This window comes from Thauera sp. WH-1, from assembly GCF_047806685.1.
In the GTDB taxonomy this organism is placed as follows: domain Bacteria; phylum Pseudomonadota; class Gammaproteobacteria; order Burkholderiales; family Rhodocyclaceae; genus Thauera.
The window spans coordinates 56,444-169,645 of record NZ_JBLQGP010000001.1; the positions used below are offsets into that span (position 1 = coordinate 56,444).

Annotated in this window: 105 protein-coding genes, 1 tRNA gene and 1 pseudogene (1 of these 107 running past the window's edge); 58 read left to right on the top strand and 49 right to left on the bottom strand. The window is 66.4% G+C overall.

The features are described 5' to 3' along the window. Positions 1–44: 44 nt before the first annotated feature. The 9 genes from ACMV5O_RS00260 (at position 45) to ACMV5O_RS00300 (ending at position 8,826) form a co-directional block, all read left to right on the top strand. Positions 45–1,040: a sensor histidine kinase gene (locus ACMV5O_RS00260; RefSeq protein WP_416161585.1), complete on the top strand. Its 996-nt coding sequence runs from the start codon at positions 45–47 to the stop codon at positions 1,038–1,040. Between the two features lie 4 nt (positions 1,041–1,044). Next, positions 1,045–1,767: a LytR/AlgR family response regulator transcription factor gene (locus ACMV5O_RS00265; protein ID WP_416161586.1), complete on the top strand. Its 723-nt coding sequence runs from the start codon at positions 1,045–1,047 to the stop codon at positions 1,765–1,767. Between the two features lie 97 nt (positions 1,768–1,864). After that, positions 1,865–3,283, top strand: coding sequence for an argininosuccinate lyase (gene argH, locus ACMV5O_RS00270; RefSeq protein ID WP_416161587.1), 1,419 nt, complete (start codon positions 1,865–1,867; stop codon positions 3,281–3,283). A 52-nt stretch (positions 3,284–3,335) separates the two neighbouring features. Further along, a complete protein-coding gene (locus tag ACMV5O_RS00275; protein ID WP_416161588.1) occupies positions 3,336–4,646 on the top strand; it encodes a protein kinase domain-containing protein in 1,311 nt (436 codons plus the stop codon). Beyond that, positions 4,643–5,608 (top strand): fructosamine kinase family protein, encoded by a 966-nt coding sequence (locus tag ACMV5O_RS00280; protein WP_416161589.1) that lies wholly within the window; start codon positions 4,643–4,645, stop codon positions 5,606–5,608. Before ACMV5O_RS00275 ends, ACMV5O_RS00280 begins: the two co-directional genes overlap by 4 nt. Positions 5,609–5,863: 255 nt before the next feature. Then, entirely contained in the window at positions 5,864–6,538 is a 675-nt protein-coding gene (locus tag ACMV5O_RS00285; RefSeq protein ID WP_416161590.1) for a hypothetical protein, read from the top strand. Further along, the gene (locus tag ACMV5O_RS00290; RefSeq protein WP_416161591.1) at positions 6,535–6,810 is read left to right on the top strand and encodes an HPr-rel-A system PqqD family peptide chaperone; all 276 of its coding nucleotides are present in this window, start codon (positions 6,535–6,537) and stop codon (positions 6,808–6,810) included. The genes ACMV5O_RS00285 and ACMV5O_RS00290 overlap by 4 nt, the downstream gene beginning before the upstream one ends. Then, positions 6,788–7,729 (top strand): HprK-related kinase A, encoded by a 942-nt coding sequence (locus ACMV5O_RS00295; protein WP_416161592.1) that lies wholly within the window; start codon positions 6,788–6,790, stop codon positions 7,727–7,729. Before ACMV5O_RS00290 ends, ACMV5O_RS00295 begins: the two co-directional genes overlap by 23 nt. Continuing rightward, entirely contained in the window at positions 7,726–8,826 is a 1,101-nt protein-coding gene (locus ACMV5O_RS00300; RefSeq protein WP_416161593.1) for a nucleotidyltransferase family protein, read from the top strand. Before ACMV5O_RS00295 ends, ACMV5O_RS00300 begins: the two co-directional genes overlap by 4 nt. A 39-nt stretch (positions 8,827–8,865) precedes the next feature. On the opposite strand, the gene grxD is transcribed toward ACMV5O_RS00300, so the two are convergent. The 9 genes from grxD to groES form a co-directional block, all read right to left on the bottom strand. Next, on the bottom strand, positions 8,866–9,192 hold the full coding sequence (grxD, locus tag ACMV5O_RS00305) for a Grx4 family monothiol glutaredoxin (protein WP_416161594.1): 327 nt from the start codon (positions 9,190–9,192) through the stop codon (positions 8,866–8,868). 88 nt (positions 9,193–9,280) lie between these two features. Then, positions 9,281–10,153 (bottom strand): peptide chain release factor N(5)-glutamine methyltransferase, encoded by an 873-nt coding sequence (gene prmC, locus ACMV5O_RS00310; RefSeq protein WP_416161595.1) that lies wholly within the window; start codon positions 10,151–10,153, stop codon positions 9,281–9,283. Further along, the gene (gene prfA, locus ACMV5O_RS00315; protein WP_416161596.1) at positions 10,153–11,232 is read right to left on the bottom strand and encodes a peptide chain release factor 1; all 1,080 of its coding nucleotides are present in this window, start codon (positions 11,230–11,232) and stop codon (positions 10,153–10,155) included. Before prfA ends, prmC begins: the two co-directional genes overlap by 1 nt. 58 nt (positions 11,233–11,290) lie before the next feature. After that, positions 11,291–12,547, bottom strand: coding sequence for a glutamyl-tRNA reductase (gene hemA / locus ACMV5O_RS00320; RefSeq protein WP_416161597.1), 1,257 nt, complete (start codon positions 12,545–12,547; stop codon positions 11,291–11,293). Between the two features lie 144 nt (positions 12,548–12,691). Beyond that, positions 12,692–12,767: transfer RNA gene (locus ACMV5O_RS00325), tRNA-Phe, on the bottom strand. 109 nt (positions 12,768–12,876) lie between these two features. After that, complete coding sequence (locus tag ACMV5O_RS00330) at positions 12,877–14,373, bottom strand: sensor histidine kinase N-terminal domain-containing protein (RefSeq protein WP_416161598.1); 1,497 nt, start codon at positions 14,371–14,373, stop codon at positions 12,877–12,879. After that, positions 14,348–15,034, bottom strand: a complete 687-nt coding sequence (locus ACMV5O_RS00335) for a response regulator transcription factor (RefSeq protein ID WP_324540467.1) — start codon at positions 15,032–15,034, stop codon at positions 14,348–14,350. The genes ACMV5O_RS00330 and ACMV5O_RS00335 overlap by 26 nt, the downstream gene beginning before the upstream one ends. A gap of 344 nt (positions 15,035–15,378) precedes the next feature. Then, the gene (gene groL, locus ACMV5O_RS00340) at positions 15,379–17,028 is read right to left on the bottom strand and encodes a chaperonin GroEL (RefSeq protein WP_416161599.1); all 1,650 of its coding nucleotides are present in this window, start codon (positions 17,026–17,028) and stop codon (positions 15,379–15,381) included. Between the two features lie 52 nt (positions 17,029–17,080). Then, positions 17,081–17,371: a co-chaperone GroES gene (gene groES / locus ACMV5O_RS00345; protein ID WP_002926786.1), complete on the bottom strand. Its 291-nt coding sequence runs from the start codon at positions 17,369–17,371 to the stop codon at positions 17,081–17,083. A 263-nt stretch (positions 17,372–17,634) separates the two neighbouring features. Here groES and ACMV5O_RS00350 point away from each other — a divergent pair, with 263 nt between their 5' ends. After that, positions 17,635–19,554: a Lon-insertion domain-containing protein gene (locus tag ACMV5O_RS00350; protein ID WP_416161600.1), complete on the top strand. Its 1,920-nt coding sequence runs from the start codon at positions 17,635–17,637 to the stop codon at positions 19,552–19,554. A 248-nt stretch (positions 19,555–19,802) separates the two neighbouring features. Continuing rightward, entirely contained in the window at positions 19,803–20,132 is a 330-nt protein-coding gene (locus tag ACMV5O_RS00355) for a glycine zipper domain-containing protein (RefSeq protein WP_416161601.1), read from the top strand. A gap of 194 nt (positions 20,133–20,326) precedes the next feature. Here ACMV5O_RS00355 and ACMV5O_RS00360 read toward each other — a convergent pair whose 3' ends face one another. Further along, a complete protein-coding gene (locus ACMV5O_RS00360) occupies positions 20,327–20,971 on the bottom strand; it encodes a phosphoribosyltransferase (protein ID WP_416161602.1) in 645 nt (214 codons plus the stop codon). Between the two features lie 28 nt (positions 20,972–20,999). After that, on the bottom strand, positions 21,000–21,566 hold the full coding sequence (locus ACMV5O_RS00365) for a bifunctional pyr operon transcriptional regulator/uracil phosphoribosyltransferase PyrR (RefSeq protein WP_416161603.1): 567 nt from the start codon (positions 21,564–21,566) through the stop codon (positions 21,000–21,002). Positions 21,567–21,892: 326 nt separating this feature from the next. Between ACMV5O_RS00365 and ACMV5O_RS00370 the strand changes: the two genes are divergently transcribed. Both ACMV5O_RS00370 and ACMV5O_RS00375 read left to right on the top strand, forming a co-directional pair. After that, positions 21,893–22,450, top strand: a complete 558-nt coding sequence (locus ACMV5O_RS00370) for an isochorismatase family protein (protein ID WP_416161604.1) — start codon at positions 21,893–21,895, stop codon at positions 22,448–22,450. Beyond that, positions 22,447–23,802: a nicotinate phosphoribosyltransferase gene (locus ACMV5O_RS00375; RefSeq protein WP_416161605.1), complete on the top strand. Its 1,356-nt coding sequence runs from the start codon at positions 22,447–22,449 to the stop codon at positions 23,800–23,802. The genes ACMV5O_RS00370 and ACMV5O_RS00375 overlap by 4 nt, the downstream gene beginning before the upstream one ends. 50 nt (positions 23,803–23,852) lie before the next feature. On the opposite strand, the gene ACMV5O_RS00380 is transcribed toward ACMV5O_RS00375, so the two are convergent. Further along, on the bottom strand, positions 23,853–25,580 hold the full coding sequence (locus ACMV5O_RS00380) for an autotransporter assembly complex protein TamA (protein ID WP_416161606.1): 1,728 nt from the start codon (positions 25,578–25,580) through the stop codon (positions 23,853–23,855). A gap of 77 nt (positions 25,581–25,657) precedes the next feature. After that, entirely contained in the window at positions 25,658–26,659 is a 1,002-nt protein-coding gene (locus tag ACMV5O_RS00385) for a class 1 fructose-bisphosphatase (protein WP_416161607.1), read from the bottom strand. A gap of 180 nt (positions 26,660–26,839) precedes the next feature. Here ACMV5O_RS00385 and ACMV5O_RS00390 point away from each other — a divergent pair, with 180 nt between their 5' ends. Beyond that, on the top strand, positions 26,840–28,099 hold the full coding sequence (locus ACMV5O_RS00390; protein ID WP_416161608.1) for a D-amino acid dehydrogenase: 1,260 nt from the start codon (positions 26,840–26,842) through the stop codon (positions 28,097–28,099). Here the strand turns inward: ACMV5O_RS00390 and ACMV5O_RS00395 are convergent. From ACMV5O_RS00395 to dnaX, 9 genes are all read right to left on the bottom strand, one after another. Next, positions 28,087–28,548 (bottom strand): hemerythrin domain-containing protein, encoded by a 462-nt coding sequence (locus ACMV5O_RS00395; protein WP_416161609.1) that lies wholly within the window; start codon positions 28,546–28,548, stop codon positions 28,087–28,089. The genes ACMV5O_RS00390 and ACMV5O_RS00395 overlap by 13 nt on opposite strands. Before the next feature lie 11 nt (positions 28,549–28,559). Continuing rightward, a complete protein-coding gene (locus ACMV5O_RS00400; RefSeq protein WP_416161610.1) occupies positions 28,560–29,024 on the bottom strand; it encodes a ClpXP protease specificity-enhancing factor in 465 nt (154 codons plus the stop codon). A gap of 28 nt (positions 29,025–29,052) precedes the next feature. Further along, positions 29,053–29,649 (bottom strand): glutathione S-transferase N-terminal domain-containing protein, encoded by a 597-nt coding sequence (locus ACMV5O_RS00405; RefSeq protein ID WP_004377664.1) that lies wholly within the window; start codon positions 29,647–29,649, stop codon positions 29,053–29,055. A 107-nt stretch (positions 29,650–29,756) separates the two neighbouring features. Next, positions 29,757–30,512 carry a cytochrome c1 gene (locus tag ACMV5O_RS00410; protein ID WP_416161611.1) on the bottom strand — a complete coding sequence of 252 codons (756 nt, stop codon included), beginning with the start codon at positions 30,510–30,512 and terminating at the stop codon, positions 29,757–29,759. After that, positions 30,509–31,777 (bottom strand): cytochrome b, encoded by a 1,269-nt coding sequence (locus tag ACMV5O_RS00415; protein WP_416161612.1) that lies wholly within the window; start codon positions 31,775–31,777, stop codon positions 30,509–30,511. Before ACMV5O_RS00415 ends, ACMV5O_RS00410 begins: the two co-directional genes overlap by 4 nt. A 3-nt stretch (positions 31,778–31,780) precedes the next feature. Then, on the bottom strand, positions 31,781–32,374 hold the full coding sequence (gene petA, locus ACMV5O_RS00420) for a ubiquinol-cytochrome c reductase iron-sulfur subunit (RefSeq protein WP_416161613.1): 594 nt from the start codon (positions 32,372–32,374) through the stop codon (positions 31,781–31,783). 207 nt (positions 32,375–32,581) lie between these two features. Continuing rightward, complete coding sequence (gene recR / locus ACMV5O_RS00425; protein ID WP_324540492.1) at positions 32,582–33,175, bottom strand: recombination mediator RecR; 594 nt, start codon at positions 33,173–33,175, stop codon at positions 32,582–32,584. Between the two features lie 13 nt (positions 33,176–33,188). After that, on the bottom strand, positions 33,189–33,509 hold the full coding sequence (locus ACMV5O_RS00430) for a YbaB/EbfC family nucleoid-associated protein (protein ID WP_416161939.1): 321 nt from the start codon (positions 33,507–33,509) through the stop codon (positions 33,189–33,191). 112 nt (positions 33,510–33,621) lie between these two features. Continuing rightward, entirely contained in the window at positions 33,622–35,649 is a 2,028-nt protein-coding gene (dnaX, locus tag ACMV5O_RS00435; RefSeq protein ID WP_416161614.1) for a DNA polymerase III subunit gamma/tau, read from the bottom strand. Positions 35,650–35,742: 93 nt separating this feature from the next. Here dnaX and cfa point away from each other — a divergent pair, with 93 nt between their 5' ends. Both cfa and ACMV5O_RS00445 read left to right on the top strand, forming a co-directional pair. After that, on the top strand, positions 35,743–37,020 hold the full coding sequence (cfa, locus tag ACMV5O_RS00440; protein WP_416161615.1) for a cyclopropane fatty acyl phospholipid synthase: 1,278 nt from the start codon (positions 35,743–35,745) through the stop codon (positions 37,018–37,020). A gap of 65 nt (positions 37,021–37,085) precedes the next feature. Then, a complete protein-coding gene (locus tag ACMV5O_RS00445) occupies positions 37,086–37,649 on the top strand; it encodes a Uma2 family endonuclease (RefSeq protein ID WP_416161616.1) in 564 nt (187 codons plus the stop codon). 45 nt (positions 37,650–37,694) lie between these two features. On the opposite strand, the gene cysN is transcribed toward ACMV5O_RS00445, so the two are convergent. Then, complete coding sequence (cysN, locus tag ACMV5O_RS00450) at positions 37,695–39,602, bottom strand: sulfate adenylyltransferase subunit CysN (RefSeq protein ID WP_416161617.1); 1,908 nt, start codon at positions 39,600–39,602, stop codon at positions 37,695–37,697. Next, positions 39,603–40,520, bottom strand: a complete 918-nt coding sequence (gene cysD, locus ACMV5O_RS00455; protein ID WP_416161618.1) for a sulfate adenylyltransferase subunit CysD — start codon at positions 40,518–40,520, stop codon at positions 39,603–39,605. 233 nt (positions 40,521–40,753) lie between these two features. Here cysD and cysQ point away from each other — a divergent pair, with 233 nt between their 5' ends. Both cysQ and ACMV5O_RS00465 read left to right on the top strand, forming a co-directional pair. After that, entirely contained in the window at positions 40,754–41,524 is a 771-nt protein-coding gene (cysQ, locus tag ACMV5O_RS00460) for a 3'(2'),5'-bisphosphate nucleotidase CysQ (protein ID WP_416161619.1), read from the top strand. Between the two features lie 48 nt (positions 41,525–41,572). Next, positions 41,573–43,309 (top strand): SLC13 family permease, encoded by a 1,737-nt coding sequence (locus ACMV5O_RS00465; RefSeq protein WP_416161620.1) that lies wholly within the window; start codon positions 41,573–41,575, stop codon positions 43,307–43,309. Between the two features lie 12 nt (positions 43,310–43,321). On the opposite strand, the gene ACMV5O_RS00470 is transcribed toward ACMV5O_RS00465, so the two are convergent. Beyond that, on the bottom strand, positions 43,322–43,588 hold the full coding sequence (locus ACMV5O_RS00470) for an acyl carrier protein (protein WP_416161621.1): 267 nt from the start codon (positions 43,586–43,588) through the stop codon (positions 43,322–43,324). Between the two features lie 125 nt (positions 43,589–43,713). Between ACMV5O_RS00470 and ACMV5O_RS00475 the strand changes: the two genes are divergently transcribed. Beyond that, positions 43,714–45,291 carry an acyl-CoA ligase (AMP-forming), exosortase A system-associated gene (locus ACMV5O_RS00475; protein WP_416161622.1) on the top strand — a complete coding sequence of 526 codons (1,578 nt, stop codon included), beginning with the start codon at positions 43,714–43,716 and terminating at the stop codon, positions 45,289–45,291. A 71-nt stretch (positions 45,292–45,362) separates the two neighbouring features. Then, a complete protein-coding gene (locus ACMV5O_RS00480) occupies positions 45,363–46,610 on the top strand; it encodes a pyridoxal-dependent decarboxylase, exosortase A system-associated (protein WP_416161623.1) in 1,248 nt (415 codons plus the stop codon). A 102-nt stretch (positions 46,611–46,712) separates the two neighbouring features. On the opposite strand, the gene ACMV5O_RS00485 is transcribed toward ACMV5O_RS00480, so the two are convergent. After that, entirely contained in the window at positions 46,713–47,135 is a 423-nt protein-coding gene (locus tag ACMV5O_RS00485; protein ID WP_416161624.1) for a hypothetical protein, read from the bottom strand. A gap of 117 nt (positions 47,136–47,252) precedes the next feature. On the opposite strand from ACMV5O_RS00485, the gene ACMV5O_RS00490 reads away from it, so the two are divergent. From ACMV5O_RS00490 to ACMV5O_RS00505, 4 genes are all read left to right on the top strand, one after another. After that, on the top strand, positions 47,253–50,852 hold the full coding sequence (locus ACMV5O_RS00490) for a VanZ family protein (protein ID WP_416161625.1): 3,600 nt from the start codon (positions 47,253–47,255) through the stop codon (positions 50,850–50,852). Between the two features lie 61 nt (positions 50,853–50,913). Beyond that, a complete protein-coding gene (locus ACMV5O_RS00495; RefSeq protein WP_324540519.1) occupies positions 50,914–51,228 on the top strand; it encodes a metal-sulfur cluster assembly factor in 315 nt (104 codons plus the stop codon). Beyond that, complete coding sequence (locus ACMV5O_RS00500; protein ID WP_416161626.1) at positions 51,225–52,346, top strand: hypothetical protein; 1,122 nt, start codon at positions 51,225–51,227, stop codon at positions 52,344–52,346. Before ACMV5O_RS00495 ends, ACMV5O_RS00500 begins: the two co-directional genes overlap by 4 nt. A 213-nt stretch (positions 52,347–52,559) precedes the next feature. Then, positions 52,560–53,369, top strand: coding sequence for a PEP-CTERM sorting domain-containing protein (locus tag ACMV5O_RS00505; protein WP_416161627.1), 810 nt, complete (start codon positions 52,560–52,562; stop codon positions 53,367–53,369). A 333-nt stretch (positions 53,370–53,702) separates the two neighbouring features. Here the strand turns inward: ACMV5O_RS00505 and ACMV5O_RS00510 are convergent, their stop codons facing one another. From ACMV5O_RS00510 to ACMV5O_RS00520, 3 genes are all read right to left on the bottom strand, one after another. Continuing rightward, a complete protein-coding gene (locus ACMV5O_RS00510) occupies positions 53,703–54,206 on the bottom strand; it encodes a hypothetical protein (protein WP_416161628.1) in 504 nt (167 codons plus the stop codon). After that, on the bottom strand, positions 54,203–54,508 hold the full coding sequence (locus ACMV5O_RS00515; protein ID WP_416161629.1) for a nucleotidyltransferase domain-containing protein: 306 nt from the start codon (positions 54,506–54,508) through the stop codon (positions 54,203–54,205). Before ACMV5O_RS00515 ends, ACMV5O_RS00510 begins: the two co-directional genes overlap by 4 nt. Positions 54,509–54,629: 121 nt before the next feature. Further along, positions 54,630–54,860, bottom strand: coding sequence for a toxin-antitoxin system HicB family antitoxin (locus ACMV5O_RS00520; protein WP_416161630.1), 231 nt, complete (start codon positions 54,858–54,860; stop codon positions 54,630–54,632). 333 nt (positions 54,861–55,193) lie between these two features. Here ACMV5O_RS00520 and ACMV5O_RS00525 point away from each other — a divergent pair, with 333 nt between their 5' ends. From ACMV5O_RS00525 to ACMV5O_RS00540, 4 genes are read left to right on the top strand one after another with little or no spacing between them, the layout of a single operon-like run. Continuing rightward, positions 55,194–56,540, top strand: a complete 1,347-nt coding sequence (locus tag ACMV5O_RS00525) for a UDP-glucose dehydrogenase family protein (protein ID WP_416161631.1) — start codon at positions 55,194–55,196, stop codon at positions 56,538–56,540. Positions 56,541–56,545: 5 nt separating this feature from the next. Continuing rightward, complete coding sequence (locus tag ACMV5O_RS00530; RefSeq protein WP_416161632.1) at positions 56,546–57,829, top strand: ABC transporter ATP-binding protein; 1,284 nt, start codon at positions 56,546–56,548, stop codon at positions 57,827–57,829. Between the two features lie 16 nt (positions 57,830–57,845). After that, complete coding sequence (locus ACMV5O_RS00535) at positions 57,846–59,174, top strand: glycosyltransferase family 4 protein (RefSeq protein WP_416161633.1); 1,329 nt, start codon at positions 57,846–57,848, stop codon at positions 59,172–59,174. Positions 59,175–59,188: 14 nt separating this feature from the next. After that, entirely contained in the window at positions 59,189–60,463 is a 1,275-nt protein-coding gene (locus tag ACMV5O_RS00540) for a glycosyltransferase family protein (protein WP_416161634.1), read from the top strand. Here ACMV5O_RS00540 and ACMV5O_RS00545 read toward each other — a convergent pair. Continuing rightward, positions 60,445–61,347 carry a hypothetical protein gene (locus ACMV5O_RS00545; RefSeq protein ID WP_416161635.1) on the bottom strand — a complete coding sequence of 301 codons (903 nt, stop codon included), beginning with the start codon at positions 61,345–61,347 and terminating at the stop codon, positions 60,445–60,447. The genes ACMV5O_RS00540 and ACMV5O_RS00545 overlap by 19 nt on opposite strands. Positions 61,348–61,637: 290 nt before the next feature. Here ACMV5O_RS00545 and ACMV5O_RS00550 point away from each other — a divergent pair, with 290 nt between their 5' ends. Genes ACMV5O_RS00550 through ACMV5O_RS00560 form a run of 3 tightly spaced genes read left to right on the top strand, consistent with a single transcriptional unit; the run spans position 61,638 to position 64,324 of the window. Beyond that, a complete protein-coding gene (locus ACMV5O_RS00550) occupies positions 61,638–62,423 on the top strand; it encodes a polysaccharide deacetylase family protein (protein ID WP_416161636.1) in 786 nt (261 codons plus the stop codon). Between the two features lie 4 nt (positions 62,424–62,427). Next, positions 62,428–63,384, top strand: a complete 957-nt coding sequence (locus ACMV5O_RS00555; protein ID WP_416161637.1) for a glycosyltransferase family 2 protein — start codon at positions 62,428–62,430, stop codon at positions 63,382–63,384. 4 nt (positions 63,385–63,388) lie between these two features. Next, positions 63,389–64,324 carry a glycosyltransferase family 2 protein gene (locus tag ACMV5O_RS00560; protein ID WP_416161638.1) on the top strand — a complete coding sequence of 312 codons (936 nt, stop codon included), beginning with the start codon at positions 63,389–63,391 and terminating at the stop codon, positions 64,322–64,324. A 135-nt stretch (positions 64,325–64,459) separates the two neighbouring features. On the opposite strand, the gene ACMV5O_RS00565 is transcribed toward ACMV5O_RS00560, so the two are convergent. Both ACMV5O_RS00565 and ACMV5O_RS00570 read right to left on the bottom strand, forming a co-directional pair. Continuing rightward, positions 64,460–64,780, bottom strand: a complete 321-nt coding sequence (locus ACMV5O_RS00565; RefSeq protein WP_416161639.1) for a hypothetical protein — start codon at positions 64,778–64,780, stop codon at positions 64,460–64,462. After that, a complete protein-coding gene (locus ACMV5O_RS00570) occupies positions 64,767–65,048 on the bottom strand; it encodes a hypothetical protein (RefSeq protein ID WP_416161640.1) in 282 nt (93 codons plus the stop codon). Before ACMV5O_RS00570 ends, ACMV5O_RS00565 begins: the two co-directional genes overlap by 14 nt. A 190-nt stretch (positions 65,049–65,238) precedes the next feature. On the opposite strand from ACMV5O_RS00570, the pseudogene ACMV5O_RS00575 reads away from it, so the two are divergent. The 4 genes and pseudogenes from ACMV5O_RS00575 to ACMV5O_RS00590 form a co-directional block, all read left to right on the top strand. Then, positions 65,239–65,346 (top strand): annotated as a pseudogene (locus tag ACMV5O_RS00575) (hypothetical protein); the annotation flags it as partial. 95 nt (positions 65,347–65,441) lie between these two features. Beyond that, positions 65,442–65,711, top strand: coding sequence for a ribbon-helix-helix domain-containing protein (locus tag ACMV5O_RS00580; protein ID WP_416161641.1), 270 nt, complete (start codon positions 65,442–65,444; stop codon positions 65,709–65,711). Next, on the top strand, positions 65,708–66,034 hold the full coding sequence (locus tag ACMV5O_RS00585) for a type II toxin-antitoxin system RelE/ParE family toxin (protein WP_416161642.1): 327 nt from the start codon (positions 65,708–65,710) through the stop codon (positions 66,032–66,034). Before ACMV5O_RS00580 ends, ACMV5O_RS00585 begins: the two co-directional genes overlap by 4 nt. 304 nt (positions 66,035–66,338) lie before the next feature. Continuing rightward, entirely contained in the window at positions 66,339–66,566 is a 228-nt protein-coding gene (locus tag ACMV5O_RS00590) for a DUF433 domain-containing protein (RefSeq protein WP_324544323.1), read from the top strand. A 107-nt stretch (positions 66,567–66,673) separates the two neighbouring features. On the opposite strand, the gene ACMV5O_RS00595 is transcribed toward ACMV5O_RS00590, so the two are convergent. Next, complete coding sequence (locus ACMV5O_RS00595) at positions 66,674–69,040, bottom strand: hypothetical protein (RefSeq protein ID WP_416161643.1); 2,367 nt, start codon at positions 69,038–69,040, stop codon at positions 66,674–66,676. A gap of 103 nt (positions 69,041–69,143) precedes the next feature. Between ACMV5O_RS00595 and ACMV5O_RS00600 the strand changes: the two genes are divergently transcribed. The 22 genes from ACMV5O_RS00600 to ACMV5O_RS00705 all read left to right on the top strand — a co-directional run bounded on the left by ACMV5O_RS00600 (position 69,144) and on the right by ACMV5O_RS00705 (position 95,225). Beyond that, positions 69,144–70,316, top strand: coding sequence for a glycosyltransferase family 4 protein (locus ACMV5O_RS00600; protein ID WP_324544321.1), 1,173 nt, complete (start codon positions 69,144–69,146; stop codon positions 70,314–70,316). Positions 70,317–70,377: 61 nt separating this feature from the next. Next, the gene (locus tag ACMV5O_RS00605; protein ID WP_416161644.1) at positions 70,378–71,493 is read left to right on the top strand and encodes a glycosyltransferase family 4 protein; all 1,116 of its coding nucleotides are present in this window, start codon (positions 70,378–70,380) and stop codon (positions 71,491–71,493) included. Between the two features lie 112 nt (positions 71,494–71,605). After that, positions 71,606–72,532, top strand: a complete 927-nt coding sequence (locus tag ACMV5O_RS00610; protein WP_416161645.1) for a sulfotransferase family protein — start codon at positions 71,606–71,608, stop codon at positions 72,530–72,532. Beyond that, positions 72,529–73,470: a glycosyltransferase family 2 protein gene (locus ACMV5O_RS00615; protein WP_416161646.1), complete on the top strand. Its 942-nt coding sequence runs from the start codon at positions 72,529–72,531 to the stop codon at positions 73,468–73,470. The genes ACMV5O_RS00610 and ACMV5O_RS00615 overlap by 4 nt, the downstream gene beginning before the upstream one ends. 202 nt (positions 73,471–73,672) lie before the next feature. After that, positions 73,673–74,491, top strand: coding sequence for an ABC transporter permease (locus ACMV5O_RS00620; RefSeq protein WP_324543450.1), 819 nt, complete (start codon positions 73,673–73,675; stop codon positions 74,489–74,491). A gap of 14 nt (positions 74,492–74,505) precedes the next feature. After that, on the top strand, positions 74,506–75,762 hold the full coding sequence (locus ACMV5O_RS00625; RefSeq protein ID WP_416161647.1) for an ABC transporter ATP-binding protein: 1,257 nt from the start codon (positions 74,506–74,508) through the stop codon (positions 75,760–75,762). Positions 75,763–75,847: 85 nt separating this feature from the next. Continuing rightward, complete coding sequence (locus tag ACMV5O_RS00630) at positions 75,848–76,627, top strand: class I SAM-dependent methyltransferase (protein WP_416161648.1); 780 nt, start codon at positions 75,848–75,850, stop codon at positions 76,625–76,627. 342 nt (positions 76,628–76,969) lie between these two features. Beyond that, entirely contained in the window at positions 76,970–77,887 is a 918-nt protein-coding gene (locus tag ACMV5O_RS00635; protein WP_416161649.1) for a glycosyltransferase, read from the top strand. 165 nt (positions 77,888–78,052) lie between these two features. Next, a complete protein-coding gene (locus ACMV5O_RS00640) occupies positions 78,053–79,873 on the top strand; it encodes a CRTAC1 family protein (protein ID WP_416161650.1) in 1,821 nt (606 codons plus the stop codon). Positions 79,874–79,895: 22 nt separating this feature from the next. Continuing rightward, positions 79,896–80,816, top strand: a complete 921-nt coding sequence (locus tag ACMV5O_RS00645) for a prenyltransferase/squalene oxidase repeat-containing protein (RefSeq protein ID WP_416161651.1) — start codon at positions 79,896–79,898, stop codon at positions 80,814–80,816. Beyond that, positions 80,809–81,939: a non-hydrolyzing UDP-N-acetylglucosamine 2-epimerase gene (wecB, locus tag ACMV5O_RS00650; protein ID WP_416161652.1), complete on the top strand. Its 1,131-nt coding sequence runs from the start codon at positions 80,809–80,811 to the stop codon at positions 81,937–81,939. Before ACMV5O_RS00645 ends, wecB begins: the two co-directional genes overlap by 8 nt. After that, positions 81,936–82,931: a glycosyltransferase family 2 protein gene (locus ACMV5O_RS00655; RefSeq protein ID WP_416161653.1), complete on the top strand. Its 996-nt coding sequence runs from the start codon at positions 81,936–81,938 to the stop codon at positions 82,929–82,931. The genes wecB and ACMV5O_RS00655 overlap by 4 nt, the downstream gene beginning before the upstream one ends. After that, on the top strand, positions 82,928–83,854 hold the full coding sequence (locus ACMV5O_RS00660; protein ID WP_416161654.1) for a sulfotransferase: 927 nt from the start codon (positions 82,928–82,930) through the stop codon (positions 83,852–83,854). Before ACMV5O_RS00655 ends, ACMV5O_RS00660 begins: the two co-directional genes overlap by 4 nt. A gap of 175 nt (positions 83,855–84,029) precedes the next feature. Then, complete coding sequence (locus ACMV5O_RS00665; protein ID WP_416161655.1) at positions 84,030–84,947, top strand: glycosyltransferase family 2 protein; 918 nt, start codon at positions 84,030–84,032, stop codon at positions 84,945–84,947. Between the two features lie 24 nt (positions 84,948–84,971). Then, on the top strand, positions 84,972–85,538 hold the full coding sequence (locus tag ACMV5O_RS00670; protein WP_416161656.1) for a hypothetical protein: 567 nt from the start codon (positions 84,972–84,974) through the stop codon (positions 85,536–85,538). Continuing rightward, positions 85,535–86,242, top strand: a complete 708-nt coding sequence (locus tag ACMV5O_RS00675) for a WbqC family protein (RefSeq protein WP_416161657.1) — start codon at positions 85,535–85,537, stop codon at positions 86,240–86,242. The genes ACMV5O_RS00670 and ACMV5O_RS00675 overlap by 4 nt, the downstream gene beginning before the upstream one ends. Continuing rightward, positions 86,239–86,619 (top strand): GtrA family protein, encoded by a 381-nt coding sequence (locus ACMV5O_RS00680; protein WP_416161658.1) that lies wholly within the window; start codon positions 86,239–86,241, stop codon positions 86,617–86,619. Before ACMV5O_RS00675 ends, ACMV5O_RS00680 begins: the two co-directional genes overlap by 4 nt. Before the next feature lie 31 nt (positions 86,620–86,650). Beyond that, positions 86,651–87,775 (top strand): dTDP-4-amino-4,6-dideoxygalactose transaminase, encoded by a 1,125-nt coding sequence (rffA, locus tag ACMV5O_RS00685; RefSeq protein WP_416161659.1) that lies wholly within the window; start codon positions 86,651–86,653, stop codon positions 87,773–87,775. Positions 87,776–87,804: 29 nt separating this feature from the next. After that, positions 87,805–89,892, top strand: coding sequence for a hypothetical protein (locus ACMV5O_RS00690; RefSeq protein ID WP_416161660.1), 2,088 nt, complete (start codon positions 87,805–87,807; stop codon positions 89,890–89,892). Positions 89,893–89,974: 82 nt separating this feature from the next. Next, on the top strand, positions 89,975–90,985 hold the full coding sequence (locus tag ACMV5O_RS00695) for a hypothetical protein (RefSeq protein ID WP_416161661.1): 1,011 nt from the start codon (positions 89,975–89,977) through the stop codon (positions 90,983–90,985). Positions 90,986–91,141: 156 nt separating this feature from the next. Then, positions 91,142–92,083, top strand: a complete 942-nt coding sequence (locus ACMV5O_RS00700) for a glycosyltransferase (protein WP_416161662.1) — start codon at positions 91,142–91,144, stop codon at positions 92,081–92,083. A gap of 10 nt (positions 92,084–92,093) precedes the next feature. After that, a complete protein-coding gene (locus ACMV5O_RS00705) occupies positions 92,094–95,225 on the top strand; it encodes a sulfatase-like hydrolase/transferase (protein ID WP_416161663.1) in 3,132 nt (1,043 codons plus the stop codon). On the opposite strand, the gene ACMV5O_RS00710 is transcribed toward ACMV5O_RS00705, so the two are convergent. From ACMV5O_RS00710 to ACMV5O_RS00730, 5 genes are all read right to left on the bottom strand, one after another. Further along, positions 95,210–96,001, bottom strand: a complete 792-nt coding sequence (locus ACMV5O_RS00710) for a hypothetical protein (protein ID WP_324543472.1) — start codon at positions 95,999–96,001, stop codon at positions 95,210–95,212. The two genes, ACMV5O_RS00705 and ACMV5O_RS00710, sit on opposite strands and share 16 nt — an antisense overlap. A gap of 23 nt (positions 96,002–96,024) precedes the next feature. Continuing rightward, positions 96,025–97,170 (bottom strand): glycosyltransferase family 4 protein, encoded by a 1,146-nt coding sequence (locus tag ACMV5O_RS00715; RefSeq protein WP_324543474.1) that lies wholly within the window; start codon positions 97,168–97,170, stop codon positions 96,025–96,027. A gap of 75 nt (positions 97,171–97,245) precedes the next feature. Then, entirely contained in the window at positions 97,246–97,527 is a 282-nt protein-coding gene (locus tag ACMV5O_RS00720) for a type II toxin-antitoxin system YafQ family toxin (protein ID WP_324543476.1), read from the bottom strand. Beyond that, on the bottom strand, positions 97,514–97,780 hold the full coding sequence (locus ACMV5O_RS00725) for a type II toxin-antitoxin system RelB/DinJ family antitoxin (RefSeq protein WP_324543478.1): 267 nt from the start codon (positions 97,778–97,780) through the stop codon (positions 97,514–97,516). The genes ACMV5O_RS00720 and ACMV5O_RS00725 overlap by 14 nt, the downstream gene beginning before the upstream one ends. Positions 97,781–97,828: 48 nt before the next feature. Further along, on the bottom strand, positions 97,829–99,064 hold the full coding sequence (locus ACMV5O_RS00730; protein ID WP_324543480.1) for a hypothetical protein: 1,236 nt from the start codon (positions 99,062–99,064) through the stop codon (positions 97,829–97,831). Between the two features lie 201 nt (positions 99,065–99,265). Here ACMV5O_RS00730 and ACMV5O_RS00735 point away from each other — a divergent pair, with 201 nt between their 5' ends. Further along, complete coding sequence (locus ACMV5O_RS00735; RefSeq protein WP_416161664.1) at positions 99,266–101,050, top strand: asparagine synthetase B family protein; 1,785 nt, start codon at positions 99,266–99,268, stop codon at positions 101,048–101,050. A 16-nt stretch (positions 101,051–101,066) separates the two neighbouring features. On the opposite strand, the gene ACMV5O_RS00740 is transcribed toward ACMV5O_RS00735, so the two are convergent. The 11 genes in view from ACMV5O_RS00740 to ACMV5O_RS00790 are tightly spaced (at most 31 nt apart) and all read right to left on the bottom strand, a layout consistent with a single transcriptional unit that may run on beyond the window. Continuing rightward, positions 101,067–102,353, bottom strand: coding sequence for a putative O-glycosylation ligase, exosortase A system-associated (locus ACMV5O_RS00740; protein ID WP_416161665.1), 1,287 nt, complete (start codon positions 102,351–102,353; stop codon positions 101,067–101,069). After that, positions 102,350–103,177: a formyl transferase gene (locus ACMV5O_RS00745; protein WP_416161666.1), complete on the bottom strand. Its 828-nt coding sequence runs from the start codon at positions 103,175–103,177 to the stop codon at positions 102,350–102,352. The genes ACMV5O_RS00740 and ACMV5O_RS00745 overlap by 4 nt, the downstream gene beginning before the upstream one ends. Further along, a complete protein-coding gene (locus ACMV5O_RS00750; RefSeq protein WP_416161667.1) occupies positions 103,174–104,388 on the bottom strand; it encodes a hypothetical protein in 1,215 nt (404 codons plus the stop codon). Before ACMV5O_RS00750 ends, ACMV5O_RS00745 begins: the two co-directional genes overlap by 4 nt. Before the next feature lie 18 nt (positions 104,389–104,406). Further along, complete coding sequence (locus tag ACMV5O_RS00755) at positions 104,407–105,783, bottom strand: phenylacetate--CoA ligase family protein (protein ID WP_416161668.1); 1,377 nt, start codon at positions 105,781–105,783, stop codon at positions 104,407–104,409. A 5-nt stretch (positions 105,784–105,788) separates the two neighbouring features. After that, entirely contained in the window at positions 105,789–107,375 is a 1,587-nt protein-coding gene (xrtA, locus tag ACMV5O_RS00760) for an exosortase A (RefSeq protein ID WP_416161669.1), read from the bottom strand. A gap of 26 nt (positions 107,376–107,401) precedes the next feature. Next, positions 107,402–108,496, bottom strand: a complete 1,095-nt coding sequence (locus ACMV5O_RS00765) for a glycosyltransferase family 4 protein (protein WP_416161670.1) — start codon at positions 108,494–108,496, stop codon at positions 107,402–107,404. 11 nt (positions 108,497–108,507) lie between these two features. Beyond that, complete coding sequence (locus ACMV5O_RS00770) at positions 108,508–109,719, bottom strand: TIGR04063 family PEP-CTERM/XrtA system glycosyltransferase (protein WP_416161671.1); 1,212 nt, start codon at positions 109,717–109,719, stop codon at positions 108,508–108,510. Positions 109,720–109,730: 11 nt separating this feature from the next. Beyond that, the gene (locus ACMV5O_RS00775; protein WP_416161672.1) at positions 109,731–110,051 is read right to left on the bottom strand and encodes a type II toxin-antitoxin system PemK/MazF family toxin; all 321 of its coding nucleotides are present in this window, start codon (positions 110,049–110,051) and stop codon (positions 109,731–109,733) included. Next, the gene (locus ACMV5O_RS00780) at positions 110,051–110,263 is read right to left on the bottom strand and encodes an antitoxin MazE family protein (protein WP_324537686.1); all 213 of its coding nucleotides are present in this window, start codon (positions 110,261–110,263) and stop codon (positions 110,051–110,053) included. Before ACMV5O_RS00780 ends, ACMV5O_RS00775 begins: the two co-directional genes overlap by 1 nt. A 31-nt stretch (positions 110,264–110,294) precedes the next feature. Next, positions 110,295–112,247, bottom strand: a complete 1,953-nt coding sequence (locus ACMV5O_RS00785) for an XrtA/PEP-CTERM system amidotransferase (protein ID WP_416161673.1) — start codon at positions 112,245–112,247, stop codon at positions 110,295–110,297. Positions 112,248–112,261: 14 nt separating this feature from the next. Beyond that, a protein-coding gene (locus ACMV5O_RS00790; RefSeq protein ID WP_416161674.1) for a TIGR03088 family PEP-CTERM/XrtA system glycosyltransferase crosses the window boundary here: on the bottom strand, positions 112,262–113,202 show its 3' portion. 253 nt of this gene lie beyond the right edge of the window; the window shows 941 of its 1,194 coding nt (coding positions 254–1,194); its start codon lies beyond the right edge, outside the window; it ends in the stop codon at positions 112,262–112,264.

Below are 113,202 nucleotides of genomic sequence, written 5' to 3' on the forward strand. Positions count from 1 at the left end.
ATGGACGGTCAGATTCGTACGATGAGCGGCAGGGGTCGATCTGGATGACCGGATGCCGCGTGGAGGGCCTGCTCATCTGCATCGCCCTCGCCATCGGCGTCGCCGCCCTGCTGGCGGTCGCGCCCGGCGCACCGGGCAGCCGCTGGGAACGCTTCGGGCTGTTCGGTTTTTTCGCGCTGTGGATCGTGCTGCCGTGGTTTCTGCTGGTGTGCGGGGTGCTGCGGCGGTGGCAGATGCGGGCGCGGGCGAAGGCGGCGCTGGCGCTGCTGTTGCTGTTCGGCTGGTCGCTGGCGGTGGGGCGGATCGCCTTCGAGCTGATGGCGCCGCTGGGCGTGATCGATGTGGCGCGCGGCGAGTTCCTGCTCGACATCGCCATGGTGGGCGGCATCCTCGTCGGCTCGCTGAGCCTGGCGGGCTGGCAGGCGTCGCGGCTGTGGCACTGGCGCAGCCGCTCGTCGGCGGCCGAGGCCGAGGCGTGGACCGCGCGCCTGCAGCCGCACTTCCTGTTCAACAGCCTCAATGGCATCAGCGAGCTGGTGGCCACCGACGCGGCGCGCGCCGAGCGCATGATCGAGGCCTTGTCGCGCATCCTGCGGGCGTCGATGCGGGCCGAGGCGAGCGTGCCGCTGCGCAGCGAGCTGGCGCTGGTGCGCGACTACCTGGCGCTGGAGTCGATGCGCCTGGATACCCGCCTGCGCATCCGCTGGGAGATGGCCGAGCCGCTGCCGGCGCTGACGGTGCCGGCGCTGTGCCTGCAGACCCTGGTGGAAAACGCGGTGCGCCACGGCATTGCCCGCTGCCCCGGCGGCGGCGAGCTGTGCATCACCGTGCGCGAAGAGGGGCTGCGCCTGGCGCTGACGGTTGCCAATGACCTGCCGCCGGGCAACGATGACCCGCAAAGCGACGGCGCGGGCATGGGCCTTGCCAGCACCCGTGCCCGACTGCGCGACCAGTTTGGCCTCAACGCCAGCCTCGAGACCGCACGCAGCCAGGGCCGCTACCTGGCGCGCCTGAGCCTGCCCCTGCCCAAGCAAGGTTGAAACCATGCTCGACATCGTGATCGTCGACGACGAACCGCTTGCGCGCGCCCGCCTGCGCCGCCTGCTCGCCGCCCACCCCGAGGCCCGGGTGACGGGCGAGGCCGCCAGCGCGGCCGCGCTGCGCGATCTGCTCGAACGCCAGGTGCCCCACCTGGTAATCCTGGACATCGAGATGCAGGGCGAGGACGGCCTGTCGGTGGGGCGCTGGCTGGCCGAGCAGCCCAACCCGCCGGCGCTGATCTTTGTCACCGCCCACCCGCAGTTTGCGCTGGAGGCCTTCTCGGCCCACGCCGACGGCTACCTGTTGAAGCCGGTGAGTGCCGAGCAACTGGGCGAGGCGATCGAGGCGGCGCGGCGGCCGACGCGGGCGGCCCGCCTGTCGCAGGAGCCCCGGCCGCAGCCGCTGCTGACGGTGAGCGCGGGGCGGCGCGAGCGCCTGCTGGCAGCCAGCGAGATCCTGGCCTTTCGCGCCGAGGACAAGGGGGTGACGGTGTTCGTGCGCGGCGAGCAGTTCTTTGTGGACGGCAGCCTGAAGGAGCTCGAGTTGCGCTTCGAGCCGGCGGGTTTTGTGCGGGTGCACCGCGCCTGGCTGGTGGCGCAGGCGGGCATCGGCTCGATCGAGCGCGACGCCATCGGCCACCACTGGCTGAACCTGCGCGGGCTGGCCGAGCCGGTGCCCGTGAGCCGGCGCCAGCTCGGCCGCGTTCAGGCCCGGCTGCGGCGCTGAGGGCGGCCTTCCTTTATACTGGCGCGTCTTGGGCGGAGCCTGACTCAGGCTCGTCGCCAGCCTCTCTTCAGCCCCCCTGCACGCCCCTGCCGCCACCATGACCGCCTCTTCTTCCCCGCAGCCTGCCAAAGCCTGGTCCGGCCGCTTTACCGAACCCGTCTCCGAGCTCGTCAAGCGCTATACCGCCAGCGTGTTCTTCGACCAGCGCATGGCCGCGCAGGACATCCGCGGCTCGCTCGCCCACGCGAAGATGCTGGCCAGGCAGGGCATCATCGGCGCCCAGGATCTGGCCGACATCGAGCGCGGCATGGCGCAGATCGCCGGCGAGATCGAGCGCGGCGAGTTCGCCTGGAGCCTCGACGACGAGGACGTGCACCTCAACATCGAGAAGCGCCTCACCGCGCTGGTGGGCGACGCAGGCAAGCGCCTGCACACCGGCCGCAGCCGCAACGACCAGGTCGCTACCGACATCCGCCTGTGGCTGCGCGACGCGATCGACCAGATCCTGGCGCTGATCACCGAGTTCCAGCGCAACCTGCTGGATGTGGCCGAGGCCAACGCCGACACGCCGATGCCCGGCTTCACCCACCTGCAGGTGGCGCAGCCGGTGACCTTCGGCCACCACCTGATGGCCTATTACGAGATGAGCCGGCGCGACGCCGAGCGCTTTGCCGACTGCCGCCGCCGCGTCAACCGCCTGCCGCTCGGCTCGGCGGCGCTCGCCGGCACCAGCTACCCGATCGACCGCGAGTTCGTCGCCGCCGAGCTGGGCTTCGACGAGGTCTGCTACAACTCGCTCGATGCGGTCAGCGACCGCGACTTCGCGATCGAATTCTGCGCCGCCAGCGCGCTGCTGATGACGCACCTGTCGCGCCTGTCCGAAGAGCTGATCTTGTGGATGAGCCCGCGCGTGGGCTTCATCGACCTCGCCGACCGCTTCTGCACCGGCAGTTCGATCATGCCGCAGAAGAAGAACCCCGACGTGCCCGAGCTGGTGCGCGGCAAGACCGGCCGCGTCAATGGCAGCCTGATCGCGCTGCTGACCCTGATGAAAGGCCAGCCGCTGGCCTACAACAAGGACAACCAGGAAGACAAGGAGCCCTTGTTCGACACCGCCGACACGGTGATCGACACCCTGCGCATCTATGCCGACATGATCACCGGCATCAAGGTGAAGGCCGAGGCGATGCGCGGCGCGCTGAGCCAGGGCTATGCCACCGCCACCGATCTGGCCGACTACCTGGTCAAGAAGGGCCTGCCCTTCCGCGATGCGCACGAGGCGGTGGCGCTGGCGGTGCGCGCGGCCGACGTCAAGGGCTGCGACCTGCCGCAGTTTTCGCTGGATGAGCTGCGCATCGCCATGGCCCATGTGCCGGGCGCGGCCGAGCGCGTGGGCGAGGACGTATTCGGCGTGCTCACGGTCGAAGGCTCGCTCGCCTCGCGCCAGCACGTGGGCGGCACCGCCCCCGAGCAGGTACGTGCCGCGGTGGCGCGCGCCCGCAGCCGGCTCGGCTGACGCGGAGGCCTGCCCCCGATGAACCCGGCACGGCGACGATAGCCCAGCGACCATGAACCCGACGGCGACCGACGGCATCGGCAAGGAACGCATCGGCAAGTACGAGCTTCGCCGCCTGATCGGCCAGGGTGCCACGAGCAGCGTCTACCTCGCCTGGGACCCGTTCCGCCAGACCGAGGTCGCGATCAAGCGCCTGCGCCGCGAGATCGTGCGCGACCCGCAACGCGGGCGCCTGCTGCGCCAGCTCTTCCTCAACGAGGCCGCCTTCGCCGGCAAGCTCAGCCACCCGCACATCGTGCGCATCCACGACGCCATGGTCGATGACGAGGATGCGTGGCTGGTGATGGACTACGTGCCCGGCGGCACGCTCGACGACATCGGCCGGCCCGACACGCTGGCGCCCTTCGAGCGCGTCATCGAGATCATCTTCAAGGCCACGCGCGCGCTCGACTACGCCTTCCACCAGGGCATCACCCATCGCGACATCAAGCCCGCCAACATCCTGTTGATGGAGCCGGGCGGCAGCGACATCCGCCTCACCGATTTTGGCGCGGCGCTGCATACCGCGCGCGAGACCACGCAGATCGCCGGCGTCGGCTCGCCGGCCTACATGTCGCCGCAGCAGGTGCGCGAGGTGCCGCTGGACCACCGCACCGACATCTACTCGCTGGGCGTGGTGATGTTCCAGCTCCTGACCGGCCACCTGCCCTTCGAGCACGACAACAACTACAGCCTGCTCTACAGCATCGCCCACGACACCCCGCCGCTGCCCTCCGAGCTGCGCCCCGAGGTGCCCGAGGCGCTCGACGCAATCGTGCGGCGCGCCACCGAGAAGGACATCGACCGCCGCTACCAGGACTGGAGCGCGTTCTCGCACGACCTGGCGCTGGCGTTTCGCAACGAGAGCATCCGGCCGGCGGCCGACACCGTGCCCGACGCCGAGAAGTTCGAGGCCCTGCGCGCGATGCACTTCTTCCGCCGCTTCTCCGACGCCGAGCTGTGGGAGGTGATCGGCCTGTCGCGCTTCAGCCGCGCCCGCGCCGGCACCGTGATCATGAAGGAGGGCGAACGCGGCGACGCGGTCTGCTTCGTGCTCGAGGGCGAGGCGCGCGTCAAGAAGCACGGCCGCCTGCTCAACGTGATGAGCACCGGCGAATGCTTTGGCGAGGTCGCGGTGTTCTCGGCCGCGGCCGGCGTGCGCTCGGCCTCGGTCGAAGCGGCCACCGACACCGCGCTCATCACCATCCGCGCCGCCGCCCTGAAACGCGCCAGCGACACCTGCCGCATGCACTTCTACCAGGCCTTCCTCGAAGTGCTGGCCACCCGCCTGTCGCAGGCCAGCGCCCGCATCGCCAACCTATGAGCACACCCCGCCCGTCCGCCGCCCACCCGGCGCACCCTGCCCTGCCCGCCGTCGAGGACGCGATCCGCGCCCACACCGGCAACGCCTTTCGCATCACGCACGCCGCGCCTGCCAGCGGCGGCTGCATCCACAGCGCGATGACGGTGAGCGACGCCGCCGGCACGCGCTACTTCGTCAAGCTCGGCCCGGCACACTGCGCGCCGATGTTCGCCGCCGAAGCCGACGGCCTGGCCGCGATCGCCGCCAGCGACAGCTTTCGCACCCCCGCCGTGGTCGCCCTCGGCGCGGCGGGCGAGCCGGACGCAGCGGACCAGGCCGGCGGCCACGCCTTCCTGGTACTCGAGTACCTCGCGCTGCAGCCGCTGCAGTCCGCCACCGACGGCGCCCGCTTTGCCGAGGCCCTGGTCGCGATGCACCGCCGCACCGGCGAGACCTTCGGCTGGCCGCGCGACAACTTCATCGGCCGCAGCCCGCAGCACAACGCCCCGCATGCCAACTGGGCGCAGTTCTTTGCCGAACACCGCCTGCGCCCGCAGCTCGCGCTGGCACGCGACAAGGGCTTCGGCGGCGAGCTGCACAAACAGGGCGAGCGCCTGCTGCCGCGCATCCCCGCGCTCTTCCTCGACTACCGCCCGCGCGAGAGCCTGGTGCATGGCGACCTGTGGCACGGCAACGCGGCCATGCTCGCCGACGGCACGCCGGTGCTGTTCGACCCCGCGATCCACCACGGCGACCGCGAATCCGACCTGGCCATGACCGAACTGTTTGGCGGCTTTCCGTCGAACTTCTACGCCACCTACCGCAAGGCCTGGCCGCTGCACGAGGACTACGAGCAGCGCAAGTTGCTGTACAGCCTGTACCACGTGCTCAACCACCTGAACCTGTTCGGCCGCGGGTATCTGGGCGAGGCGCTGCGGCTGGTGACGAAGCTGAATGAGGAGCTGACGCTGGGGCGGGGTTGAGCGGATGCCTGCCGACAGGCTGTCGCCGAACTGAAGACCCCTTTGGATAGCAACATGGATTTGCGCGTCGGTTTTTTTTACACTGCGCGCCGAGAATGCGACCCAAGACCGAGGCCGCTCGCGGCCCCCGCTCGCAAACGCCTGTTTTAATGAGGGGCACCGATAAATGGAACGCATCTTGCTTTATGTAATTTGTCACGGTCTGCCTCGTTCTTCCCGGGCTAGGCGATAGCCTGTGCTAAGGTAAAAAGCAGCATGAAATCCACTGACGGTGAAGAGATGAACCACGATCCAGTCTCTCGGGCGCCCAGCGAAGTTGTTGCTGCGCAGCGAGACGCGAAACACAGCACGCGCCGGCGCAAGCTGCTTGGCGGGGTTGCTGCGAGTCCATTGCTGCTTTCAATCTCAAGTAGGCCCGCATGGGCCAACGGAGGCATGTGCACACCGTCGGCACTCGCTTCGGCCAACCTCTCCGGTCAGCATGACTTTTCTGGCTGCAGCATCTCTGCCGGCTGGTGGAAGAACAACGAGAGTCGGTGGCCGATCGCAGCGAGCACTTATTTCCATAGCATTTTCGAGAAGGTCGCTTTCAACGGCAGCGTCATCTACGAGACAACCACTCTCGGTGCTCCCACGACGCTCTCGGACGTCATGAACAAGCGCTTCACCGGTGACAACCCGGGAAACCTGGCGTTTCCGCTGATCGGTGCCTACCTCAATGCGCTGCAGTTTCCATACAACGGCGGCGCACCGGGCTACCCCTTTGCGGCTGCGGATATCGTCAAGGCTTTCAATGAATTGCACCAGCCGGTAACACTTCGGGGGAAGGGCAAACCGAAGCCAAACCAGTCGGCCTTCGAGAACCTTAAGAACACGCTCGATAGCGCAAACAATCTCTACGACTCGAACACCGCAAAGCCTGGGACTTGAAAACCGCCTTCGAGGGCAGCCTGATCGCCGCGCTTGATGAATTCGAATGGCGCACCTGGAGCGGCGACGCGGTTGTCTACCACGCCCCGAGCGGGCACACCTATCTGATACGGGACCCGGCCGGCTCGATCCTGAAGCAGCTCGAGTCGGGCGAAGCGCGTCGGGCGCAAGAGCTGCTCGACCAGTGCAGGTCCAACCAGCCGATCAGGGCAGAAGACTTCACCGAAGTCTTGTCCCTCATGCTGGACATTGGAATTCTCGTTCAATCCTGACTTGCTACTTGGCGAACTTTCACAGACCCGTATAACCGAACTGCTCCAGACCGAGGGGCTGCGGATTGCGACAGGTCCTTTCGTCTTTCGGATCACGTCTCCGCTGCCCGAGATCGCACGCGGCTTGCGGATCCTGTATGAGCAGTTTCCGCTGGCGGACGGCTCGGGCTTCGCAGACTTTCACGTTCGCATCAGCCGCCCGGCGGGTATTCGACGGTTTCTCAGACCGCAGTCGATCTTCGATGTGGATGGCGTCATGCCGTTCAAGCCACTCCCCGGCAAGCAATCACTTGCACTGATGGAGTGGGGAATGAACTGGTGCATCTACACGCATGCCCACCAGTTCCTGACCATCCATGGTGCGGTGCTCGAGCGCAATGGGCGGGCACTGCTCCTTCCTGCCCCCTCAGGCTCGGGCAAGAGCACGCTTTGCGCGGCATTGATGTGCAGCGGCTGGCGCCTGCTGTCGGACGAGCTGATCCTGATTTCTCCCGAGAGCGGCGCAATCCGCCCGCTTTGTCGCCCGGTGAGCCTCAAGAATGCCTCCATCGATGTCTTGAAGCGATACGCGCCGGATGCGGTCCTCACCGAGCCAATCCCGGACACATCAAAGGGCACCGTGGCGCTGATGCGCCCAAGCGCGCTGAGCGTGCAGAGCGCCGCCATCGACGCCCTGCCCTGGCGCGTTGTCTTTCCACGCTACCTCGCAGGCAGCGCGACCAACCTTACACCGATGAAGCAGGCCGAGGTGTTCATGAAGCTGGTCGAGAACGCCTTCAACTACAGCGTACTGGGACGTCTCGGATTCGACACGATGGCCGCTCTGGTGAGCCGTCTCGAAGGCTTCACCGCAGAGTACGGGGCACTGGACGACATCATCGCGACCTTGAACGAATGGGTCAGTGAGGGCGAAAGGTGAATCCGACCAAGTGTTTGCTGATCAAGGCACTATTGGCGCCGGGGGTCACGACATCCCTCTCGCTCAACGAATGGGAGACGCTGATTCGCCAGGCACGATCAGCACAACTGCTCTCACGACTTGCAACCCTGATCACGGAGCAAGGACTGCTCAACCGCGTTCCCGACAAGCCTCGGCAACACCTTATAAGCATCAGCCGCCTGTGCGAACGCCAACGGACGGCCGTGCGCTGGGAAGTCGAGCACTTGTTGGAGGCACTCGATCAGGCACAGACCCCCTTGGTTCTTCTCAAGGGCGCAGCCTACGAAATGGCCGACCTTCCGCCCGGGCGCTGTCGCATATTCGGCGACTTCGACCTTCTCGTTCCAAAGTCGAAACTCGACGCGGTCGAAACCGCGCTAATGATGCACGGTTGGTCGTCGGCACATCAGTCGCCGTACGACCAGCGCTACTATCGGACGTGGATGCATGAACTGCCGCCGATGAGGCACATTTCGCGCCAAAGCGTCATCGACGTTCATCACAGTCTCGTCCCTGAGACTGCGCCATTGAGACCGGACCCAAAAAAAATCCTTGCCGCCACCGTGGCCTGCGACGGTCACCCCGAAATTCGTGTGCTGTGCGGCAACGACATGATTCTACATAGCGCCGTTCACCTGTTTCACGATGGCGAATTCGATAACGCCTTGCGTGACCTCTTTGACCTTCGTGACCTGGTGACTCACTTCGTGCAGGACGAACGGGACTGGTCCAATCTGGCTGACCGCGCGATTGAATTGAATCTCGGTCGCCCTCTGCATTACGCGCTGAGGTACTTGCAGCGGATGCTGGACCTATCGATTCCGACGCACATTCATACTCGCCTGGGCCCTCACGCCCCTGGCCCTGTCGGAAACATCCTGCGTGATGCGATTTTCGAGCGCGGCCTCATGCCGTCCCATGAAACATGCTCCGACTGGCTCAGCCCCGTGGCAATGTTTGCACTCTATGTGCGAGGGCACGCTTTGCGCATGCCCTTTCACCTGCTATTGCCGCACCTCGTGCGAAAGGCCCTGTACAGAGGCAACCTGCTTCCGGAGAACCCAAGGGGGGGCTAGCCCGCACGGGCGACGATGCGACCCGCCCGTACCGGTGGATCAGTCCTGAACCACCCCTGCATCCTTGAGCATCTGCAGCAGCTCGCCGCTCTCGTACATCTCGCGCATGATGTCGCTGCCACCGACGAACTCGCCCTTGATGTAGAGCTGCGGGATGGTGGGCCAGCTCGAGAAGTCCTTGATGCCCTGGCGGATCTCGGCGTCGGCGAGCACGTTGACCGCCAGCACCTCGCGCACGCCACAGGCCTTGAGAATCTGCACCGCAGTCGAGGAAAAGCCGCACTGCGGGAACTGCGGCGAGCCCTTCATGTAGAGCACCACGTCGTTGGTGCTGACCTGTTCGCGGATGACGTCCTGGATGTCCATAGTGAAGCCCGATAAAAGTTGAGTAAAACAGTCGGAGAATTCTAGGGATGCCCACGAACAGCGTCAAGCACCGCCTTCAAGTGTCCGTTCAGGCGCCCCGACCGGGGCCCCGCCCAAGCCAGCGCCCGCCCGATACGCGTTCGATGCCGGCAATGTCCTTCCAGGATGCGATCTGCGCAAATCCGGCGTCGGCGAGCAGGCCGCGCGCGGCCGAGGCCTGGTCGTAGCCGTGCTCGAGAAAGAGCCAGCCGCCCGACTCCAGGCGGGCCGGCGCACCGGTGATGATCTCGGCCAGGTCGTCCAGCCCCTGCGGGCCGGAGGCCAGCGCGCCGCGCGGCTCGAAGCGCACGTCGCCCTCCTCCAGGTGCGGATCGGCCGCGGCAATATAGGGCGGGTTGGCGACGATGAGCTGGAAGCGCTCGTCACCCAGCGCGTCGAACCAGTCGCTCTGCACGAAGGACACGCTCGCCCCCAGGCGCGCGGCGTTGGCCATCGCTACCCACAGGGCCTCGCGCGAACGGTCCAGCGCCACCACGTCGGCCGCCTCCAGCTCGAGCGCGAGGGTCACGGCGAGCGCGCCGCTGCCCGTGCCCATGTCGAGCACGCGCACGGCGCGCTGGCCGGCGAAATGCGCCAGGGCGAGCTCGACCAGCAGCTCGGTGTCGGGGCGCGGGATCAGCACCGCGGGCGTGACCATGAACTCGCGACCGAAGAACTCGCGGCTGCCGGTGAGGTAGGCGACCGGCTCACCGGCCACGCGGCGCTCGACAAGGGCGCGATAGCTGGCCCAGTCGGCGCCGTCGAGACGCTGTTCGGGCCAGGCCACCAGGCGCGCCGCCGGGCATTGCAGCACATGGCGCAGCAGCACGCGGGCGTCCATCTGGTCGATCCGGGCGCGCGCCCAGGCGAGCGCGCCGGCGATGTCGACCTCGCCCGCGGGCGGTTGCGTGTGCGGCTTCATCAGTCGTCGGCCAGGGCGGCGAGCAGGCTGGCCTGGTGCTCCAGCGTCAGCGCCGCGACCAGCTCGTCGAGCTCGCCCTGCATCACAGCGTCGAGCTTGTACAGCGTGAGATTGATGCGATGGTCGGTGACGCGCCCCTGCGGAAAGTTGTAGGTGCGGATGCGTTCCGAGCGGTCGCCGCTGCCGACCAGGCTCTTGCGCTGCGCGGCCTCGGCGCTCTGCTGCGCGCGCACCTTGGCGTCGTACAGGCGGGCGGCGAGCACCGCCATTGCCTGCGCCTTGTTGCGGTGCTGCGAGCGGTCGTCCTGGCATTCGACGACGATGCCGGTGGGAATGTGGGTGATGCGCACCGCGGAGTCGGTCTTGTTGATGTGCTGGCCGCCGGCGCCCGAGGCGCGGAAGGTGTCGATGCGCAGCTCGGCGGGGTTGATGTCCACCGCCTCGACCTCGTCGGCTTCGGGCAGCACGGCCACGGTGCAGGCCGAGGTGTGGATGCGGCCCTGGGTCTCGGTGACCGGGATGCGCTGCACGCGGTGGCCGCCGGATTCGAACTTGAGCTTGGAGTACGCGCCATTGCCGACCACGCGGGCGATGACCTCCTTGTAGCCGCCAAGGTCGGACTCGCTCGCCGACACGATCTCGACCTTCCAGCGCTGGCGCTCGGCGTAGCGGGTATACATGCGCAGCAGGTCGCCGGCGAACAGCGCCGCCTCGTCGCCGCCGGTGCCGGCGCGGATCTCGAGGAAGAGGTTGCGCTCGTCCTTGGGGTCGCGCGGCAGCAGGGCGTGCTGCAGCTCGGCGTCGAGCTCGCCGATGCGGGCCTCGCCCGCCGCGAGCTCCATCTCGCCCAGCTCGCGCATCTCAGGCTCGGCGATCAGCTCGCGCGCGGTGGCGCAGTCGGCCTCGGCCTGGCGGTAGTCGCGATACAGGCCCACCACCGGCTCGATCTCGGCACGCTCGCGCGACAGCTCGCGAAAGGCATTCATGTCGTGCGCCGCGTCCTCGGCCGCGAGCGCGCGATCGAGCTCTTCGAGCCGGTTGGCGAGGTGTTCGAGTTTGTCGCGAATGCTCTGCTTCATCGTGATGAGCGGATGCGCACACGCCGCCCGCGCGGGCGGCCGGGCGCAAGCCAGGGCCCTAGTGGTGGTCGCGGGACAGGTTGAAGAGCTCGCGCACCACCCGGCCGGCCTCGGCCTTGTGCTCGCCCTCAGCCTGGTTGAGGAAGCGGGTGGGGCCGTGCATCAGCTTGTTGGTGAGGCCGTGCGACAAGGCGTCGAGCACGCGCTGCGGGTCCTCGCCCTTGGCCAGCAGGCGCACCGCGCGTTCGAGCTCGGCCTGACGCAGCGCTTCGGCATGCTCGCGCAGGGCACGGATCGCCGGCACCGCATCGCGCGCCGACATCCAGTGCAGGAAGCCGTCGACCCGCGTGTCGATGATCTGCTCGGCCTCGACCACCGCCTGCTGGCGCGACTCCATGCCCGCCTCGACGACCTGGGCAAGATCGTCGACGGTGTACAGGAAGATGTCGTCGAGCTCGGAAATCTCGGGTTCGATGTCGCGCGGCACGGCGAGGTCGACCATCACCATCGGGCGGTGGCGGCGGGCCTTGACCGCGCGTTCGACCATGCCCAGACCCACGATCGGCAGCGGCGCGGCCGTACAGGACACGACCACGTCGAAGCGCGGCAGCGCCTCGCCGATCTGGTCGATGCGCATGGTGCTCGCGCCGAAGCGGTTGGCGAGCGCCCGGGCGCGCTCCTCGGTGCGGTTGGCCACGGTCATCGACTTGGGCCTGGCGCCACCGAAGTGCGCGGCACAGAGCTCGATCATCTCGCCGGCGCCGATGAACAGCACATGCTGGTCGGAGACGCGCTCGAAGATGCGCGCCGTCAGGTGCACCGCCGCCGCGGCCATCGACACTGTGTTGGCGCCGATGGCGGTGGTCGAGCGCACTTCCTTGGCCACTGCGAAGGTGTTCTGGAACAGCTTGTGCAGCAGCACGCCCATCGTGCCCGCCTCTTCGGCGTGGCGCACCGCGTCCTTGACCTGGCCGAGGATCTGCGGCTCGCCGATGACCATCGAGTCGAGCCCGCTGGCGACGCGGAAGACATGGCGGATGGCGTCGCGCTGCGGGTAGGAATACAGGTAGGGCGACACCTCGGTCAGCGGCAGGTGGTGAAAGCGCGCCAGCCAGTCGGCCGCATGCTGCGGCTGCTCGGCCGCGAAGTAGAGCTCGGTGCGATTACAGGTGGACAGGATCGCCGCCTCGCGCACCGAATCGGCATGCGCCAGGCCATGCAGGGCCTGATCCAGCCGCTCGGGCTGGAACGCCACGCGCTCGCGGATCGCGAGCGGCGCGGTGTGGTGGTTCAGGCCAAGGGCGAAGAGTTGCATGCGGAAAACGGGTCCTTCTGGGCGTGGCGCATTATAGCATCGCGAAACAGCGTCAAAACTTGAGCAGAATCAGCCACTTCTGACCCGAACCGAGGCCCCGAAAGCAAACGGGCCGACACAAGGTCGGCCCGTCTGGGTGTGCTTTGGTGGCCAGTCGCGGAATCGAACCACGGACACGCGGATTTTCAATCCGCTGCTCTACCAACTGAGCTAACTGGCCAACGAGGTCGCCATTATAGTGAAAACCCCGAGCGTGTCAAAAGAAAATTCAAGTAACTGGCATTCAGGCCGCTTCGCCTCCCACCCCGTAGCGGCCATGCGCACCCGCTTCAGCCCAGCGGGTAATGATCGCCCTGCACGATCGGCGGCGGCTGCAGGTTGCTGCGCGGGAAGACCACGCGCGCGAGCGTGCCCTGGCCGGCCGGGTTGGCGTCGAGGGTGACCGTGGCGCGATGCAGCTCGGCAATCTCACGCACGATCGGCAGACCGAGGCCGGAGCCGTCGACACCGCTGCCCAGCACGCGGTAGAAGCGCTCGAACACGCGCTCGCGGTCTGCATCGGGGATGCCGGGGCCGGTGTCCTCCACTTCCAGGATGGGCGAGCCTGCAAAGCGCGTGCGGGCGGTCACGCGGCCGCCACGCGGGGTGTACTTCACCGCGTTGTCGATCAGGTTCTTGACCATCTCGCGCAGCAGGACCGGATTGCCTTCGATCATCAGCTCGGTCTCACCGGCCTCGACGCCGAGGTCGATCTGCTTGGCCTGGGCGCGCGGATAAAGTTCGAGCGCCACCTCACGCACCACCGCGTCGAGGCTGATCGGCTCGACGGTGTACAGCTTCTCGAAGCTCGCCTCGGCGCGCGCCAGCGACAGCAGCTGGTTGATCAGGTGCGCGGCGCGGTCGGTGCTCTCGGCGATGCGCGCCAGCGATTCGCGCAACTGCTCGGGATCGGTCTCGTGCATCGCCAGGTCGGTCTGCATCTTCAGGCCGGTGAGCGGGGTGCGCATCTGATGGGCGGCGTCGGCAATGAAGCGCTGCTGCGCCTGCAGGTTCTCCTCCAGACGCGTCATCATGTCGTTGAAGGCGACGATCAGCGGCCGCACCTCCTCGGGCACGCTCGCCGGGGCGACCGGCGACAGGTCGGTGGGGCGGCGGCGGCGGATCAGGCTTTGCAGCCGGTTGAGCGGCGCAATGCCACGGCTCAACCCCACCCATACCAGAATGACCGCCAGCGGAATGATGGCGAACTGCGGCAGCAGCACGCCGGTGACGACGCGCGAGGCCAGATCGGTGCGCTTGTTGCGCGTCTCCGCCACCTGCACCTGCACCAGCAGGTCGGGCATCGACGGCTCGGGGCGCAGGAAGCGGTAGGCCACCCGCACGTCCTCGCCATGGATCAGCTCGTCGCGGAACAGAACCTCCTCGCCCAGCAGCGACGGAGGCATCGGCGCGGGCAGGATCTCGGCGTCGCCGGTGACGATGACGCCCTTGTCGTCGGCGACCTGGAAGTACACCGCATCGTCCTGGTCGGCACGGAACAGCGCCCGCGGCGGCGCCGGAAAGTGCACCACGACCTCGCCCTCCTGCACCGACACCAGGCGCGCCAGCGCGCGCACGCTGTCGGCCAGCGCCAGGTCATAGGGCTGGTTGGCGATGTTGTCGGCAACGTTGTGGGTGACGATGATCGAGATCGGCCACAGGAACAGCAGGGGCGCGAGCATCCAGTCGAGGATCTCGCCGAACAGCGAGTTTGGCGGCGCCGACTTGCGCGACGAAGCCTTGCGCGGTGAACTCGCCTTCTCAGACTTTCGCCGCAGGGGCAGCATCGGGGTTTTCCAGGCAGTACCCCAGGCCGCGCACGGTCACGATCCGCACGCCGCTGTCCTCGAGCTTCTTGCGCAAGCGGTGTACGTACACCTCGATCGCATTGCTCGACACCTCCTCGCCCCAGCCGCACAGGTGGTCCACCAACTGGTCCTTGCTCACCAGGCGCCCGACGCGTAGCAGGAAGACCTCGAGCAAGCCGATCTCGCGCGCCGACAGATCGACCAGCTGGCCGCCGATCTTGACCACGCGGTCGGCCTGATCGTAGCTGAGCTGGCCGATCTCGATGCAGCGCGGCTGGCCGGTGCCGCGGCGGGTGAGCGCACGCACGCGGGCCTCGAGCTCGGGCAGCGCGAAGGGCTTGGTCAGGTAGTCGTCGGCACCGGCATCGAGGCCGCGCACGCGGTCGTCCACGCCGTCCTGCGCGGTCAGGATCAGCACCGGCTGCACCGACTTGCGCGCGCGCAGGCGCTTGAGCACGTCGATGCCGTTCATGCGCGGCAGGCCCAGATCGAGGATGAGCAGGTCATACGACTGGGTTGCCAGCGCGGCATCGGCCTCGGCGCCATCGGCCACGTGATCCACCGCATAGCCGCCACGCCGCAGGGCCCGGCAGATGCCGTCGGCAATCACCGGATCGTCTTCCGCCAACAGAATACGCATAGGGTCGAGGATGTAAGTGAAATGTAAGCGAGCCTGCCTAGAGTGGAGCCGCTGTTCTCCTTTTGCTCGGCCCCGGGGAATGCTGCCGCTCGCGCGGCACCGTTCCGGGGAGGCTGTGACCAACGCGCGCACGCTCCCCGCCGACTTTTCTTCCCCACGAACTGTTGGATTATCCCACGCTTCGCCACGCTTCGCGCAGGGCGATGCACACGCACGCGGCAACGCCGTCGTCGGCGCGCACCTGGCGTCGACCGCCGCCGTGAACGCAATCGGCCCCGCCGAAGCGGGGCCGATTGACGATGCTGCAGGTGCGACCCGGCGGTGCCGGATCGCGGCCGGGCGAATTACATGCCCATGCCCATGCCGCCCATGCCGCCCATGCCGCCCATGTCGGGCATGCCACCGGCCGGCTTGTCTTCGGCCAGCTCGCCGACCATGCAGTCGGTGGTCAGCATCAGGCCGGCGACGGACGCGGCGTTCTGCAGCGCGGTGCGGGTGACCTTGGTCGGGTCCAGCACACCCATCTCGACCATGTCGCCGTACTCGCCGGTGGCGGCGTTGAAGCCGTAGTTGCCCGAACCTTCGACCACCTTGTTCACCACCACGCTCGGCTCGTCACCCGCGTTGGCGACGATCTCGCGCAGCGGCTGCTCCATCGCGCGCAGCACGATCTTGATGCCGGCGTCCTGGTCGTGGTTGTCGCCCTTGAGTTCGCCCAGTGCAGCACGGGCGCGCAGCAGCGCAACGCCGCCGCCCGGGACGATGCCCTCTTCCACTGCCGCGCGGGTGGCGTGCAGGGCGTCCTCGACGCGGGCCTTCTTCTCCTTCATCTCGACTTCGGTGGCGGCGCCGACCTTGATCACCGCAACACCGCCCGCCAGCTTGGCGACGCGCTCCTGCAGCTTCTCGCGGTCGTAGTCGGAGGTCGCTTCCTCGATCTGCACGCGGATCTGCTTGACGCGGGCTTCGATGCGCTCGGCCTGGCCGGCGCCGTCGATGATGATGGTGTTTTCCTTGCCGATCTCGATGCGCGCAGCCTGGCCGAGGTCGTCCAGGGTGGCCTTCTCGAGGGTCAGGCCGACTTCCTCGGCAATGACCTGGCCGCCGGTGAGGATGGCGATGTCTTCGAGCATGGCCTTGCGACGGTCGCCGAAGCCCGGGGCCTTGACGGCGCAGGTCTTGAGGATGCCGCGGATGTTGTTCACCACCAGGGTGGCGAGCGCTTCGCCTTCGACGTCCTCGGCGATGATCAGTAGCGGACGGCCCGACTTGGCGACTTGCTCGAGCACCGGCAGCAGGTCACGGATGTTGGAGATCTTCTTGTCGAACAGCAGGACGAAGGGCTGCTCGAGGATGGCAACCTGCTTGTCCGGGTTGTTGATGAAGTAGGGCGACAGGTAGCCGCGGTCGAACTGCATGCCCTCGACGACGTCGAGTTCGTTCTGCAGCGACTTGCCGTCCTCGACGGTAATCACGCCTTCCTTGCCGACCTTGTCCATCGCACGGGCGATGATCTCGCCGATGTCGCTGTCGGAGTTGGCCGAGATCGAGCCGACCTGGGCGATTTCCTTGTTCGTCGAGCACGGCTTCGACAGCTTCTTCAGCTCTTCGATGGTGGCGATGACGGCCTTGTCGATGCCGCGCTTGAGGTCCATCGGGTTCATGCCGGCGGCGACGTACTTCATGCCTTCGCGCACGATCGACTGCGCCAGCACGGTGGCAGTGGTGGTGCCGTCACCGGCGATGTCGGAGGTCTTGGAAGCGACTTCCTTGACCATCTGCGCGCCCATGTTCTCGAACTTGTCCTTCAGCTCGATTTCCTTGGCGACGGACACACCGTCCTTGGTCACGGTGGGGGCGCCGAAGGAGCGCTCGAGCACCACGTTGCGACCCTTCGGGCCCAGGGTCACCTTGACCGCGTTGGCCAGGATGTTGATGCCGGCGACCATGCGCTCGCGGGCGGAATCACCAAACTTGACTTCTTTAGCTGCCATTCTTCAGAACTCCTGAATTGTTTCGATTAGCGTTGATTGGTGCGGGGGAGGCTCAGGCCTCGACCACGCCCATGATGTCTTCCTCGCGCATCACGAGGAGCTCTTCGCCTTCGACCTTCACGGTCTGGCCGGCATACTTGCCGAACAGCACCTTGTCGCCCACCTTGACGGCCATCGGACGGACCTTGCCGTCGTCCAGGATCTTGCCGTTGCCGACAGCCAGGACCTCGCCCTGATCGGGCTTCTCGCCGGCGCTGTCCGGGATCACGATGCCGCTGGCGGTCTTGCGCTCGGCTTCCAGACGCTTGACGATCACGCGATCGTGCAGGGGACGAATCTTCATTGAGTTCTCTCCTATCCAGGATTCAACTGCTTGGGTTGATAGACTTGCGGGCTCGGCCCGCGGGGCAAATTCGCAGTGCGCTTCCGCGGCCCGCTCGAACGGGGCCTGGAAGCTTGTTAGCACTCACTGCCAACGAGTGCTAATAATAGGGACGCCCCTCGGGGATTTCAAGGGGCGATTTTTTCGTCGCCTGCATTTGGCGCCCGTGCCCCGAACGGGCTGTCGGTTTATCCTCTGCCTACAACACCGAAGAGGCCACGCCGATGTGCCCCGCCCCCGCCTTGCCACCCGAGCGGCTCCATAGCCCCTGCGACCCGGCAGGGCTTGGCTTCGCGACCACCGCCGAGCTTGCCGACGCCGACACCGAGCTGCTGCATCCGCGCGCGGTCGAAGCGATCCGTCTGGCGCTCGACATCCCGCACGAGGGCTACAACCTGTTCGTGCTCGGCGACACGGGCAGCGGACGCCACGCCATCGTCAGCCACCTGCTCGAGGCCGAGCGCGGCCAGGGCGGCGGGGCCGCCGACTGGTGCTATGTGTGGAACTTCGGCCACCCTTCCCAGCCCCGCATCCTGCGCCTGCCCTGCGGCCGCGGGCCCGGCCTGCGCGACGACATGAACCGCTTCGTCGAGGAGCTGATCCCCGCCATCGGCGCGGTGTTCGAGAGCGACGACTACCGCGCCCGGCTCGAAGCGCTGCAGGACGAGGCCAAGCAGCGCGAGGAACAGGCGCTGCGCGAACTCGGCGACGAGGCCCGCGCGCGCGGCGTCGCCCTGTTGCGCACCCCGCATGGCTTCGCCTTCGTGCCGATGAAGGGCGAGGACGACACCCTCACCAAGGAGGAGTTCGACCAGCTCCCGGAGGCGCGCCAGAAGGAACTCGGCGAGCACATCCGACTGCTGCACGATCGCATGCAGCACCTGATGGCGGAGTTTCCACGCTGGCGTCGGGAGCTGCAGAACCGCATCCGCGAAGCCGGCCAGGATGCGCTCGGCGCCACCGTCGCGCACATGATCGACGAGCTCAAGGCGCGCCATGCCGACCTGCCCGCCGTGCTCGATCACCTCGACGCGGTGCATCGCGACATCCTCGCCAGCGGCGAATCCCTGCGCGCCGCGCGCTACGCCCGCCTGTTCGCCACCCTCGCCCGCCGCGAGGGGCTGCGCCCCTTGTCGGCCGGCGCCGTGGCGCGCCTCATCGAGCACGCCGCGCGCCTGGCTGGGGATGCCGAGCGCCTCAGCACCCAGACCCAGCCGCTCGACGATCGCATGCACGAGGCCGAACACTTCGCCGCCGCGGCCGGTTCGGCGCTGATCGAGCGCGAGCATGTCGAGGCGGCGCTCGCCGCCCACCGCCGCCGCCACGAACGCCTGCGCCTTGCCCACCAGGACGCGATCCTGCGCGGCCAGTGGCTGGTCGACAGCAGCGGCAGCCACGTCGGCCAGGTCAATGGGCTTGCCGTGGTGCCGCTCGGCGACGGCAGCTTCGCCCATCCGGTGCGCATCACCGCCACGGTGCGCGTCGGCGAAGGCGAGATCATCGACATCGAGCGCGAGGTCAAACTGGCCGGGCCGATCCATTCCAAGGGTGTGCTGATCCTGTCCGCCTTCCTCGCCGCACGCTTCGGCTGGCTGATGCCGCTGTCGCTGAAGGCGAGCCTGGTGTTCGAGCAGTCCTACGGCGGCGTCGAGGGCGACAGCGCCTCGCTCGCCGAACTGTGCGCCCTGCTGTCGGCATTGGCGCGCGTGCCGCTGTCACAGGCGCGCGCGGTGACGGGCTCGGTCAACCAGTTCGGCGTGGTGCAGCCGGTAGGCGGCATCAACGAGAAGATCGAAGGCTTCTTCGAGCTGTGCGAGGCACGCGGACTGGACGGCGAACAAGGCGTACTGATCCCGCAAGCCAACGCGTGCAACCTGATGCTGCGCCAGGAAGTGGCAGACGCCGTGCGGGCCGGCCGCTTCACCATCTGGGCGGTGGCCGATGTGGACGAAGCGCTCGAGCTGCTCACCGGCCTGCCCGCCGGCACGCCGGCCGCCGACGGGACGATGGCGGAGGACTCGGTCAACGGGCGGGCGATCGCCGGGCTGAAGCGGCTCGCACAGCTGCGCCGCGCCTTCGGCAGCGACCACAAGGACCGCAACGAGTGCGCCGGCAGCGCAACGTCGTCATCAGGGGATGAATGATCACGAAGGCCTTCGCTGGCCACGGCAAGCGCCAGCGGCACCGAGCCATCGCCGGGCCGCGAGGGCGAGGCGGCGCATCGCGTCTGGCACAGGCAGGCTCATTCCGCGGGCAAGCCCGCTCCCGCCCTCGTCAAGCGGCGCGCCCCGGCGCCATTCGAAGGGCAACATTCTCTGACAAGTCGCATTCGACAGTCGCGCCGAGCGCCGCTTAAGATCGCGGCCGTCCAACAAGAACGGAACCTCGCCCCATGAAGACCCGACTCCTCGCCGCTGCCCTCCTCGCCCTTTCCGTCGCCGGTGCTGCACACGCCGGCGGCTCGACCGCCCTCGGCGGAGCCGTGGGTGGCGCCACCGGTGCATTGATCGGCGAAGCCGTCGGCGGCCGCGAAGGCGCGATCATCGGCGGCGCCCTCGGCGGTGGCGTCGGCGCCGCAGTCGGCTACGACAATGAGCGCGATGGCCGTCGCCACCGCGACGGCGTACGTTACGAAGAGCGCGGCTACTACCACGAGGACGGCCGTCGCTACCGCGGCAGCGACTTCTGCCCACCGGGCCAGGCCAAGAAAGGCCGCTGCTGAGCACGACCGGTCCGCGGCCGCGCGCCGCGCGCCGTGCTCCTCACCACCGTTGCGGCCTGCCCCGGCCGCCCTCGCACCAGCCTTCTGCCGCGCCCGTCCTCACCCCTTGACGCAAGCCCGCGGCCGCAGCCGCGCCACCTCGCGCGCAAGCCCGGCGGTCTGCCGCGCAGCATCGCGTCCCTGTGCGCCGCCGATCATGCGCCACCGCTCGCGGGGCGCCCGGTGAAGCGGCGCAGGCAGGCAACCACCTCCCCGTCCTCGACCTGCTCGAAGTGCTGGTAGAACTGGCCAACGGCGCGAAAGCCCCGGGGCTTGTCGAGGCATACCACCTCATCGGCATAGGGCTCGACCCACGCCAGGCTGTCGGGCGCTGCAACCGGCAGCGCGCAGATCAACCGCTGCGGCGACTGGGCCCGCACCGCATGCAGCGCGGCGACCATGGTGGCGCCGGTGGCGAGACCGTCATCGACGACGATCACCACCCGCCCGCGGGGATCGACCGGCGGCCGCTGCGGCGAATACAAGGCGCGGCGCTCGCGCAACTGCTGCACGCGGCGCGCCTTCTCCTTCTCCAGCCAGTCCTCGTCGTCCTCGGACGCGTCGGAGACGATGAACCAGCCGCCCTCGTCGATCGCACCGATCGCATATTCCGCGTTCCAGCGCGAGCTGAGCTTGTGCACCAGCACCACGTCGAGTTCGCCCTGCAGTGCCTCGGCCAGCGCGGCGCCCATCGGCACCGCGCCGCGCGGAATCGCCAGCACCAGCGGATTCTTGCCGCGCCAGGCGTCGAGCGCCTTCGCCAGTTGCGCCGCGGCATCCAGTCGATCACGAAACATCATGCGCCTCCATGGTCGGCGGCGGCCGCGCTCAAGCCCGACGCAGCGGCCGCAGGAGTTCGATGCGGAAGTCGGGTTCGTAGGGCGGCACGTTGCACTCGATGATGTCGCCCGCCGCGATCTCCAGCCGACGACCGACGATGTCGGCATGGACCGGCAGGGTGCACACGCCGCGATCGACCAGCACCGCCACGCGGATCTCGGCCGGCTGCCGGCGCGCGAGGTATTCGAGCACCCGCAGCAGCGAGTGCCCGCTGTAGAGCACGTCGTCGACCACCAGCAGGCTGCGGCCTTCGAGGTCCAGTGCGGCATGGGCGGCATCCTCGGTGAGCCGGGTCTCGGGATGGAGCAGCGTGAGGTCGTCCGCGTAGCGCTTGACCTGCAGGTCGAGGCGCAGTGGCGGCGACAGCCCGTGCCGGCGCACCAGGCGTTCGCACAGCCGGTCGGCGAGCGGCGCGCCGCGGCGAAGGAGGCCGATCACTGCGACGCGTTCGCGGCCGGAGAGGAGCGCCGCGGCGCCGCAGGCCATGTCGTCGATCACGCCGTCGAGTGCGTCGTGCTCGTACAGGCAGGTTCGGATGCCGGGCGGTCGATCCATGTTCGCCTCGCCTGCCCCGCAGCGCGGGGCCTTGGTCGTCACCGGGAGGCGCCGATCGGACTACACTGGTAGCAGCATGGCGGTCGGCGCATCTAGAACTTACTCCTGTCGCCCGCCACCGGCCAGCCCTTCATCGGCGCGGCGGCTGGGGAGACGGCAGGTGCCTTGCGCGCACCCATGCTCCTCGATGCGACGGATGTCGGCGTCTGCCGCAGCGACACGACCTCCCGGGAGAATGTGCGATCTCAGCCCCAGCCAGCTCGGCAACGACCACGCCCCACAGCCCCCTTTCCCCCGTCCGCCTGCAGCGCGGGGACGCGCTGCTGGTGGTCGACGTACAGCGCGATTTCCTGCCCGGCGGCGCGCTCGGCGTGAAGGACGGCGATGCGGTGGTGCCGGTGCTCAACCGCTACATCACACGCTTCGTCGCGCACGGTCTGCCGGTCGTGTTCACCCGCGACTGGCATCCCCCCGAGCACTGCTCCTTCCACGCCCAGGGCGGCCCCTGGCCGCCGCACTGTGTCGCCGGCACGACCGGGGCGGCATTCGCCCCCGGACTCATGCTGCCCGCGCACGCCGAGATCGTGTCGAAGGCCGCCACCGCAATCGCGGACGCCTACTCCGGCTTCGATCACACCGGTCTTGCCGAGCGCCTGCGCGCCCGCGGCGTGAGGCGGGTGTTCATCGGCGGGCTCGCCACCGACTACTGCGTGCAGTCGACGACGCGCGACGGGCTGGCGGCGGGCTTCAGCGTGTTCGTGCTGGACGACGCGATCCGCGCGGTCGAGGTGCAACCCGGCGACGGCGCGCGCGCCGTCGCCGCCATGCTCGCGGCTGGCGCCCGCCTGATCGTATCCGACGAGCTGGAGGACGCTCCGGCATGAACCCCGGCGACAGCGCGCTGGTGACCGACCTGTACGAGCTGACCATGCTGCAGGCCTACCACGACGAGGGCCTGCGCGACCGCGCGGTGTTCGAGCTCTTCGTGCGCCGGCTGCCCGCGCAGCGCAGCTTCCTGCTGTTCGCCGGCCTCGAGCAGGCACTCGACTACCTGGAGGACCTCCACTTCACGCCCGCCGAGCTCGACTGGCTGCGCGCGTGCGGGCGCTTCAAGCCCGGCTTCGTCGACTGGCTGGCCGACTTCCGCTTCAGCGGCGAAGTGCACGCGATGGCCGAAGGCACGGCCTTCTTCGCCAACGAGCCGGTGCTGCGCGTGGAAGCGCCGATCGGTGAGGCGCAGTTCGTCGAGAGCCGGCTGCTGAACCTGATCAACCTGTCGTCGATGATCGCCTCCAAGGCCGCACGCTGCGTGCTCGCCGCGCCGGGGCGCGTGCTGGTCGACTTCGGCCTGCGCCGCGCCCATGGGGCCGAAGCCGGACTGCTGGCGGCGCGCGCCAGCCACCTCGCCGGCTTCGCCGGCACCGCCACCGTGCTCGCCGGCCAGCGCTTCGGCATCCCGGTGTTCGGCACCATGGCGCACTCCTACATCGAGGCGCATGAGCATGAAGTCGACGCCTTCCTGCGCTTTGCCGCCTCGCAGCCGGGCAATGTGACGCTGCTGATCGACACCTACGACACCGAGGCGGCGGCGCGGCGCGTGGTCGCGCTGGCGCCCGAGCTGCAGCAGCGTGGAGTGAAGCTGGTGTCGGTACGCATCGACAGCGGCGACCTCGGCGCACACGCGCGGGCGGTGCGTGCGATCCTGGACGCGGGCGGGTTGGGCCCGGTGCGCATCTTCGCCAGCGGCAACCTCGACGAATACCGCATCGCCGCGCTACTCGCCGAGGGGGCGCCGATCGACGGCTTCGGCATCGGCACCCACCTCAGCACCTCGGCCGATGCACCGACGCTGGACGCGGTCTACAAGCTGCAGCGCTACGCCGGCCTCCCGCGCCGCAAGCGTTCCGAGGGCAAGGCGACCTGGCCCGACGCCAAGCAGGTGTGGCGGCTGCACGATGCGCACGGCCGCCTGCTGCGCGACCACGTCACGCTCGCCACCGAAGCGTCGCCCGCCGCGGGCGCCCAGCCCCTGTTGCAGCCGGTGATGCGCGCCGGTCGCCGGCTGGCGCCGCAGCCCTCCCTCGCAACGCTGCGCGCGCAGGCCGCCGACACGCTGAGCCGCCTGCCGCCGCCACTGCACCGGGCCGGTGCGGCCGACGCGGTCGAACCTTACCCCGTCATCATCTCCGCCAGCCTGCAGGCGCTCGCCGCCCAGCTCGACCGTCAGTCACATTGAACCCTCGCCGCAGCGCCGCCGCAGGGGGCGGGCCCGAGGCCCGCGCGCGCTCAGAACGCGATCGCCACGCCGAAATGCAGTCGCAGGCTGCGTTCCTGATGCCCCCAGGCAAGGTCGAGCGCGAGCGGGCCGGCCGGGCTGCGCCAGCGCGCACCGACGCCATAGCCCACGCGCAGGTCGAAATCGTTGCGCGTGTCGGCCGCATCACCGGCATCGACGAAGAAGGCCGCGCCCCACTGCGGCTGGAACCAGCGCACGTACTCCGCGCTCGCCACCGCGAGATAGCGCCCGCCGACCGTGGCATTGCCCTCCTTGACGCCCAGGCTCTGATAGTCGTAGCCGCGCACCGTCTGCGCGCCGCCGGTACGGAACAGGAAGTCCTGCGGAATGCCTTCGCGGCTGTCGGCCAGGGTGACGCCGCCCTCGGCGCGCAGGATGAAGACGTCGGTGCTGCGCACCGGCTGGTAGCGCACGAAGCGCGAGTACAGGCGCACGAAGTCGCGCTCGGCCAGCGCCACTGCCGCACCACCGCCGACCTGGTACTCCAAGACGTAGCCCCGGGTCGGGTCGAGCAGATCGTCCACCGCGCGCTTCACCCAGGTCCAGTTGGCGGTGAGCGTGTTGCTCGTGCGGGATTCGGCGCCCGAGGGCTCGATCTTTTCGTGCTGCAGGCGCAGCGCGAGCTGGGTCTCGATGTCACCGCGCACCGTGCTACGGGTCGCCCCCAGCGCCTGTGAGGTGACCTTCAGGCCCTCGAGGTCGCTGCGGTCGATCAGCGCGCCGAAACTGTCGCGATGCCTGCCCTTCGGCGGCAGGAAGATGTCGGCGTAGAGCGCCTGGCGACGCTGCTCCAGGCGCAGCCCGGTGGCGAACTCCCAGCCGCGGCCGCGCAGGTTGGAGTCGCGGTAGGTGGTCTCGACGCGGGCACCGGTGTTGGTCGAGAAGCCGACGCCGAATCCCAGGTACTTGGGCAGGGCCTCGGTCACCTGCACCCGCACCGGCACCGCGGCCGCGAGCGCCGGGTCGCGCTCGATGTCGACGATCACCGAGCCAAAATGCGGCGTGTTCTGCAGCCCGGTCTGGAAGGCGAGCAACTCTTCGCGGTCATAGGGCGAACCCGGCCGCAGCAGGCTGTAGCGCTGCACCAGGTCGGCCGGCAGATGCTCCAGGCCTTCGACCTGCAGCTCGCCAAGATAAAAGGCGGGGCCGCTGTCGAGCGTCACGCTGAGCGTTGCGGTCGCCGTCTCTGGATCGATCTCGGCGCGGCTGCGTGCGATGCGGGCAGCCGCGTAGCGGCGCGCACTGACCGCATCGAGCAGTTGCTGCTTGGCGCCGTCCCAGCCCGCCTGGCTGAAGGGCTCGCCCACCGGCAGGCTCCAGCGCGCGCGCAACAGCTCGAGGTGCTCAGCGCCGCCGTCGCTGGCGGGGCTGCTCAGCTCGCCCTCGAACTCGATGCTGACCGCACTGATCGTGGTGCGCGGCCCCGGCTCGACCTCGATCACCCAGCGCCCCGCGTCCGCACGGTCGAAGCGCACGCGCGGCGTGAAGTAGCCCTCGGTGGCGAGCAGATCGGCGATCTCGCGCCGCGTCCGCCGCGTCATCGCGGCACGGTCGGCCGCCTCCTCGGGCAGGACCAGGTTCTCGCGCCGCAGCAGGCGCACATGGCGCTCGAGCACCGGACGCACCGCATCGGGGGCCTCCAGCCGAACCTCGAGCGGCTGCTGGGCCGCGAGCGGCGCGCTCGCCAGCGCCAGCAATCCGCCCACGAGTCCGCCCACCAGCAGCGCCAGGCGCGCGCACCCCGCGCGCGCGCGGGTCGTGGCGTGTCGGCGCGGGCCGGTCCCCAGCACCCGCCTCAGCCCTCGAGGTGGTAGGAGACCACCCGCTCCACTTCGTTCTTCGAGCCCAGGATCACCGGCACGCGCTGATGCAGCTTGGTGGGCTGCATGTCGAGGATGCGCTCGCGCCCGGTCGAGGCCGCCCCGCCGGCCTGCTCGACCAGCATCGCCATCGGGTTGGCCTCGTACATCAGCCGCAGCTTGCCGCCCATGGCGCGGCACTTGTCGTCCATCGGATACATGAAGATGCCCCCACGGGTGAGGATGCGGTGCACGTCCGCCACCATCGACGCCACCCAGCGCATGTTGTAATCCTTGCCCAGCGGACCGCCCTTGCCCATCTGCATCTCGTCGACATAGCGCTTCACCGGCGCCTCCCAGAAGCGCGCGTTGGAGGCGTTGATGGCGAACTCCTGGGTATCGACCGGAATCGTCATGTAGGGCTGGGTGTAGATGAAGCTGCCCATTTCGCGGTCGAGGGTGAAGGCATGCACGCCCTTGCCCACCGTCAGCACGAACTGGGTCGAGGGCCCATACACCGCATAGCCCGCGGCGACCTGCTCGCGACCCGGCTGCAGGAAGTCCTCTTCGGTCGGCTCGGTGTGGTCGGGCGGATTGCGCAGCACCGAGAAGATGGTGCCCACCGAGATATTCACGTCGATGTTCGAGGAGCCGTCGAGCGGATCGAACAGCAGCAGGAAGCCGCCCTTGGGATAGTCAAAGGGGATCTGATGCACCGTCTCGACCTCTTCCGAGGCCATCGCCGCCAGGTGCCCGCCCCATTCGTTGGCCTGCAGCAGGATCTCGTTGGCGATCACGTCCAGCTTCTTCTGCGCCTCGCCCTGCACGTTGTCGGTGCCCGCCTCGCCCAGCACGCCGGCCAGCGCCCCTTTCGACACATTCACGCCGATCGCCTTGACCGCGCGCGCAACGACCTCGATCAGCAGGCGCAGATCGGCACTGATGCGGCCCGCCCGCTGCTGCTCGATGAGGAATTGGGTAAGGGTGACACGGCGCATGAAGGCACTCCAATCGACGAAGATTACGGACAAGCCGCGATTATCGCGGTTCCGCGCCGCCAGCGCACGGACTATGCGCCGAGCGCGCGCCGCGGTGGCGCCGTTTCCCGGTCGGGCGCGCGCGCGGTTATCATCGATGGGCTCCACCCCTCCACCCTCACCCTCGCGCACCGCCCTCACATGCACGTTCTGGTTCTCGGCGCCGGCCTGTCCGGCGTCACGACCGCCTGGTATCTGCGCCGGGCCGGTTTCGACGTCAGCGTCGTCGACCGCCAGCCCGCCGCCGGGCTCGAGACCAGTTTCGCCAACGGCGGCCAGATCTCGATCAGCCATCCCGAGCCCTGGGCCAATCCGGGCGCGCCCTTGCAGGTGCTGCGCTGGCTCGGCCGCGACGACGCGCCGCTCAAGTTCCGCCCCACGCGCGACCCCGCACAATGGCGCTGGGGTGCACGCTTCCTGCTCGAATGCCTGCCCTCGCGCACGCAGCGCAACACCGCCGCCATCGCCGCGCTGGCGCGCTGGAGCGGCGAGCAGTTGCGCGCCCTGCGCAGCGCGACCGGCCTGCACTACGACCAGCTCGAGCGCGGCATCCTGCACCTGTTCCACAGCCGCGCCGAGTTCGCCCACGCCCCGGCGCGCGCGCGGCAACTGGGCGGCTTCGGCATCGCCGCGCAGGTGTGCGACGTGGCCGCGTGCCTGCGCATCGAGCCCGCGCTCGCCGCCCAGGCAGCGACCCTGGTCGGCGGCCTGTATGCGCCGGCCGACGAGTCGGGCGATGCCCATCGCTTCACCCAGGGCCTCGCCGCGCGCCTGCAGGACGAGGGCGTGTGCTTTCAGTGGCAGCGGGAGATCCAGGGGCTGCGGCGCGGCGCGAGTGGGGTGGAGGCGGTGGCGGTGCGCGACGCTCAGGGGCAGCACCAGTGGCTGCAGGCCGATGCCTTTGTCGTCTGCCTCGGCAGCTATGGGCCGCGCCTGGTGGCGGCGCTGGGCGAGGACTTGCCGATCTACCCGGTCAAGGGTTATTCGATCACCGCGCGGGTCATCGACGCCAGCCGTGCGCCCAGCGTCAGCCTCACCGACGAGTCACGCCGCATCGTCTGCTCCCGCCTCGGCGAGCGTCTGCGCATCGCCGGCACGGCGGAGCTCAACGGCTTCGACACCCGGGTGCGGCCGGAGCGGGTCGCGGCCATCCTCGAATGGGCGTCCAGCCGCTTTCCCGGTGCGATCGACCTGAGCAGCGTCGAAGCCTGGGCCGGTCTGCGACCGGCGACGCCCGGCAACGTCCCCGTCATCGGCCGCGGCCGCACACCCGGGCTGTGGTTCAACACCGGGCACGGCACGCTGGGATGGACGCTGGCCTGCGGCTCGGCCGCTGCCCTGGCGCAGCTGATGAGCGGCCAGCAGCCGCCGATCGCGTTTCCCTTCCGTCAGCCGGCGTGAGTGCAGGCCGCAGCCGGCGCCGGTGTGCGATCGGCCGCCGCCGCGGGCAGCGTGCCGGTATCGAAATCGAAGCCGATGCTCTGCAGGTGAAAGGCGAGCGCGGCGTCCATGCCATCGACGTGGTTGCGGAACCAGGCCGGCAATTCCTCGACCAGACGCTTGCAGAAGAAGGTATCGCCCGCCGCCACGCGACGCCGGATGTCGTGCATCACGGCCAGCACGCGATCATGCTCGGCACGATGGCAGCCCGGAAAATCCACCGCTTCCATCCAGCGGTTCTCCAGGCCAAAGTGGGCCTCGGTGTGCGCAATCAGCGCATCGAAGGCCGGCAGCAACTGATCGGCGGGCGCCGATGCCACTGCGTTGTAACAATCAACGAACTCGCGATGGGTTTCATCCATCGGCGCGAGCTCGTTGGCGAGCGCGTCGCTCCAGACCAGACCGGACATGAGGGACTTCCTTACTTGACGACCTTGAGGTGGCTGCCGCGCGGCGGCCGCGGCGGCTCATCGGCCGGCGCTTCGCCGCGCTGGGCGAGCAGTTCGGCTTGGGTGGCGGCCATGTCCTCGACCGACGCATCCTCGCTGTCTTCCGCGCCCGCCTCGGTCTCGTCGAACTCGGGCTCGAAGGCCATGCCCTGCCCGTTTTCGCGTGCGTAGATCGCGACCACGTTGACCACCGGGATCACCAGCGAGTGGGCAGCGCCGCCGAAGCGGGCCTGGAAGCTGATGTAGTCGTTGTCCATCTGCAGTTGCCCGGTGGCATCGGGCGACAGATTGAGCACGATCTGGCCGTCCCGCGCATAACCCGGCGGCACCCGTGTCTGGTCATCGACCAGGGTCGCAAGATAAGGCGTGAAGCCCTGGTCGATGCACCATTGCCAGATGGCGCGCAGCAGGTAAGGCTTGGTCGAGACGGCGCTCATCGATGCTCCTGCGCAGTGGTCAGCGCGCTCAGCGGCGCATGACCTTTTCGGACGGGGTCAGGGCGTCGATGAAGCCCTGGCGGCTGAAGATGCGCTCGGCGTATTTCATCAGCGGCGCAGCCGCCTTGGGCAGCTCGATGCCGTAGTGCTCGAGACGCCACAGCAGCGGCGCGATGGCCACGTCGAGCATGGAGAACTCGTCGCCCAGCATGTACTTCTGCTTGGTGAACACCGGCGCGAGCTGGGTCAGGTGGTCGCGCACGTGCGCGCGCACCTTGTCCACGCCCTTCTGCGCAGCCTCGAGGGCCTCGAGGTGGGTGAACAGCTCCTGCTCGAAGGTGTGCAACAGCTGGCGGGCACGGGCGCGCATGATCGGGTCAGGCGGCATCAGCTGCGGATGCGGGAAGCGCTCGTCGATGTACTCGTTGATGATGTTGGCCTCGTACAGCACGAGGTCGCGATCCACCAGCACCGGCACGCGGTTGTAGGGGTTGATGACGGCGATGTCTTCGGGCTTGTTGTAGAGATCGACGTCGATGACTTCGAAATCCATGCCCTTCTCGAACAAGACGATCCGGCAGCGGTGACTGAAGGGATCGGTCGTGCCGGAATAGAGGTTCATCATGGTGTTGCCACTCCGGAATTCAAAAGCAAAAGCGCACCACGCGACAGCGCGTGGTGCGTCTGGGGTCGGACCGCGCTAACCGGCCTTGCGGCCTGCCGCGTTTTCGATCAATGAATGTCCTTCCAGTAGTTCTTCTTCAAGGCGTAGGTGAGCACGAACATGCCGGCCAGGAAGATCAGCACGATGGTACCGATCGTCTTGCGCTTCTCGGCCACCGGCTCGCCCATCCAGACCAGGAACGAGACCAGATCGGCCACCGCCTTGTCGTACTCCTCGACGCTCAGCTTGCCCGGCTTGGCCAGCGACAGTTCGACCTTGCTCGTGCCATCGGCGTTCTCGGTGATGTTGGCCACCTGCTCGCCCTGCAGCTCCCAGAACACGTGCGGCATGCCGACATTGGCGAAGACGACGTTGTTCCAGCCCGAGGGGCGCTCGGTATCGCGATAGAACTGGCGCATGTAGGTATACAGCCAGTCTGCACCGCTGCCGTCGCCGGAGGAGCGCGCACGTGCAACCAGCGTCAGATCGGGCGGCGCCTTGCCGAACCAGATCTTGGACTCCGCCGGGCGCATGGCGATCTTCATCAGGTCGCCGACGCGCTCGCCGGTGAACATCAGGTTGTCACGGATGGACTGCTCGGACAGCCCGATGTTCTGCAGCTGGTTGTAGCGCGTGAAGCTGGCGCTGTGGCAGTTCAGGCAGTAATTGACGAACAGCTTGGCGCCGTGCTGCAACGCAGCCGGGTCCGTGCTGACCGGCGCCTTGTCGAGCTGCACCGAGGCGGCTGCTGCCATCGCCACGGCCGGCGCGAACAGCAGCACCGCTGCCGCCCGCTTGATGAGGTTGATCACGCGCATTGTCATTTGAAGTTCACCCTTTCCGGTTCGGCTTTGCACTTGTCGAGCTTGCTGTACCACGGCATCAGCAGGAAGAAGGCGAAGTACAGCACCGAGCAGATCTGCGACACCAGCGTACGACCCGGGGTCGGGGGCAGCACGCCCAGGTAGCCCAGGATGAAGAAGGAGATCACGAAGATCACCAGCGCGGTCTTGAAGATCGGGCCCTTGTAGCGGATCGACTTCACCGGGCTGCGGTCCAGCCAGGGCAGGAAGGCGATGATCACCACCGACGCCCCCATCGCCACCACGCCCCAGAACTTGGCATCGAGGCCGAACAGCGGATAGGTCACCGCGCGCAGCACCGAATAGAACGGGGTGAAGTACCAGACCGGCGCGATGTGCGGCGGCGTGGTCAGCGGGTCGGCCGGCAGGAAGTTGTTGAACTCGAGGAAGTAGCCGCCGCCTTCGGGCGCGAAGAACACGACTGCGCTGAAGAAGAACAGGAAGGCCACCACGCCGACGATGTCCTTCACCGTGTAGTACGGATGGAAGGGGATGCCATCGAGCGGCTTGCCGGACGCGTCCTTGCGCTTCTTGATCTCGACGCCGTCGGGGTTGTTCGAGCCGACTTCGTGCAGCGCGATGATGTGGGCGGCGACGAGGCCGATCAGCACCAGCGGCACGGCGATGACGTGGAAGGAGAAGAAGCGGTTCAGCGTGGCGTCCGACACGACGTAGTCACCACGGATGACCAGCGACAGGTCCGGCCCGATGATCGGGATCGCCGAGAACAGGTTCACGATCACCTGCGCGCCCCAGAACGACATCTGGCCCCATGGCAGCAGGTAGCCCATGAAGGCCTCGGCCATCAGCACCAGGAAGATCAGGGTGCCGAAGATCCAGATGAGTTCGCGCGGCTTGCGGTAGGAACCGTAGAGCAGGCCACGGAACATGTGCAGGTAGACCACGACGAAGAAGGCCGAGGCGCCGGTCGAGTGCAGATAGCGGATCAGCCAGCCACCCGGCACCTCACGCATGATGTACTCGACGCTGGCGAAGGCCACCGGCACGCCGGAGGCGTTGAGCGAGGCGTCGGGCTTGTAGTGCATGACCAGGAAGATGCCGGTCAGGATCTGGATCACCAGCACCATCAGCGCCAGCGAACCGAAGAAGTACCAGAAGTTGAAGTTCTTCGGCGCGTAGTACTCGGTGAGGTGCCCCTTGATCGACGACGTGAGCGGGAAGCGCTCGTCGATCCAGTTGAGCAGGGCTTGTGATTTGGTCGTCATCGCTTAAGCCTTCCCGTCTTCGCCAACAAGAATGGTGGAATCCGCGAGGTACTGGTGCGGCGGCACTTCGAGGTTGTCCGGCGCAGGCATGCTGCTGTAGACACGACCAGCCAGATCGAAGAGCGAGCCATGGCAGGGGCACAGGAAGCCACCCGGCCAGTCGGCACCCATGCCGCTCTCGGCGCCCATCTTGAACTTCTCGGACGGCGAACAGCCCAGGTGGGTGCAGATGCCGACGGCGACGAGAAACTCGGGCTTGATCGAGCGGTGCTTGTTCCTGGCGTAGTCCGGCTGCATCGGCTTGTTCGACTCCGGATCGCTGACCCGGCTGTCGGTGGTGTCCAGCGACGCGAGCATCTCGGGCGTGCGACGCAGCACCCACACGGGCTTGCCGCGCCACTCCACCGTCATCATCTCGCCCGGAGCGAGCTTGCTCACATCGACTTCGACCGGCGCACCGGCTGCCTTGGCACGCTCGGATGGCGTGAGGCTGGCAACAAACGGCACCGCGGTCGCCACTGCGGCCACGCCGCCAGCGGCGGACGTTGCCAGCAGCAGGGTGCGGCGGCTGCTGTCCATCTTTTGATCAACGCTCATGACCCTCTTCCCAGAAAGGAAAACGAAAGACCTGGATACAAATAACCCGCGAATTATACCGGAGACGCTGCAGCAGAGAAAGCGCAAAGCTCGGATCGCCTTCTGGAACAAGGCTTTCAACGCCAAAACCGCACTCCAGGCGGGCCGTCGGAAGCGCAAAATTGCCGCACTGCAGCAAGCCCGCCGGCGGGTTTGCCCGGCCCCTGCTCAGAGGGCGCGCCGCTCCACCAGGGCCTGCGCGATGGTGCCGGTATCGGTATGTTCGAGCTCGCCACCGACCGGCACGCCGCGCGACAGGCGCGTCACCTTCACGCCGCGCGCCGCCAGCAGGGTGGCGACCGTGTGCGCGGTGGCCTCGCCCTCGTTGGTGAAGTTGGTGGCGAGGATCACCTCGCGCACCCCCTCCTCGGTCGCGCGCGCGATCAGCTTGTCGAACCTGAGCTCGCGCGGGCCGATGCCGTCCAGCGGCGACAAGCGGCCCATCAGCACGTAGTACAGGCCGTTGTAGGACTGCGTCTGCTCGATCATCGCCAGGTCCGCCGGCATCTCCACCACGCACAGCAGCGAGGCATCGCGGCGCGGGTTGGCACAGCGCTGGCAGATCTCGTCCTCGGTGAAGCTGTTGCAGCGCGCACAGGGGCGCAGCGCCTCGAGCGCATGGGTGAGCGCACGACCCAGCCGCGCCGCGCCGCGCTGATCGCGTTGCAGCAGGTGGTAGGCCATGCGCTGGGCGGACTTCGGCCCCACGCCGGGCAGGCAGCGCAAGGCCTCGATCAGCTCGTCGAGGCTGGAGGGCGACATCGGCGTGCCGCGCTCAGAACGGCAGCTTCATGCCCGGCGGCAGGTTCAGCCCGGCGGTGACGCTGGCCATCTTCTCCTGCGTCGCCGTCTCGACCTTGCGCACCGCGTCGTTGAGCGCGGCGGCGATGAGGTCCTCGAGCATTTCCTTGTCGTCCATCACCGAGTCGTCGATCGACACCCGGCGCACGTCGTACTTGCAGGTCATCTGCACCTTGACCATGCCGGCACCGGCCTGGCCCTCGACCTCGACCGCGGCCAGCTGGTCCTGCATCTTCTTCATGTTCTCCTGCATCTGCTGGGCCTGCTTCATCAGGCCGGCAATACCGCCTTTCATCATGGTGTGCGCTCCGTTGAGTCTCTAGAACAAGGGATGGGGAAAAGTTTGGCTACAGGGATGGCGACCGGCGTGGCAACTGAGCCGGGGGCCGACCGCGCCCGTCGCCCGCTCACAGGGGCCTGACGCTGCTCTCCACCAGCGTGGCATCGAAGCGTTCGATCAGCTCGCGTACGAAAGGATCCGCCTCGAGCGCGGCCACCGCCTCGGCATGGCGCGCGCGGCGCTCGATCGCATCGCGCTGGGCGGGCGTCTCACCGGCAATGTCGCCGACGTCGATACGCACCTTCAGCGGGCGCCCGAGCGCCGCCGCCAGCTGATCCTGCAGGCGGTCGATCGCACCCGGGTTCATGTCCAGCAGATGCCGGTGCGCGAGCGACAGGCGCAGCTTGAGGCCTTCCGCGCTGCAGTCGACCCATTCGCAATGCTGCGCCAGCTCGCGCACGAGACCGCTGAGCTCGAGCGCGCGGATGAGGCCGCGCCAGTCGCCCAGCGCGAGCAAGGCGGCAGCGTCACTGCGCGGCGATGCGACCGGATCCGGCTGCGGCTCGGCCCTGCCCGACGCCGGCGCGACCGGATTCGGTGCGACGGAACTCCGTGCGGCCGTGTTCGGTGCAGCCGTATTCTGTGTGGCCGGGCTCGGCTCTAGCGCGGCCGGCGGCGGCGCGGCGCGGCGCGCCGGCGCCACCTCCTGGTCGGCGTAAGCCTCGGGCGGCAGGTCCTCCCACGGTGGCACGTCGTACCCGCTGACGGTAGATGGCTCGGACACCGTCGCTGCGGTTGCAACGGACGCGGAGGCCGCCGCCGAGGCAGGCGGGGCGGGCCGAGCTGGCGGCGCGGACGGGACCGACGGCGCGGGCGAAACGGAATCGGCGGGGCGCCCGACGCGCTGCACGGCACCCAGCGCGACCCCGGCCGCAGGCCCGGCAGCGGACCCGGGCGACGGCCCCGCACGCGAGTCGGCCGCGGCGCGAGCCGGCACCGCCGGCGCCTCACCCACCGCGCGCGCACGACCACCCGCCGCCGGCGCCACGCCCGCGCCACCCAGCGCGGCGGGCTGCTCGGGGCGGAACGCGTGCAGGCGCAGCAGCGTCATCGTGAATCCGGTGTACTCGTCCGGCGCCAGCGGCAGCTCGTCCCGACCGTGGATGGCGATCTGGTAGGCGAGCTGCAGGTATTCGGCGTCGAAGGCATCCACATAAGCGCCGATGCGCGCACGCTCGGCCTCGTCGGCGATCGCCTCGGGCGCAAACTGCGCCAGCGCGATGCGGTGCACCAGGGTCGCGAGCGACTGCAGCGCGGCGTCGAAGGCCAGGCTGCGCGCCTCCATCGCGTCGGCCACCGCCAGCAGCCCGCGCACGTCGCCCGCGGCCAGCGCATCGAGCACCGCATACAGATGGTCGTCGCCCACCGTACCCAGCATGTGGGTGACCTGCTCCTCCTCGACCTTGCCGGCGCCGTGCGCGATCGCCTGATCGAGCAGCGACAGCGCGTCGCGCATCGACCCGCTCGCCGCCTTGGCCAGGTGGCGCAGCGCGCCCGGCTCGAAGGCCACGTCCTCGGCCTGCAGGATGCGCGTCAGGTGCTCGACGATGTGGCCCTGCGGCATCTGCTTGAGGTTGAACTGCAGGCAGCGCGACAGCACCGTCACCGGGATCTTCTGCGGATCGGTGGTGGCGAGGATGAACTTGACGTGCTCGGGCGGCTCTTCCAGCGTCTTCAGCATGGCGTTGAAGGCGTGCCCGGTGAGCATGTGCACTTCGTCGATCATGTAGACCTTGTAGCGCCCCTGCACCGGCGCATACACCGCCTTGTCGAGCAGCGCCGCCATGTCGTCGACGCCGCGGTTGGACGCCGCGTCCATCTCGACATAATCGGGGAAGCGGTCGGCATCGATCGCGCGGCAGGCCTCGCACACGTTGCAGGGCTCGGCCGTGACCCCGGTCTCGCAGTTGAGGGCCTTGGCCAGAATGCGGCTGATCGTCGTCTTGCCCACCCCGCGGGTGCCGGTAAACAGCCACGCATGGTGCAGCCGGCCGGTCGCCAGCGCGTGCGACAGCGCCCGCACGACGTGCTCCTGACCGACCAGCGTACCGAAGGACTTCGGCCGCCACTTGCGCGCAAGGACCTGATAGCTCATGGCGGGCGATTCTAGCAGAGCGAACTCCGCCCCCCGGAACGAATCAATGGGGTCAGACTGGTTAAATCTGCGCCATCGATTGCGGAGTACAGCATGGAGAGCACAGCCGAAAGCTCCTCGCCCGACGACCGCAGCGCCCCGTCCGTGCCCGGGCTTGCGCGCACCGCTGCGCCGCACGCACTGCCGCGCAGCCCCCGCCATCAAGGCGGTCGCCGCAGCCTGCGTCCGCTGCCGAGCGCGTCGCTGCAGGACCCGTCGCTGCGGGCGCTCGCGCAACTCCTGGCCGAGGCCGACATCGAGCTCAATGGCGAGCGTCCCTGGGACATGGTGATCCACGAACGCCAGACCGCCGACCGCATCCTCGCCCGCGGCAGCCTCGGGCTGGGCGAGAGCTACATGGAGGGCTGGTGGGATTGTGTGCAGCTCGATGAATTCATCGTCCGCATCCTGCGCGCCCGCCTCGACGAGAAGGTCGGCACCAGCGCGCTGGTGGTGCAGGGCCTGCGCGCCCGCCTCTTCAACCTGCAGAACCTGCGCCGCACCTGGCAGGTCGGCGAGATGCACTACGACCTCGGCAACGACTTCTTCGAGGCCATGCTCGACCGCCACCTCGCCTACACCTGCGGCTACTGGGCACAGGCCGACACGCTGGAGGACGCGCAGACCGCCAAGCTCGACCTCATCTGCCGCAAGCTCGGGCTCGAACCGGGCATGCGCCTGCTCGACATCGGTTGCGGCTGGGGCAGCCTGATGAAGTTCGCCGCCGAGCACTACGGCGCCGAATGCGTCGGCCTCACCATCTCGCGCGAGCAGGCCGAGCACGGCCAGGCACGCTGCGCCGGACTGCCGGTCAGCTTCCGCCTGCAGGACTACCGCCAGTTCAACCGCGACGGCCGCGAACGTTTCGAGCGCATCGCCTCGATCGGCATGTTCGAGCACGTCGGCGCCAAGAACCACGGCGCCTTCTTCGAGATGGCGCGGCGCAGCCTCAACGAGGACGGCCTGTTCCTGCTCCACACCATCGGCAAGAACCTGCGTCGCACCCCGACCGACCCCTGGATCGACCGCTACATCTTTCCCAACGGCGACCTGCCCGCGCTCGGCCAGATCGCCGACGCGGCGGAAGACTGCTTCATCGTCGAGGACGTACACAACTTCGGCGCCGACTACGACCGCACGCTGATGGCCTGGCATGCCCGCTTCGAAGCCGCCTGGCCGCAGTTCGCCGCACGCTACGGCGAACGCTTCTACCGCATGTGGCGCTACTACCTGCTCGCCTGCGCCGGCACCTTCCGCGCGCGTACCAACCAGCTGTGGCAGATCGTGCTGTCGCCACGCGGGGTGGCGGGCGGATACCGGCGGCCGGCGTGAGCCCCCCGGATTGATGGATGCTCCCGGCTCGCCCACAATACCGGCACGCCACCAGGAGCCTCTCAATGGGACACGCACAAGAAGCCGCGCCGCTCGCCCGCCAGGCCTATCTCGACTGGGAGGCCGAGCAGCCCGAGAAGCACGAGTACATCGCCGGCGAGGTGTTCGCCATGGTCGGCGTCCGGCGCGAGCATGCGCTGGTTGCCGGCGCCCTTTACGCACGCCTGCGATCGCACCTCAAGGGCAGCCGCTGCCACACCTATGTGGCGGACATGAAGCTCTTCGTCGCCGCGGCTGATGCCTACTTCTACCCCGACGTGATGGTCACCTGCGACGAGCGTGACCGCCGGGCCGAGCTCGCCATCGAGCATCCGCGCCTGGTCGTCGAGGTGCTGTCCGACGCCACCGCGGCCTACGACCGCGGCGACAAGTTCGCCGCCTACCGCAAGCTCGCCGACCTGCAGGAATACCTCATTGTCGATATCGATCATCGCCGCCTCGAGCTGTATCGGCGCGAGGCCGACCACTGGCTGCTACTCGAGAGCGAGGGCGACGGCGCGGCGCTCCACCTGCAAAGCGTCGACCTGCATCTGAGGCCTACCGAGGCCTTCGAAGACCTCGAGGATTGAGCGCCGCGCCGCACCTCACCGCCCGGCGGCGCACCCGCCGTCGGCTCAACGCTCGATCATGCCCTTGGCTTCGAGCCAGCCGAGCACCGCGTTGGCTGCGGCGTCGAGATCCAGCTGGGTGGTGTCCAGGCGCAGCTCGGGCTCTTCCGGGGCTTCGTAAGGCGAGTCGATGCCGGTGAAGTTCTTCAGCTCGCCGCGCCGGGCCTTCTTGTAGAGCCCCTTCACGTCGCGCGCCTCCGCCACCTCGAGCGGCGTATCGACGAAGACCTCGACGAACTCGCCGCCCTCGACCAGGGCACGCGCCATGCGCCGCTCGGACTTGAAGGGCGAGATGAAGGCGGTGAGCACGATGAGGCCGGCATCGACCATCAGCTTGGCGACCTCGGCCACGCGACGGATGTTCTCGACACGGTCGGCGTCGGTGAAGCCCAGATCCTTGTTCAGCCCATGGCGCACGTTGTCGCCGTCGAGCAGGTAGGTGTGGTGGCCCATCCCGTGCAGCTTCTTCTCGACCAGGTTGGCGATCGAGGACTTGCCCGCGCCCGACAGGCCGGTGAACCACACCACGCAGCCGCGCTGGTGCTTGAGCGCGGCGCGCGCCTGCTTGTTCACATCCACATGCTGCAGGTGGATGTTGTGCGCGCGGCGCAGCGCAAAGTGCAGCAGGCCGGCGCCGACCGTGTTGTTGGACAGGCGGTCGATGAGAATGAAGCCGCCCGTGTCGCGATTAACGCGGTAGGGATCGAAGGCGACGGCGCGATCCATGCTCAGGTTGCACACGGCGATGGCGTTGAGCTCGAGCTTCTTCGCCGCCACGTGCTCGAGCGTATTCACGTTCACCTGGTACTTGATGTCGGTCACCGTCGCCGTCACCGTGCGCGCACCGATCTTGAGCAGGTAGGGGCGACCGGCGAGCATGGGCTCGTCGTGCATCCAGATGATGGTGCATTCGAACTGGTCGGCCACCTCGGCCGGCGCCGCCACGGTCGAGATCACGTCGCCGCGCGAGATGTCGATCTCGTCCGCGAGCGTCAGCGTCACCGACTGCCCGGCCACCGCCTGCGCCAGGTCGCCATCGCGGGTGACGATGCGCGCCACCGTGCTCTCGCGCCCGGAGGGCTGCACCCGCACGCGATCACCGGGCCGGACCACCCCGCTCGCAACCGCGCCGGCAAAACCGCGGAAATCCAGGTTGGGGCGATTCACCCACTGCACCGGCAGCCGGAAGGGCGCGCGCTGCATCACCGTGTCGTCGACCTCGACCGTCTCCAGATAGCCCATCAGCGTGGTGCCGTGGTACCAGGGCATGGCATCGCTCGGCGCGGTGATGTTGTCGCCCCTGAAGGCCGACATCGGGATGAAGGTGACGCCCTCGAGGCCGATCTGCTGCGCGAACGCGCTGTAGTCGTCGACGATGCGGCGATACACGCCTTCCGCATAGCCGACGAGGTCCATCTTGTTGATCGCCACCACGATGCGGCGGATGCCCAGCAGCGACACCAGATAGCTGTGGCGCCGGGTCTGCGTCAGCACGCCCTTGCGTGCATCGACCATCACCACCGCGACGTCGGCGGTCGAGGCGCCGGTGACCATGTTTCGGGTGTACTGCTCGTGGCCCGGGGTGTCGGCGACGATGAACTTGCGCTTGTCGGTGGAAAAGAAGCGGTAGGCCACGTCGATCGTGATGCCCTGCTCGCGCTCGGCCGCCAGGCCATCGACGAGCAGCGCGAAGTCGATCTCCTCGCCCTGCGTGCCCCACTTCTTCGAATCGGCCTCGACCGCGGCGAGCTGGTCCTCGAACAGCATCTTCGATTCGTACAGCAGGCGGCCAATCAGCGTGCTCTTGCCGTCATCGACACTGCCGCAGGTGATGAAGCGCAGCAGGCCCTTCTTCTCGTGACTCTTCAGGTACTGCTCGATGTCGCTGGCGATGAGCTCGGAAACGTGTGCCATTTAGAAGTACCCCTCCTGCTTCTTCTTTTCCATCGAGCCCGCCGAATCGTGGTCGATGACCCGCCCCTGGCGCTCCGACGTGCGCGTCAGCAGCATCTCCTGGATGATCTGCGGCAGCGTCGCGGCGGCCGACTCGATCGCCCCGGTGAGCGGATAGCAGCCCAGGGTGCGGAAGCGCACGCTGCGCATCATCGGCACCTCGCCCGGATGCAGCGGCATGCGCTCGTCATCGACCATGATCAGCGTGCCGTCGCGCTCCACCACCGGACGGACCGCGGAGTAATACAGCGGCACGATGGGGATGTCCTCGAGGTAGATGTACTGCCAGATGTCGAGCTCGGTCCAGTTCGACAGCGGAAACACGCGGATCGACTCGCCCTTGTGCTTCCTGGCGTTGTACAGCTTCCACAGCTCGGGACGCTGGTTCTTCGGGTCCCAGCGGTGCTGCCCGGTGCGAAACGAGAACACGCGCTCCTTGGCGCGCGACTTCTCCTCGTCTCGGCGCGCGCCGCCGAAGGCGACGTCGAAGCCGTACTTGTCCAGCGCCTGCTTCAAGCCCTCGGTCTTCATGATGTCGGTATGGATCGCGGAGCCGTGCGTGAACGGGTTGATGTCCTTCTCGACACCATCCGGGTTGATGTGCACCAGCAGGTCCATGCCGCTTTCCTTGGCCATGCGGTCGCGAAACACGTACATGTCGCGAAACTTCCAGCGCGTATCCACATGCAGCAGCGGAAACGGCGGCACCGCGGGGTAGAAGGCCTTCATCGCCAGGTGCAGCATCACCGCGCTGTCCTTGCCGATCGAGTACAGCATGACCGGGTTGTCGGCCTCGGCGACGACTTCGCGCAGGATGTGGATGCTTTCGGCCTCGAGCCGTTGCAGGTGGGTCAGACTGATCGGAGCGGGACTGGACATGGGCATCGCAAGGACAGGGACATTGAGGCGGATGATCGCGCATTCGACACCGCGTGGTACGCGCATTCGTGGCCGCAGGCGGAAAAAATGCGCGGTCGGCAGCAGATTCCCGAGCGCGAGGCCGACGCAATATATAGGCGGCCGCTAAACTACGCCACTCGTCATGGCCAACACGCGCCCCCCGTGGCGTCCGGCCCCACGCCCGCCCGGGCCTCAAGCAAGGAATCCGTCTCGTGTCCGCTCTTCCCCTCGCCACGCTGCTCGAAGATCTCGTTCCCGTCATCCGCGCCGCCGGCGAGGTGGTCATGGACATCTACCGGACCGACTTCAGCGTCCGCGGCAAGGACGACGCCTCGCCCGTCACCGCCGCCGATGAGCGCGCCGAAGCGCTGATCGTGCCGGCCCTCGAGCGCCTGCTGCCGGGCGTGCCGGTGGTCGCCGAGGAGGCCGTCGCCGCCGGCCGCCTGCCCGCGATCGGCCGCCACTTCTGGCTCGTCGATCCGCTCGACGGCACCAAGGAGTTCGTCAGCCGCAACGGCGAGTTCACCGTCAACATCGCCCTCGTCGAGGACGGCGTGCCGGTGCTCGGCGCCGTGCTGGCACCGGCCATCGACCGCCTCTTCCTCGGCGCCCGCGGCGTCGGCGCCTTCGTCGAACAAGCCCAGGTGCGCACGCCCATCCGCTGCCGCCGCGTCCCCGCCGAGGGCCTTACCGTGGTCGCCAGCCGCTCGCACGGCGATGCGGCCGCGCTCGACGCCTTCCTCGCCGGTCGCACCGTGGCCGCGCTGAAGAACGCGGGCTCATCGCTCAAGCTGTGCCTGGTCGCCAGCGGCGAAGCCGACCTCTACCCGCGCCTGGGGCGCACCATGGAGTGGGACATCGCCGCTGGCCATGCGGTGCTGGCCGCCGCCGGTGGCCAGGTGCGCACGCTCGCCGGCGAAGCCCTGCGCTACGGCAAGCCCGGGCTGGACAACCCGCATTTCGTCGCCAGCGGGGCGGCCTGAGGGCCGGCCCCAGGTCTCAGTCTCAGCCCTCGAGCCACCGCCCCGCGCATGACGGCCTATCTCGTCCTCGGCTCGATCGGGCTGCTGCTCGCCCTGCTCATCCATGGCCGCATCAGCCCCGCGGTCCTGTTCGCGAGCTGGGCGGGGGCCTACCACCTGCTCGGCCTGGCCAGCCAGCAAGCCGTGCTGTCGAGCTTCTCCAACCCGGCGCTGGCCACGCTGATCCTGCTCCTGCTGGTGTCGCTCGCGCTCGAGCGCTCGCCCTTCCTCGATCACCTGTCCGAGCTGCTGCTCAAGGGTCGCACCGCCTTCGCCACCCTCAGGCTCGCCAGCTTCACCTGCCTCGCCTCGGCCTTCATGAACAACACCGCGGTGGTGGGCGCCCTGCTCGGCACCGTCACCCGCCAGCGCCGCCACCCGGCGTCCAAGCTGCTGATTCCGCTCTCCTACGCCTCGATCCTGGGCGGCATCACCACGCTGGTGGGCACCTCCACCAACCTCGTGGTCAACTCCTTCGCCGTCGAGGCCGGCCTGCCCGCGCTGCACATGTTCCAGTTCACCCTGGTCGGCCTGCCGGTGGCGCTCGCCTGCATCGGCGTGCTGGCGCTCACCTCTCGCCTCTTGCCGGCCAATCGCTCGACCGACAGCGAGGCGCGCTCCACCTATTTCCTCGAGGCGCGCGTGATGCCCGGCTCGCCCATGATCGGGCGCAGCATCGAGGACAACCGCCTGCGCAGCCTCGACGGCCTGTTCCTGCTCGAGATCGAGCGCGAAGGCCGGCTGATCTCGCCGGTGGGCCCGGCCGAGGTGCTGCGCGCGGACGACGTGCTCGTGTTCACGGGGGAGATCGGCAAGGTCCAGGCGCTGCAGCGCTTCGCCGGCCTCGAGGTGTTCGGCGCGGGCGCCGATGCGCTGCTCAAGTCCAACCTGGTCGAAGTCGTGCTGTCGAACGAGTCGGATATCGCCAACCGCACCTTGCGCGAGGTCGACTTCCGCACCATGTTCGACGCCGGCGTGGTCGGCATCCGCCGTGGCGACAAGCGCCTCACCGGTCAATTGGGCCGCATCCCGCTGCACGTCGGCGACAGCCTGCTGCTGGCGGCGGGGCCGGACTTCTTCCAGCACCGCAATCTCGACCGCAACTTCCACGTCCTCAACGGCTCCGGGGTACGGCCCAGGATGTCCGCGCCGCAGAGCACCGCGTCGCTGTCGGCCTTCGGCCTCGTCATCCTGCTCGCCGCGCTCGGCTGGCTGCCGCTCTTCGCCGGGCTGCTGCTGCTGCTGGCCGGCCTGCTCGCCTCGGGCCTGCTGACGCTGAGCGAGATGCGCCGGCGCTTCCCGTTCGAGCTGCTGGTCGTGATCGGCGCCGCCCTCACCATCGCCGGCGTGGTCGAACGCTCGGGCGCGGCGGCGCTGATGGCGGGCTGGATGCGCGCCCTGTTCGATGGCTACGGCGTGCATGCCGCGCTGGTCGGGGTCTATCTGATCACCCTGGTGCTGACCGAGCTGGTCACCAACAACGCGGCCGCCGCCCTCGCCTTCCCGATCGCGCTCGGCACCGCGCGTGCCTTCGGTGTCGATCCGACGCCCTTCATCATGGTGGTGGCCTATGGGGCGAGCGCCGGCTTCCTGATTCCCTTCGGCTACCAGACCCACCTGATGGTGTATTCGGCGGGGCGCTACCGCATGCGCGACTTCCTGCGCGCGGGCCTGCCGGTCAGCCTCACCTACTCGCTCGTGGTGCTCGCGCTGGTGCCGCTGGTCTTTCCCTTCGTCGCCGCGTAGGCGCGGGGCTGCTCAGCCGCGCTGACGGGCGCTGAGGCGCGTGACGAAATCGACCACGGTGCCCACCGTGGCAAAGGAATTGCCATCCACCTCGTCGTCGGGCACCTCGATGCCGAAGCGCGCCTCGATCTCGTGGATCACGGCAATCACGGCCATCGAATCGAGCTCGGGCAGCTCCCCCAGCAAGGGCGTGTCGGCGCTGAAGCCCAGGGCGCGCCCATCGAGGCTCAGCACGTCGTCCAGCAGCGCCAGCACTTCATTGTGAATTGCGTCGGACATCATCTCTCCATCACGGACAGGGCTGCGCCATCTGTCAGTACGGCACGAAAAGGCGCGCATTATACTTCCGGCGCACGCGCAGATTGCGCACTGCGACAAAACAGAACCACTGATGCAGGGTCGTGATGCACGTCAGCCACCTTCTCCACCACCTCGTTTCCGCCACCGCCGCGCAGGACGCCGCACGGATTGCGCTCGTCAGCGGCGGCAGCCCGATGAGCTACGGCACGCTGCAGGCCGGCGTCGACGCCTTCGCGGCCGGACTCGTCGCGCTCGGGCTCGCACGCGGCGAACGGGTCGGCCTCTACCTCGACAAGCGCCCCGAGTTCGTCGTGGCCGCCTTTGGCTGCAGCGCCGCCGGCGGCGTCTTCGTGCCGGTCAACCCCATCCTCAAGGCCGAGCAGGTCGGCCACATTGTGCACGACTGCAGTGTGCGCGTGCTCGTCACCACGCCCGAGCGCCTGGCCACGCTCGCGGCGACGCTCGCCGGCTGCCACGACCTGCGCCACGTCGTGCTCGTCGGCCGCTGCACCGAGCGCCCGCAGCTCGACGGCGCCAGCGTGCTTCTGTGGGACGAGGTGGTGCAGGCACCGGCGCGCAGCGGCCACCGCGTCATCGACGCCGACATGGCCGCCATCTTGTACACCTCGGGCAGCACCGGCCGCCCCAAGGGCGTGGTGCTGTCGCACCGCAACCTGGTCGCCGGCGCGCGCAGCGTCGCGTCCTACCTCGGCAACCACGCCGACGACACCTTGCTCGCCGCGCTGCCGCTGTCCTTCGACGCCGGCCTGTCGCAGCTCACCACCGCCTTTCACGCCGGCGCCCGGGTCGTGCTGCTCAACTACCTGCTGCCGCGCGACGTGCTCAAGGCGGTCGAGCGCGAGCGCGTCACCGGGCTCACCGCCGTGCCGCCGCTGTGGATCCAGCTCGCCCAGCTCGAATGGCCGGCCACCGTCGGCGAGCACCTGCGCTACATCGCCAACACCGGCGGGCGCATGCCGCTCGACACCCTCGGCCGCCTGCGCAGCCAGTTGCCGCGCACACGCCCCTTCCTGATGTACGGCCTCACCGAGGCCTTTCGCGCCACCTACCTGGCGCCGGAAGAGATCGACCGCCGGCCCGATTCGATCGGCAAGGCCATCCCCGACGCCGAAGTGCTGGTGCTGCGCGAGGACGGCAGCGAATGCGCGCCCAACGAACCGGGCGAGCTGGTGCAGCGCGGCGCGCTGGTGGCGATGGGCTACTGGAACGACCCCGAGCGCACTGCCGAGCGCTTCCGTGCGCTGCCTGCGCACGCGCCGGGCCGCGAGGCCGGCCTGGTGCTGCCCGAGGTCGCGGTGTTCTCGGGTGACACGGTGCGCCGCGACGAGGAGGGCTTCCTCTACTTCATCGGCCGGCGCGACGAGATGATCAAGACCTCCGGCTATCGCGTCAGCCCCACCGAGGTCGAGGAGATCCTGTACGCCACCGGGCTGGTCGGCGAATGCGTCGCCTTCGGCCTGCCGCATCCGACGCTGGGCCAGAGCATCGCCGTCATCGCCACCGCGCTGCCGGGGAGCATGCTCGACACCGCCGCCCTGCTTGCCGAATGCCGTGCCCGCATGCCGGCCTACATGGTGCCCACCCGCATCGAGGTGCGCGACGGCCCGCTGCCCCGTAACCCCAACGGCAAGCTCGATCGCAAGGCGCTTGCCGCCGAATGAGACAGGGGCGCCCCGCGCCCGCCGGCAACACCTGCCTCGCCTGCCTGTAACCACCGACCCGCGCCTCGACCATGACCGCTCCCGCCGCCAAAGCCCCGCCCGCCCATGCCGCCATGGATCAGTTCCCGGTCCGCGCCGGCGAACTCCTCGTCGGCGGCATCCCGCTCACCCGGCTCGCCGCGCGCGTCGGGCGCACGCCCTTCTATGCCTACGACCGCCGCCTGCTCGAGCAGCGCGTCGCGCAACTGCGCAGCGCCCTGCCGCCGAGCGTGAAACTGCACTACGCGATGAAGGCCAATCCCATGCCCGCCCTGGTCGGCCACATGGCGCGTCTCGTCGACGGCATCGACGTCGCCTCGGCCGGCGAACTCCAGGTCGCCCTCAATGCCGGCGCCGCCGCGCAGGAGGTCAGCTTCGCCGGCCCCGGCAAGCGCGACGAGGAGCTGCGCCAGGCAGTGGCCGCCGGCATCCTGGTCAATGTGGAATCCTTTCGCGAGCTCCCGCTGCTGGCGCGGGCCGCGGACGCGCTCGGTGTGCCGGCACGCGTCGCGGTGCGCGTCAATCCGGACTTCGAGCTCAAGTCATCGGGCATGAAGATGGGCGGCGGCCCCAAGCCCTTCGGCGTCGATGCCGAACAAGTGCCGGCGCTGCTGCGGGCAATCGCCGACGCCGGGCTGGCCTTCGAGGGCTTTCACCTCTTCGCCGGCTCGCAGAACCTGAAGGCCGAGGCCATCGTCGAGGCCCAGCAAAAGAGCTTCGCCCTCGCCCTGCGCCTGGCCGAGCACGCCCCGGCGCCGGTGCGCACGCTCAACCTCGGCGGCGGCTTCGGCATTCCCTACTTCCCGGGTGAGCAGCGCCTGGATCTGGCCCCCATCGGCGAGGCGCTCGGCGCCATCGTGGCCGAGGCCGCAACGGCCCTGCCCGACGCGCGCATCGTGCTCGAGCTCGGCCGCTACCTGGTCGGCGAAGCCGGTGTCTACGTGTGCCGCATCACCGACATCAAGGTCTCGCGCGGCCACACCTACCTGGTGACCGACGGTGGCCTGCACCACCACCTGTCGGCCAGCGGCAACTTCGGACAGGTGCTGCGCAAGAACTACCCGGTGGCGATCGGCAACCGCATGGCAGCGCCGGGCGGCGAGGCCGTGTCGGTCGTCGGCCCGCTGTGCACGCCGCTCGACCTCATCGCCGACCGCATGGCGCTACCAGCGGCCGAGGTCGGCGACCTGGTGGTGGTGTTCCAGTCAGGCGCCTACGGCGCCAGCGCCAGCCCGCAAGGCTTTCTCGGCCATCCAGGCGTTGCCGAGATCCTGATCTAGCCGCCGCGCCCTGTAGGGGCGACCCGCCGGGTCACCCCTGCCACGGCACCGCCGGCAGCGTCAGCCGGCGCGTGTGGCCAGGCCGGGCGGGCACTGCATCCGTCAGAAGCCGCAGGACTGCTGACCAAGCCGGACGGTGGCGTTGTGGACTTCGTCGCCGTTGCAGAAGCTGTAGGCACCACCCCCGTTATCAACGACACGGTAGGAGTAGGTCCCGCCCGAGCCGTAGTTGTACACCATGCGCGCGCTGGCACCCGTGCCATTGACGCTCCAGGAGCCGACCTGCTTGGTCGGGTCGACAGCGTGGCCCGGCCCCATCTTCCAGTCGATCAGCGCGCCGCCGGCCTGGTGGAACTCCTGCCAGCGGTCGCTACCGCGCACGGCACATACCGTGTTGCCCGGGAAGGTGCTGTTGAGTTGCGTCTGGTTCATCTGGCCATTGGACGGACACGCCGCATGGGCCTGGCCCGCACCCACCAAACCAAGCACGGCAAGGGCGGCCGCCGCACGTTTCAATGCCTTCATGTCTGCTCCCTCGGATCAAATCGGTTCGCGCCGAAGCTGGCGTCGATTTTCAAGATAGCAGTTTGCCCCGCCCCGTACGACAATTGCGCCTCGATGCCGCAGGAAAAATTTCACACGATGCCCACTCCGCCCGGCGCCGCCACCGCCAAGGCCTGGCAACACGCCCGCATCGCCCTGCTGTGGGCGCTGTTCGTTGCCTACGGCAGCCTCGTGCCGCTGGAATACCGCCCGCGCGAGGACGCCTGGCAGGCCTTCATGAACACGCCCTGGCTCGACCTTGGGGTGGGGTCGCGTGCCGACTGGGTGGCGAACATCCTGCTGTACCTCGTGCTCGCCTACTTCGCCACCGGCGCGGTGTGGGCCAGCCGGCTCGGGCGAATCGCACGGACGCTGCTGCTCGGGCTGGTGCTCACGGCGATGCTTGCGATGGCGGTCGGCATCGAATACCTGCAGCTGTTCTTTCCGCCGCGTACGGTGTCGCGCAACGATCTGCTCGCCGAGGGTCTGGGCACCGGCCTGGGCACTGCGCTGTGGTTCCTCGCCGGGCAGCGCATGGCGGGCCTGTGGCAGCGCTTCGTCGGTGGCGGGGCGCACAGCTTGCTCGCCGTGCTGGCCCTGTACGCGATCGGCTACCTCGGCCTGAGCTTCTTCCCCTACGACTTTCTCGTCAGTGCGCAGGAGCTCGCCGCCAAGCTCGCCCGCCCCGACAGCATGAGCCTCGGCCCGGGCCTGTCCTGCGGGCCGGCCTTCACCTGCGGCGTCAAGCTGCTGGTCGAGGCCGCGCTGATGATCCCGCTCGGCTTGCTGCTGGCGCTCGGGCTCAAGGCACGCACACGAACCCATCGGCTGCCCAGGATTGCCACCGGCTTCCTGGCGGGCGCACTGCTCGGCCTGCTCATCGAGGCGGTGCAGATCGTCCTCGCCTCCGGTACCACCCAAGGCATCTCGGTGCTCACGCGGGCGCTCGGCGCAGCCTGGGGCGTGGCGCTGGCGCACAGTCACCCGCTGCGCTGGCTCGACTACTCGCCGGCGCGCGTGCTGCGCGCGGCCCTGTGGGCGAGCCCGTTCTACCTCGCCCTCGTGCTCGCGCTCAACGACCTGCTGCCGCTGCAGTTGCAGCCGCTTTGGGCCGCCGCAGAAAAGCTCGAGACGCTGCGCTTCCTGCCCTTCTACTACCACTACTACACGACCGAGACGGCCGCCGTGCGCAGCCTGTTGTTCGTGCTGGGCAGCTACGCGCCGCTGGGGCTGGTCGCCGCGCTGGCCTTTCCGCGCCTGCGCCACGGCGCGGCGCTGTTCGCCGTGCTCCTGGCCCTGGTGCTGTGCTTCGGCACCGAGGTGCTCAAGCTCTTCACCGTCGGCAAGAAGCCCGACCCGACCAACCTGCTGATCGCCGCCGCCAGCGCCTGGCTCACGCACTGGGTGACGATGCAGGTGCTGGCACGCATGCAGGCGCACGCCGGTCTTGCGGCGCGCTCCGCCGGCCGTGCGCAAGCCACGGGCGGGGCGAGGCCTGCACGCGGGGACGCGCCGCAGCCCGCCGGCTGGCGTGTGGCGCTCGTGCTGGGTGTCGCACCGGCCCTGTTGCTACTGGCGACGGTCGCGCTGACGCTGCCGACCGCCGTGCCCGCGCCCACGGTCAATGCCCCCGGCGTCACCTACCCGCCGCCGTCCGCCCTGCCACCGGTGAGCCTGCCCGGCTTTCGCATGGCGCACCCGCGTCTGCCCCACCCCACGGCGGCCGACATCGCGCTGCTGCGGGCGCACAACCCCGCCTATCTCAACCAGCTGTTCAGCGCCGCGCGCAACAATTCGCGGGCGATCAACACCATCATGCAGGCGAGCTTCATCCAGCCCGGCATCGTCGACGTCGGCCCGCTGCACGCGAGACTGATGGAGACGCGCTTTTTCGATCGCGGCCACGGCCAGGTCATGCCGCTCGCGATCGCCTACGACTGGCTGCACGAGCAATGGACGGTGCCCGAGCGCGACGCCCTGCGCGACAAGCTCGCCGAGGGGTGCGACTACCTGATCGAGGTCATCCGCCGCGAGCAGCTGTCGCCCTACAACGCCTTTCTCTACAACGCCCCGCTGCAGGCCCTGATGGCGTGCAGCATCGCGCTCTACGGCGACCACCCGCGCGGCGAGGCCTTCATGCGCTTCACCCACGAGCTGTGGAAGAACCGTGTGCTGCCGGTGTGGCGCCAGGTCTTCGGCGAGGCCGGCGGCTGGCACGAAGGCGGCGAGTACGTGGCGGTCGGCATCGGCCAGGCCATCCACACCCTGCCCGCGATGTGGCGTGCCGCCACCGGCGAGGACCTGTTCGCCAGCGAGCCGGGGATCCGCGGCTTTCTCGACTTCCTCGTCTACCGCACCCGCCCCGACGGCACCCACATGCGCTGGGGCGATGGCGCGTGGTTCAACCGCCACCCCGACAACACCGCGCCGCTCGCGCTGGAATACCGCCACGCCGCCGCCTACACGCTGGCGCCGCCCAAGCGCGGCCCGGTGCCCACCGGCTGGCCCTGGGGCCCGCTGTCGGATGACAGCCTCATCGACCCCCAGGCCGCCTCGCGCCTGCCGCTGGCGAGGCTGTTCGACGGCATCGGCCTGCTCATCGCGCGCAGCGACTGGTCTGAGGACGCCACCTGGGTCAGCTTCAAGGCCGGCGACAACTTCTGGTCGCACAGCCATCTCGACCAGGGCGCCTTCACCATCTATCGAGGTGGCCCGCTGGCGATCGACAGCGGCTGGTACGGCCCGGCCTACGGCTCCGAGCACCACATGAACTACGCCTACCAGAGCATCGCCCACAACCTCGTCACCGTCACCGACCCCGCCGACAACCAGCCCGGGCCCGGCTTCGACCATGCCACCCCGCGCCACTACGCCAACGACGGCGGCCAGCGCCGCATCGGCTCGGGCTGGGGCGTCGATGGCGCCCCGCTTGACCGTGAGCAATGGCAGCAACGGCGCGACACCTACCACACCGGGCGCATCGTCGCCCAGCTGCTCGAGGACCAGCTGTCGGTCGTCGTCGCCGACCTCACCCCGGCCTACACCAACAGCCAGTCGGGGCGCGGCAGCTTTGCCGACCGCACACGGCGCGTCGAGCGCCTGTGGCGGGTGTTCGGCTACGACCACGTCAACGACGCCGTCGTCGTCTTCGACGACGTCGTCGCCACCCGGGCCGAGTTCCGCAAGCGCTGGCTGCTCCATTCCATCGACGCGCCGGTGCTCGGCGGCGACCGCTTCGACCTCTTTATCCCCGCCAGCGAACTCCCGGGCCGCAGCGGCGGCCGCCTGCACGGCCATGTGCTGCTGCCGCGCGAGCCGCTGCTGCACAGCATCGGCGGGCCCGGCTTCGAGTTCTTCGTCGATGGCAGGAACTACGACCAGGACGGCCAGGCCCAGGCCGCCATCGCCAGGCTCGGCCACGGCCGCGCCGAACCCGGGGCCTGGCGCATCGAGCTGATGCCCCAGCGCGACGCCCGCGAGGACCAGTTCCTCGTCGTCATGTTCCCCACCGCCGCCACGGCCACGCCTGCCGCCAGCGTGCGCCGCATCGAAGCCGACGGCCGCGTCGGCGCCGAGATCGCCGGCCCGCAGCGCACCACCCGCTGGTGGTTCACCCCCGGTCAGCTCGGCGCCACGGTCGAGGTCGTCGAGGGGCCCGCGCAGCGCAGCCACACCATGGATGGAGTCTCGCCGCGTTGATCCCTACAATGGCGGCGTGCCAGCACGGCTCACCGGCCGAGACCCGCGAGAACCTCGAACCATGACCGCCACGCCCGACCCCGAAGCCATCCGCCACGCGCTGCGCCGCGTGATCGACCCCGAAGTCGGCATGAACATCGTCGATCTCGGCCTCATCTACCGCATCGACTGCGCGCCCGGCGAGGTCCACATCGACATGACGATGACCTCGCCCGCGTGCCCGCTCGCCGACGTCATCCTCGACGACATCGACGCCGTGCTCGACCCGCTGATCCCGCCGGAAGTGAACATCCGCGTCGAGCTGGTGTGGGACCCGCCCTGGAGCCCCGACATGATGGGCGCCGAGGCGCGTTCGCACTTCGGCTGGAAGAAATGACCGGGCTGCCGCCGCCCGCCCGCGTCCCACTCCTCATTCTCGGCCTGGCGGCACTGCTGACCGGCGTGCTCGCCGGCCTCGCCCGCCTGGGCCTTGCCGTGCCCGACTTCGGCGCGGCCCAGGCCGGCATCCACGCCGCGCTGATGATCTGCGCCTTCTTCGGCACCGTCATCACGCTCGAGCGCGCCGTGGCGCTGGAGGGCCTGTGGGGCTACCTCGGCCCGGCAGCGGCCGGCTTCGGCGGCCTCCTGCTGATCCTGGACGCGCCGCACTGGGTGGCGCAATCGCTCTTCGTCGGCGCTGCGCTGATCCTGCTGCTTGGCAGCTTCCAGGTCATGCAGCGCCAGTTCGCGTTGTTCACCGTCACGCTCGCGCTGGGCGCGGTGTGCTGGCTGCTCGGCAACCTGCTGTGGTTCGTCAGTGCCGACCTGCAAGGCGCCGTGCCCTTCTGGCTGGGCTTCCTCGTGCTCACCATCGCCGGCGAACGTCTGGAGCTGACCCGCTTCCTGCCCGCACGCGCCGCGGCCGCGCCGAGCTTCATCCTGGTGACGGCGCTCATCCTGGCCGGCATGCTGTTCACCCCGATCGAGCCCGAGCACGGCCTGCAGCTGTTCGGCGCCGGCCTGCTCGCGCTCGCGGTCTGGCTGCTCGTCTTCGACATCGCCCGCCACAACGCCCGCCAGCACGGGCTTACCCGCTTCATCGCCGTCTGCCTGCTTTCGGGCTACCTGTGGCTGGCGCTGGGCGGGCTGGCCGGGCTGGCCGGCGGTTTTGCCGCGGGCGACGCGCTGCACGACACCGCGATGCACGCGATCGCGCTCGGCTTCGTGTTCGCCATGGTGTTCGGCCACGCGCCGATCATCTTCCCCGCGGTGGCCAAGGTAAAGATCCCCTACCACCCCTTCTTCTACGTCCCGCTGGCGCTGCTGCACGCCTCGCTCGCGCTGCGCGTGGCCGGCGGCGTCGCCAATGCGCTGGCGCTGCGCCAATGGGGCGCCCTCGCCAACACCGCCACGCTGGCGGTGTTCATCGCCACGATGCTGGTCAGCGTCATCCGCGGCGGGCGGCCGCCTGCGCGCCGGCGGCGCGGCAGCAACAGGGGACCGGGACTCGACTGAGCAACATGTCGAAAATTTTTACAGTGACACCCCCCGATCGTCTCGGGCAGGCGCGTAGCCGCAGAAGCCATTTTGCAAGCCCCTGATATTCATAAAGCTTTATTCGATACGCAAAATGGGCATATTTATTGCTTCTATATCACAACTGCACTTCTGTGCGGCTTAATCCAGGCGCAGGCCCTCGAACACCCACCTTGATCGGACGTCTTCATCATGCTCAACAACAAGAACATTGCAGCCCTCATCGCCACCGCGAGCCTGTCCGTTTCGGGTAGCGCGCTTGCGGCCCCCATCCAGCAGGTTCTGTTGAGTGAAGATTTCCAGGGTGTCAGCGGCGTCACCACCGCAAACCCCGTCCGCACGATTGCGAACATCCTCGCCAACAACCCCACCGAGCTCAGCGGCAGTCCGCTCGCCACCTTCTCCAATACCGGCAATGGCAATGCGAGCCAGGCGGCGTTCAACGTTCGTGCCGGCAACAATGCCATCGACGGCAACAGCGGTACGCCGACCCTCGGCAACACAACCTTCGACAACTTCTTCGGTGCGGCCGCCAACCAGTTCCTCGTCATCGGCGACGAAGGCGGCAACCTCGGTGGCGCGCCCAATGGCGGCACCAACGCCACAGCCTCGTCCACGATGTCGCTGCGTTTCACGCTGGACGCCGTCACCCTCGCCCAGCCCAAACTGCTCACCATCAGCTTCGATTACGTCTTCGACGCCAACAACACGGCCAACAACGACACCTTCGTCGCAGAGCTGATCCTGACCGATAACAGCATCATCAACCTGCTCAGCTTCGCCGCGCCCTCGGTCACCACGCGTGGGACCTTCGATGTGAGCCTCGCCTACCCCACTTTTGACGCGGGATATATCAACTTCTATCTCGTCGAAGGCAGCGGCAACGGCAGCTCGGCAGTGGGCCTGGACAACATCCGGGTCACAGCGGTGCCCGAGCCCGGCGCCCTCGCCCTGCTCGGCATCGGCCTGTTCGGACTCGGCGTCCTGCGCCGCCGGGGATAAAGAAATAGAAAAAATAGTAAGTGGAGTAATTGGGGTCTGACCCCAATGGCATTATGACCCCAATGGCATTAAGAGCGCCATGGCATGCATATGTCGTTTCTTGAGAAGCTCGCGGCGCACTTCCTGCCGGGGCTGCGTGAGTAGTCGGCGTGGCTTTGGTCGTCGCTTGACGGCGCGAGGCTCAACACGTCCAGGCCGATGAGGCAGCCGCATTTGGGCGATGCCGGCGAGCAGAGATGCGCGACAGACGCCCAAGCGGCCGCGAGGACCGAGTAATTGGGGTCAGACCCCATTTATGCCATTTATGATGCTTTTCAAGCCAACACGATCGCGCTAGCTCAATCCTGCAAGCGCCAGCCCGGGGTGCTCGCCCGCGAGTCGTCCATAAAGCGCACTCATCAGGCCAAGCAGCTCGGTGGCGGCTGCAATCGCCAGGTTCAGATTCACCGCATTGCGCTCTGGATCATCCGGGTAGTCGTGTGTAAAGCGGTTGCGAACTTCACGCAGGTACTGCCAGCGCTCGACACTCTCCAGGAAGCCCAGCTTTTCCAGCCGATTCAGCTTGTCCAGCATCGGCCGTGCCTCAAAAGGCTCCTCCAGAAAATCCAGGATTGCCGGAAAGAGGCGAGCGCCGATCACATCCTGCAACTTGCTGAATCGCAAGATGAACTGATCGACATCCTGAATCTGTTCATCCGTCAGCCCGGCAAACCGCGCCTCATCGAATGGAAGCAAGGGCTGTAGCGCGCGCATCGCGTGTTGCATGTGATGGACATGTCGCTCGCCCTGGCGCCACGCATCCCTCAGGCGCAAGACCGCGACGGACGAGCTGCTCATAATGGCACTCCAGTGGCACGCGCAATATCTAAAATCGGCGGGCGGTGCCGGCGAGACGGGTAATCAAGCAGGAGGTCGATCTTCTGCTCTCCGATCTTCGACTTCACCTGCACCAGGAAATCAAGCTCGGCCCGCGCCAGGCGCTCGAGATCGTTCTCCTTCGTCGCAACGTAAAGATCGATGTCGCCACCACGCTGCCGGTCGTCCGCGCGCGACCCGAAAAGCCGCAGCTCCACATCAGGGCCAAACGCCTCCACCGCAGCGCGCCGAATCACCCCCGCTTGTTGTGCCGTCAATCTCATCAGAAGAATCGGGGCCGGGCCCCGTTACTGTGTCGCGGATAGATGCACCGATGATACCGCCGCTGGCGAGTATTGGGGGTCAGGCCCCATTGATGCGATCCCCGTCTTTTCGAAGTTCGGGTCAATCCCCCTCGCGCGGCGGCACATCCGGCACGGCCGCCAGCGCGGCCTCGAAAGCGTCGTCGTCGGCTGGCTCGGCGCGCTGCCGGATGTACTCCTCCGCACCCAGCGCCGCCAGCTTCTCGGCCACGGCGGTGGCAACGAGTTGGTTTAACGATGTGCCTTCCCGCTCGGCATAAAGACGTGCGTTGCGATGCACAGAATCCGGCAGGCGAACACTGAGGGTAGTCATCGCAACTCCTCTTCAAGATGGGCCAAAAACGCCGCTGGCGTCACGACCGCCAGCCCGCGAAAACGAACAGACGCAAAACCCCGACCGTTGTGCGTCACCAGAAAATCGGCCTGCGCATTGCGCACAGGATACCGCTCTCGCTTCAACGAAGGTGTGACCTCCCCTTGCCACCGTGCCCAAGTACGCACACGCCTGTGACACCGCCAGCAAGGCCAAAGCAGACAACCGTGACGCCTGCCCGTTGAAGGCGTCATCTTTACCGGCTAGGCTTGCGGCGTCGCATCATTGCCCCATGCAGATGCCCGCTCAATCCTTTGCAAGCACGAGCCCCTCATGAAACTCACCATCTTCGGCACCGGCTACGTCGGTCTCGTCACCGGCGCCTGCCTGGCGGAAGTCGGCCACACCGTGGTCTGCATGGACGTCGACCAGGCCAAGATCGACAAGCTCAGGGCCGGCGTCATCCCCATCTGGGAGCCCGGCCTGCAGCCCATCGTCGAGCGCAACGTCGCCGAAGGCCGGCTGCGTTTCACCACCGATGTGGAAGAGGCGGTCAAGCACGCCGAGGTTCAGTTCATCGCGGTGGGCACCCCGCCCGACGAAGACGGCTCGGCCGACCTGCAGTACGTGCTCGCGGTCGCCGAGAGCATCGCCCGCCACATGCCGCGCTACCGCGTCATCGTCAACAAGTCCACCGTGCCGGTCGGCACCGCCGACAAAGTCCAGGCCAAGGTCGAGCAGATCCTCGCCGAGCGCGGCGAAGCGATCCCCTTCGATGTCGTCTCCAACCCCGAATTCCTCAAGGAAGGCGCAGCCGTCGGCGACTTCCTCAAGCCCGACCGCATCATCATCGGCACCCGCTCGGCCAAGGCGCAGGAGCGCATGCGCGAGCTCTACGAGCCCTTCAACCGCAACCACGACCGCACCCAGTTCATGGACGTGCGTAGCGCCGAACTCACCAAGTACGCCGCCAACGCGATGCTCGCCACCAAGATCAGCTTCATGAACGAGCTGGCCAACATGGCCGAGCTGCTGGGCGCCGACATCGAGGAGGTGCGCAAGGGCATCGGCGCCGACCCGCGCATCGGCTACCACTTCATCTACCCCGGCTGCGGCTATGGCGGATCGTGCTTTCCCAAGGACGTCCAGGCCCTGGGCCGTACCGCCGACCAGATCGGCTACGACGCCCCGCTGCTGAAGGCCGTCGAGGCGGTCAACAACCGCCAGAAGAGCACCCTCTTCGCCAAGCTCGCCCGCCACTTCGGCGGCGCCGAAGCCCTGCGCGGCAAGACCATCGCCGTCTGGGGCCTGGCCTTCAAGCCCAACACCGACGACATGCGCGAGGCCCCCAGCCGCACGCTGATCGAGGCCCTGTGGCAAGCGGGCGCCAAGGTGCAGGCTTTTGATCCGGTGGCGATGGACGAGACGCGGCGCATCTACGGCGAGCGTCCTGAGCTCGCCCTGTGCAGCAACAAGTACAGCGCGCTCGAGGGCGCCGATGCACTGGCCATCTGCACCGAGTGGCAGCAGTTCCGCGCGCCCGACTTCGACGAGATGGAGACCCTGCTGCGCGGCAAGGTCATCGTCGATGGCCGCAACCTCTACAACCCCGAACGCCTGCAAGGCGACGGCTGGCACTACTACGGTGTCGGCCGCGGCCTGCAGCCCCATGGAGCCTGAACCCATTGCCGCGGCCGGTCATCGAGCTTGATCACGTCTCGAAGGAATACCGCCTCGGGCAGGTCGCCAGCCTCAAGCAGACGGTCATGCGCGGGCTCGGCCGGCTGGTGGGGCGGCCCGCACCGGTGCGCCCGCCCTTTCGCGCCCTCGACGACGTGTCGTTCACGGTCGACGAAGGCGAGGTGCTCGGCATCATCGGCCACAACGGCGCGGGCAAGAGCACCTTGCTCAAGCTGCTGGCCAACATCACCCGGCCATCCCACGGTGCGGTGCGCGTGCGCGGCCGCGTCGCGCCCCTGATCGAGGTCGGCGCGGGCTTCGTCGGCGACCTCACCGGGCGCGAGAACGTCTATCTCAACGGCACCATCCTGGGCATGCCGCGCAAGCTCATCGACCGCAAGTTCGACGAGATCGTCGCCTTCGCCGAGATGGAGGCCTTCATCGACACGCCGGTCAAGCGCTACAGCTCGGGCATGCAGGTGAAGCTCGCCTTCTCGGTCGCCACCAGCCTCGAGAGCGACATCCTGATCATCGACGAGGTCCTCGCCGTCGGCGATCTCGCCTTTCAGCGCAAGTGCTTCGAGCGCGTCGAGAGCCAGATCAAGCACGAAGGCCGCACCGTGCTGATCGTGTCGCACAACATCCGCCAGGTCGAGCGCCTGTGCAAGCGCGTGCTGCTGCTCGACCACGGCCGGATACTGGCCGACGGCCCCGCGCCCGAGATCTGCAACCGCTTCTACGCCATCAACGACGAGAAGGTGCAGGCGCAAAGCAGCGAGGCCAAGCGCGTCGCCAGCACCGGCGATGTCGAGCTGATCGGCATCAGGCTCACCAACGACCAGGGCGAAGACGTCAGCACCGTCACCGAGGGCACCTCGCCGCGCTTCGTGCTCAGCCTGCGCGTGCATCGCCCGCTGCCCAGACCCTTGCTGGTCTTTGGCCTGCACACCATCGACTTCTTCTACGTGTGGACCACGGTCAGTCCGCCCGGCACCTTTCCCGACACGCTGCCGCCCGGTGACCACGAGGTGCAGATCGCGATCGAACGCTTTCCGTTCAACAACGGCACCTTCAGCGTGCGCGTCAGCATCGACATCGGCGACGTGCTGAAGAACATCTTCTACGCCGAGAGCCTGCTGCACTTCAGCGCCTACAGCCCCACGCTCAACCGCGCGCGCTCCGAGGCCGAGGGCATCATCGCCCTGCGCACGCAGTGGCAGACCGGCAGCACCCGCACGACGCGCCCGGGCAATCTGCGGGCCGCCGCGCACCCGGCACTGCCCACCTGAGGCGACCCACCTGACCATGCCCGCCTCGCCGCGCGCCGAACTCAACGTCATCGGCTACGTCTCGTCGGCCACCGGCCTGGGCGTGTCGGTGCGCAACCTCATCCGCGCCCTGCTCGGGCGCGGCATCGACGTGCGCGCCCTCGATCTCGACCTCGGTGGCGGCCGCGGGGGCGCCGACAAGCGCTTCGCCCACCTCTGCGTGGCACGGCCGCAGGACCTGCCGCAGCGCCACAACTTCTTCGTCATGCCGGCGCACGCGATCGCCGCCCATGCCGACGAGCTCCAGGCCCTGATGCTGCGCGACGGCTGCCTCAACGCCGCGTTCCCGGTGTGGGAGCTGCCGCAGATCCCCGAGGCCGACCGGCTCGTGCTGCAGACCCTGGATGTGGCCGTATCGAGCTCGGACTTCATCCGCTACGCCTTCGATTTTGGCGTCCCGGGCTTGCGCACCGTGCGCGGCATGCAGCCGCTGGCGCCGCCCCCGGGCACCGCCGACCGCCAGCGCTTCGGCCTGCCCGCGCAGGGCGTGATCTTCGTCTTCGCCTTCGAACCCCTGAGCTGCCTCGCGCGCAAGAACCCGTACGCGGTCATCGACGCCTTCATCCAGGGGGTCGGCGAGCACGCCGATGCCCACCTGCTGATCAAGCTCAACAACCCGCGCTGGAACGGCAAGGAGCTGCCCGCCGTCGCCCAGCTGCGCGAACGCGTCGCCGCGCACCCACGCATCCGGATCATCGCCGAGACCATGGACTACGCCGACGTGATGGCGCTGTTCGCGAGCTGCGACGTCTTCGTCTCCCTGCATCGCGCCGAAGGCTTCGGCCTCGGCCTGCTCGAAGCCATGCTGCTCGGCAAGCCGGTCATCGCCACCGCGTGGTCGGGCAACATGTCCTTCATGAGCGAACGCTCTGCCTGCCTGGTCGGCCACCGCCTCATCCCCACGCAGGGCACGGTGATCCAGTACCGCCCCCCCTACATTCCCAGCACGACGGTGTGGGCCGAGCCCTCGGTCGACGAAGCGGCGGCCTGGATGCAGCGCCTGCTGCACGACCCGGCCCTGCGCCAGCGCAAGGGCAAGGCCGCGCAGCACGCCGCGCAGGCCTACTGCGCCGAGGCCGAGCAGTGCGCCTTCATCGACGACATCGCCGCACTGGCCGAGCACATCGACCCGGCGGCCATGGCCGCGCGCCACGCGCAACTGCCCCTGCGCCTGGCACGCATCCAGGCGCTGCTCAACCCCGTGTCGCCCGCCGAGCGTGCGCGCCGCGCCTGGCGCAGGCTGCGCGCCCCGCTCGACCGCCACCTGCTGTGGCGCTTCAAGCCCCAGCCCCCCCAGCAGCGCTGAGTACCGGCCCCGCCATGCACCGCCCGCCCGCGCCCGACACCACACGCCGCCTGCATTGCGCCGTCTTCTCGGCCGAGCCGCCCGACCATGCCTGCGCCCTGCTGCGCGTGCGCCAGCCCCTGCAGCGGCTTGCCGCCCAACTGAGCCACGAATGGCACGCGAGCACGACGGACGGTGCCGCCGGGGACGCCGCGGTGGACGCCACACTCGCGCGCGCCGACCTCGTCATCGTGCAGCGCTTCTTTGCCTGCCGCGCCAAGCGCGCGACGCTCGACCGCATCCTGCGTGCCGGCAAGCCGGTGCTCTACGAAACCGACGACCTGCTCGACGCGCTGCCGCCCGAGCACTACCTCGGCGCCTTCTCACGCGACAACCGCGACATCCTCATCGAGTTCGTGCGCCGCTGCGACGCCGTCAGCGTCAGCACCGCCCCGCTCGCCGCGGCCTATCGCGCCTACCACCCCACTGTGCACGTCGTCCCCAACCACCTCGACTCTGAACACTGGTTCGGCGACAGGCTGCAGCGCGCGCCGGCACGCCCCGACGGCGCCCCCTGCGTCATCGGCTTCTTCGGCACCGGCACCCACCAGGCCGACCTCGCCCTGGTCGAGCCCGCCCTCGCCCGCCTCGCCGCCCGCCATGGGGCCAAGCTCGCCTTCCGCTTTCTCGGCTGCATCACCCCGGCGCTGGCCGCCCTGCCCCACAGCAGCCTGGCCGAAGGCTGGCACAGCTATGACGGTTTTCCCGCCCGGCTCGCCGGCGAACACATCGACATCGGCATCGCGCCGCTGGTCGACAACGATCTCAACCGCTGCAAGAGCGACCTCAAGTGGCTCGAATACGCCGCGTGCGGCATCGCCGGCGTGTTCTCCGCCGTCGCCCCCTACGCCCGCAGCGTGCGCGACGGCCTCACCGGCCTCGTCGTCGAGAACACCGCCGACGCCTGGTTCGACGCCCTCGACCGCCTCGTGCAGGACGCCGCCCTGCGCCAACGCCTCGCCGCCGCCGCCCACGCCGAAGTACGCGCCACGCGCACGCTCGACAGCGGGGCCGAGCGCTTCCTGCACGCTTACCGCAGCACCGCAGCCGCCCACCCCGCCGCCGACCGCGCCGACCGCGCCGACCGCGTGTGGGACATGGTGATGCGTTACGAGGACCGCCTCGCCGCCCAGCACGCCCGCCTTGCGCGCCTGGAGTCCGAGCTCGCCTGGGTCGACAACAGCCCACCGCGCCGCCTGCTCAAGCGCCTGCGCGCCCTGCTCGGCCGGCCTCAGTCGCGCCCCAGGTAGCGCCGGTTGAAGGCCCACCACCAGGGCTTGAGCACCTCGTCGCGCAGTTCGTCGCGCAAGCGCAGGGCGCGGCGCCAGGGCGACAGCGGATAGTCGCGGAACACCGGATGAAAGATGCGCCGTCCCCACGGCCATGCCAGATGCGCACACACGCTGCGCAGCGGCACATCCTGCGCCTCGGAGTTCAGCGCCCGGGCGAGCAAGGGCGCATCACGGGTGGCAGGATCGTCGCCCCACCACGGCGCATAGGGGTGATCGGTGCAGAACGGGATGCCGAAGATCTGCGCATAGATCGGCATCTTGTACTCGAGAAAGCCGAGCTCGGGCTGCGGGATGTCCACATAGCGCGCCAGAAAGGCGCGCGGCAGGCAGACCACGATGAACTCGCCGCACAGCGGCTCGCCGGCAAAGCCCTGCGTCTCGCGCACGAAGTGCAGGAAACGCAAGTATTCCTCGCGCTCGGCCGAACCTTCGCGCACATACCACCACCAGGGGTCCACCTCGCGCACCGGGCGCAGGCCCGAGAACAGCATCTCCCCCGCACGCAGCCTGCCAAACAGGGCGTCGAGGCGGCCGAACACCAGCATGTCCCACTGCGCCACGAAGAGGCTGTCCCACTCGAGCGACACACCGCGTTCGCGATACCAGTGCGCAATCATCTGGTCGCCGTGATACCACTTCCAGTGCGCGTCGCGCTGGGCGTCGAACACGTAGAAGTCGTCGAGGTAGCGGCCGAGGCGCTGGCGGAAGAGCCCGGCTTGTGCCGGCTCACCGCCGAACAGGCCGTAGACCCGCGCCTCGGCATTCTCGCGCCGCAGCACGGTGAGCCGGTTCTCGCAAAGATCCGGGTCCTTGTAGAACCAGAAAAGGACGGCAAGCTTCACTGAAGATCCACCAATTTGATGCACAAGCGGTCGTACGCCACACCCGGCCCGCAACGGCGCCGCCCAAGCGGCGAGGGCCGCGGTAAAGTAGCACGCCGTCGCGAAACGATTCGTGACAAAGTGAGCTTCATGGACGCTTGATTCACCCTCCGCAACGTGGTGTGCAGTCGGCCCCGCCTCGCGCCCACCGTGCGCCCTGTTCGTCGCTTCCTGCACGCTTCTCCTTTTCTTCCGCGCCCGCTCTGCACCGTTTTCCCGATCCATCCTTGCCCGCCATCGGCCCGCCCCGCATGCGCCTCGACCCCCTCACCGCCGCCCTCCACCGTCGCACCGGCGAGCACGGACCGGTGATGCTGATGTACCACTCGGTGCGGCCCGGCAAGGGCACGCCGGACTGGACCTGGGCGGTTTCCCGCGGCAGCCTCGAAGCCCAGCTCGACTTCCTCGACGCCGAAGGTTACGCCACCCCCACCCTGGCCGAACTGCTGGACCGCCCCGCCACCGGCCGCAGCGTCGTCATCACCTTCGACGACGGCTATGCCGACAACCTCGCCGCCTGCGAAGCGCTTGCGCGCCGCGGCATGCGGGCCACCTGGTTCATCGTCACCGGATCGATCGGCCGCCCGCCCGCCTGGCCTGCGGACGGCCGCCCCGCCGGGCGCCTGCTCGATGCCGACGAGCTGCGGCAGATGCGCGCCGCCGGCATGGAGATCGCCTCGCACGGCGTCACCCATGCCCGCCTGCCGACGCTCGACGACGAGCGGCTCGAACACGAGCTTGCAGACTCGAAGGCCGCCCTCGAATCCCTGCTCGGCAACCCCGTCTCCAGCTTTGCCTACCCCTATGGCGAATGGGACGCGCGCTGCGCACGCGCCGTGCGCCAGGCCGGCTACCGCGCGGCCTGCACCACGCGCAGCGGCTGGGCGATGCGCGACGGCGACCCGTTCGCCCTGCGCCGGCTCACCGTGACCAACCTCGACACCGTCGCCAGTCTCGCGCGCAAGCTGTGCTTCGGCAGCCACGATGTCGGCTGGGCCGACGTGGCGCGCTACGCCTGGCAGCGGCTGCGGGCCTGAGCCGATGCCCAGCCTCGCGCCGCCGCCGTCCGTATCCATCGTCATGCCCTGCTTCAATGCCGGGCAGCATCTGCCGCGCAGCCTCGCCAGCGTGCTCGCCCAGAGCCTGGCGGACTGGGAGCTGATCGTCGTCGACGACGGCTCGACCGACGGCTCCACCCACTGGCTGGCGCAGCAAACCGAGCCGCGCCTGCGCGTGCTGCAGCGACCGCATCAGGGTGCCAGCGCCGCACGCAACATCGGCATCGAGCACGCCCGTGGCGAGTACATCGCCTTTCTCGACGCCGACGACACCTGGGCGCCCGACTTTCTGCAGCGGCTCCGCGCCGCCCTGCTCGACCGCCCCGCCGCCGTGCTCGCCTACTGCGGCTGGCAGAAGTTCGGCGTGCCCGCCGCCGAGGCCAAGCCCTTTGTCCCGCCGGACTACGAGACGCCCGACAAGCGCAAGCTGCTGTTCGCCGCCTGCCGCTGGCCGATCCATGCTGCGCTCGCACGTCGCGCGCCCTTGCTGCAATGCGGCGGCTTCCCCGCCCAGCTGCAAAATGCCGAGGACTACGCCCTGTGGCTCGAGCTCGCCACCCGCGGCCCGATCGTGCGCGTACCCGAAGTGCTCGCCCACTACCACTTCCACGGCAGCGGGCAGGCCAGCGCCCAGCGCGCGCGCGCGGCCCTGCAGTTGCTGGACGCCCAGCACGCCTACCTCGCCCGGCACCCGGACTTCGCCCGCAGCCTTGGCCCCGACCGCCGCCGCATCCCCTGCCAGGGCCTGCTGCGCGCCGGCTTCGAGGCCTACTGGGCGCGCGACCTGCCCGCCGCCCGCACCCTCTTCCGCCGCGCCTTGCGGGCCGGCTACGGCCGCCCCGCCCAGTGGCGCTACATGCTGCCCGCCCTGCTTCCGCTCAGGCTGCATGCGGCGCTGCTGGCGCTGCGCGCGCGCAGCAGCGAAACCCGCCCCGATTGAGTCCATGACCACGCTCGTCGTCGCCTTCTGCACCCACAACCGCGCCCACCGCCTGCCGGGCCTGGTCGCGGCCTTGCGCGCGCAAGCCTGCTCACGCGCCTTCGACATCCTCGCCATCGACAACCACAGCACGGACGACTCCGCGGCCGTGCTGCGCGAGCTGGCCGCCGCGCCCGGCGCGCCGCTGCGCATCGTGCACGAAGCCCGCGTCGGCATCGTCCCGGCGCGCAACCGCGCCATCGCCGAAGCCCTGCACTACGACGCCATGCAGTTCATCGACGACGACGAACTGCCGCAGCCCGGCCTGCTCGAAGCGGCCCAGCACGCCATCTTCGAGGAAGGCGCAGATTGCGCCGGCGGCCGTGTCGAGGTGGACTTTTCGCAGCACCCGCGTCCTGACTGGCTGTCCGACGAGCTGCTCGGTTTTCTGGCTGCGCTCGATTACGGCGATGCGCCGTTCTGGATTACCCACGCCACCACGCCGGTGTGGACCAGTAACGTCGCCTACGCCATGCGCATCTTCCGCGACGACCCCGGCCTGCGCTTCGATCCGCGCTTCAACCGCGTCGGCCACGACGTCGGCGGCGGCGAGGATGGCGCCATGTTCCAGACCCTGCTGGCGCGCGGCGCCCGCATCCGCTATCGGCCCGACATGGCCGTGTCCCACCTGGTCGACGCCGACAGGCTTCGGCGCCGCTACTTCCTGCGCCTGCACTACCGTGCCGGCGTGCGCCACGCGCTCTACCAGATGCCGGCCTTCCCCCGCACCGTGGGCGGCGTGCCGCCCTTCCTGCTGCAGCAGTGGCTGTCGAAGACGCTCAAGCTCATTGTCCGGCAGATGTCAGGGGAGCGCGGCCTGCTGCGCGAGGCCATGAATACCGCGCATGCGCTCGGCTGCATCGTCGGCTATGCAAGGCGGCGGCCGCCCGCAAGGCATTGACGGCCATGCGCACGTCACGCCCGAGCAACTCGAAACCTGGCCTACTGCAGCCTCGAAAGCGAACAGACGTATCGAAGCCGGCGAGCAGATCATCGAACTCGGTGATGCGCAAATTTCAATCGCCGTGATCTTCGCTCACTTCTTCCCATAGGTTGCGTCGTGATCGGGTGCGATGGTGAGCAAGCGAATGAAATCCGTATCACGATACGCGGTAGCCCGGCGCGCCTGGGTGATGCGCAGGGAGTAAATCGCATCGATGCCCTCGGGTGGCTTTACGCTCGTGATCTTCTCCCACTTGAGCCCCTGATCGCGGTAAAGCTGGCTCCAGGTCAATTGCCGGATCTTGTTGAGCGTATCGAGCGCCGCATGGCGCTCTGGCTTTTGCAGCGTGAGCAGGTTGTCCTGAAAGACGGGGTTGTTCAGGTCGAGCCTGACCTTCGGGTCACTGGTCGCCATGCTCGAGGCGCTTCAGCGTGTTGTCGGCATCGGCATCCGACGCAGCATGGGTGACGGCCCAATCCATGGCTGCTTGCAGGTCCGCCGCCGCCTTGGGTTCGTGGAGCCAGCGCTCGTTGTCAGGGATCACCGTCGCGGTGCGCACAATCCAGACACCGGGCTCGCGCTCTTCCACCAGCACCTGGCGACCAGCGTATTGCTTGCCCAGAGAGATCTGACCGTTGGCGCCGACGACCTTGACCATAGGAGAGTGTGTAGCGATAGCCATGAATATGCTCCGTTTTGGTTCTGCACTATAGTCTGCTTTTCGTGCCGCACCAAAGCTCATCGAAATGAGCCCTCTCCCCCAACCGTGACGCCTGCCTGTTGAAGGCGTCATCTCTACCGGCTAGGCTTGCGGCATCGCATCATCGCCCCGTGCAGATGCGCTCTCAATCCACTGCAAGCGTGAGCGCCCCATGAAACTCACCCTCTTCGGCACCGGCTACGTCGGCCTCGTCACCGGCGCCTTCCTGGCAGAAGTCGGCCACACCGTGGTCTGCATGGATGTCGACCAGGGAAAAATTGGGGTCTGACCCCATTTATGCCATTTATGCCCCGCCATGTTCAAGGCGCTCCAGCAAGAGTAGGATTAAATCCCACCTTCACCAAAGAGGTCGCCATGCGCACCACGCAACAAATGAGCATCACCCTCCCCAAGGAGATGGCTGACGCCGTGAAGGCCAAGGTACGCACCGGTGAATATGCCAGTGAAAGCGAAGTAATCCGGGACGGCCTTCGAGCACTGATCGCGCGTGATCGCGCCGTCGAGGGCTGGTTGCAAGCCCAGGTTGGTCCGGCCTACGACGCCCTGAAGGACGATCCCAAGCGTGCGGTCACCGCCGACCAGATCCGTGCCCGCCTGAAAGCCGAACACACCAAGGCGCGATGAGCTACAGCATTGTCTTCAGCCCCGAAGCGCAGGAGCAATTGGTCGAACTGTATCGCTACATCGCCAGGGCAGCCTCCCCGGAGACGGCTGCGCGTTACACCGACGCGATCGTGAGCTACTGCGAAAGCCTTCGCACCTTTCCACATCGCGGAACCATGCGCGACGATGTACGCCCTGGCCTGCGCGTCACGAACTACAAGAAACGGACAGTGATCGCCTTCGATGTGAGCGACAGAACCGTTTCAGTCATCGGCATCTTCTACGGCGGACAAGACTACGAAACGACGCTGAAGGACGATCTCGAGGACCGCTCCAGTCACTGACATGAAGATCAATGCCGGCGCCTTCGGCCCCGACGAGCGACGTATTCGGCACAGCCGCCAACAGAAAGTGCCGAAAGTTGAGAAGAATTGGGGTCTGACCCCAATGGCACTACCTTAAGGAAGAATTGGGGGCTGACCCCAGTTGAGAGCGCGCCTCGATACTCAAAGACGGGTGGCATCCATGGGAACAAAACGGGGCTACCATTGAGCCACGCGAGTGCAGTACTCGGGCACATTACAGGCATTGCGCCAGCCGACCTGGAGACGGGTCCCAAAGCTGCAACCCGGCAAGGACCAAAGCACCATGAACACCGATCTCGACCAGCGCATCACCTTCAATCCACGTCAGTGCGGCGGGCAGGCGTGTATTCGAGGGCTTCGGATCCGGGTGACGGACATCCTCGAAATGCTTGCCCAAGGCGTTGACCACGCCGAGATCCTGGCGGACTTCCCTGACCTCGAAGCCGCAGACATCCTGGCCTGCCTGCATTTCGCCGCCAAGCGCGCGAGCATCGCGCGACTCGCCGCATGATCTTCTGGTTGGACGCGCAATCAAGAATGAATGGGGTCAGACCCCAACGACACCACCAACTACACCAACCATGCAGCACGAGCGCACAGCACGCTAGCTCGCCGACTTCATCGAGACCGGGCTCTGTCCCCACCGATCACGAACGCCGGCTCCGGCCCCGCCAGCGTCGCGTTGACCATGCTTGCGCGCGGGCTGGAGACCTCCAGTTCGAAGGCATGCCAACCTGTGGCCAGGGGTAGCGCAAAGCGCGTGGTCTGGTGGCCGCCGGCACCCGCGGCCACATGCAGCGGCACGAAGGCCTGATCACCGACGCGCAAGGCCACCGTGCCGCGCGTATCCACGTCCAGCTCGTACAAGCCGTCGGCCTTGACCTCGAAGGCGCCGGCAAACAGCAAGCGCGCCGCCTTACCCACGTTCATTTCGCGTGGCAGGCGCTTCCCCAGCCCCTCCACGCGCGTCTCCTGCGCCGGCTGCCCAACGTGCTCCACGCGGAGCGTCAGGCCGGCCGTCTCGGCAACGACCGCCGCTTCACCGGCAGCCGAAGTGCCGCTCACGGACGCAGGCAGCAAAGGCGGCAGCGTCACCATCACCGGCAGCGCCGCGCTGCGGGCCTCGGGTCCAGCCGGCCACTCCGCCACTGCGCGCAAGCTCACCTCCCCCAGCCCCAGCCTTGCAGCCGGCACCGACGCCTGCCAGCGCCCATCCCGCACCGGCGCCTCGGCCAGCAGTCGCCCCAGATGCTCGATCCGCACCCAGCTCGCACCAGCCGCCTCGCCGGCAAGCCTCAGCGCGTCATCCCAGGCGACCGACGCCGGCGGCGCGATCACCGAAACGCGGCGGCCGGCGTTATCCACCCACAGCACCTGTCGCACATAGGAGCGCGTCTCGATCGCGCCCGCCTCCACCGCCACCACTCGCAGCTCATGGGCGCCGTCGGCCAGCGTCCGCGTATCCAGCAACAGCCCTTCATCCGGCGCCGCGTTGCCAAGGGGCAGCCCGTTCACCCACCACTCCAGGCGCTCGATCGGCCGTCCAGGCGCCTCGCGCACCCGCGCCTGTAAGCGCAGCACGCCGGCTACTGCGCCCTCGGGCTGCCCAGCAGCCTCCAGTCCCGGCAGCGACACCTGCGCAAACTGCGCAAACGGCCGCGCCAGCGGGTCGCCCACCACCAGCAACTGATAGGGCGACAACACGCTCAGGTAGAAGGCCTCGGCCAGCGACACACCGTCCGCGTAATGCACATGCAGCTGCGGCAGCGGAAACTTCTCGACCAGGGCATAGGGTTCGCGCACCGCCCCGCTCGACCCCGCCGCGCCGTGGCGCAGAAACTCGCTCAGCTTGGTTTGCGGAAAATGGCCAAAATGCCCGCCGTAGCTGGTCAGCGACTCGGCGATCGCGCCGGGCAGGAAAACACTCATCGAACTCGCCCAGTCAAAATCCCGCGTTCCTGCCACCAATCCGATCACATCGTCCTTGCCGCGCGGCTCTCTCCCATTCTGCCCACGCTGCCCGCCCGGCAGCAGCTCGGCCCGACGCCCGCGCGCCTCAAGTGCCGCGATTGTGGACGCAAACAGGTGCTGGCGCGTACGGCTGCGGATGTCGGTGTTCTGCATCAGATACACCGTACCCGCCGGCTGCAGGCCATCGCTTGCCGCCGCCCGCGTCAGATAGCGCTCGATCTCGGGCACGCTGTTGCCGCGCAGGCTGGTGTAACCCAGCATCACCGCCAAACGGTAGCGATCGGAGTCGTCCATCCCCGCCGGCCCGGGTCCGCGCCCCCAGCGATAGCGGGCACGAAATCCCCGTGCCCCCTCCAGCCGCAGGTCCGGCACCGGCGTCACCACCGCATCGTGCTCTCCGCCGGCCCGGCTCGACAGCTGGCCAGGCGGCATACCCACCGGGCGGCGCGCATAGTGGTTGGCGTACGGCGCCAGATAATCCACCTGGCCCGCCTCCACCTTGCGCGCAAAGAAGCTCATCCCGGTCAGCGAGCCGCCCTCGCCGCGCAACTTGTCCCTCTTCAGCCCGTGCGCAGCCTCGTCCGCGCGAAAATCCACCGCATACGGAAAGCCCGCCGAGTACGCGAGCAGGTCGATCTCATGCGCCAGCCCGGTCGCCGCCAAATGTTCACGAACAGGCGCCAGCACCTGACGGCGAAACGCCTCGACCGCAATCGTGTCCCCTGCAGGCAAACCCTCGAGCCACACCACATGGTGCTCGGGAATGTCGCGCAGGCGGATCCAGGTATTGGCAACCTGCAGCGACGCCGGCGAGTCCGCATTGACCACCAGCAAGGTCGTCTCAGGGCCGCCGCCTGCGTTCGCCGCCGGCACCGATAGCCCCACAAGCAAGCCGATCACCCACCGCCCGCCTCGGCACCACACCGTCACTGCGCCCTCCAGCAAGACCATCTGATGTCCGACGCCAATCAGGCATCGCCTGCAGCACACCTTAGGTGCGATCATGCCGAGCATCAAGCACGCCCTCAGGGGCAAGGAAGGCCGCCAGACAGTCGTGTCCTTTCCAGATGCATACTCCGCCCCCGGCACCCCATCGCTACGAAAGCTCCAGCCCGCAATGAAACTGCTACACCTCGTCGGCGGCTACCCGATCGGCACTCATCCCTTCGTCCTGTGGCAGGTGAACGGAACACTCGAGCTCGGCCATTCGGTCGCGGTGCTGGCGGCAAACGAGGGCAACACGGCCGGGCGAGCGCTGGCCCGCGAGCTGCAACTACCGGATGGCATCTGCACCTACGCTGACGCCCGCAAGTATCCGCTGCTCACCCTCAACCCGCGTCGCTTCCTGCCCAGCGTGTCGCGCGCCGCCAACCGGGCGCGCTATGGCCGGCTGCTCGCCGAGCAGCGCAAGAGTTTCTTCAGCGACCTGCTCACCCGGCCCGACTTGCGCGACATCGACGTCGTCCAGTCACATTTCGCCAGTTGGGCGATTGATGTCGGCCTGCCGCTGGCCCGGCTACTGCAAAAGCCTTGCGTCGTCACCGCGCACACGGCGATCGACGAGACCCCGACCGACTGGCTCCATCACCTGCAGGACGAGGCCGATGCGATCGTCCTCGTCAGCGACGGCGACCTGCGCGCCTTCGCCGACCGAACAGGGCGCAGCGACAAGCTGCATCGGGTCTGGAACGGCGTCCCGCTGCCAGCGTGCCCGCCGGACCGCCATCGCACGACGCGCCGGGGCCGCCTGCGCCTGGTCAGCGCGGGCCGCCTCGACCCCGCCAAGCGCATGCTCGATGTCGTCGATGCCGTCGCCCTGCTGGCGAGCAACGGCATCGACTGCGAACTCAGCATCTTTGGCGAGGGCGCCGAGCGTGATGCACTCGAAGCGCGTATCCGCAACACCGGCATGATCGAGCGCATCCGGCTCGAGGGCTCGGTGCCCCATGCCCAGCTCATGACCGAACTTTCTGCGGCCGACCTCTTCCTGCATGCCTCTGCGGTGGAATCCTTTGGCATGGTGATGGTAGAAGCCATGTCGGCAGGCCTTCCGGTCGTCGCTGCCGCCTCGACCGGGGCACGCGAGATCGTGACGAATGGCGAAACCGGCCTGCTGTTCGAAGTCGGCGACGTGACAGGCTTGGTGGCAGGCGTACGCCTTCTGGCCCATGATTCGACACGGCGCATGACGATGGGCGATGCCGCCCGGCAGTCCGTGGCAGAGCGGTTTTCGCTCGAAGCCCATCTGCGCGCCATGAATTCGCTGTGGCAAGCGCTCGCAGCCCGTTGACCCACCGCCTCAGACCGCATACCCCCGCACACCCCCGCACACCCGCATGCGTCCCCAACCCATGAGCCACAAGCCAGCAAAACCGGTCATCTGCTTCATCACCGGCAGCGCAGGCGACTGGGGGGGCGCCAGCCGTGTCCTCTACACCAATCTGCGCCAGCTCGACCGCAGCCGCATCGAGCCGATCCTGCTGCTGCCGCGCGACGGTCCGATCGTGCCCGAGTTGCAGCGCCTCGGCCTGCGTTACCACATCTGGGGCAGCCCCACCGAGCCCGGCAACCGGCTCGCCTTCCTGCGCGCCTTGTTGCGTACGGTGTTGTTATTCCGCCGCGAAAAGGTCCGGCTCGTCCACTTCAACAACCGCCCCTGGCGTCCGGCCGAAGCCCTGGCGGCACGCCTGCTCGGCATCCCCATCCTGCTTCACTTCCACGTCGTCAACGAAGCGGTCAGCCCGGTCATCCGCTGGGCCAGCGGCGTGGTGGTCGTGTCCGAGTTCGTGGCCCAGGCATCGCTGCCCCCCGAGTTGCCCAAACACGTCGTACACAACCCGGTCGACCTGCACAGATTCGACCAGGGGCGCCCCCTGCGCGAAGCGCTGGGCATCGCCCGGGACAAGCTCGTGGTGAGCTTCGTCGGCCAGATTCGCGACATCAAGGGGGTGCAGGACTTCATCGCCATGGCACGGCTCATCGACGACCCCGCGCTGGTCTTCCTCATCGCCGGCGAATGCCGCGACCCCAGAACCTTTGCCGGCGCCTACAGCGAGGACGATCTGAGCACCATGATCGGCGGCGACGCGCGCATCCGCTACATCGGCTACATCGACCGCGTGGAAGACGTCTATGCCAGCTCGGACATCGTCGTCGTCCCCTCGCGCTGGCAGGAGCCGCTCGGCCTCATCGCCATCGAGGCAGGCGCCTGCAGCAAGCCGGTCATCGCCACGCATGTCGGCGGCCTGCCCGAGATCATCGAAGACGGGCGCACAGGGTATCTGGTGGATGCGCAATCTCCCGCCACACTGGCCGAACGCGTCAAATTCCTCATCGCCAACCCCGCCCAACACGCACAGATGGGCGCCGCAGCGCGCGAGCGCATCGTCCGCCAGTTCGCTGCGAAACCAGTCGCGGCCTTCGAGGAGGTGCTCGTTCGCCATGCCAAACCCGACGCGGCCCGATGACGACACCCGCTCCCCGGCTCCCGGCCCGAGCGACTAGACTGACGGCCTTCGCGTGAGCCGTGCACAGCCGCCCACTGACCCCGCCTTCCCGCCTCCAACCCAGCCGCCCTCCATGTCCGACCTCCTGATCAAGATCGACAAGACTCTCCGCTACCACGCTGGCCGCGCCCAGCGCGCACTGCGTGCCTGCTTGTGGAACCTTCGCCGTCCCGCCGCCGACCGCCCCGTCATCGTGCTCGGCTGCTCGCGCGCCGGCACCACGGTGGTCTACAAGACGCTGTCCGAATCCCCCGAACTCGGCACCCTGCAGCGTGAAACGCACGACTTCTGGGTCGACCTCCACCCACTCGACGAGAAGCACTGGAACACCCACGCCCTCGACGCCGCCGACGCCAGCACCCAGGACCGCGACCACGTCGCGCGCTACTTCTACACCTGGACCGGCCGCCACCGCTGGGTGGACAAGAACAACCAGAACGGCCTGTGCGTGCCCTACCTGCGCGCGCTGTTCCCGGACGCCGTCTTCGTCTATGTGAAGCGCGAGCCCGGCGACAACATCAACTCGCTCATCGAAGGCTGGGGCAAGCCCGACAAGTACGCCACCTGGAGCGGCGTCTTCCCCGAGACCGTCGCCATCGACAACGGCCGCTATACCCGCTGGTGCTTCTTCCTCGCCGACGGCTGGCGCGACTACCTGCACGCGCCCATCGAGGACGTCGCCGCCTTCCAGTACCAGGCCATCAACCGCGCCATCCTCGACGCGCGCGCCAGCGTGCCGAAAGGCCAGTGGGTGGAAGTGTTCTACGAGGACCTGGTGCGCGACCCGGTCGCCGGCTACCAGAAGCTCTACGCCGACTGCGGCCTCGCCTTCACCCCCGAGGTGCGCGCCCACTGCGAGCAGGTGCTGAGCAAGCCCTACGACGTTTTCGGCGAGATCGAGCTCGACAAGTGGAAGAAGGGCCGTAATCGCGAGCGCGTCGAGCGCGTACTCGGGCGGGTCGCCGATGTCGCCAAAGAGATGGGCTACCCGCAGCGATGAGCGCCCCGCGCTTCTCGGTCGTCATCCCGGTCTACAACGGCGCTGCCTTCCTCGCGCGCGCCGTCGACTCCGTGCTGGCGCAGACCTGGCCGGCACACGAGATCATCGTCGTCGATGACGGCTCCACCGACGCCACCCCCCAGGTCGTCGCCGAGCTCGTCGCCCGCCACCCCGAGCGGGTGCGCGCCCTGCACCAGGCCAACGCAGGCGTGTCGGCCGCGCGCAACACCGGCGCCCAGGCCACCAGCGGCGACTGGCTCGCCTTTCTGGATGCGGACGACTGGTTCTACCCCGACCGTCTCGAGGCACACGCCCGCTTCATCCTCGACGAGCCCGGGCTCGACTTCCTCACTGCCGACTACGACTACCGCCGCCCCGACGGCAGCCGCATCTCGGGCTCGATGGAACTGCACGACGCCGGCCGCGCCCTACTCGCCAAGGCCGCCGGCCACGACCGCGCCATCCTCACCGCCGACGAGCTCGAGCCCTTCGTCGCCGACCACTTCGGCGACACCCACACCCTGAGCGTGCCGCGCAGCACCTTTCTCGACCTGGGCGGCTACCCTACCGGCTACCGCGTCTGCGAAGACGTGTTCTTTCTGGTCCGCCTGTGCGCGCGCAGCACCCGGATCGGCGTGGTCTGCCACCCCATCGCCGCCTATCTCATCCACGACGCCAGCGCCACGCGCCGCGACCCGCTGAGGGCCCAGGTCGACAACGTCCACACGCTCGAGGCCATGGCCCACGCCCTGCACGCCTACCCGCCGCAGGTCGCGCGCGGCGTGCGCCAACGCCTTGCGCAAGGGCGCATGAACCTCGCCTACGCCCTCGTGCGCAACGGTCGCCGGCTCGACGCCTGCAAGGCCGTGCTGCCCAACCTGTGGCAAGCGCCCGGCTGGGGCTCCTTGCGCGGCTTTGCCTCGATTCTGCGCGGCTGAGGCCGCGGCGATGACAATGGCAGGCCTGAATTCGGGTTGAGCGTGTGATAATTCATCGCCGCCGCAGTGCAGCATCGAGACAATGGCCGGGGCCCGTCATCGGGCAGGCGTGCACACGACACCCGCCCCGATGCGTCACCATGCTGTTACCCCGATCCTCAACAATGCTGCGCCTGTACCGCAGGACTTCAGACGAATCACGATGACCACCCTGTTCAAGGACATTTATCAGTACCGCGAGCTGATGGCCACGCTGGCGTGGAAGAACATCGCGCTGCGCTACAAGCAGGCCTATCTCGGCATTGCTTGGGCCATCATCAAGCCCGTGTCGCTGATGCTGATCTTCACCCTGGTCAAGAGCTTCGTCGGCATCGAAACCGGCGACATTCCCTACCCCATCCTCGTCTTCGCGGCGCTGATGCCCTGGACCTTCTTCCAGGAGTCCGCGTCCGACGGCGTCACCAGCGTGGTCGGCAATAGCCACCTCATCCGCAAGATCTACTTCCCGCGCGAGATCTTCCCCATCACCGCGGTGCTCACCAAGCTGGTCGAGCTCGGCATCAACTTCCTGATCCTGGCCGGCCTCATGGTCTGGTACCAGATGATGCCCGGCGTCTACATGCTGTGGGTGCCGGTGATCATCGCCTACACCGTCATTGCCGCGCTCACCGTGGCCTTCGTCGGCTCGGCCATCAACGTCTATTACCGCGATGTGGGCGCCGCCCTGCCGGTGCTGCTGTCGCTGCTGATGTACGCCTCGCCGGTCATCTACCCGCTGCAGCTGGTCAAGGAAAAGCTACTCGTCCAGCAGGCCGCCGGCGACTGGTCCAACGCCCTGTACACCTTGTACACCCTCAACCCCCTGGCCGGCATCATCGATGCCTTCCAGAGCGTGGTGCTGCGCAACCAGGCGCCCGATGTGCAAGCCATGCTGCCGGGCCTGATCACCGTCGCCATCCTGCTGCCGCTGAGCTACCTCTACTTCAAGCGCGCCGAAAGCTACTTCGCCGACGTCATCTAGAGAGCCGCCACCCCATGCCCGCCATCGAAGTCAGCCATCTCACCAAGGAATACCGCTTGGGCGCCCTGCAGGGCCTCAAGCAGACCCTGCTCAACACCGGCGCCCGGCTCGCCGGCCGCCCCGTACCGGAACGCCCCCTCTTCAAGGCGCTCGACGACGTCAGTTTCACCATCGAACAGGGCGAGGTCGTCGGCATCATTGGGCACAACGGGGCGGGGAAGTCGACCCTGCTCAAGACACTGGCGCGCGTGACCACCCCCAGCAGTGGCAGCGTCAAGGTGAATGGGCGTATCGCGCCGCTGATCGAGGTAGGCGCGGGCTTCGTTCCCGACTTCACCGGACGCGAGAACGTGTATCTGAATGGCGCGATCCTCGGCATGTCGCGTCAGGAGATCGATCGCAAGTTCGACGAGATTGTCGACTTCGCCGAGATGTCGGAATTCATCGACACGCCAGTTAAACGCTACAGCTCCGGCATGCAGGTAAGACTAGCCTTCGCCGTTGCTACCAGTGTCGAGTCAGACATTCTGATCGTTGATGAAGTCCTTGCAGTCGGCGACCTCTCGTTTCAGCAGAAGTGTATCGACCGAATGGACACCTTAATACGCCGAGAGGGGCGTACTGTGCTGGTTGTAAGCCATAACATCCGGCAGATTGAACGCCTCTGCTCGCGCGTAATGCTCTTAGATCATGGCCGCCTCGTTCAAACCGGAAGTCCAAGGGATGTGTGTGGTGCATTCTTTCGAATTGCACAAGAGCACAATCTGGCGCTACACCAACCACAGAACGGAATTATTGAGCCTCAGCGGGACGCTGGAGTTATTACGGTACGATCAATCGAGGCCGTCGACAAGACTGGCAAAGCAGTGAACAGCGTACGGCTACACGACCCATTGACTTTACGAGTCCGCTTCCACTGCAACCGATTGATATCAAAACCTGAAGTGATTGTCGGCTTCCATACATCAGACTTTGTGCATCTCCTTTCCGTTAGCAGCGCAATGCTCGAAGAACGGCCCGACTTCGGCGTCGGAGATCACGAGATTAGCTGCCACTTCTCAGACATTCCGTTGCGCCCCTTCACCTACGGTATTCGTCTCATATTTGTTGACCGAATGAATGCAACACTTTGGTATGGTGAAAACTTAGCCGCATTAACAATCACGCCCGGAGATCTGGATATAACAAAATTCCCAACAACGGGCCTTGTTCACATGCCTTCCACTTGGCAATTTGAGAGACAGATACCAATAGCAACCGCAAACGCCTGACTTTCTTTCGGACCACCTCCTCTTTCACACAGAAGACATCGAGCCGAATCGGCCAAACATAAGCATCTAAGACATTAAAGCAAACATGCTCCTCAACTCTACATTACTGGTTCTTTTGCTCGCGAACCTTGCTTGCGTGATTTTTGTTTACCGCAAGATCAAGAGAATTGACCTGGAAACATGGGACTTGCGGAATTCATTTTTTAAAAAGATGGACGAATGCGAGTTCCGGCTATATCGACAAATCGAATCCCTTCATGCCCTGAACTCGATTCTCGATCTAGCCACCCCGCTCCCCCCACTGCGAGACTGGGCGGGTTCTCCAGATTTTCTTCTTGAACTCTGCCGCGAGGCGATCTCAAGACGCCCTGAAACGATTGTTGAGTGCAGCTCTGGAGCATCAACAATCGTTGCTGCACGCTGCTGCCAAATTAACGGCGTTGGCCATGTCTTCTCACTCGAAAACGGGCCCGAGTTTGCCGAAAAAACTCGTAAGCTATTGAGTGAAAACGGACTAAGTGATTGGGCAACTGTCATTGACGCGCCCCTTAAAGAGTACTCACTTTCCAAAGAGAAGTATCCTTGGTATGCAACCGACTCGTTGCCAGACACCCCGATCGACCTTCTTGTTGTCGACGGCCCGCCCCGATTCCTACGGAAGCACGCAAGATACCCAGCCGGCCCAATACTTATTCCTCGCCTCAAAGAGAATAGTTTAATTATATTGGATGATGCTGACCGCGATGATGAGACCAAAATCATTCAACAGTGGCGAGATGAATTCCCCGGATTCAAAATCGAACGACGCACCGCGGAGAAGGGGTTAGCGTTATTAGTCAAGAGCAAGACAGAGATAGCACCCTAGAACCGCTCATGCAAGATCGACAATGCCATGCAGAAAATTTGTACGATCTACCCTCTGAGATAAATCAGACCGACGTAATCAGGTGACTCCGGAGAAACTGTGAAGATCCTATATGCAAGCGAGCGCCCCCCGTACCCATTTTTTACAGGGGGCGCAGCCCGTTCGGCGCACAATATGCTGACAGTCCTTGCGAGCAATCTATCTTGCAGCTGCCTTGCTATAGGCTCTCGTGATTTCAAGCCTGAATCTTGGGCTTCCCCTAGTCTCGATACGCACTCCCAACTCGGCATTCGTTCCATCACGGAGTCAGGACCAAACCTAGAGGTCGATTGTGGCTATCCCGTGCAGCTCCTCAAGGACTTCCCTGACTCCCTTCGACAGACCATTGCCGAGTGGAAGCCAGATATCGTCTGGACTCAACTTGAGGGCATCGAACTCATTGCCTCGATTGGCCTCAGCAGCAAGACGCCAACGATAGTATTTCTCCGAGACGCGGAAGATCCTGCCTCTTCCGTCAAGGCAATTGCTCGCTCTGGAGCTGCGATTATTTGCAATAGTCAGTTCATGGCAGAAAGAGTCCAGAAGCTTTGTCGGTCACGACCCCATGTCATATACCCCTCGTTCGTTCCGTTCGAGGGTACACCCGCGGGGAAGGATGGCCTCATAACCATGATCAACCCTCACCGTGTAAAGGGACTGGAAACCTTCCTTGAGATAGCCCGAAGGATGCCTGATCAACGCTTCTTGATCGTTGAATCATGGCCGCTCACGGCGGATGACAAGCGTTCGCTAACCGATACCATTTCGGTAATCGGCAACATTGAGTACTCGGACCGCGTTCCGAACATTGAGGTCATCTATAAGCGCACAAAACTGCTTGTTGTCCCCTCTGTTTGGGAAGAAGCATTTGGACGTGTCGTCATCGAAGCCGAGTCTCTTGGTATTCCGGTAGTCGCCAGCGCGCGCGGCGGCCTTCCCGAGGCGGTTGGAAAGGGCGGAGTCTGCATCGAGGACTATCTGAATGCTGAAGCATGGGTGAAGGAGATTCGAGAACTGCTCGATACCCCCATGAGATACCGAGAACTCTCGACGTTTGCCCACAGCCATGCCAGGAACGAGATTTTCTCGACCCACTATGCTGCTCAGTCCTTTCTGGACTTCGCAGCGGTAGTGGTTCAGGCGCACTCGAGGCCAACTGGAATTGCCTCCGCGCTCCGACGCGCCGTAGCACGATTCCTGCCCGCTTCTGAGACGCGCTGAAGAGCGCTCGATTAGCAAAGATCACTTCCTCGTGCCATGAAACTCATAAACGCATTCGCCATCGCAACCACGGCTTCGATGCTGTTTGCCTGCTCGGCGCCGCAGTCCGAGCCGGTCTCATTTGTCGACCGAAGTGAAGCAGCTGGGCTACGGGGGCTTTCGGGCATGACCCACGGCGTAGCCTGGGGCGATGTCGACGGCGACGGCCTGCCCGACCTCTACCTGACCAACCACCTGAATCCCCCCCAACTCCTGCGCAACCTGGGCGGCGGCCGTTTCGATGACGTCACTCAGGCGTGGTTCGACCCTGCGCACCTGGATGGCGACCGCCACGGCGCCGCCTGGGCGGATCTCGACAATGATGGCCGGCAGGATCTGGTGCAGCTCACCGGCGCCAAGATGGGCGTGGGCGAGGAACCCAAGCGCCTGTTCCTCAACCGCGACGGGCGCTTCGAAGAGGTCGCCGAGGCACTGGGGGTGGTGAACCCCCTGGGCCGCACCCGCATGCCGCTGTGGCTCGACGTCGACGGCGACGGCCAGCTCGACCTGATCCAGGGCGCCGAGACGCGCTTCGACGATGTCGAGCCGCCCTTCACCTTTCTGCAGCGCGGCAGCCGCTTCGAGGAGACGCTGCAGGCGCTCGCCTTCCGTGCCCGCACCGTGCCCTTCTGCATCGTCACCGAGCTCGACAACGACCACCATCCCGAAGTCGTCTGCCGCGTGGCCGGCAACAACCTGTCCGCACAGATCTTCAGCACACGCACCCAACCGGCGCAGGAGCTCGACCTGTTGCCGGTTTCGGCATTCGAAGACATCGCCGCGGGCGATTTCGACAACGACGGCAACATTGATCTCTTTCTCGCTCGCCGCAACCCGTCGGGCAAGGTGGCGTTCGGGCGGCCGGCAGATAACGCGCTGATCGCGGACATCACGGTGAAGGAGGCGGAGCTCGCCCAGGCCACGGCCTTCTCCTTCCGCGCCAAGGGCAAGCTCAAGCTGGTGGTGGCGCCGAAACTGCCGCGCGGGCTGATGAACCTGCAGAGCGTCCGCCTGGGGGCGCAGGGCCGGTCGCCCGAGGCGCTGGCGTTCGTGCTCGACCCGGCCGCGCCCGAGACGGCGGGCCTGCAGGCGGGCGCAGCCGAACGCCCGGAGCTGCGTATTGGCTTCGAGGCGCCCGACCGCTGGCGCGTTACCTTGGTCGGGCCCGGCACCAGCCCGGAGGGCCGCAACCGAAATGTGCAGGTGCAACTGTCGGTTGCGGCCGAGCAGGCCATCACCGACGTGAAGGCCGAAGGCGATGCCGAACGGGCCGAACACGCGCCGCAGCGCCTGTTCATGAACCGCGGCGGCAAGCTGGTCGAGGAAAGCGACAAGCGCGGCGTCAACAAGACCCCGATCGCCGCCATGAACGTGGTCGCGGCGGACTTCAACAACGACATGCTGCTCGACCTCTTCATCCTCGGCTCGGGCGACGTCGGCATGCACGACAGCCTGCTGCTGATCAACCAGGGGGACGGCAAGTTCAAGGCGCAGCCCCTCGGCAATGGGGTGACCCTGCCGCGCGCAGGGGTGGGCGACAGCGTGACGACCGCGGATTTCGACGGCGACGGCTTCGTCGACCTGCTCGTCGCCACCGGCGGCAGCATGGGACGCAGCCTTGGCCTGCCCTCGGATGGCGGCGGCTACCGGCTGTTGCGCAACACCGGCAACGACAACCGCTGGCTGCAGATCGACCTGGAGGGGACGAAGTCGAACCGGGACGGCATCGGCGCCCGCGTGTTTGTCACCGCCGGCGGCGTCACGCAGACTCGCGTCCAGGATGGCGGCATTCACCACCGCAGCCAGAACCACAGCCGGCTGCATTTTGGTCTGGCCAAGCTGGCCCAGGCCGAGCGCGTGGTCGTGCAATGGCCGAGCGGCGCCCGCCAGGAACTGACGAACGTCGGGACCAACCAGGTCCTGCGCATTACCGAACCCACGAACTGAGCCTGCTGCAAGGATCCTGAAGATGCTTTTTTGGCCGAAGAAGAAGCCGAGTTACGAACGCGCCATGGACTGGTTCAAGGCGAACATGGTGCCCGGCCAGGGGATCATCGTGCACACCCGACAAAAGGTGCCCTACCCCGAAGTCACCGGCTACTACATCCCCACGCTTTATCAGTGGGGCGAAACCGAGCTCGCCCGCACCTGCACGCGCTGGCTGATGTCGATCCAGTTGCCCGACGGCGCCTTCCCCGCACCGGATGGCACGCCCTACACCTTCGACACGGCGCAAATCATGCGCGGCCTGTGTGCCGCGATCGATGACGTGCCCGGCACTCGGGAGTCCCTGCGCCGCGCCAGTGACTGGATGCTGACCCAGGTTGCTGAAGACGGCCGGCTGATGACGCCTTCCACCGAGCTGTGGACCGGCATCGCCAGCGACCTGATCCACACCTACGCCCTGCCGCCGCTCGCCGAGGCCGGCCGGCTGCTGAACGAGCCGAAATACACCGAGGGCGCGCGCTTCGTGCTCGAGCACTACAAGCATCGCCCCGACCTGGTGCCCTTCAACCGACTGACGCACTTCCACGCCTACGCCATGGAGGCGCTGTGCGAGATGGGCGAACTCGAGCTGGCCGCGCAGGGCATGGCCGATGTGGAGCGCGTGCAGCGCGCCGACGGCAGCATCCCCGCCTACCCGGACGTAAGCTGGATCTGCTCGACCGGCATGGCCCAGTACGCGATCGTCTGGTACACGCTGGGCAAGCGCGAGCCGGCTGACCGCGCCATGGCTTATCTGGAGAAGATCCAGAACAAGTCGGGCGGCTTCAATGGCAGCTACGGAGAGGGCGCCAAGTACATCTCGGGCGCCGAAATCAGCTGGGCGGTCAAGTATTTCCTCGATGCCTGGCGACTCAAGCAGGCAGGAGTAGGCAAGCATGCTTAAGGTACTCACCGTCTTCGGCACCCGGCCGGAGGCCATCAAGATGGCGCCGCTGATCGCCGAGCTCGAGCGGCATCCGGGCCTGATCGACAACCGCAACTGCCTCACCGGCCAGCACAAGGACATGGTCGCGCCGCTGATCGAGCTGTTCGGCATCCGCGTCGATTACGACCTGCAACTGATGCGCGAGAACCAGACGCTGGAGCACATCACGGTGGCGGTGCTGCAAGAGGTCGGCCGCATCCTGCGTGCCGAGCCCTTCGACCTGGTGCTGGTGCAGGGCGACACCACCACCTCGATGGCCGCGGCCCTGGCCGCCTTCTATGCCGGCGTGCGCGTGGGCCATGTGGAAGCCGGGCTGCGCACCTTCGACAAGCACAATCCGTATCCGGAAGAATCCAACCGCAAGATGATCGATGCGGTGGCCGACGTCTTCTTCCCGCACACCGACATGGCCAAGGGCCACTTGCTGAACGAAGGCATCCCGGAGGCGCAGATCGAGGTGACCGGCAACACGGTGATCGATGCCCTGCTCGATGTCTCGAACCGGCCCTACAGTTTTGCCGGCACTGTGCTCGACACCCTGCCCTTCGGCTCGAAGCGCATCGTGCTGGTCACCGCACACCGCCGCGAGAGCTTTGGCGAGCCTTTCGAATCCCTGTGCCGCGGCCTGCGCGAGCTGGCGCTGAAGTACCGCGACGAGATCGTCATGGTCTACCCGGTGCACCGCAACCCCAACGTGCGCGCAGTGGTGAATGACGCGCTGCATGGGCTGGACAACGTGCTGCTGATCGACCCGCTGGACTACATGCCGCTGGTGCACCTGATGAAGCGCGCCTACATGGTGCTGACCGACTCCGGCGGCCTGCAGGAAGAAGCGCCCAGCCTGGGCAAGCCGGTGCTGGTGATGCGCAAGGTCACCGAGCGCCCCGAGGGGGTGGCAGCCGGCACGGTGCGGGTCATCGGCACGGACGCCGACACCATCGTGGCCGAGGCCTCGCGCTTGCTCGACGATGCGGACGCCTACCATGCGATGGCGTCCAAGGTGAATCCCTACGGCGACGGCACCGCCAGCCAGCGCATCGTGCGCCGCATCCTGGCCGACGCGGGACTTTCCGCCAAATGAGCGTAAGCGCTTCGACCACCACGCCGCGGGTGAGCATCGTGATGCCCACCTACAAGCGGGCGCACCTGCTGGGCGGGGCGATCGAGAACGTGCTGGCGCAGTCGTTCCGGGACTTCGAGCTGATCGTGGTCGACGACAATTCGCCCGACGACACCCCACAGGTGGTGGCCCGCTTCGACGACCCGCGCATCCGCTACGTGCGCAACGAGCCCAACCTGCGCCTGCCGCGCGCGCTCAACCGCGGCTTTGCGCTGGCGCGCGGGCAGTACCTGACCTGGACCTCGGACGACAACTTCTTTGCCGACACCGCGATCGAGCGCATGGTGCAGGTGCTCGATCGTGGCGATTGCGACCTGGTGTACGCGGACTACTACATGTTCGCCGAGGTCGACGCCGTCGGCCGCCCCACCGACGCCAAGCACGATCGCCTGCCCGCCTCGCTGCAGCTGGACAAAGGCAACCACATCGGCGCCTGCTTTCTGTATACCCGGCGTGCCTATGAGGCGGTGGGCGACTACGACCCGGAGCTGTTCCTGGTCGAGGATTACGACTACTTCATCCGCATCGCCAAGCAGTTCGAGGCGTGCCACATCGCCGAGCCGCTGTACTACTTCCGCCGCGACGACGACACGCTGTACCTGTCGCGCTTTGCCGAGGTGAAGGCATCGGACGTGCTGGTGCGCTACAAGAACGGGCTGATCGACGAGAACCAGCTCGTCGACGGGATGGTCGGGCTTCTGGCACGGAACCCGGCCGGCCTGAAGAACCGCACGCTCGGCGGTCTGCACGGGTTCTTGAAGAAGCGCTCGTATCGCCTGTCGCAATGGCATGAGAAGCTGATGCGCGATTACCTGTCGCGGCAACTGCGGCCGCGCGCGGCGACAGTCCTCGCACAGTACAAGGCCGGCCAGCTCTCCTTTGGCCAGGCGCGAGATGCGCTACGGGAGCTGATGCAAGGCCTGGGCGCAATCGAATACCGGACAAGTCCATGAAACTGATCGACGACCTCATCACCGCCTTCAAGGGGCCCGCGCAGGCCCGCGCCGCCCATCGTCAAGCCCTGCTGCGGCAGCCCAGCGTCGCCCGCGGCGTCGAGATCCTGCGCGCCCACACCCAGGCCGACGAGGACGACACCGAATCGCCCATCTTCCTGTTGTCGGCCGGCTGGCGCTCGGGCTCGACCATGCTGCAGCGCCTGATCATGTCCGACTCGCGCGTGCTGATCTGGGGCGAACCCTACGACGAGTGCGGCACCATCCAGGCGCTCGCGGCCGGCATGAAGGCCTTCCGCGAAGGCTGGCCGCCATCCGATTACTTCTACGACGGCAGCGCGCCGCAGGATCTGTCGGGCGAATGGATCGCCAACCTGTTCCCGGGGCTGCAGGACCTGCGCCGGGCCCACCGCGCGTTCTTCGACACCTTGTTTGCCGAACCCGCGCGCCGCGCCGGCGCCGAGCGTTGGGGGATCAAGGAGGTGCGGCTGACGGCCGAGCACGCGCATTACCTGAAGTGGCTGTATCCCAAAGCGCGCTTTCTGCTGCTGTACCGCAATCCGCTCGAGGCCTATCGTTCGTACGCCCGATATGGACGGAGCTGGTATGACGTGTTCCCGGATCGGCCGGTGTTTACACCCAGCCACTTTGGAGCGCACTGGAGCGAGCTGATGAGAGGCTACCTGCAGGAAGCCGAGCACTTGGATGCCCTGCTCGTACGCTACGAGGACCTAATTGGAAAGCAACCACCACTCGAGGCCCTTAATGCCTATCTTTGTACCGAGGTAGACCGTAGCGTGTTGACGAACAAGGTGGGCAGTTCCGAGCTAGGCGGCGCGAAGGTCGTAATTAACGCACTCGAAAGATCCTTGCTTCGACGGCACGTCAAAACGATCTCGGACCAACTTGGATACGTCCTCTAGCCCTCCCGAAATTCGATGAAGAAACGCGCCCACTCGATTGCGCTGGAACCCTAGAAACCTCAAGACTATGACCTTCAGTTGTAGGGCTCCTCTCCGTACCACAAGAAACTTATCTAATCCTACTATTTTCCGCTGAGTCTCAGAGATCAGCGTTTTCTGCCAGAAAGAGCTAATCGTGCGCCTCGACCTTTCCATCGTCATCCCCGTGTTCCGTTCGGCGGCCACACTCCCAACACTCTACAAGCGCTTAATCGACTCTCTCGAGCCAACCCAACTCTCTTTTGAGATCATCGTGGTAGAAGACTGCGGCGGCGACAACTCATGGGAGGTCATATCCCGGATCGCGCAAATGGACAACCGCGTTTTTGGAATTCAGTTGAGCCGCAATTTTGGCCAACACGCCGCGACCATTTGTGGATTCGCTCAATCCCGTGGCGAGTGGATCGCCACCTTGGATGATGACCTAGAACAACCCCCCGAAAAAATTCCCGAACTAGTGCAAAAAGCGCAAAGCGGTTTCGATCTGATCTATGGGGTATACCCACAGCGAACCCACAAACCTTGGCGAAATATCACATCATCAATTGCACGCTGGCTGTTCAAGAAGGCGATTCCGTCACTGAACGACACGTACACCAGCTTTAGAGTAATCCGGGGCGACATCGCGCGCGAACTCCAGCGGTTTGACTCGCCATTTCCCTTTGTTGACGGCTACCTATCTTGGCTGACGAACCGCTGCACTACAGTTGAAGTACCTCATGAGTCGCGGCTTCATGGACAAAGCAACTACACGATCCGCAAACTGATCACTCACACGATCAACATCTTTGTGACCTTCTCAGACGCACCTTTAAGAATCGCCTCTTGGGCTGGAATACTCGCATCCGCGATGGGAATAACATGGCTTCTTGTCATCGTGATGCGTTACCTCCTAGGAGGAATTTCGGTCTCCGGCTTTGCCTCAATCATGGCCGCAATTCTTTTCTTCGGCGGCATACAACTCCTCGTCCTTGGAATTTTCGGAGAGTATCTTGGCCGCATGAACTTTAAAACATCAAAAAAGCCACTTTACCTAATCGGTCGCCGGACTTGAAACACTAATTCGCTGAGCTAGGTGATGAAACTATTGATTTACGGCTCGATGGATTTCGCAAATACAGTCTCTGCGCTCGCAACAGACTGCGGCCACGACGTCATCGGATTGATTGACGATTTTAATACTGGACCGGGAATCATTGGAAATTTCGAATCGACACGACTGTCGCACCCGCCAGAAACCCATGGAGTCGCGGTCGCCATTGGATACAAGAATCTCCACGCACGCCAAACCATCTGCGCCCGTGTTCACGCATCTGGATATCAAACACCGTCACTTATTCACCCGCGCGCTTATGTTGCCAACTCTGCTTCAATAGGCCACGGCTGTATGATAATGGCAGGCGCTATAATTGATGTTCGTGCACGTATCGGCAATTTCGTTGTCGCTTGGCCAGCAGTGTGCATAAACCACGATGTGGTGATCGGTGAAAATACATTCCTCTCCCCGTCAACAACGGTCTGCGGGCATTCTCAGATTGGACGAAATACATTCATAGGTGCTGGCTCAACGATTTCGGACCATTGTGAAGTACCCCCTTCGAGTTTTCTCAAGCTTCAAACACGCTTCACAGGGACAACACAATGAAAACGATCGTGGCTCTTCAGTCCAACTATATTCCATGGAAAGGGTATTTTGACCTAATTCACGACGCTGACGTATTCATATATTATGATGACGTCCAATATACGAAGAACGACTGGCGGAACCGGAATAAGATCAAGACACCCACTGGAGCCACATGGCTCACTATCCCTACAGGCTCCGCCATCAAGAGCAGGATATGCGAGATAGAACTTCCAAATTCCACGTGGCAGATAAAGCACTGGAAGTCAATCTCCCAGAACTACAGCCAATGCCCCTATTTTAAAGATTACAAGGATTTTTTTGCGCAGATCTATCTCGATCGCCAGTGGAAAAACCTGTCTGAACTAAATCAGTTCCTAATTTCGAATATATCCAAACTTATCCTTGGAATAGAAACGGAATTTCTCGATTCTCGAAATTTTAATCTGAAAGGATCCAAGCAAGACAGGCTATTAGATCTTCTTTCCCAGGCACAAGCCACGGAGTACATTTCCGGCCCTGCGGGTCGTAGCTATATCGACGAAAACGAGTTCTTTAAGGCCGGAATTTCGTTGAAATGGAAGGACTATCAAGGCTATCCTGAATACAGCCAGCGCCATCCACCTTTTGATCACAATGTAACCATTCTTGACCTCATTTTTAATACAGGCCCCGAAGCCTCTTATTATATCTGGGGATGGCGAAATCACTCCACGAAGAAATGACTGCAACAATCACACAATTTCTTCGCTACGCGGTCGTTGGCTTAACATCTAATGCGGTTGGGTACGTCATTTATCTCGCCTTAACGGCAAACAACGTCTCCCCCAAGCTGTCAATGACAATTCTCTACGTTATAGGCATTTTTCAGACGTTTGTTTTCAACAAGCGATGGTCTTTTCAATACTTTGGAAGAAACCGTATCGTATTCTTAAAATACTGCCTCACCTATGGTCTTGGCTATGCTATTAACTACGCCATACTTGTTTATTTCGTTGACATACTTCAACTCCCTCATCAGATAGTTCAGGGAGTCACAATCCTCGGGCTGGCATGCTTAATTTTCACGCTCCAGAAGCTCTGGGTTTTCCGACAGTCGTGACATACTCATACCTTGCAAGGGTTACCCAAAAATGGTTCCGTTCAACAAGCCTTACATGACGGGAAAGGAGCTCTGGTATATCGCGCAGGCACACGCGAACGGCCACCTTGCCGGGGATGGAAGCTTCACTCGCATGTGCTCACGATGGCTCGAGACTCGCACCGGATCCTGCAAAGCGCTCCTCACACACTCATGTACGGCGGCGCTTGAAATGGCAGCGATACTTGCTGACGTCCAACCCGGTGACGAGGTCATCATGCCCTCATACACCTTTGTCTCGACGGCAAACGCATTCGTCTTGCGGGGCGCGACGCCGGTTTTCGTCGATATTCGACCCGACACTCTGAATATCGACGAGTCCCTTATCGAGGAGGCAGTCACTGCAAGGACTCGCGCTATCGTCGTGGTCCACTATGCAGGAGTGGCTTGCGAGATGGACACGGTGATGGATATCGCCAAGCGGCATGGACTGCTTGTGATCGAGGATGCCGCACAAGGCATCATGTCTTCTTACAAAGGTCGCCCGCTGGGCTCGATCGGCCACTTGGGTGCGCTGTCCTTCCATGAAACGAAGAACATTATCTCAGGGGAGGGTGGTGCTCTATTGGTTAACGATGAGCAGTTCGCCAATCGCGCTGAGATCATCAGAGAGAAGGGCACAAACAGAAGTCAGTTCTTCAGGGGACAGGTCGATAAGTACACCTGGGTGGATACAGGCTCCTCGTACTTACCCGGTGAATTGATTGCTGCCTTTCTTTGGGCACAGATGGAAGAGGCGGATTCGATTACACGCACAAGGCTGGGTATCTGGAGTACATACCACGACGCCCTGAAGAATCTGGAGAGCGCAGGGAAGCTCCGACGACCAATGATCCCCGGCGGCTGTGAGCACAACGCTCACATGTATCAGGTCCTGCTGCCCACGCTCGAGAAACGCACTGAATTCATCGCCACCTTGAGCGATGGTGGCATCCACAGCGTTTTTCACTATGTACCTCTTCACTCCTCACCTGCAGGGCGCCGCTACGGTCGCTCGACGGGCGACTTGCCTCACACAACCGAGCTGGCAGCGAGGCTCGTTCGACTGCCTCTCTGGCTCGGCGTCGAGGAGCACCAGAATGAAGTTGTTGAGAAGGTCATCGCCGCAGCGCGGTAATTCGGGATCGCTCTCCAATCGAGGCCAAGGTGGAAAAAATATTATCGCTAACGCGACGCAAGGCACTGTACTTCTTTGTCTTGTCCGCGCTGGCGCTCGGGTTTTCTGCGGTGCATTGGATTTCCAATCCGTATCGCATGGCAACTTGGATCGATTCCGCGGACACAGCCCACATTGTCATTGATGCCCGATGCCGAGACGGACTCGGCGCGCTTCGGCACCGGCAGGTTGTAACAGCCGGCTATCATGAGTATCGGCTTCCACTGCCCCGCTGCGAACTGGCTTCTGTCTCGCTCAGGAGCGACAATAAGACGAGTATCGCCCAGTCCGTGTCGCTGACGGCAATCACTTATTACGGCAAGCGCGTATCCACACTACGTGGCCCGGAAAGGCGCCTTGGGGGCGAGGGCATTTTCGCCCGTGACACGCGCCCAAGCAGGAAGGACTCTCTGCCCATTTCACAACCGCAGGTTTGGGATGTTAGCAACATCGACACTCGAGTGGCTCGTGTCATCTGGCCACGTTGGGCCTTCGTGTTGCTCATTCCACTTTGCTGGCTCGCTGCACACTATCTGGCAAGTAACCGAGCGTATGCCGGGCCCCAGACATCGCACTGCGATATCTGGATCGGCCTTTCACTGGTCGCCTTAACCCTCGTGACCACGATGACGCTCGTCGCAAGAACCGACGTTTCTGTTCACCCGGACGAACTGTCACACGTCGGCAGCGCGCACTATTACTTCGATCACTGGGTCAAACCAAGGATCGGTTCGCCCGAGACACTGGAAGCGCACAGGACCAATCGCTACGGTGTGGCATACATGACGGGAACCGATCCCGTCTACCTGATGGCGGCAAAGTTTGCAGTTGCAGTCTGGCCTCTGGTACAGAACGACGTTGTAGCGCTCAGGCTGTTCAACGTAGCGCTGCTCGGCCTGCTGGTATTTGGTGCTGCTTTTTCCCTGCAAGTGCGGATTGGAGTCATTCCACTACTTTTCGTGCCTCAGGCCTGGTATGTGTTTTCGTATTTCAATGGGGACGCCCTACCCCTCTTCCTGGCCGTACTCGTGATGGTTGGCGCAATGCGCCTCGGGCAGCGTGTGAGAGCCGGGAGCTCCGCGGGAGGGACTCGCATGCTTGCGCTTCTCGTTGGCGCCTGCGCGGGCTTATTGCTGCTTTCAAAGCCTAACTATTGGGTAGTTTTTGGCGTTATTTTTCTGCTATACGTCGCGGAAATGGAGCGAATGCCGACAAAGCGCTTCATTACGCTGGCTCTTGGCTGGATAGTTGCACTCAGCGGCGTATTTCTCCTTCTCGACACAAGACGTTCGGAGGACAGCAGCGCAATTGCAGAGATCTTGATCCTTCTCGGCTTGCTCCTCGTTGCCTGGCCGATGACAACGGTTCTCCGATGTCTCTTTACTACGCTTGCGCAGAACGTTCGCGCGCGCAATACACTCTGCATCTTTGTTGGTGCTGCATCGATCGTCATTTTCATGAAGATGATCGACGAGAGCTGGAACAATCCACTGCCCCTTACAAGCGAGAGATCCTCGATACTAAGCGCGGCAATCGAATCAAATGCCTCACCTGCCTTCAAGCCCAGCTCGATCGGGGATGGCCAGGCGTCCAAGAATTTTCACCTTTACGAGCAGGGAGTCAGCCTGACTGAAGTATTGACTGAGCGGGAGTGGTTCTCGTGGAGCCTCCGGAGCTTTGCGGGGGTTTACGGATACCTCAACATCGGCCCCCCAGCCTTCTTTTCTTATCTGGTCATTGCGCTGATCATTGGCACTTGGGTTGTTATATTCGCACTAAGCGGTAGAGTGGGCTGCCAGTCTCCGTCAAGGGGAAGGGTCCAACTGGCGATGGCTGTAGGGATTTTTACCGTTCTTTCGGCAGCCATTGGGTTTAGCTGGCTTTATGACTTCCAGCCTCAGGGCCGTTACCTGCTTCCGATTCTTCCATTCTTGAGCGGAGGCCTTGCACTCAGCAACAGACGGATTCTTGAAAACACTCATCTTACGAAGGCCGTTTCGCTCGGCGTGTTGATTTCCTCAGCCTCGTTTCTACTGATTGCACTCAGTGGAATTCCAAAGTCACCTGGTCTTTACTAGAAGCTATTCTTGGTACGCCGGAACTCCTGAACGGACTCCGGCTATAGCGGCGTGAAGGGCTTCAGCTTATGCGGCAGATTACTTGAGCAAGATAACGATACCGGCGGGTCAACTAATGGTTAGCAGATTACTTCAAGACGTTTCGGGTATTTTCAATTCAGGGATTGACCTACTGCGGGAAAGACGGCTTCCCTGGCGCCTGACTAAATGGTTGGCGCAACGCCAACAGGACAAGCTCCGTCGTGAGAGCGATGTTAAGGTGTTGGCTACACGTCCATTTCTTACCGGCGCAGATCATCCTGATTTCGAACTTCACATGCTGCTTGGACGTAACCACGTAGGCATGGCGCTCTGGGCAGTAAAGAGCTTTCTGAACGCCACAGGACGCGCTTTTACTGTGGTCTTGCACGACGACGGCACCCTGTCGGAGATCGATATCACGACACTGACTACGCATCTGATCGGCGTGAGAGTGGTCCGCAAGAATGAAGCTGACGCCATATTGAGGCAGAAACTTGCTGCTTACCCAAACTGCCTAGAGTATCGATTTACATCGCGTGACACAACCGATCATCGTGGCGCGAAGTACAACATGCGCATCTTCTCGTTGCGATTGTTCGACTTCAACCTTCTTTCGGAGGCGAAGAAGACATTGGTCCTTGATGCTGACGTGCTTTTTTTCAAGGAGCCGACCGAAATTCTTCAGTGGGCGACATCGCCTTCCGACGGGACGAGTTTATATAGCGTCGAACAATATCTCCCGGTCCGTGATAGCAGGAATAATATTGTCCGATTCGATCTTAAGACTCCAAGACCCACGGCTGCTAATGCTGGCCTTCTCTGCTTCGACAAAAAGGCGCTTGATCTTGCGCTTGTAGACAAGTGGATCGGGGAGCACCGTGACCTGATGGACAAGTATGCAACCTTTGAACAAGCTGCGTATAACTTCCTGATCCTGCGTGAGGGCAAGGCTACGCCGTTGCCTGATACTTATTCGTTCAACTACACAGATGACCTAGTGATGGCAACGCACTTTGCGATCAAGGTTCGTTTTTTTGAGAACGTCTCGAGATTGAGCGGCGCTTTGGCCTAACCCCCCCTCGGACACAAGAGGTCTCCACGCTTGATATGAGGGTGAATGCGTCGTATCTCGCAATGAAGTCGTTTCGGCATCCTCAACGTGGTGGATGCGGCCCATTGAAATCAACCTCCAACACATTGGGTACGTTGGCCCTACAGGAGCAGAGTTTTGCAGTCCGAGTCCCCCACCAGTTCGATCATCGTGTGCACCTATCAGCGCGCCGAATCCCTGCGTGAAACCCTTGCTGCACTGAAGGCACTGGAGATCGCGCCGGGCCGGTCGGTTGAATTCATCGTGGTGGACAACAATTCAAGCGACCACACGCGACAGGTGGTGGAGCAGTGCCAGGGTGACTGGCCGGCTTTGCGCTACGAGTTCGAAGGGGCGCAGGGCCTGTCCCACGCGCGCAATCACGGGATAGTGTGTGCACGGGGCGACACCATCCTCTTCACCGACGACGACGTGCTGCCTGCCCCCGACTGGCTGGAGCAGACCATCGCCGGCCTCGAGCGCTACGGCGCCGACGCCTGCGGCGGCTACATCGCGCCGATCTGGGAGGCCCCGCCCCCGGCCTGGCTAACCGAGCGCTTCTACGGTTTTCTGGCCGTGCGCACCGACCGCGAGGACGACTACCCGATCGACTCGCCCTCGCTCGCCCCTTTCGGCGCGAACATGGCGTTTCGCCGGGCGGTGTTCGACAAGGTGGGACTGTTCGACACCGAGCGCGGCCGCAAGGGCAAGGTGTTGGCTAGTGGCGAGGACGGCGAGATGTTCGAGCGCATCCTCGCTGCGGGGATGAAGGCCGTTTTCCTGGGCAGGTCGCGCGTCCGCCACAAGGTTGAGGCCTTCCGCATGACCAAGGCCTATATCCGGCGCTGGCGCAGGCAGACGAGCCGCAATCTGGCCCTGAGCAAAGGCCTGCCCGGAAGCCGCAGGATCTTCAACATTCCGCTGTATCTTTTCCCGCAGTTCCTGCGGGCGGTGGGGCGGATGATCGGGGCCCGGTTCAGTGCATCGGCGGACGAAGCCTTCAACCGTGAGATCATCGTGTTCCACTTCATCGGCACGTTCGAGGGCCTGTTCAAGGCCCGCACATCGCCACGCGCATGACCCTGATGCCATGAAGACCGCCGCCACGCATCCGCGCACGCTGACCGTCCTGATCTGCACCCACAATCGCGTGGAGTTGTTGAGCCGCGTGATCCACTCGCTCAATGCGGCCCGCCTGCCCACCGACTGGCGAGTCCGCCTGTTCGTCGTGGCCAACGCCTGCACGGATGGCACCCACGCGTTTCTGGACGATTACGCCCGCCACGGCCACCCGCTGCCCCTGCAATGGATTACCGAACCGACACCGGGCAAGTCGCATGCACTCAACCGGGCCTTGCCCATGCTCGAGGATGCGCTGGTAGCCTTCGTCGATGACGACCATCGGGTGCACGAGGACTACCTTCTGGAAGTCGCGCGCGCCGCCGAGCGCTGGCCCGAGGCCGGACTGATCTGCGGCCGCATCCTGCCCGACTGGGATGGCAGTGAGCCGCACTGGGTGCACGAGGACGGCCCGTACCGAATCTACCCCCTTCCCGTCCCCCGCTACGACCAGGGCGACGCGCCGTTCGAGATCGACCCCGATGGGCCGATTCCGGGTGGCGGCAACCTTGCCGTACGCCTGGAGGCGATTGCAGCCACCGGCCCCTTCGCCACCGAACTCGGGCCGACCGGCCACGATCTGGGTGGTTCGGAAGACGCCGACTGGATCCTGCGTGCGCTGCGTACCGGCGCCCGCCTGCAGTACGCGCCCGAGATGGTGCAGTACCACTATGTGGACAACGAGCGCCTGACCCTGAGCTACATCGCGCGCAAGGGCTTCCAGCGCTCGCGCTCGGTCACCCGGGTGCGCTCGGAACACGATGCCGTGCCGCGCTACATGTGGCGCAAGGTCGCCACCTACGGCGTGCAACTGGTTTGCTCGATGAGCATGCAGGCGCGCCGCTTTTATCTCGTGCGGCTCGCATCGGCGCTCGGCGAGGTCTCCGGCATTCGCGACCAGGCGCGGCGCAAGCGTCAGCGTGCGGCCCTGCCCTTGCTGGCGCAGGACTGGGCGAGTTGGGGCGTGCTTGTGTTTGGCCTGGCCGCGCTCGTCGTCGCCGGCGTGATCGGGCGGCAGTGGCTGGGCGAGGCCCTGCTGGCCGCCGCCCTGGTTGCACTTCCGCTCACGGTGGCGCTGCTGGCCAAGTCGGTGCGGGACTTCTCGCGCACCGGCCCGAAGCTGCAGGACGAGATCGTGCAGCGCTACAGCGGCTATGTGATCTATGCGCTCGGCCGCCTCGCCTTGTTCGCGTTCGTGATCGCCACTTTTCTGGGCTTTCCCGGCGGCATGCTCTGGCTTGCCGCTAGCGACACGCTCGGCCTCGACTCGCCCGCCTGGGGGACGGCCCTGGGCGCGGCCCTGAGCCTTGCGCTGGCAACCGTCTATACCGCCTGCCGCGCGCTGGCGCTGAACCCGGGCCTCATCATCGCCTCTTGGTCGTACCGCACCGCCCGCGTGCACCGGCTGTGGCGCGCCTTGTCGCCCCGCGGCCTGAACCTGATCGCCGGCGCGCTGGTTGCGGGGGCGTCGCTGATGGTGCTGATGCTGGCGGCGCTGCGCGCGCGCGAAGGCGCTCTTGCCGAAGCGCTCGCCCTGGTGCTGGCCAGCCTCGGCTACCTGAGCCTGGTGGTATTCGCGATCCGCGAGCCGGTGGCGAGCGCACACCCACGGGCGCGTCCGGGACGTCCCAACCTGCTGATGATCGGCAGCGACACATTGCGAGCGGACCGCATCGGCGCGATCCGCAACGGCATGTCACTGACTCCGAACATCGATCAGTTTGCCGCCCTCGGCACCCGATTCACGAGTTGCTATGTGCCTTGCGCGCGCACCGCACCGAGCCTGATCTCGATGCTGACCGGCACCTGGCCCCACCATCACGGCGTGCGCGACAACTTTGTTGCCGACGCCGACAAGGCGCTTGCGTGCCCCACCCTGCCCAAGGTGCTGCGCCAGTTGGGTTATCGCAATGCGGCGGTGTCGGACTGGTGCGGGGCCGACCTGGGCAAGTTCGACTTCGGCTTCGACATACTCGACTTGCCCGAAGACCAATGGAACCTGAAGTACCTGATCCGCCAGGGGCCCAAGGACATCCGGCTGTTTCTTTCGCTGTTCCTGCACAACCGCATTGGCCGCCTGTTGCTGCCCGAGCTGTACTATCTGGGAGGTGTGCCGCTCACGAGCCAGCTCGGCCAGCGCGGACGGCACATGGTGTCCCGCCTGGCGGCGAGGGGCGAGCCCTTCTTCCTGAATCTGTTCTACTCCACCACCCACCCGCCCTTCGCCTCCGAGTACCCCTACTACGTGCGCTATGCCGAGCCCGGTTACAAGGGCGAATCCAAATTCGCGATGGCGCGGCTGACCGAACCCTTCGAGATCATCCGTCGCCAGGGGGAGCCGCGCGAGGAGTTCGATCTCGACCAGATCCTGGCGCTGTACGACGGTTGCGTGGCCCAGTTCGACGACGAGGTCGGCAGGATGATCCGGCATCTGGACGCCAGCGGACTGCTGCAGGACACGTTGGTGGTGCTGTACAGCGACCATGGCATGGAGTTTTTCGAGCATGGCACCTGGGGCCAGGGCAATTCGGCGCTGGGCGACTTCAGCGCACGCGTGCCCCTGATCATGGCGGGCCCCCATGTGCCGGCCGGGCAACGCGTCGATCAGGTCGTGCGCACGGTGGACCTGATGCCGACACTGCTCGACCTGCTCGATGCCCCCTCGGTGAAATGCGATGGCCGCTCGCTACGGCCTGCCATCGATGACCCGCGGCACGACCTGCAGTTGAACGCCTTCAACGAGACCGGCATCTGGGTGGCGAATGTGCCTGGCCTGCCCGAGGGGCACCTGAGCTACCCCGACCTGCTGCAGTTGCTGGACGTGCCCGATGACAGCACCGGCACTTTGTCGGTCAAGGACGTCTACCGGGAGCCCACGCTACGCGCCAAGGACCGCATGATGCGCGATGGCCGCTGGAAGCTGGTTTATCAGCCGCTCGAAAACGGCGTGCGACTCTCGCTTTACGACGTGATCAACGACCCGGGTTGCACCATCAACCTCGCTGCCCAGCATGCGGACGTGGTGGCGCGCCTCTACCCCGAACTACTGGCCTGGATGCGTAGCGACGGCGCCCTGCCCGTCACGGATCACTGCCCGGTCTGAAACGACTCGCGCCACCGCTGCTGGATCTCGTCGGGCGGACAGAAGCGGCAGCCTCGCTCGACGGTGGGATCGGCGTTCGTCTGCTGCGACTCGGCCGACACAGGCTCTGCTGCAACTGCTTCGGTTTGTGGCGCGTTCGCCTGCGCTGCGGATCCCGAGGAACTTGGAGTTGCAGTGGCAGGAGATTCGGCCTTTACGACCGGTTCCGGGAAGGGCTTCTTGCCGCCGTTGTCGAGATAGGCCTTTTGCAGCCGTTTGGATTCCGGCAGGTACTTCAGCCCCTCGGTGGCTGTTTCAAGCGCCGCACTGCGTGTACCCATGCCGACCTGAAGCTCGATCAGGCTGACATAGGCCGCTTCGAAGCCGCGATTGAATGCGATCGCCGCGTGCAGTTGCGACTGCGCCTCAGCAGTCTCCCCGAGTTGCATATGAACGCGTGCCAGTTCCACATAGACCTGAGGACGAAACCAGAGGTCTGGCGTAGTGTGGCTGATGACATACCTATACTCGCCCTTGGCGTTATTCAGGTAGAAGCGACGGTCCTTGGGGTAGGTGCGGGCCCGATTGACAAACTTTAAGCCCTCGCAATAGTGGTGCATCTGCCCCCAGTTGTGAGCGCCGAACTGCGCGACATAGTTCGAGGGATTGTTGCCTTTCATCTTTGCCATGCAGAGAGGGGGCAGCGCTGCGAGCTCAGCATCGGTCATGCCGTACGGCAACACCGCAGCCGCCTTAAGCGGTAAGAGAAGCGACACGGCCAGTAGGAGTCGTTTCATGGGAGACGTCACTAAAAAGGGCATCAACGAATCTGCAAGCCTTGCGTTCTCAGGGCAACCGCACCCCAACTGAGCGACTGGGTGACACGATCCAGCGCCGCAGAAGCATAGCGCTGGTCATGCACGGGATCATCGAGGACAGCAAGCAAGGCGCAGCGTAAGCCTTCGACCGACTCGCCGTCCACCTGCAAGCCGGTCACCCCATCCAGCACGGCCGAACCGGTCCCCCCGGCTCGCCCAGCGATTGCCGTCTTACCGCAAGCAGCGGCTTCAAGAAAGACGATGCCGAAACCCTCGGTATCACCGTCGATCTCACGATTCGCCAGCACGAAGACGTCGCAAGCGTTGTACCAGCGCGGCAGGTCCTGCATAGCCACATGGCCCAGACGGTGCACCCGCCCTGCCACACCAGTGCTCTCCGCGAGCTCTCCAAGATAGGCCTCATCCTCGCCAATGCCGATGATGGCGTAATGCACGTCCAGGCCCGACTCGAGCAACGAGGGCAGGCAGCGGATCACGGTATCGAAGCCCTTGCGCCGGCTGAGCCGCCCGACGGACAGGATCAGTTTGGCGCCTGTCGCCAGCCCAAGGCTGTCGCGAAGGTCCTGAAACGGCAGTCCCGGCCGGAAACGCTCGGTGTCCACGCCGGGATGGATGATCTCGATGCGCTCCGGCGCGACACCCATGCCTAGCAGCGTGTCACGTGTGAAGTCGCTGTTCGCAATTACCTTGTCCGCATGGCGCAGCGCAAAGCACATCGCCTTGTACTTGTTTCCCCTGCCCCAGCCGGTGAGCTCCTCGCCATGCGCGTAGATCACCACCGGCCGGAAGGTGAGCCGGGCGACCAGCCAGGCCACCAGCCCTTCGGGCAACGCGCGGCCGGCATGGATGGCGTCGAAGCGGTTCGTCAGCGCCAGCCATAGCGAAGTGAAGAAGAACTTCGCATACATCAGCAGCGACTCCGGCTTGAGCCAGGGCACGCGCTTGAGCGACAGGCGATGGATGGCGTTGGGGTGATCGCGGTCGTACTCGGCCGCCCCCGGCACATCAGCGGTGACGATGTGGATCTCCTTGCCGCCCAGGCGGCGGTAGACCTCGTCGAACCAGACGGCCGTCCCGCCCTTGGTCGGCAGGAAGAGTTCGGTGAGGACCAGGTAGCGTTTGGACATGATCTTGTTGCAGACAAACACAGTTAGTGCAGTGAAATGGTGAGCTAGCTTCAGCCGGAACCGCAGAAAAGTTCGTCAGCCGAAAAGCTCGCTGTGGGAGCCCAATCGCGCCAGCCGCAGAAAGCCGGAGTCCGACTTGCGATAAATAAGCAGCAGGTCGGGCTTGATGTGGCATTCCCGGTAGCCGGCCCAGTCGCCAGAAAGGTCGTGATCTCGGTAGCGCACATCAAGGGGCTGGTCGGTCGCGAGCGCGACCAGCACCGGTTTGAGAACCTCATCGAGCGTAGCGCGATGCTGGCCCTTGGCCTCTCGCTTGTAGTCGCGCTTGAACGCGGAGGATCGGTCAATCGTCCGCATGCAGATCCGTCATCAGGTCGTCAACGCTGGCAAACTTCTTGCCTTTGCCCGCCTCAAGTTCGGCAATCGCCTTCTTCGTGGCGAGATTGGGCGCCTTCACTTCGAAGGGAAGCCTGCGTTCGTCGGCGATGCGCAACATCAGCAGACGAATAGCGTCGGAAATAGACAGCCCCATTGCCTCGAGCGCACGGGCAGCGCGCTCCTTGGTGTCGGTGTCGATGCGAGCGCGGACATAGGTATCGGCGGTGCTCATGGCGACTCTCCGTGAATGGTTAAGGCCTTCAGTGTAGTCGCCATGTGACTACAAAACAAGGTCGCGCCAAGCAAGCTTGACTGACGTCAGGAGGCGGATAATTAGCCGTATCAGGACGCGCAGACCGCTGAGCTTCAGCACGCGAGACAACTCCGGCGTCACGAGCAGGCGGCTCAGAAAGCAGGTAAGTCGCGGAAGAAAGCGAGCGCATATGAGCGACGAGCCGGCGCCGCGAAAGGTGTCGACGAGCGCTGCAGTGTTCAGGAAACATACGTCCGGATACTGCCGCACAATCCCCTGAAACGTGCGGACAAGCTCGGCCAACGCCTGCTGGGCGGAGTCAGCCGAGGCAATGAAGCTCTCTCGATGGGTCTCTATCAGCACCGGCCTGCCAAGCGCAGTGCGCTCGGCCACCCCCCGCCACACATGTTCCGCGCGGTGGCCACGGATGGGCTCGAAATACACGTCTCGCACCACGTACCGGACACCCCCTTTCCCATCCTCGCCATTGAGGATTCGTCGGCTGCCCGGCATAAGCCCACCGGCTGCGTCACGCCCATCGAACCGTCGACCGCAGGTGACAACACACTGCACACCGTCGGCAGCCCAGACTTGCTCGATCGCGTCATCCCAGACGAAGGTGTTGGGCACCGCGACACTCGGGCGTTGGCCAAAAATTCGCAGGAACGCATCGCCCTCTTCCTTCACGACCGCCTCCACGTCACGCGCTGCCAATGGGCGGCTGGGCAGCGTCGCCGTATCGACCCAGCGGCTTTGCAATGCCGAGGGCAAGGCCTCGCTGCGTGCGTCCGGGTCCGCCAACCAGCGGCGCAGATCGACGTCCTCGCGCGCACGGCTTAGCAAGGAATCAGGCCAGCAATGCTCCAGACCGTGGCGCTGCAGGGCAAAGACGCCGGTGGCGCAGCCGTCGCGCATGGCCTGGACGATCGGCATATAGCGCGCTTCGTCCAGCGTGCTGCGTCGATAGCTGCGGCATTCGGTCGCGAGGATCGCCGCGCCATCGGGTCGCCCCAGCACCACACCGAGCGTCATCACCGCGGGATGCCCGTCGCGGTCACGAAACTCCATCAGCTTTTCTGCGATGCGCTGCAACATGGCGCCATCAGACTCCGGCCCAGGCCCCCAGTCGTCGCTCTCGATGATGACGACGGGGCGCGTCAGAACGGGCTCTCGCCACAACGCTCGCAAGGCACTCGCGTGCCGTGCCAGCAACGCAATCGTGAAAGCCAGCCAGGCCAGCAGGATCAAGGCGAATGCGCTCACGGTGCGCTCGGTCCGGCGCTGCGACGGGCGAGCGTTCTGGCGGAGCGCGTGACGGGCTGGACACTAGGCGTGGGAGACATGGGCTAACATGACGGCCGATTCGATGACTACCGGCATTCTAGAGCGATGACATCACGACGAGTACTTTGCGGTTGGGTTAACTTCGACGGACGTGTTGCATCGCACGATGCCCTGCAGGCCATGCTCGCGGCGGAGGGCCTGTCGCCCGCCGACATGCAGGTGCAGGCGACCGATGCCGGCATGCTGGCGACCAGCCACCCGGCCTGCTCGACGGCCACCGACCTGAGCGCGGGCTGCCTGGCGGCGGTGCTCGGACGCCCCCGCTGGCCCGATGCAGCGCTCGCTGCTCGCGCTCAGGCCGAGGGCGCGGCTGCCGCCGTGCTGGCGGCCTGGCGCGAGCGTGGTGAAGCGGCGCTGGAGGCCATGCAGGGCAATTTTGCGCTGGTGCTGATCGACACCCGCCAGCGCCGCGTAATGCTCGCGGTGGATCGCACCGGCACCGAGCGCCTGTGCTTTGCCCAGGTGGGCGCGACCCTGGTCTTTTCCACCAGCGCGCGCGCGGTCGCACGGCACCCGCTGGTATCGGCGCCGGTCAACCAGCAGGCGCTGTACGAATACCTGTACTGCCACATGGTGCCCAGCCCCGACACCGCCTTTGCCGGCATCGCCAAGCTGCTGCCCGCCGAATCCGCCACCTTCAATGGACAGGGCCTTTCGCGACGCTTTTACTGGCAACTGGCCTACGACACCCGCGGGGACGGCGACGACGCGGCCCTGCGCCAGCGCTTTCTGGATCTGACCGAGCAGGCCGTCGCGCGCCAGACCGACGACATACGCCCCACCGGCGCCTTCCTGTCGGGCGGCACGGACAGTTCCACCGTCAGCGGCATGCTGGGCAAGGTGAGCGGCCAGCCCGCCGCGACCTTCTCGATCGGCTTCGATGCGCAGGGCTTCGACGAGCTGGAATACGCGCGCATTACGTCGCGCCACTTCGGCACCAACCCGCACGAGTACTACGTGACGGCGGACGACGTGGTCGAGGCGATGCCGCTGATCGCCGCGGCCTATGACGAACCCTTCGGCAACGCCTCGGCTGCCCCCACCTACTTCTGCGCCCGCATGGCGCGCGAGCACGGCATCGAGGTGGTGCTGGCCGGCGACGGCGGCGACGAGTTCTTCGGTGGCAACGAACGCTACGCCAAACAGGGCGTGTTCGAGCATTACCACCGCGTGCCGGGCATCTTCCGCAAGCTGATGGAGCCGGTGGTGATGAACTTCCCGCTCGGCGCCTCGATCATGCCGGTGCGCAAGGCGCGCAGCTACATCCAGCAGGCGCGGGTGCCGCTGCCCGATCGGATGGAGACCTACAACTTCCTGCACCGCAGCCCGCTCGCGGACATCTTCGAGCCCGAGTTCCTCGCCGCGGTCGATACCGAGCGCCCGCTGGAACTGGCGCGCGAGGCCTACTTCCGCTGCGCGTCGTCGGAGCCGATCGAGCGCATGATGCACCTCGACCACAAGATCACGCTTGCGGACAACGACCTGCGCAAGGTCACGCGGATGTGCGAGGCCGCCGGGGTCGCGGTGCGCTTCCCCTTCCTCGACGACGACCTCGTGGCCTTCTCAGGGCTGTTGAAGCCGGAGCAGAAGGTGCACAAGGGCCGCCTGCGCGTGCTGTTCAAGGATGCGCTGCGTGGTTTCCTGCCGGACGAGACCATCACCAAGAGCAAGCACGGCTTCGGGCTGCCCTTCGGGCTGTGGCTCAACGAGCATGCGCCGCTGAAGGCACTGGCCGAGGACGCGCTGGCCAGCCTGGGCCGGCGCGGCATCGTGAAGCCGGAGTACCTCGCCTACCTGCGTCGCGAACATGCCACGGCGCATGCGAGCTACTACGGGGTGATGATCTGGGTGCTGGTGGAACTGGAGCTGTGGCTGCGGGCGAATGCGCCGGCTGGCGCCGCCTGAAGGCGGCGCCCCGGATCTAGCCGGGCATCATCCGCCCGTTACCGCGCTGCGGTGACATGGAATCCTTCGTCACGTTCGCGGGCTTGGCGCCGCGCAGCGCATCCAGTTCCTTCTGCACCAGCATCTTGGTGATCACGATGATCGCGATCAGGTGGTAGAAGAGGTCGAAGTACTGCAGACCCAGGAAGGAGCCCGCCGACATGTAGCCGATGAGGCTGACCTGCACCATCGCTGCCAGGTCGCGCGCCCAGGCCAGGGATTCGTGCGGCTTGGCCCAACGCATGATCTGCGCGGCCGACAGCCAGGTGAAGACGTGCAGCAGCACGAACATCGCCAGCCCGACCCAGCCAAGTTCGCCGAGCACGCCAAACCAGTTGCTATGCGAATCGGTGCCACCAAACCCGGTGACCGCACGGAACCCGCCGCCAAAGAAGAACATGTTCGCCAGGGTGATGGCGTTGCCCCACGCGTACAGGCGCCCCATCGCCGAGGCATCTTCCTCATAGGTCTGTATGGTGTGCATGCGCTCGAACCACTCGGGTGGCATGACGTAGAGCACGACCAGAATGACGGGAATCAGCGCCATGATGATGCCGAGGCGGTTGCGCGCCTTCATCAGGAAGAAGAAGCCCATCGCCGCCAGGCCGAGCAATGCCCCGCGCGAGTTGGTGCCGATGATCGCGATCAGGGTGAGCGCGCCACCGGCGAGCAAGCCCATTCGAAGCCAGTAGTTCTCGGTCTGGAGCCTCACGTACCAGAGCAACGGGACGATCATGATGAGCGCCAGGCCGACCGAGTTGCGGTCTGCGATGAAGGAGCCCGACGGGCCCATGACGTTGTTGCCACTGCCGCCGGTGAGGATGAAGACGCCGCCCTTGAAGCCGAAGAAACCGATGGACAACGCAATCACCACCACCAGCCAGTGCAGGCGCTGCCGGTCGGTGATCAGCATCAAGGTGACGTAGGTCATCAGGATGATGCGCCAGACCTTGTCCCACTGCGGCCAGGCCATGCCCGGATACTGCGCCAGCAAGGTCGACACGAACATCCAGCCGGTGAAAATCAGCAACAAGACCGATTCCCGCGTCCAGGGCAGGCGCTTCTCTTCCTTGGAGAACAGAATTGCCGCGAAAGTCGTCAGCGCCACGATCAAGGCCACCGGCATCGAGGTGACGAAACCCCAGGCGAGGCGGTGCGGGTTCATGTAGCCCAGCCACGACCACATCAGGATGCCAAGCCACGGTCTCCAGAGGATGAAGGGCAGCGAACCGAAGACGACGGCGGCGACGAACAGGTCCCTCATGCCGCGCGCTCCTGCCTTTCCTCGGCGACGAACCAGCGCACCCGCGGTGGCAGGTCGAGCCCGGCAAGCGTGCCGGGCAGCTTGTCGGCAAGCGCCTGCTCATGGCGCAGGCCGCGGTCCTTGACCTGGTACAGCCGGCCCTTGCCCGGCTGGACGACACCCAGCGCATGGCCGTGGGCAAGGCGCCGGATGGCCTCGGCGTAGACCTGGGCGCTGTCCTGCACCGCGCGCCAGAACAGTACGAGCTCGCTGTCGCCCTCGCGCACGGCGGGCGACACGTGGGCGATGAGCCGGCCGGTGTCGATGCCGGCGTCGATGTAGTGCAGCGTGCAGCCGACCTTGTCCGGCTCGCCGTTGTAGAGCGCCCAGAAGGTGCAGTCGGCGCCGCGGTATTCCGGTGACAGGCCACCGTGCAGATTGATGATGCCGAGCCGGCCCTGGTTCAGCAGCTCGCCGCGGATCAGCGAGGTGCCGAACACGCAGATGAGGTCGGGCTGCAGCTCCTTTGCCAGGCGCACGACCTCCGGGTGGTTGATGTGCGGGACTTCGCGCACCAGCTCGGGGCGGTCGAGTTTCGGGCTGCCGTCGGGGAAGAAGAACTTCGCTTCCGGATTGCCGGCGTAGCGCCGGCGGTCGCGCAGCCAGCGCCACACCTTGCGCAAGAGGTTGTCGGGGCGCAGCTTCTTGAGGGTCTTCGTCAGGCTCCACTCGCCGCCGGTCTCCTGCACGATGGCGACCGGATCAGCAGCCTGGCACAGCACGTTGGCGACGTGCAGGTGGCGGGCGCTGCGCCCGCACAGGATCATGATGCGCAGCGCGCTCATCGGGCGCGCCCCCGGGCCGCGGCGGGAACGGGCGGCACCACGCTGTCGCCGAGGTCCATGATCAGCGCATCGGCGAAGAACTTGGCCGCCCAGTTGGGGAATTCGAAGCGCGAGTACGCGCCCCAGATGGGGGCCGAACCGGGGATGGCGCCGCGTACGACCTCATCCTCGTCGTCCAGGCGCTGGGTGCGCTTGACGTAGTCGATGGCGCGCTGCGCTGCAGATCGGAAGCGCTCGTCGCCGGTGAGCTGCGCCAGCCGCAGCCAGCACAGGGCCATCTGTGCCACGCCGGTGACGCAGGCATAGCTGCCGTGGGCCACCCAGCCGTCGGCATAGGTGCCGGCCAGCCAGCCGTCCTCGCGCTGCACCGCCATGATGCCGCGCGCGGCCGCCTCGGCCGCCTGCAGGTAGCGCGGCTCGCTCAGCAGCACGCCGACCTCGATGAAGCCGCGGATGGCATAGGCGATGGTGTGGGTGAAGGGGTGGCGCGTCGGCACGAAGGCGTTGGTGGCAAACCAGCCGCTCGCGCGCTGCTGGGTGAGCGCCCAGTCGAGGTTGCGGCGGGCGGCGGCGATGAAGCCGGCCTCATTGCCGACCACGCCCATGGCCGCCAGCGCCCAGATGGCGCGGGTGTTATAGACGTGGGGCACGCCGTTGTGCTCGAACTTGCGGTAGCAGCCGTCGGCGTCCTGCTGGGCGACCAGCCAGTGCCCGGCGCGCAGGCCGGCTTCGAGGCAGTCCTGGCGGCCGAGCTGGGTGTAGCCGGCGACCAGGCCGTGCATGATCTGGCCTTGGTTGAAGATCACCGGGTGGCTGCCGGGCTCGCCGAAGTGGCCGGGGAAGGCGCCATCGTCGGCCTGCAGCGAGAGCTCCCAGTCGATCATGCGTTGCGCGCGGTCGAGCAGTTCGAGGCAGCCGAGCACCGGCGCGGCGGCCAGAAAGGTCTCGATGATGTAGCCGGTAGTCTCGGGATAGCCGGGCAGCCAGCCGTCCTCGAAGCTCCAGCCTGCGGCCACGCCACCGGCGTCGGTGTGGCCGTCGCGCACGTCCTGGGCGCGGCAGAGCCAGTCGATGGCGCCACGCAGGTGGGCAAGATGCTCGCCCTCGGGCTGGCGCGCGGCGCCCCCCATGTCACGGATGACGAGCTTGAGGTGGCGGGCGCGCCAGGGCTTGTAGCGCAGGGGGAGTTCGATGAGGGTGCTTGGGTTCATGCGTCGGATCGTTTCGGTTCAGGCGGTGACCATCAGCCCCGCGGGCAGCGGGACATGGCTCACGACATAGCGGTGTTTGCCCGAGGCCTCGGGCGGAATGGTGTCCAGCAGCTTCAGCTCGATCGCAACGCCCTCGCCCAGGCGTGCGCGCAGGCCGGCAACCACGGCCGCGCCCGCTGCGGCATTCCACTGCGCATCGGTGACGATCTGCACTTCCATGCGATCGACCGCGTGCTGGACGCACTTGAACTGGGCGACGCCGGGCGTGGCGCGCAGCACGTAGATGACGGCGAGCGCATGCATGACGCGGCCGTCGGCGGCGAGAACGAAGTCGGTCTGGCGGCCGCTGACCTCGGCAATCACGTGCAGCCCCTGCCCGCCCGTGGCGGCGTCGGGTGCCAGGCGCAGCACGTCGCCGGTGCGGTAGCGGATGAAGGGCTGCGCGGCGGAGCTGAGCCCGGTGATGACGGCTTCGCCCGCCTCGCCCGGCGCGACCGGCTGCCCGGCCTCATCGAGCACCTCGACGATGTGGCTCTCGCTCAGCAGCAGCATCTGCCCGCCCGGGGCCTCGTGGGCGGTGAAGCCGATGTCGCGGCTGCCGAATTCGTTGGCCACCGGCACGCCGAAGACGCGGCCGATGAGCTCGCGCTGGTGCGGGTAAAGCGGCTCGCCGGTAGTGCACACCACGCGCAGCGCCGTCAGCCGGGGCTTGATGCCGCGCGCCTCGGCATGGGCGGCAAGCAGCGCGACGCTGGAGGCGTAGCCGTACAGGCACTTGGGCTGCCACGCCTGCAGCGCGGCGAGGTAGTCGTCCATGTGCGGCGCCGACATGGCGAAGGCGTTGAGCACGAGCTGATTGACCAGGCGGTCGCGCAAGGTCTTGATGCGGTCGGTCTTGTTGAGCTCGACCGGCGCGCCCCACAGATAGGCCTCGCGCTCGCCGGGGGCGACGCCCCACCAGTTGCGCGCGCGCATGCGGCCGGCGGCGTCCGAAGCCTGGCGGGCGCGGCCGAAGTGAAAGATCAGCGGCTCGCCGCTGGAGCCGCCGGTGTTGTAGCGGAAGGCCCCGCCCGGCACGCCGCGCCAGACGAGCTGGTCGACGTTGTCGCGCGCGTCGCGCTTGGTCATGGTGGGCAGGCGGGCGAGGTCGGCGAGGGGCAGTTCACCCGCCCGCACCGCCTCGTGCAGCCCTGCGGCCCGGATCCGCGCCGCGTGCCACGGGCTGTGCGCCAGCGCCACGCCCAGCAGGGCGTTGAGCTTGCGCGCCTGCAAGGCTTCGACCGCCGCCCGATCCAGCCACTGGCTGCGCTCGAGCGCCTGCCAGTAGGCGAAGGTGGGCCGCTTGAGCGCGGCCTCCTGGGCGCGGTAAATGCTGCGGGCGAGCCAGGGCATCATGGCGGTCAGCGCACCCTTGCGTGTTCGAGCACGGCGCCGATCTGCGGCCCCATGGTGGCGAGGAAGTCGGCGAGCGCGGCCTCGGCCTCGCCGCGCCGCTCGGCATTCACCGGGGTGTAGAGCGCCACCATGGCCGAGTCGTCACCGCGCCCACGCAGCTGCGACAGGGCCAGATGCGCCTTGCCCACGTAGTCGCTGTGCGTCCAGCGCCCATTGACCCAGTACCAGTGCCAGACGGCGAGGCGGTGACTGGCATCGGCATTGCTGCGCAGCTCGTTGGTGCGCAACTGGATGGCCTCGCTGCCGATCGGCTGGCGCTGGGTGCCCGAGGCGGTGAAGCGCCACTCCTCGTCCTTGTTGAGCAGGATGCGGTTCTCGGAGTTGATCAGCTCCTCGCCGGCGACCTGGTCGCGGTAATAGGTGAGGAAGACGCCGACCTGGGTCTCGCCATTGGTGAACAGCACGTGCTGCTGGCCGCGCATGCCCTGGTAGCGCGGCGTCCAGGCGGGCTTGTCGCCGCCATCCACCTGCGACCACTTGCCCGCCGCGGCGAACTCGCCAAACTGCACCGGGCCATGCTGGCCCTGGCGATCGAGGAATGCCAGCACCGGGTTCCACAGCGTGACGGCGGCGACGGCGATGACCAGCCCGGCGAGGCGGCCGGTCGTGGCCTGGCCGGCAGCCGCTGCCCCGCCCCTTGTCCCGGCGGCTGCGGCGGGCGCTTCTTCCTCGGCCTCCTGCCAGCGGGAGCCGATCCAGAACAGGATCATGATGATGATGCCGAAGAAGACCCAGCCGTAGATCAGGTGGTCGGCGCCGGCGGCCAGCTTGTTGTCGGTGAGGTGGCCGAGCATGACGATGCCGTAGGCGCGAAGCCAGTTGGCGAACACAGGCACGACGATCGAGGCGGCGACGAAGACGAGGCGCTTCTTGGTGGAGCGGTAGTTGAGATAGGCGTAGAGGCTGCCGACCACGACCGAGGCCATCAGGTAGCGCACACCGCTGCAGCCTTCGACCACCTCCCAGCGCCCCGAGGGGATGACCAGGTTGTAGCCTTCGGCGTATACCGGCACGCCAGAGGCGCGCACCGCCCAGATGATGAAGTTGGCGGTCCAGTCCATCATGGTCGGGAACATGAACTCGCCGAAGGGCACCATGAAGAACAGGAAGCCGATCGGGAAGGCATAGGTGCGCACCACCGCCGTGCCCATCACCGCCCAGATGAAGCTGATCACCATGCCGACGAAGGCGAACTGGGACACGGCATCGACGCTGGCGAGCTCGCCGAGCAGCCAGGCGAAGCCGGCACCCAGGCCGAACACGGCCCCGAGCAGGGAGGGTTCGATCGGCAGGTTGCGGATGAAATGGCGCCGCCGCCACACCAGCCAGGCCGAGATCGGCGCGATGACGAAGCCATGGGCGAAGGTCTCGGAGCGGTCCCAGATGCTGACCATGGCCATAAAGGTGTCGCGGTACCAGAACAGCAGCCACAGCAGGCCGAGGGCGAGCACCGCCAGGTGAAGCCTGCGCGCGGACGCGTCACCTGCGGCGACGTCGCTGCCGGGCTTGTGACCCGCGTTGCTGAGACTCATTGCAGCTTCCTTTGTGTTCATATCGGTCATCGCTCCTGCGCCTGCAGCGCGGTCTGGTAGGCGGCAAGTAGTTCCGAGCGCACCGAGTGCCAGCGGTAGCGCTGCACCTCGGCCAGCCCGTGGGACACCAGCGCGGTGCGCAAGGGCGCATCGTCGAGGACCTCGCGCGTCGCGGCGGCCAGGGCGGCGGCATCGTCGACCGGCACCAGCATCGCCGTACGCCGGTGCTCGACCATGAAGGGGATGCCGCCAGCGTCGGTCGTGACCACCGGCAGGCCGCTGGCGAGCGCCTCGAGGATGGCATTGGGCATGTTATCCACACGGCTGGCATTGAGCATGAGATCTGCGTCACGGTAGAGCGCAGCCATTTGCTCGCGATCGAGCCGACCGGGAAAGCGGACGCGGTCGGCGACGCCCAGTTCGCGCGCGAGCGCCGCCAGCGCGCTGGCCTCGGGCCCGGCGCCAGCGAGGGTCAGCGTCGCTGCGGGGTAGTGTTGCGACAGCAGGGCGAAGGCGCGAAGCGCAGTATCGTTGCCGTAGATGGCCTCGAGATTACGGGCGACCAGCAAGTGCGGCGCCCTGCCCGCCTGGCGCGGCGGCTCGGCGGGGTGGAAGCGGTCGAGGTCGATGATGTTGGGCACGATGCGGGCGGGCATGCCGTAGCCGGAGAACACCTGCTGCAGGAAACCCGAGGGCACGGCCAGCACGGCGGCACGCCGCATGCTCGCGCGCACTGCCCCCGCCGCGCGGGCAAGAAAGCTGCCCGCCTCGCCGCCGCGGTAATTGACGACGACCGGCAGGCCGCGCAGCGAGGCGATCCACACCGCCGGCGCCGCGAACAGGTGCCACGACCAGCCCGAGTTGGCCATCACATGGACCACGTCGGCGCGCCCCGCCCCGCGCCACAGCTGGGCCAGGTAGGGCAGCAGCCGGAACACGGCGCGCAGACCCTTGAGCTGCGCCGCCCACGCCGGACGATAGGGGGCATTGGTGCGCACGAGCTCGACGCTCGCCCCTTCGCCGCGCAGCAATTCGGCAAGTTGCCGTGTCTGGTTGGCCATGCCACCGGCGGGCGGCGGCAGGGGCCCCACGAGCAATACCCTGAGCGCTGAAAACGACATCGACGCGCTGCTCAGGCCGCCTGCCGGGCGCGACCGCCAAGGCGCTCATAGACCGCCCGGTAGTTGGCCACGCTGTTGGTCCAGTTGCGCACGTCCTCGACGAAGTGCCGCCCGGCCGCGCGCATCGCCGGCCAGCGCTCGCGGTGGGCGAGCATGTCGTCGATGGCGGTGGCGAGCGCTTCGGCACTGCCGGCCTTGAATAGCTTGCCGGTCTCGCCGTCGCGGATCAGCTCCTTGTGGCCGCCGACGTCGGAGGCCACGAAGAGCCGGCCCTGGGCCATGGCTTCGAGCGGCTTCAAGGGGGTGACGAGTTCGGTGAGGCGCATGGAGTGGCGCGGGTAGGCAAGCAGGTCGATCTGGTCGTAGTAGCGGCTGACCTCGCTGTGCGGGACGCGGCCGGTGAAGACGACCTTGTCGGCCACGCCGAGGTGCTGGGCCTGGGCCTTGAGATTGGCGTCCTGCGGGCCGCCGCCGACGAGCAGCAGGCGCAGTTCGGGGCGCTTTTGCAGCAGCGCGGGGAAGGCGTCGAGCAGGAGGTCGAGGCCTTCGTAGGCGTAGAAGGAGCCAACGAAACCGACCACGGTGGTGCCGGCGAGGCCGAGCTGTTCGCGCAGGACGGGGTCGGCGTCGCCGGAGAGCTGGAAGGACTCGATGTCGACCGCATTGGGGATCACCGTGACCTTGGTGGCCGGGACGCCGCGCCCGACGATGTCCGCGCGCAGGCCTTCGCAGATGGTGAACACGTGGTCGGCGCGCTTGATCGCCCAGGTCTCCAGCGCCTTGGTGGCGCGGTAGCGCAGGCTACCCTCGGTGGTGGTGCCGTGGTCGACCGCGGCGTCTTCCCAGAAGGCGCGGATCTCGTAGACGACCGGGATGCCGAGCTTACGGCCGGCGCGGATGGCGGGGATGGCGTTGAGCACCGGCGAGTGCGCGTGCAGGATGTCGGGGCGCAGTTCGGCGGCGAGCGCTTCGATGCGCGCCTGCACGGTGCGCACCTGGCGCAGCTCGTTGACGCCGCTGCGCCCGGGCGCGGGCACCGGGCTGCGGTAGAAGCGCAGGCCATCGACGTCCTCGACCTCTGCCGCGGTCTGGCCCTGCTTGGGCGAGGTCAGGTGAAAGGTCTCCCAGCCCAGCGCGCGCTGCTCGCGCAGGATGGCCGCGGTGCGGAAGGTGTAGCCGCTGTGCAGCGGGATGGAGTGGTCGAGGATGTGGAGGATGCGCATGGGAAACCTGATCAAGCCAGTCCGAGAAACAACATCAAAGACCGATTCACGGCAATCTGTTCATCGTCGGACAGTCGGCCCAGGCTGGGACCGAGTTTGGCCCTGGGTACCGTATGGATCTTGTCGACCATGACCTGCGATCGCTGGCGCAGGCCATTTTCTGGTGACGGCTCGATGGTGATGCGAAACAGCGGTGTGTCGCGTAAATCACTGGTCAGCGGCAGAAGCGTGACCGACGGGTGTTCGTCGAACAAGTCCGACTGAATGACCACGGCGGGACGCGGTTTGCCGTAGTCGCCCTGCAAGGCAACGGTGATCAGGTCGCCGCGCATCACACCCAGCCGTCCGTGTCAGCAGCCTGCTCGAGCCAGTCGAGCACTTCCTGCTCTTTCGGATCATCCTTAAGCAAGCTGGACTGCCTGCGGCACTCCTCGGCAAAACCCGGCTTGCGCGTATCCGGCACCCAGATCTGCACCGGCCGCAAGCCTGCCTCACGCAGATTCGTGCGGTAGCGCCCAACACGTTCCGAAACACTGTCAGCCATGGAAATCTCCCAATCCCAACGTCGTTACATGCTACGCAGCATAGACCGCGCCGCCGTTACATGCAACACTCTGATCAATCGAGTCTGACCCCATTGATCCGTTGTTGCGCACGAAGGCCTCGAACATCAGCAAGGTCCACAACGGCGAGCTGTAGTCGCGCGCGCCGGACTGATGGGCGTCGACCAGGTGCTGCAGATAGTCGCGATTGAATATACCGGTGGCGGCCAGCGTCTCGCCCAGCACTGCGTCACGCACGCGCTGCTTGAGCGGGCCGCGGAACCAGCGCGCGAGCGGCACGGCGAAGCCCATCTTGGGGCGGTAGAGCACGTCGTTGGGCAGGAAGGGTTCCATCGCCTTCTTGAACAGGAACTTGCCTTCGTTGCCCTGGATCTTGAGGCCGGAGGGCAGCGTGGCGAGCCATTCGACCAGCTTGTGGTCCATCAGCGGTTCGCGCACTTCCAGCGAGTGGGCCATGCTGGCGCGGTCGACCTTGGTGTTGATGTCGCCGACCAGGTAGGTCTTGAGATCGAGGTACTGGATCAGCGCCAGCGGGTCGTCGGTGTGGGCCGCAGCGGCGTGGCGGCGGAAGACCTCGAGCGCGTCGTAGCCACCGAGCTTGGCGCGGAAGTCGGCGGTGAAGAGCCTGTGGCGCATGTCGCCGCGCAGCAGCGAGACCGAATGGAAATAGGCCTCGGTGGCGTCGCGCGCCATGGCCTGGAAGGTGGTCTTGGCGCGGAACACGCGCGGCGCCCAGTCGGCCTTGGGATAGACGCGGCCGAGCAGGCCGAAGACCGGCCGGCGCACGCCCATGGGCAGCGCGGCGCGCAGCTTCTCTTCCATCAGGTGCATGCGGTAGCGGCGGTAGCCGCCGAAGCTCTCGTCACCGCCATCGCCCGACAAGGCCACGGTGACGCGCTTGCGCGCGAGCTGACACACGCGGTAGGTGGGGATGGCGGAGCTGTCGGCGTAGGGCTCGTCGTAGAGCGCGGCCAGGGTGTCGATGAGGTCGAAGTCGTCGGACTTGACCGTCTCGACGAAGTGGTTGGTGCGGTAGCGGTCGGCGACCTTCTGGGCGAATTCGGATTCGTTGAACTTGGGGTCGTCGAAGGCGATGGAGCAGGTGTTGACCGGCTCGTCCGACAGCCCCGCCATGGTGGCGACCACCGCGCTGGAATCCACCCCGCCCGACAGGAAGGCGCCCAGCGGTACCTCGGCGATCATGCGCAGGCGCACGGATTCGCGCAGGCGCTCGGTGAGCTCGGCGGTGGCATCGGCCAGCGAGAGGTCGTTGTCGAGGGTGAAGCGCACGTCCCAGTACTGCTTCGGCTCGGGGATCGGCTGGCCGCGGCGGATGCACAAGGACTCGCCCGGGCCGAGCTTTTTGGCGCCGAGGAAGATGGTGCGCGGCTCGGCGACGTAACCCAGCGCGAAGTATTCCTCGACGGCCAGCGGGTCGATGCGGCGGTCGAGCTCGGGATGCTGCATCAGCACCTTGAGCTCGGAGCCGAAGGCGAGCGTGCCGTCGGCCAGCAGCGCGTAGAACATCGGCTTGACCGCCAGGCGGTCGCGCGCCATGAAGAAGGTGTCGCGGTTACGGTCGTGCAGGGCGAAGGCGAACATGCCGCGAAAGCGCTGCACGCAATCCTCGCCCCAGGCCTCCCAGGCGTGGACGATGACCTCGGTGTCGCTGCGGGTGTGGAAGACGTGGCCCAGGGCTTCGAGCTCGGGGACGAGCTCCTGGAAGTTGTAGATCTCGCCGTTGAACACCACCGCCACCGAGCCGTCCTCGTTGAACAGTGGCTGCTGGCCGGTGGCGAGGTCGATGATGGACAGCCGGCGGTGGGCGAGCGCGACGCCGGGCTCGAAGTGGTAGCCGCCTTCGTCCGGGCCGCGATGGTGCTGGACGTCGTTCATGCGCTGCATCAGCGCGCGGTCGAAGTCGCGCTTGCCGCGGGTGTCGAAGAGGCCGGCGATGCCGCACATGTCGGGGGCTTCCTTTACGGTCTGGCCGGCGCCGGGCCGGCGTGCTGCAGGAGTTGGTCGTACATCGCGGTGTAGCGCGCCACCATGGCGTCGAGGCTGAAGTGGTGCTCGACGCGCTGGCGGCCGGCGGCGCCGTGCTTCTTCCGCAATGCAGCATCCGAAGCGTAGCACAGCAGGGCCTCGGCCATGCGGTGGGGATCCTGCGCCGGCACCAGCGCGCCGGTCTCGCCCGCGGCCACCAGCTCGGGATTGCCGCCGACCGCGGTGGCGACCACCGGCAGGCCGCAGGCCATGGCTTCGAGAATGGTGTTGGAGATGCCTTCGGCCTGCGAGGGCAGCGCGAAGAGATCGAGCGCGCGCATGACCTCGGGCACGTCCTTGCGCTCGCCGGCGAGCCACACCACATCGCCGACGCCGGCATGGCGGATCTCGGCCTCGAGCTCGGCGCGCAGCGGGCCGTCGCCGGCAATGATCAGGCGCAGCGCACGCCCTGCCCCGCCGCGCGCGCGGGCGAGCGCGAAGGCGCGCACCAGGTTGAGCTGGTCCTTGATCGCCTGCAGGCGGCCGACGCTGCCGATGACGACCGTGTGGGCGTCGCCGGGGCCGGCACCGGGTTTGGCGCCGAAGGGCGCGCCGGGCAAGGCGGTGCGCACGCCGCCGGGCACCGGGTAGAAACGCAGGGTGTCGACGCCGTTGCAGATGCGCTCGACGCGCGCCGGCGCAATGCCGACGCGCTCGGTCAGGTAGGACTCGATGTGGCCCGAGAGCGCCACGTAGCGGCTGACGAAAGGGCTGTAGGCGCGGCGCAGCAACTGGAACTTGCGCCGCGTGCCGCCGGGATCGGAGACGTCCCAGCCGTGCTCGCCATGCACCCGCACCGGCACCCCGGCCAGGCGCGCCGGGACGGCGGCCTCGAGCGCGGCGAGGTTGCGGGTGTGCACGATGGCCGGCCGGC

Excerpts from the sequence above, each read along its gene's own strand:
- ACMV5O_RS00260 (WP_416161585.1), top strand. The coding sequence starts at position 45 with ATGACCGGATGCCGCGTGGAGGGCCTGCTCATCTGCATCGCCCTCGCC.
- ACMV5O_RS00265 (WP_416161586.1), top strand. The coding sequence starts at position 1,045 with ATGCTCGACATCGTGATCGTCGACGACGAACCGCTTGCGCGCGCCCGC.
- argH (WP_416161587.1), top strand. The coding sequence starts at position 1,865 with ATGACCGCCTCTTCTTCCCCGCAGCCTGCCAAAGCCTGGTCCGGCCGC.
- ACMV5O_RS00275 (WP_416161588.1), top strand. The coding sequence starts at position 3,336 with ATGAACCCGACGGCGACCGACGGCATCGGCAAGGAACGCATCGGCAAG.
- ACMV5O_RS00280 (WP_416161589.1), top strand. The coding sequence starts at position 4,643 with ATGAGCACACCCCGCCCGTCCGCCGCCCACCCGGCGCACCCTGCCCTG.
- ACMV5O_RS00285 (WP_416161590.1), top strand. The coding sequence starts at position 5,864 with ATGAAATCCACTGACGGTGAAGAGATGAACCACGATCCAGTCTCTCGG.
- grxD (WP_416161594.1), bottom strand. The coding sequence starts at position 9,192 with ATGGACATCCAGGACGTCATCCGCGAACAGGTCAGCACCAACGACGTG.
- prmC (WP_416161595.1), bottom strand. The coding sequence starts at position 10,153 with ATGAAGCCGCACACGCAACCGCCCGCGGGCGAGGTCGACATCGCCGGC.
- prfA (WP_416161596.1), bottom strand. The coding sequence starts at position 11,232 with ATGAAGCAGAGCATTCGCGACAAACTCGAACACCTCGCCAACCGGCTC.
- hemA (WP_416161597.1), bottom strand. The coding sequence starts at position 12,547 with ATGCAACTCTTCGCCCTTGGCCTGAACCACCACACCGCGCCGCTCGCG.
- ACMV5O_RS00330 (WP_416161598.1), bottom strand. The coding sequence starts at position 14,373 with ATGCTGCCCCTGCGGCGAAAGTCTGAGAAGGCGAGTTCACCGCGCAAG.
- ACMV5O_RS00335 (WP_324540467.1), bottom strand. The coding sequence starts at position 15,034 with ATGCGTATTCTGTTGGCGGAAGACGATCCGGTGATTGCCGACGGCATC.
- groL (WP_416161599.1), bottom strand. The coding sequence starts at position 17,028 with ATGGCAGCTAAAGAAGTCAAGTTTGGTGATTCCGCCCGCGAGCGCATG.
- groES (WP_002926786.1), bottom strand. The coding sequence starts at position 17,371 with ATGAAGATTCGTCCCCTGCACGATCGCGTGATCGTCAAGCGTCTGGAA.
- ACMV5O_RS00350 (WP_416161600.1), top strand. The coding sequence starts at position 17,635 with ATGTGCCCCGCCCCCGCCTTGCCACCCGAGCGGCTCCATAGCCCCTGC.
- ACMV5O_RS00355 (WP_416161601.1), top strand. The coding sequence starts at position 19,803 with ATGAAGACCCGACTCCTCGCCGCTGCCCTCCTCGCCCTTTCCGTCGCC.
- ACMV5O_RS00360 (WP_416161602.1), bottom strand. The coding sequence starts at position 20,971 with ATGATGTTTCGTGATCGACTGGATGCCGCGGCGCAACTGGCGAAGGCG.
- ACMV5O_RS00365 (WP_416161603.1), bottom strand. The coding sequence starts at position 21,566 with ATGGATCGACCGCCCGGCATCCGAACCTGCCTGTACGAGCACGACGCA.
- ACMV5O_RS00375 (WP_416161605.1), top strand. The coding sequence starts at position 22,447 with ATGAACCCCGGCGACAGCGCGCTGGTGACCGACCTGTACGAGCTGACC.
- ACMV5O_RS00385 (WP_416161607.1), bottom strand. The coding sequence starts at position 26,659 with ATGCGCCGTGTCACCCTTACCCAATTCCTCATCGAGCAGCAGCGGGCG.
- ACMV5O_RS00390 (WP_416161608.1), top strand. The coding sequence starts at position 26,840 with ATGCACGTTCTGGTTCTCGGCGCCGGCCTGTCCGGCGTCACGACCGCC.
- ACMV5O_RS00395 (WP_416161609.1), bottom strand. The coding sequence starts at position 28,548 with ATGTCCGGTCTGGTCTGGAGCGACGCGCTCGCCAACGAGCTCGCGCCG.
- ACMV5O_RS00400 (WP_416161610.1), bottom strand. The coding sequence starts at position 29,024 with ATGAGCGCCGTCTCGACCAAGCCTTACCTGCTGCGCGCCATCTGGCAA.
- ACMV5O_RS00405 (WP_004377664.1), bottom strand. The coding sequence starts at position 29,649 with ATGATGAACCTCTATTCCGGCACGACCGATCCCTTCAGTCACCGCTGC.
- ACMV5O_RS00410 (WP_416161611.1), bottom strand. The coding sequence starts at position 30,512 with ATGACAATGCGCGTGATCAACCTCATCAAGCGGGCGGCAGCGGTGCTG.
- ACMV5O_RS00415 (WP_416161612.1), bottom strand. The coding sequence starts at position 31,777 with ATGACGACCAAATCACAAGCCCTGCTCAACTGGATCGACGAGCGCTTC.
- petA (WP_416161613.1), bottom strand. The coding sequence starts at position 32,374 with ATGAGCGTTGATCAAAAGATGGACAGCAGCCGCCGCACCCTGCTGCTG.
- recR (WP_324540492.1), bottom strand. The coding sequence starts at position 33,175 with ATGTCGCCCTCCAGCCTCGACGAGCTGATCGAGGCCTTGCGCTGCCTG.
- ACMV5O_RS00430 (WP_416161939.1), bottom strand. The coding sequence starts at position 33,509 with ATGAAAGGCGGTATTGCCGGCCTGATGAAGCAGGCCCAGCAGATGCAG.
- dnaX (WP_416161614.1), bottom strand. The coding sequence starts at position 35,649 with ATGAGCTATCAGGTCCTTGCGCGCAAGTGGCGGCCGAAGTCCTTCGGT.
- cfa (WP_416161615.1), top strand. The coding sequence starts at position 35,743 with ATGGAGAGCACAGCCGAAAGCTCCTCGCCCGACGACCGCAGCGCCCCG.
- ACMV5O_RS00445 (WP_416161616.1), top strand. The coding sequence starts at position 37,086 with ATGGGACACGCACAAGAAGCCGCGCCGCTCGCCCGCCAGGCCTATCTC.
- cysN (WP_416161617.1), bottom strand. The coding sequence starts at position 39,602 with ATGGCACACGTTTCCGAGCTCATCGCCAGCGACATCGAGCAGTACCTG.
- cysD (WP_416161618.1), bottom strand. The coding sequence starts at position 40,520 with ATGTCCAGTCCCGCTCCGATCAGTCTGACCCACCTGCAACGGCTCGAG.
- ACMV5O_RS00465 (WP_416161620.1), top strand. The coding sequence starts at position 41,573 with ATGACGGCCTATCTCGTCCTCGGCTCGATCGGGCTGCTGCTCGCCCTG.
- ACMV5O_RS00470 (WP_416161621.1), bottom strand. The coding sequence starts at position 43,588 with ATGTCCGACGCAATTCACAATGAAGTGCTGGCGCTGCTGGACGACGTG.
- ACMV5O_RS00475 (WP_416161622.1), top strand. The coding sequence starts at position 43,714 with ATGCACGTCAGCCACCTTCTCCACCACCTCGTTTCCGCCACCGCCGCG.
- ACMV5O_RS00480 (WP_416161623.1), top strand. The coding sequence starts at position 45,363 with ATGACCGCTCCCGCCGCCAAAGCCCCGCCCGCCCATGCCGCCATGGAT.
- ACMV5O_RS00485 (WP_416161624.1), bottom strand. The coding sequence starts at position 47,135 with ATGAAGGCATTGAAACGTGCGGCGGCCGCCCTTGCCGTGCTTGGTTTG.
- ACMV5O_RS00490 (WP_416161625.1), top strand. The coding sequence starts at position 47,253 with ATGCCCACTCCGCCCGGCGCCGCCACCGCCAAGGCCTGGCAACACGCC.
- ACMV5O_RS00495 (WP_324540519.1), top strand. The coding sequence starts at position 50,914 with ATGACCGCCACGCCCGACCCCGAAGCCATCCGCCACGCGCTGCGCCGC.
- ACMV5O_RS00500 (WP_416161626.1), top strand. The coding sequence starts at position 51,225 with ATGACCGGGCTGCCGCCGCCCGCCCGCGTCCCACTCCTCATTCTCGGC.
- ACMV5O_RS00505 (WP_416161627.1), top strand. The coding sequence starts at position 52,560 with ATGCTCAACAACAAGAACATTGCAGCCCTCATCGCCACCGCGAGCCTG.
- ACMV5O_RS00510 (WP_416161628.1), bottom strand. The coding sequence starts at position 54,206 with ATGAGCAGCTCGTCCGTCGCGGTCTTGCGCCTGAGGGATGCGTGGCGC.
- ACMV5O_RS00515 (WP_416161629.1), bottom strand. The coding sequence starts at position 54,508 with ATGAGATTGACGGCACAACAAGCGGGGGTGATTCGGCGCGCTGCGGTG.
- ACMV5O_RS00520 (WP_416161630.1), bottom strand. The coding sequence starts at position 54,860 with ATGACTACCCTCAGTGTTCGCCTGCCGGATTCTGTGCATCGCAACGCA.
- ACMV5O_RS00525 (WP_416161631.1), top strand. The coding sequence starts at position 55,194 with ATGAAACTCACCATCTTCGGCACCGGCTACGTCGGTCTCGTCACCGGC.
- ACMV5O_RS00535 (WP_416161633.1), top strand. The coding sequence starts at position 57,846 with ATGCCCGCCTCGCCGCGCGCCGAACTCAACGTCATCGGCTACGTCTCG.
- ACMV5O_RS00540 (WP_416161634.1), top strand. The coding sequence starts at position 59,189 with ATGCACCGCCCGCCCGCGCCCGACACCACACGCCGCCTGCATTGCGCC.
- ACMV5O_RS00550 (WP_416161636.1), top strand. The coding sequence starts at position 61,638 with ATGCGCCTCGACCCCCTCACCGCCGCCCTCCACCGTCGCACCGGCGAG.
- ACMV5O_RS00555 (WP_416161637.1), top strand. The coding sequence starts at position 62,428 with ATGCCCAGCCTCGCGCCGCCGCCGTCCGTATCCATCGTCATGCCCTGC.
- ACMV5O_RS00560 (WP_416161638.1), top strand. The coding sequence starts at position 63,389 with ATGACCACGCTCGTCGTCGCCTTCTGCACCCACAACCGCGCCCACCGC.
- ACMV5O_RS00565 (WP_416161639.1), bottom strand. The coding sequence starts at position 64,780 with ATGGCGACCAGTGACCCGAAGGTCAGGCTCGACCTGAACAACCCCGTC.
- ACMV5O_RS00570 (WP_416161640.1), bottom strand. The coding sequence starts at position 65,048 with ATGGCTATCGCTACACACTCTCCTATGGTCAAGGTCGTCGGCGCCAAC.
- ACMV5O_RS00580 (WP_416161641.1), top strand. The coding sequence starts at position 65,442 with ATGCGCACCACGCAACAAATGAGCATCACCCTCCCCAAGGAGATGGCT.
- ACMV5O_RS00585 (WP_416161642.1), top strand. The coding sequence starts at position 65,708 with ATGAGCTACAGCATTGTCTTCAGCCCCGAAGCGCAGGAGCAATTGGTC.
- ACMV5O_RS00590 (WP_324544323.1), top strand. The coding sequence starts at position 66,339 with ATGAACACCGATCTCGACCAGCGCATCACCTTCAATCCACGTCAGTGC.
- ACMV5O_RS00595 (WP_416161643.1), bottom strand. The coding sequence starts at position 69,040 with ATGCTCGGCATGATCGCACCTAAGGTGTGCTGCAGGCGATGCCTGATT.
- ACMV5O_RS00600 (WP_324544321.1), top strand. The coding sequence starts at position 69,144 with ATGAAACTGCTACACCTCGTCGGCGGCTACCCGATCGGCACTCATCCC.
- ACMV5O_RS00605 (WP_416161644.1), top strand. The coding sequence starts at position 70,378 with ATGAGCCACAAGCCAGCAAAACCGGTCATCTGCTTCATCACCGGCAGC.
- ACMV5O_RS00610 (WP_416161645.1), top strand. The coding sequence starts at position 71,606 with ATGTCCGACCTCCTGATCAAGATCGACAAGACTCTCCGCTACCACGCT.
- ACMV5O_RS00615 (WP_416161646.1), top strand. The coding sequence starts at position 72,529 with ATGAGCGCCCCGCGCTTCTCGGTCGTCATCCCGGTCTACAACGGCGCT.
- ACMV5O_RS00620 (WP_324543450.1), top strand. The coding sequence starts at position 73,673 with ATGACCACCCTGTTCAAGGACATTTATCAGTACCGCGAGCTGATGGCC.
- ACMV5O_RS00625 (WP_416161647.1), top strand. The coding sequence starts at position 74,506 with ATGCCCGCCATCGAAGTCAGCCATCTCACCAAGGAATACCGCTTGGGC.
- ACMV5O_RS00630 (WP_416161648.1), top strand. The coding sequence starts at position 75,848 with ATGCTCCTCAACTCTACATTACTGGTTCTTTTGCTCGCGAACCTTGCT.
- ACMV5O_RS00640 (WP_416161650.1), top strand. The coding sequence starts at position 78,053 with ATGACCCACGGCGTAGCCTGGGGCGATGTCGACGGCGACGGCCTGCCC.
- ACMV5O_RS00645 (WP_416161651.1), top strand. The coding sequence starts at position 79,896 with ATGCTTTTTTGGCCGAAGAAGAAGCCGAGTTACGAACGCGCCATGGAC.
- wecB (WP_416161652.1), top strand. The coding sequence starts at position 80,809 with ATGCTTAAGGTACTCACCGTCTTCGGCACCCGGCCGGAGGCCATCAAG.
- ACMV5O_RS00655 (WP_416161653.1), top strand. The coding sequence starts at position 81,936 with ATGAGCGTAAGCGCTTCGACCACCACGCCGCGGGTGAGCATCGTGATG.
- ACMV5O_RS00660 (WP_416161654.1), top strand. The coding sequence starts at position 82,928 with ATGAAACTGATCGACGACCTCATCACCGCCTTCAAGGGGCCCGCGCAG.
- ACMV5O_RS00670 (WP_416161656.1), top strand. The coding sequence starts at position 84,972 with ATGAAACTATTGATTTACGGCTCGATGGATTTCGCAAATACAGTCTCT.
- ACMV5O_RS00675 (WP_416161657.1), top strand. The coding sequence starts at position 85,535 with ATGAAAACGATCGTGGCTCTTCAGTCCAACTATATTCCATGGAAAGGG.
- ACMV5O_RS00680 (WP_416161658.1), top strand. The coding sequence starts at position 86,239 with ATGACTGCAACAATCACACAATTTCTTCGCTACGCGGTCGTTGGCTTA.
- rffA (WP_416161659.1), top strand. The coding sequence starts at position 86,651 with ATGGTTCCGTTCAACAAGCCTTACATGACGGGAAAGGAGCTCTGGTAT.
- ACMV5O_RS00705 (WP_416161663.1), top strand. The coding sequence starts at position 92,094 with ATGAAGACCGCCGCCACGCATCCGCGCACGCTGACCGTCCTGATCTGC.
- ACMV5O_RS00710 (WP_324543472.1), bottom strand. The coding sequence starts at position 96,001 with ATGAAACGACTCCTACTGGCCGTGTCGCTTCTCTTACCGCTTAAGGCG.
- ACMV5O_RS00715 (WP_324543474.1), bottom strand. The coding sequence starts at position 97,170 with ATGTCCAAACGCTACCTGGTCCTCACCGAACTCTTCCTGCCGACCAAG.
- ACMV5O_RS00720 (WP_324543476.1), bottom strand. The coding sequence starts at position 97,527 with ATGCGGACGATTGACCGATCCTCCGCGTTCAAGCGCGACTACAAGCGA.
- ACMV5O_RS00725 (WP_324543478.1), bottom strand. The coding sequence starts at position 97,780 with ATGAGCACCGCCGATACCTATGTCCGCGCTCGCATCGACACCGACACC.
- ACMV5O_RS00735 (WP_416161664.1), top strand. The coding sequence starts at position 99,266 with ATGCTCGCGGCGGAGGGCCTGTCGCCCGCCGACATGCAGGTGCAGGCG.
- ACMV5O_RS00740 (WP_416161665.1), bottom strand. The coding sequence starts at position 102,353 with ATGAGGGACCTGTTCGTCGCCGCCGTCGTCTTCGGTTCGCTGCCCTTC.
- ACMV5O_RS00745 (WP_416161666.1), bottom strand. The coding sequence starts at position 103,177 with ATGAGCGCGCTGCGCATCATGATCCTGTGCGGGCGCAGCGCCCGCCAC.
- ACMV5O_RS00750 (WP_416161667.1), bottom strand. The coding sequence starts at position 104,388 with ATGAACCCAAGCACCCTCATCGAACTCCCCCTGCGCTACAAGCCCTGG.
- ACMV5O_RS00755 (WP_416161668.1), bottom strand. The coding sequence starts at position 105,783 with ATGATGCCCTGGCTCGCCCGCAGCATTTACCGCGCCCAGGAGGCCGCG.
- xrtA (WP_416161669.1), bottom strand. The coding sequence starts at position 107,375 with ATGAGTCTCAGCAACGCGGGTCACAAGCCCGGCAGCGACGTCGCCGCA.
- ACMV5O_RS00765 (WP_416161670.1), bottom strand. The coding sequence starts at position 108,496 with ATGTCGTTTTCAGCGCTCAGGGTATTGCTCGTGGGGCCCCTGCCGCCG.
- ACMV5O_RS00770 (WP_416161671.1), bottom strand. The coding sequence starts at position 109,719 with ATGCGCATCCTCCACATCCTCGACCACTCCATCCCGCTGCACAGCGGC.
- ACMV5O_RS00775 (WP_416161672.1), bottom strand. The coding sequence starts at position 110,051 with ATGCGCGGCGACCTGATCACCGTTGCCTTGCAGGGCGACTACGGCAAA.
- ACMV5O_RS00780 (WP_324537686.1), bottom strand. The coding sequence starts at position 110,263 with ATGGCTGACAGTGTTTCGGAACGTGTTGGGCGCTACCGCACGAATCTG.
- ACMV5O_RS00785 (WP_416161673.1), bottom strand. The coding sequence starts at position 112,247 with ATGTGCGGCATCGCCGGCCTCTTCGACACCCGCGGCAAGCGCGACTTC.